The sequence below is a fragment of the Stenotrophomonas sp. AS1 genome (assembly GCF_048957655.1).
In the GTDB taxonomy this organism is placed as follows: Bacteria; Pseudomonadota; Gammaproteobacteria; order Xanthomonadales; family Xanthomonadaceae; genus Stenotrophomonas; species Stenotrophomonas bentonitica_A.
This window is the reverse complement of sequence record NZ_JARVXM010000003.1, coordinates 343,281-458,623: the sequence shown is the minus strand read 5'-3', so window position 1 is coordinate 458,623 and position 115,343 is coordinate 343,281. Positions and strand designations below refer to the sequence as shown.

Sequence of the window (115,343 nt, the reverse complement as noted above, 5' to 3'; positions counted from 1 at the left end):
CCCATCGGTGGAGAGCAGCGAGATGACCACGGTACGGCAGCTGTTGGAAGGCAAGTCCCCTGAGGTATTCGCCGTCACCCCGAGCTCGGCGGTGATCGACGCCATCCGGTTGATGGCCCAGAAGGGCATCGGCGCGGTGCTGGTGATGGAGGGCCGGCAACTGGTCGGCATCCTTTCCGAGCGTGACTACGCACGGAAGATCGTGCTGCACGAACGCTCGTCCCGGACGACCGAAGTCCGCGAGATCATGACCCCCAAGGTGGTGACCGTCGCCCCTGGCGAGCAGGTCGAGCACTGCCTGCAGCTGGTGACCGATTACCGCATCCGCCACCTTCCGGTGGTCGATGGCACGGGTGTGCTCGGGGTGATCTCGATCGGTGATCTGGTCAAGGCGGTCATCGACGAGCAGGCGCAGAAACTGGATCAACTGCAGCAGTACATCGTTGCCGGTTGAGCGTGGCCGCGCGCGGCGGGGCAGGCCGACGCAGCGTCGGTCCCTGCCCGGATGGCCCCGCGCTTACTTGGCGTAACGGCCGCCGCAGTTGCTGTCTTCGCCCGGGCCGGTCTCGATCGTGGCCAGCAGCGCGGCAGGCGGGGCGATGCTGCCCAGCGCCAGCGCGATCGCCCCGCGGATGCCCAGCGCCTTGAAGTCCGGGCGGAACGAGGGATCCTTGAAGGTGCCCCCGATGCGCAGCGGCGAGCGCAGCGCCAGAATGCTCATGTCCTTCGGGCGCGGGCGCAGCAGCAGGTCCAGCTGCTCCTGTTTCAGATCGACCTTGCCTTCGCCGACGATCAACGTATCGGTGGTATCGAAGGCCAGCGAGCGCGACTGCATCACGCCGTTGTCGACACCGAAGTCACCCCACGCGCAGCGCAGCGGAATCTGCTTGTCGCCGGTGAACAGGAACTTCAGTGATTCGGCGACATCCAGGCCGGCCAGTTCCATGATCAGATTGCCGACATGGCCGCGGCCGATCCCGACCGCCACGGTGCCATCGGAGCTGCCCAGCATCGCCGCGACGGAGTTGCCCTGGCCGGTCAGTTTGACGTCGCCACTGATGCCGCCGGAGGCTTGTTCGGCCAGCTTCGCATCAGGGAACAGCTTGCCCAGCTGCACCTTGCGGATGGTGGCCTGCAACTGCGTGGAGATCGCCTGCTTGCGCGCATCCATGCGGATCGTACTGCGGATGTCGCCGCCGGCCACGCCGAAGTTCAACGGCTCCAGGCGCAGCAGCCCGTCATTGAGCTTGAGGTGGGCATCCATGTCATCCAGCGGCAGCGTCGGCGAATTGATGCGCTGCGCCTTCCAGCGCACGTCGGCGTCCATCGCACGCAGCTTGGACAGGTTGTACGGCGTGTCCGGCAGCACCTTGGCACTGGCCGCCAGTGCGGCCGCCTTGGCCTTCTGCTCGGCATTGGCCGACTCGCCGGCACCCGTCTTTGGCGGTGCCCCGATGAAGCCGGCCAGATCGTCGAAGTCCAGCCGCTTGGACACCAGATCCGCGGTCAGGAATGGGCGCTCGCCACTGACATCGATCTGCGCGGTCCCGCCCAGGTCGCTGTCGCCGGCGGTGCCGGTGAACGACTCATAGCGCCAGACCGCGTTGTTGCGCTTCAAGCGGCCCTTGAGCTTGTACGGCGGCGTGGACGGCATTGCCACGCCGATCAGCGGGAACAGATCCTCCATGTCCTGCCCGCTCAGCATCAGCTCCAGATCGAATACCCGCAGCTGGAAGGGATTGGTGAGCGTGCCGCTGGCGATCGCATGCGTGTTCCCCGCGCGCCCATCCAGATGGATGCGGAACGGATGCCCGGTATTGGTCAGCTCCAGCGGCGACTCGGTATTGCCATTCAGCGAGAACGGATTGCCCTGCCAGCGTCCCTTGCCCTTGACCAGCAATGGCGGGCCACTGTCCTTGTCCCGCGGCTTGCCGCTGTTGAGCGAGACCAGCACATCCGTCCTGCCGGCCGTGTCCTGGAACTGCAGGCGCCCATCCTCGATCAGCAACCGTTGCAGCACCGGCGGGTCACCGTCGCTCGGGCCCAGGAAATCCCAGTTGCCCGGCTGATTCTTCTCCGGCGCGGTTTCCAGCAGCAGATCCGGTCGCGTCAAGCGGATCTCCGGAATCCGCACCTGCCCGCGCAGCAAGGGCAATACCCGCAGATCGATCTCCGCCCGATCCGCCGTCGCCATCTGCGGCTGCTTGGCCCAGGTCGCATTCGCGAACGTCAGCCCATCGCCTCGCACCGTCGTCACCCGGCCCAGATCGACATCCAGATTCCCATTGATATGGAACTCCCGGCCGGTCTTGGCCTGCACCGCCCGTTCCACCGGCCCCTTGAACCAGTTCCAGTCCCATAACGCGATCAGGATCAACAGTGCCGCGAACAGAAACACCAGAATCGCCAACCACCGCTGCCCACGCTTACCGGGACGGCTCCAGCGCCAGCGGGAACGGGAAGAGACATCGGACGGAGCAGGGGAGGGGACAGTATTCACATCCCCATGGTTGCCCTTGCATCGTGCAGGCAACGCGAAGCATTGGTAAGCGTAGTGTCAGGGTGGCTGGAGGATTGCCTTCAACCACCCGGCGCATGGCGCGGACACTACTGGATCAGGCAGCCATGCCGTTGACCTTTCCGTGCGCGCCAGCCCACCCGTGCCGCCCCAGCCTGGCGCATGCCTGAAGCCTTGGCTGCTTTCGCTTTCGCTTTCGCTGTTGCTGCTTCTGCCGCTGTTGCTGGTGTCGCTGCCGATGCTCTTACTGCAGGAAAACAACACTCAAAGAATCTGCGCCGTCACCGCAACGAAGTGGCACACACTCCCGCCGATCACGAACAGATGCCAGATCGCATGCGAATACGGCACCGACTCCCGGTGATAGAACACCGTCCCCAACGTATAGAACACGCCGCCGGCCAGCAGCCATCCCAGCGTCCACGCATCCAACGAGTTCCACATCGGCTTGATCGCCACCATCACCATCCAGCCCATCGCGATATAGATGATCGTCGACAGCAGTTTGAACCGGCCCGTATAGAACAACTTGAAGACCACCCCGAACAGCGCCAGTGCCCAGATCGCGGTGAACATCCCCCAGCCCCAGGGGCCGCGCAGGCCGATCAGCGTGAACGGCGTATACGTGCCGGCGATCAGCAGGTAGATCGCACAGTGATCGAACACCTTCAGCCGGCCCTTCGCGATCGGATGCTGGATCGCGTGGTAGAGCGTCGAGGCCGTGTACAACAGCAGCAATGCCACCCCGAACACGATCGCGCTGGCCAACTGCCAGCCGTCGCCATAGATGGCGGCCAGGGTGATCAGTACCGCACTACCGGCCAGTGCAGCGACGGCGCCAAGCCCGTGGGTCAGGGCGCTGGCGATTTCTTCTCGAACGGAAACGACAGAGGTCATGGCGATGATGGGAGATGCGGGGAGGGGGAGCCCGCTCCCCCCTATCATCGCCGCGATGGCGCGCGCATGCACGCGCGCCTGTTCAGCCGGCAGCGCGGTCGCGCGATCAGCCGACCGAGACGCTGTGCGCCGCTTCGCGCGTCGCCGCGAAGCGCACGTCCGGCGCACGTTCCTGGGCCAGCTGCAGATTGACCCGGGTCGGTGCCAGGTACACCAGCTGCCCGGCGGCGTCGATGCTGAGGTTGCCCGCGTTCTTCTCGCGGAACTCTTCCAGCTTCTTTTCGTTGCTGCAGGTGACCCAGCGCGCCGTGGTCACGCTGACCGGCTCGAAGGTCGCTTCCACGCCGTACTCATCCTTCAGGCGGTATGCCGCCACATCGAACTGCAGCACACCCACCGCGCCCAGGATCAGGTCGTTGCTCATCAGCGGGCGGAAGAACTGGGTAGCACCCTCTTCGGACAGCTGCGCCAGGCCCTTCTGCAGCTGCTTGAGCTTGAGCGGATCGCGCAGGCGTGCGCGGCGGAACAGTTCCGGCGCGAAGTTCGGGATGCCCGTGAAGCTGACCGCTTCGCCTTCGGTGAAGGTGTCACCGATGGAGATCGTGCCGTGGTTGTGGATGCCGATCACATCGCCCGGCCACGCCTCGGCGGCGATCTCGCGGTCGCTGGCCATGAAGGTCAGCGCATTGGCCAGCTTCATTTCCTTGCCGGTGCGCACATGGAAGGTCTTCATGCCGGCCACGAATCGGCCTGAGCACACCCGCATGAACGCGACGCGGTCGCGGTGCTGCGGGTCCATGTTCGCCTGGATCTTGAACACGAAACCGGTCAGCTTGTTTTCCTCCGGCGCGATCATCCGGCCGGTGGTGGCGCGCGGCTGCGGCGAGGGCGCGTGCTCGACGAAGAAGTCCAGCAGCGGCTGCACGCCGAAGTTGTTCACGCCCGAACCGAAGAACACCGGCGTCTGCTTGCCGGCCAGGTAGGCCTCCACGTCGAAGGGATGGCTGGCGCCCTGCACCAGCTCCAGCTCGTCGCGCAGATCGGCCAGCATGCGCTCGCCGATCTTCTCGGCCAACCCGGGCGAATCGATCGAGGGGAAGATGGTCGAATCCTGACGGGTGAAGTTGCGGCCCTGTTCGTACAGGTGCACTTCGCCGGTGATCAGGTGGACCACGCCCTTCAGGCGCTGGCCCATGCCGATCGGCCAGGTCACGGGTGCGCACTGGATGCCCAGCACGCTTTCCACTTCATCCAGCAGGTCGATCGGCTCCTTGCCCTCGCGATCGAGCTTGTTGATGAAGGTCATGATCGGGGTGTCGCGCAGGCGGCACACTTCCATCAGCTTGATGGTGCGCTCTTCCACGCCCTTGGCCACGTCGATCACCATCAGCGCCGAGTCCACCGCGGTGAGCACGCGGTAGGTGTCCTCGCCGAAGTCGGCGTGGCCGGGGGTGTCGAGCAGGTTGACGATCTTGCCCTCGTACGGGAACTGCATCACCGAGGAGGTGACCGAGATTCCGCGCTCCTTTTCCAGCGCCATCCAGTCGGAGGTCGCGTGGCGCGCGGCCTTGCGGCCCTTGACCGAACCGGCCATCTGGATCGCACCGCCGAACAGCAGCAGCTTTTCGGTCAGCGTGGTCTTGCCGGCGTCAGGGTGGGAAATGATGGCGAAGGTGCGGCGGCGCGCAGCTTCGGTAGCGACTTCGGACATGGCGTGACGCGCCCGCCCGGGGCGCTTTTCATGGAGATGAGCCGCCCAGTATAGCGGGGGCGGGCGTGGCCGGGGTCAGGGCAGGGCGGACGCCCCGGTCTCATCGGCGGTGCGGGCGAAGCGCAGCTCGCCCTGCGGGCTGACGATCCGGGCCGGAATCGAGCGCAGCCGCATCCCTGCATTGACCTGGACTGCGAAATGCAGATGCGGCGCGGCGCTGTAGCCGGTATTGCCCGACAGGCCGATGCGCTGCCCGGCCTGGACCTGCTCGCCCTGGCGGACCAGCGCGCCGTTGTGCTGCAGGTGGGCGTACACGGCCATGCTGCCGTCCTCGTGCAGCACCCGCACCAGGTTGGCCCGGCCCAGATCGTGGTCGCGGTCCTGCCCATTGCCCTGGAAACCGGCCTGGACCTGCATGACGGTTCCCGCCCGCGCCGCAAGCACGGCCGTGCCCTCGGGCAGCGCGAAGTCGATGGCGTCGCGGTTTTCCTCGTCGCTGTGGCTGAAACGGCCCTGCGGCGCCTGGCTGACCTGGATGCGGGCAGCGTCGAACGGCAGTTGGTAGGCCACGTCCTGCGGGCGGGCGGTGGGATCGCCGGGAACGGCGGTCAGCGCCAGCCGGATCGTCGTCGTGCCGGCCGGCGGCTGCACGTGGACCACCACGACGCTGGCCGAACCGGCCACCACGGTCTGCACGGGGAGCCCGGGCAGGGCGGGGGCACCGGGTGAGGACGCCAGTGCCACCTGGACCGGCCCCGCCAGGCGGTTGTCGACGCGTGCCTGCCAACGGTCGCCTTCCCCCTCCAGGGTCAGCACCGCCAAGGCCGACGCATCTGCCTGGCCGGCCGGTTGGGCGGAGGTGGCGGGCGTCGGCCGGTCGATCCGCCAGCCGTCCCGCCAGTTTGCGCCCGGCCCGGCCCAGGCGTTCAGCGCCGGCAGGATCAACACGGTCAGTACGGGCAGACGCAGGCAGCGCAAGGCATTCGCCGGTAAGCAGGGGAGTTGGAGTATGCGTGACTGATGATGATCTGGAATATATATCTCTTCATGCAGATGAAGGGATTGACATCAGCCAAAAGCGCTGGCATCGTGGCTGCACCATCGAGACCGGCAGAGGGACAGGCCCTTTGAAGCCGGGGCAGCCCGCAGACGCGAAAGCGACCCTGCGTAGGTGCCAAATCCTGCGGAGACCGTTGGTGTCTTCCGAAAGATGGTTCGAACCGTGCACCGTGCGTGCGCTTCGAACGCGAGCTCCGCGAAAGCTCGATGGCCGTTTTCCTCCTTTGGATACCGCCATGAGCTTCGCCACCGCCGCCCCTGCCGCCACCGAAACTTTCGCCCCGCTCAGCGTCCCCGTCGACGCCGGGCTGAACGCCGTGCGCGGCGATATCGCGGCGGTGCTGTCGATGCGTCACGGTGGACCGCGGCCGGTGCGACTGCGCTACGAAATCGTGGGCCGCGCCGAGGCGCCGGTGGTGGTGCTGGCCGGTGGCATCTCCGCCCACCGCCACGTGGCGGCCAATGCCGAATTCCCGGAAAAGGGCTGGGCCGAAGGCCTGGTGGCCCCAGGCCGCGCGCTGGATCCGGCCTCCCTGCGCATCCTGGCGTTCAACTTCATTGGCGCCGATGGGGCGCTGGACCTGCCGATCGATACTGCCGACCAGGCCGACGCGCTGGCCTTGCTGCTCGATCATCTCGGCATCGCCCGCCTGCAGTGCTTCGTCGGTTACTCCTACGGTGCGCTGGTTGGCCAGCAGTTCGCGCTCCGTCACCGCCAGCGCCTGCAGAAGCTGATCGCGGTGAGCGGCGCGCACCGCCCGCATCCGTATGCCGCCGCCTGGCGCGCGCTGCAGCGTCGCGCGGTCGCGCTGGGCCAGCTGCAGTGCGCCGAAAGCCACGGGCTGTCGCTGGCGCGCCAGTTCGCCATGCTCAGCTACCGCACGCCGGAAGAATTCGGCGAACGCTTCGACGCCGCGCCGGAAGTGGTCAATGGCCGCGTGCGCGTCGCCGCTGAAGACTATCTGGATGCCGCCGGTGCGCAGTACGTCGCCCGTACCCCGGTCAATGCCTACCTGCGCCTGTCCGAATCGATCGACCTGCATCGCATCGACCCGGCCGCCATCCAGGTCCCGACCGTCGTGGTCGCCGTGGAAGGCGACCGCCTGGTCCCGCTGGCCGACTGCGTCGGTCTGGTGGAAGGGCTGGGCCCGCGCGGCAGCCTGCGCGTGCTGCGCTCCCCGTATGGCCACGACGCCTTCCTGAAAGAAACCGATCGCATCGACGCGATCCTCGCCACCGCTTTTCGATCCCCCGGAGAAACCGCATGAGCCGTTCCGCTGGTACCGAGCCGTCCTGTAGCCGCGTCACCGCCGCCGTGCGTGCCGGCATCGACCGTGACACCGCCCATGGCGCGGTGACCCCGCCGATCGTGCTGTCCTCGAACTTCAGTTTCGATGGCTTCGGCAACAAGCGCCAGTACGACTACACGCGCAGCGGCAACCCCACCCGTGATCTGCTGGGTGAAGCGCTGGCCGAACTGGAGGGGGGCGCCGGTGGCGTGATCACGTCCACCGGCATGGGCGCGATCAACCTGGTGCTCAATGCGCTGCTGCAGCCCGGCGATACCCTGGTGGTGCCGCATGATGCGTACGGCGGCAGCTGGCGGCTGTTCAACGCGCTGGCGAAGAAGGGCCATTTCGGCCTGATCACCGCCGACCTGACCGATCCGCGTTCGCTGGCCGATGCGCTGGCGCAGTCGCCGACGCTGGTGCTGATCGAAACCCCGTCCAACCCGCTGCTGCGCATCACCGACCTGCGCTTCGTGATTGACGCCGCGCACAAGGCCGGTGCCAAGGTCGTCGTCGACAATACCTTCCTGTCGCCGGCGCTGCAGCAGCCGATCAGCTTCGGTGCCGACCTGGTGCTGCACTCCACCACCAAGTACATCAACGGGCACAGCGATGTGGTCGGCGGCGCGGTGGTCGCGCGCGATCCGGAGGTGCACGAGCAGCTGGTGTGGTGGGCCAACGCACTGGGCCTGACCGGCTCGCCGTTCGATGCGTTCCTGACCCTGCGTGGCCTGCGCACGCTCGGTGCACGGCTGCGCGCGCACCAGGAAAACACGGTGGCCGTGGTCGATCTGCTCACCGCCAGCGATGCGGTGGCCAGCGTGTACTACCCCGGCCTGGCCGATCATCCCGGCCATGCCATCGCGGCGCGCCAGCAGAGCGGCTTCGGTGCGATGCTGTCCTTCGAACTGGCCTCGTGCCCGGGCGATGATCCGCACGCCGCGGTGCGGGCCTTCGTCGATGGCCTGCGCTGTTTCACCCTGGCCGAATCGCTGGGCGGCGTCGAGAGCCTGGTCGCGCACCCGGCCACCATGACCCATGCAGCGATGACCCCGGAAGCGCGCGCGCATGCCGGCATCAGCGAAGGGCTGCTGCGCCTGTCGGTCGGCATTGAATCGCCGGAAGACCTGGTGGCCGATCTGCAGGCCGGGCTGGAACGCGCCCAGGTCGTGATCGATCAGCACCGCGACGTGCAGCGCCGTAAACAGGTGGATGCATGAGCGCGGTGCTGAATCTGCCGCTGGTTGCCAACCGGAAACTGGCGCTGCTCGGCACCGGCACGGTCGGCACCGCTTTCGTGGAACGGTATGCCTCGTTGCAGCACCGTGGCGTCACGCTGCCGTCGTTTTCCTGGTTGGCCAATTCACGCACGGCGCGCACCTGCGAACACGCCCCCGCGCACGAACTTGCCCAGGCCAACCTGGCCGCACGCGGTGCGGTGACACTGCAGCCCTGGGCGGAAGCCGAGGGCCTGCAGCGCGGTGACGTGGTGGTCGATGCGACGGCCAGTGACGAGGTCGCCAACTGGCACGAGCAGTGGCTGGCGCGTGGCGTGCACGTGGTGACCGCCAACAAGCTCGGCCAGGGTGCGCAGCTCGCACGTGCCCAGGCCATCGCCGACAGCGGCCAGCAGGGCGACGCGCGCTACGGCGACAGCGCGACGGTGGGGGCTGGCCTGCCGCTGCTGAGCAGCCTGCGCGCGCTGGTTGCCGGTGGCGACCGCATCCATCGCGTGGAGGGCGTACTGTCCGGTTCGCTGGCGTGGCTGTTCCATCACTACGATGGCCAGCGTCCGTTTTCTGCGTGGGTGCGTGAGGCAGCGGGCGCCGGGTACACCGAGCCGGACCCGCGTGTGGATCTGTCCGGTGAAGATGTCCGTCGCAAACTGCTGATCCTGGCGCGCGCCAGCGGCATCGCATTGCGGGCCGAGCAGGTGCGGGTCGCCTCACTGGTGCCCGACGCGCTGGCGGTGTTGCCGCCGGCCGATGCGTTGGCCCAGCTGTCACTGCTGGATGCCCCGCTGCAGCAGTATTGGCGGCAGGCCAGCGAGCAGGGCGGTTGCCTGCGTTTCGTCGGTGGCTTCGATCACGAGGGTGCGTCGGTGGGGCTGCGTGTGCTCCCGCGTGACCATCCGCTGGCCGGCGGTGCACAGACCGACAACCGGGTGGCGATTCATAGCGATCGGTATCACGCCCAGCCGCTGTTGATCCAGGGGCCGGGCGCCGGCGCGGAAGTCACCGCCGCCGCATTGCTGGACGACGTGCTGGCGATCGTGCGGGGCTGACCGCCGCGAGATCCCACCAAGGCACGCGGTAGCGCCAAGGTGGGCTGGCTGCGTCGGCGGATAATGGTGAGGACGGCTGCTGCCACGCATGGCGTGGCAGTACCGGGGTGGTGGGCAGGTCAGTCGTGTGGTGAGATTGCCTTCAGCAGTGCCGCATTGAATCGCGCAGGGTCCTGCACCTGCGGCGAGTGGCCCAGGTCCTCGAAGCTCACCAGGGTGGCGCCGGGAATCGCCGCGGCCGCCGCCTTGCCCAGCGCAGGGTAGTTGCCCAGCGTCGCTTTCAGGGCGGGCGGCGCCAGGTCACGGCCGATCGCGGTGCGGTCGGTCTGGCCGATGAACAAGGTGGTCGGGACCGTGAGTTTCGGCAGTTCATAGACGACGGGCTGGTTGAACACCATGTCCGAGGTCAGCGCCTGGCTCCACGCCACTGCCTGTTTGCCGGGGCCGTCGTACATGCGCGACTGCATGCGCACCCACTGCTCGTACTCGGGCTTCCACTGCCCGTTGTAATAAACGTCGAGCTGGTACTTCCTGATGCTGTCGAAGCTGGTCTTCAACTCGCCTGCGTACCAGGCATCGATACTGCGCCACGGCACGCCCTTGGCCTTCCAGTCTTCCAGTCCGATCGGGTTGATCAGTGACAGGCTGAGCAAGCGCTGGGGATACATCAACGCGAAGCGTGCCGCCAACATGCCGCCCATCGAATGGCCGACGATGTGCAGCTTGCCCTCGCCGTAGCCCAGATGCTCCAGCAGCGCTTCGGTATTGGCGGCCAGCTGGCCGAACGAGTACTGGTAGCGTTCGGGCTTGCTCGATTTGCAGAAGCCGATCTGGTCCGGGGCGATCACCCGGTAGCCGGCCGCGCTCAGTGCCGCGATGGTGTCCTTCCAGGTGGCCGCGCAGAAGTTCTTCCCATGCAGCAGCACGACCGTACCGGCGAACCCTTTGCCGCCGGCGGGCACGTCGATGTACGCCATCTCCAGCGGCTGGCGCTGGGACTCGAACCGGAAGATCTTGACCGGATAGGGGTAGTCGAAGCCTTCCAGTCGCGGGCCGTAGGTGTCGGCGGCGAGGGTGGTCAGCGGCAGGCAGGCGAGCAGGGCGGCGGCCAGGATGCGCATGGCGGTCTCCATCGGGGGAAGTCCTGACTGTACCGGAGTGGCCGTGCAGGGGTGCCGATGAGGCCACCGGGAGCAGCCGACCAACGGTCGGCTCTACCGCCGGGGGCGGTGGATCAGCACTCGATGACGTTGACCGCCAGCCCGCCGCGGCTGGTTTCCTTGTACTTGTCCTGCATGTCGCGGCCGGTGTCGCGCATGGTCTTGATGACCTTGTCCAGCGAGACCTTGTGCTTGCCATCGCCGCGCATCGCCATGCGCGAAGCGTTGATCGCCTTGACCGCGCCCATCGCGTTGCGTTCGATGCAGGGGATCTGCACCAGGCCACCGATTGGATCGCAGGTCAGGCCGAGGTTGTGTTCCATGCCGATCTCGGCGGCATTCTCGATCTGGCTCGGGTTGCCGCCGAGCGCGGCGACCAGGCCGCCGGCGGCCATCGAGCAGGCCACGCCCACTTCACCCTGGCAGCCCACTTCGGCACCGGAGATCGAGGCATTTTCCTTGTACAGGATGCCGATCGCCGCCGAGGTCAGCAGGAAATCGAACACGCGCTGTTCGTTGGCACCGGGGCAGAAGCGGTCGAAGTAATGCAGCACGGCCGGCAGCACGCCGGCGGCGCCGTTGGTCGGGGCGGTGACCACGCGGCCACCGGCGGCGTTTTCTTCGTTCACCGCCAGCGCGTACAGGTTGACCCAGTCCAGCGTGGTCAGCGGATCGCGCATCGCCGCTTCGGGCTTGGAGGACAGCTCGCGGTACAGCGCCGGTGCGCGGCGGGAGACATGCAGGCCGCCGGGCAGGGTGCCTTCCTGGCGGATGCCGCGTGCCACGCAGGCCTGCATGGCGCTCCAGATTTCACGCAGGCTCTCGCGGATCTCGTCCTCGGTACGCCAGCACTTCTCGTTCTCGAACATCATCTGGGCGATGCTCAAGCCACTGCGTGCGGTCTGGGCAAGCAGCTCGTCGCCGCTCTTGAACGGGTAGGGCAGCGGGGTTTCATCGGGCACGATCCGGTCATCGGCCGCATCGTCCTGGTTGACCACGAAACCGCCACCGACGGAGTAGTAGTCGCGCGTGGCGATCACCTGCTCATCGGCGCCGTAGGCAGTGAAGCGCATGCCGTTGGTGTGGTATGGCAGTTTCTGGCGCTTGTTCAGGCCCAGGTCGCGCTTCTCGTCGAAGGCGATCTCGTGCTGGCCCATCAGGCGGATCCGCTTGCTGCTGCGGATCCGCTCCAGGGTCTCGGGGATGATGTCCGGATCGATCAGGTTCGGGCGCTGGCCTTCCAGCCCGAGCAGCACGGCCTTGTCGGTGCCATGGCCACGGCCGGTCAGGGCCAGCGAACCGTAGACGTCGGCGCGGATGCGCACCACGTCCTGCAGATGGCCCGGATCGAGCAGCCAGCGGTGCACGAAACGTTCGGCAGCCTTCATCGGTCCCACGGTGTGGGAAGAACTCGGGCCAATGCCGATCTTGAAAACGTCGAACGTGCTGACAGCCATGATTGCCAAACTGCGGGTATCGGATGGAGCGCTATTCTATGCGCTTCATGCCGCCGGCTCTGGCTGCGGCGCAACATTTTCCAAGGCGGGTGGGCCGGTGTTTACCTTGTTCCAGCGTGATGACTGCCATTTGTGCGACCAGGCCCTGGCGGTACTGGCCCAGGCCCGGGTGGCCGATCTGAACAGTGTGTTCATCGATGACGATGCCGCGCTGGAGGCCCGCTACGGGCTCCGGGTACCGGTGCTGCGCGACGCACGGGGCCGGGAACTGGACTGGCCGTTCGACGTGCCCGCGGTAGAAGCCTGGATCCGGTAGAGCCGACCGTTGGTCGGCTGCCCGGGGATCATCGTTGCGGCAGCCGACCAACGGTCGGCTCTACCTGTAGCCGGCGCGGCTTATTTTGCTTTCAGTACGACCTTGGTGCTGATCGCGGTCTCGTTCGGGATGGTCTTGGTGTCGGCCCAGTCGCCGCCGCCCACACCGAAGTCCAGGCGCTTCACCGTCGCCTTGCCGGCCAGCACCGGCTGCGCGCCCGGGGTCCAGGTGAAGGTGAGCGTGACCGGCTTGCTCACGCCGCGCAGCTCCAGGGTGCCGTCTGCGGCGTACTGGTTGTTGCCCAGCGAACGGAACTTGGTGGCGCTGTACTTGGCCTGGGCGAACTTGCCCACGTTGAAGAAGTCCGCGCCCTGCAGGGTCGAGTCGCGGTCGCTGTTGCCACTCTTGGCGCTGGCCAGCGGAATGGTCACTTCCAGTTTGGCATCGTCCAGCTTGGCCGGATCGAAGCTGATCCTGGTGTCGAAGCCGGGGAAGGTGCCGGTAAACACTTCACCGTCGTACTTGGTGGCAAAGGCCAGCACCGAGCCGGGCGCCTGCACGTAATCGGCGGCCAGCACCGGGGCGGTGGCCAGCAGGCCAGCCAGGGCGGCGGCGACCGCGGCGGGAGAGGTGAGCTTGATGTTCATGGTCAATCCTTCTGGGGGGAGGCAAGCCAGCGCTGCGGGAGCATGCGCGCAAGCGTGGCATCGCGTTGGTAAAAATGGTGGTAAAGCGCAGCACTGGCATGGGCCACGACCACCGCGATCAGCAGCCAGAAGCCCCACTCGTGAATGGCGTGGGAGATCTGGGTGACACGTTCATCGGGCGGGCTGAGTTTGGGCACATCGACCAGACCGAACCAACGGAACGGGCGCAGGCCGCTGGCCGAGTCGTACAGCCAGCCTGACAGCGGAATGGCGAACATCAGCACGTACAGCAGCCAACGCGTGGCCGAGGCGATGCGTTCCTGCCAGGTTGGCGTGCCCGGCACCGGTTGCGGGGCGCCGGCGTACAGCCGCCACAGCAGCCGGGTCACCACCAGCGCCAGCACGGTGATGCCGATCGATTTGTGCATGGTGTAGACCCAGAAGTACTTCGGGGTTTTGGGCAGTTCGCCCATGGTCAGCCCGACGATGCCCAGGGCGAGGATCAGTACGGCGATGAGCCAGTGCAGGGTCTGGCTGACGCCGCCCCAGCGGGTCGGGGTGTTCTTGGCGGTCATGGCGTGGTCTCCTGGACCGGCTGTGGGGTATCTGAGTCGATCGGCGGGGCCGGAGTTCCCGGCACATCGGCAGGGGCAGGATCGCCCGGGTCGCTCGCGTTGCGATCGCGCACGGCCTCCGCTTCGATCCGCAGCTGCACCTCATCGCCGATCATCGAGGCCCAGCCATCCACGCCGAAGGCACTGCGGCTGAGTGTGGCGGTGGCCGAGAAGCCGGCGGTGCGGCGGAACGGCGGCAGCGGATGACGCTTGAGCGCGTTCAGGGTGACCGCCAGCGTGACCTCGCGGGTCACCCCGCGCACGGTGAGCTGGCCGATCACGTTGGCGTGGGTGGGATCGATTGGTTCGACCCGGGTCGAGACGAACCGCGCGTCCGGGAAACGCTCACCGTCGAGCAGATTGCGCGCCAGCGTGGCCTTGTTCCATTTGTCATCGCCCAGGTCCAGGCGCTGGATCGGCACGCTGACCTCCAGGCGTGCCGTGCGCCAGTCGTCCGGGTCGAACACCAGCACGCCTTCGCTGCCGGACACGGTGCCCAACGCGTGGGAGAAGCCGGCATGCTCCACCGCGAACAGCACGCGGGTATGCACCGGGTCGAGGCGGTAGCTGTCGGGGGCGGCGATGGCGAGCAGCGGCAGGGCCGACAACAGCAGCGAAAGGGTCAGGCGCTTGAGCAAGGCGCTGGCTCCATGAGGGTCTGGGGCGATCATACGCACAGCCGTGTCATGGGATGCAGCGTCATGGCTGCAACAGATCGTGGTGCACCTGACAACAGCACGGGGCGCCCGTGCCGTGTTCCCTGTGCAGGACGGAAACAGCCCGTTCCATCCACGGCCGTCGGCCCGGAATGCGGACACCGTCCTGATCGCTGTGTGACAATCCGCACCAACAGGGAGACCGGATCGATGAGCACGCGCCGCTGGGGTGCAGGCATCGTGCTGTTGGGGCTGTGGTTGTGCGCAGTGCCGTCAGTGTTGGAAGCCGCAGGGATATCGGCGGAAACGCCACGCTTGCGCCGCCTGGGCGCGGCCGAGGGCATGCCGTCGCGCATGGTGCTGGCCCTGGCCCAGGATCGCCAGGGCTACATCTGGGCCGGGACCGATGACGGCCTGGCTCGCGTGGACGGCGTCGGCCTGCGGGTGTGGCGCAATGATCCGGCCGACCCCGGCTCGCTTCCCGGCAACGAGGTGGAAACGCTGCTGATCGATCCGCTGGACCGCGTCTGGGTGGGCAGCAATGGCGCTGGCCTGGGCATGCTGGGTCCGGACCGGACGGCGTTCACCCGCTTTACCGCCCTGAGCGAGGCGTGCGAGGGCCAGTTCTGGTCGCTGGCCTATGCCGCGCAGTCGCTGTGGATCGGCACCAACCAGCACGGCATATGCCGGCGCAGCGAAGACGGGGCGCTGGTCAGGTACCAGGCCGACCCGAGCGATCCGCGCAGTCTGCCCGACAACACCATCTACACCCTGTTGGCCGATCCGCAGGGGCGGGTCTGGGTGGGGACCTCCAACGGTGTCACCCGCTGGGATGGCGACGGTTTCACCCGGATCGCGCCGGCCCTGCTGGGCGGCAAGAGCGTGTTCCGCCTGACCCGCGAGCCCGATGGCACGGTCTGGGCGGGCACCGAAGGCGGGCTGTTCGAGATCGGTGCCGATGACCAGGCCCGTCCGGCGCCCTGGAAGCTCAGCGCCGATGTACGTGCGGCCACGGTGATCCACGACCGCAACGGCGGCTATTGGCTGGGCACGGCCGATGGTCTGTACCGCGGCGATGCCAGCACCGCGCGGCTGCTCGCCGGTGATGCCGGCAGTGGCTTCCTGACCGCGCGCAGTGGCGTGCTGGACATGCTGCAGGATCATGAAGGCGGCCTGTGGGTGGCGATGCTGACCCAGGGACTGGCCTACCTGCCACCGGACTGGAAGCGTTTCTCCAGCTGGTACCAGCTTGACGGCAAGCCGTTGGACAGTGTGTACCTGCTGGGCGCGGCAGCGGCGGGGGACGACTTCTACATTTCCGGCGCGCACGGGCTCTACCGTCTCGATGTGCAGGGGCAGCTGCGCCAGATCGCCGACGACAAACAGATCGGAGTGGGCGCGGCGTGGTCGCTGTTGCCCCGCGAGGACGGCGCCGTGTGGATCGGTCGCGCGGGCCGTCTGAATCTGTACCAGCCGGCCACCGGCACACTGCGCGAATGGAAGATCGGCGGTGGCGCCGATGTACGCCAGCGCATCGATCTGATCCGGCAGGCACCGGATGGCGAGCTGTGGCTGTCGATCATGAACTTCGGCATCCAGCGCCGCGACGCCCGCGGCAACGTGCTCGATACGATCCGCAACGACCAGAACCGCGGGCTGACCGAAAATCCGGTCGAGCAGATGGTGTTCGATCCGCGCGGGCAGCTCTGGGTGATGGGCGACCAGATGGGGCTGATGCGGTGGCGCAACGACCGTTTCGAACAGGTGCCCGGGATTTCCCGCGGCAGCATCTATGATGCCGCCTGGACCGGCCCGGATGAACTCTGGCTGGCGCGCCAGGGCGCGCTGGAACGGTACCGCTGGGACGGGCTCAGCATGAGCCTGCGCGAACGCGTCGGCGCGGCCGAAGGGATGCCGGCGGTGTCGATGGGCGGGCTCGCGCTGGGCAGCCACGGGCAGGTATGGGCGACCACGCCACGCGGCCTGGTGTGCTGGCAGGGCAGCGAACGTCGATTGCGGCTGTATGGCGAACGCGACGGCTTGCCCGATGTGGAGTTCAGCAATCGCCCGCCCGTGCAGACACGCGACGGCCGGGTGCTGGCAGTGACCGCGACCGGGCTGGTTGGTTTCGATCCGGACGCGGCGGACATGGTGCTGCCGCCATCTCAGCTGGTGATCGACAGCGTGCAGGTGCGTCGTGACGATGCCGAGGGCCAGCAGATGCTGCCTCCGCAGGCACCGATCGTGCTGGGACCGCAGGACCGCGACCTGATCGTGTCCGCACGCCTGCTGTCGTTCGCCAACCCGCACGGCAACCGCTACCGCTACCGGGTGTCCGGCTATGACCAGAACTGGGTGATGCAGGCGGCCGATGGCGAACGCCTGCTGTCGCGCCTGCCCGCCGGGCACTATCGCATCGAGGTGCAGGCCGCGACGCCGCAGGGCGCGTGGACGCCGCCCAGCACGCTGGACCTGGAGGTGCGCCCGCCATGGTGGCGCAGTGGCTGGGCGATCGTGGGCTATGTGCTGCTGGGCCTGATCGGGATCGCCGCGCTGGCGTACGTCGCACGTGCGCGCCTGCGCCGTCGCCAGCAATGGCAATTGACGGTGCACAAACAACAGTTGGCCGAGCAGGCGTCACAGGCCAAGAGCCGCTTCCTGGCCACGCTGGGGCACGAAGTGCGCACACCGATGACCGGCGTGCTGGGCATGAGCGAACTGCTGTTGTCGACCCCACTGGATGAGGTGCAGCGGGGGTATGCCGGCTCGATCCAGCATGCCGGCAAACATCTGCTGCGGCTGGTCAACGACGCGCTGGATCTGGCCCGTATCGAGGCAGGGCGGCTGGAGCTGGATCTGCGTCCGTTTGATCTGATGTCGTTGCTGGAGCAGGTGGAAGCCCTGATGGAACCGATGGCCCACCACCGTGGGCTGGCGTTCGAACGCAGCTTCAACCTGCCCGGTCCGGTGCAGGTCAGCGGCGATGAGATGCGTGTGCGGCAGATCCTGATGAACCTGCTCGGCAATGCGATCAAGTTCACCGAGCATGGCCATGTCGGCCTGGGGGTCGAACTGGGCGAGGAGGGTCGCGCGATCATTTTCGAGGTCTCCGATACGGGGCCGGGCATCAACCAGGACCAGCAGGAACGGTTGTTCCATCGCTTTGAACAGGCCGATGGCCCACGGACCGCATCGCGCTACGGTGGCAGTGGCCTGGGCCTGGCGATCTGCCAAGAACTGGCGGTGGCGATGGGCGGCCGGATCGAGATCGACAGCCGGCTGGGCGATGGCGCCCGATTCACCGTATCGCTGCCGTTGCCCTGGACCGTACAGCCGCTCGGCACGCCGCGTGAGGCGGGCCACGACACGCGCACGCAACTGCCGCCGCTGCGCATCCTGCTGGTTGAGGACGATGCCACCGTGGCCGATGTCATCGCCGGGCTGCTGCGCTCGCGCGGGCACGAGGTGGTGCACGTGCTGCACGGCCTGGCGGCGTTGTCCGAGGTGGCGGCAGCCCACTTCGATGTGGGTCTGCTGGACCTGGACCTGCCGGCGCTGGACGGCATCGCGATCGCGGGACAACTGCGTGCGATGGGCTATGAGCTGCCCCTGATCGCGGTGACCGCACGCTCGGATGCCTACGCCGAGCAGCAGGTGCTGGCGGCCGGATTCAACGGTTTCCTGCGCAAGCCGGTGACCGGTGACATGCTGATCGATGCGATCGTGCAGGCGCGCGCCGGGAAGTCGCCCCGACACTGATCAGCCGAAGCACTGCGCGCACCGGTGCGATCAATGCCATGCCTCGTAGTTTCTTTTTTGATCTGAAATTTGATTGATCGGACTGTGACCGGGTCCAGACCCTGCCAGCCCGCTTCGCGTGGCTTCGGCATACCTTGCTGTTCATGCAGGAGAGGACGGTCGGGGTACGCGTGGGGGGAGGCCGATCCGCATCAATGGGCCATCGCTGGGCTGCGGTGATGCTGGGTCTCGCGCTCTGGCTGCCGGTCCCTGTTCTGGCCGGCGATCCCGTCACGGCACCCTGGCCCCGGCCGCTGGGCCCCGCCGAGGCGCTGCCGACCGCGGCGCTGCGTGCGGTCGTGGAAGACCGCGACGGTTATCTGTGGTTCGCCAGCGACGATGGACTCCTGCGCTTTGATGGTCACCGTTTCCGCGCGTGGCGAAGGGAACAGGGGCTGCTGGATGTGGACGTACGCGCGCTGCATCTGGATGCGCAGAACCAGCTCTGGCTGGCGACCGCCTCGCAGGGCCTGCTGACGCTGTCTGCTGATCGCCGCGAGATCCAGAGCATGCCGGGCAATGGCGCGGTGGTCCTGCCCCGCATCGGCGTCATGCAGATCACCAGCACCCCCGACGGTGTGGTGTGGGTGGGTACCCTCGACGACGGCCTGTTCGCACGGCATCCGGACGGCCGCTGGCAACGCGTGCCGTTGCAGTTGCACGGTGGCCCCGTGCGCCGGGTGACTGCCCTGGTCACCGACCGCCAGGGCCGGCTGTGGATCGGGACGCCGGCAGGGGCACTGCGGCGTGAGGAACATCGTTTCACCCTGGTGCCGCTGCAGGACGACCAGGGCGTTGACGTGCGCGTGCTCTGGCCCGATCCGGACGGCGGGGTGTGGGTGCACACACCGCAGGGCGTGCACCGGTGGCGCGATGGCGAGCTGCATCGGATGCCGGAGGGCACGGCGATGCCGGTGCTGCGCAGTACCGCGGGCGACCTCTGGAGCGCCGGCGCAACCGGACTGCGACTTCACGCGCGCGGGCAGGCGCCGCAGCCGGTGCCGCTGCGTGGATACGCCGGCGCCGTGATGAGCACGGCTGCGGTCAGCCATGCGCTGGAGGACCGGGTCGGCGGCCTGTGGTGGGTCGGCCGCGGCGAGGGCCTGTGGCACCTGCCCGCGCGGTGGCGCCAGTTCACGCTGCTGGCGGCCGCCCGTGATGGTTGGCCCGGACTCGATGGCGACCACGTGCTGGCCCTGGCGCCCTCCCATGGCAGGCGGGTGTGGATCGCCGGCGATCGCGGGCGCCTGCAGCGCGTGGACACGGTGAGCGGGCGCAGCGACCTGGGCGTCGACTACCGCCCCGATCACCTGCGTGCCGGCACCGTGGCCATCGCCGAAGACCGTCGCGGCCAGGTATGGGTGGCCAGTGGCAATACGTTGTCGCGCTACCTGCCGGGCAGCGGTGGACGCCGTCACTGGTTGCTGGGGGTGGGCGGCGACGCGGGGAGGGTTGATCTGCAGGCCTGCGGCGATGGATCGTTGTGGCTCGGGCGTGCCGACCGCATCCAGCGACGCGATGCCGACGGTGTGCTGGAGTTGTCCGCCGCGCCGCACACCCTCGGGCTGGTGCCGCCGAGCCATGGCCCCCAGTTGCTGTGCGATGACGATGGCCGGCTGTGGGCAACCGACCGCAGCGGCGTCAAACGCTGGCTGCCGGCGCAGGAACGCTTCGCGGTCGTGGAGGGAGCGCCGCGCGGCGAAGTGGGGGCGGTCGCCCGCGGCGAGGATGGCCACTACTGGATCAGCAGCCTCGGGGTACTGCGGCGCTACCGCTGGGATGGCCAGCAGCTGCGCAAGACGCACAGCTTCGGCCCTGCGCACGGGTATCCGCGTCTGCTGGCACGCGCACTGGTGGTCGACGCAGCGGGCGTTGCATGGGCAGGCGATGCACGTGGCCTGGTCCGGGTCGACCCGCACGGCGGCGGCGTGCGCCACTTCGGCGGCGATGAGGGGCTGCCGGCGCAGGGCGTGGTGCCGCACGGGCTGGTGCGCACCGCCGACGGTCGGCTCGCCGCTGCGGTCAGCGAAGGCGGGTTGTTGCTGATTGATCCGGCCGGTGTCACGGGCCCTGAGCGCGCGCCGGGCCTGGTCATCCATGCGATCACTGCTCGCCGTGGCAAGGCGCAGATCACGCTGCCGGTCGGCGCCGACCCGGTGCCGCTCTCGGGTGCTGATCGGCATGTGCGCGTTGCCGCGCGGCTGCTCAGCAGCGGTGCGCCGTCGCACGTGCAGTATCGGTTCCGGCTGCAGGATCACGAGGCCCAGTGGCAGGAAAGTGATGCCACCGGGCTGCGCGTGTTCGAACGTCTGCCGGTGGGGCTGCAGACGCTGGAGGTGCAGGCCCGGCAGGGAAACGGCCGGTGGTCGCCGGTGCGCCGGGTAACATTGCAGGTGGCCCCGGCATGGTGGCAGGCGCCGCCGGCCCGGTGGGCCGCCGCGGCCGCGGGGATGGGCGCGGTGTGGCTCTGGGGATGGCGCTTTCACGTACGCCGCGGTCGCCAGCGGCGCTGGCGCTGGCTGCGTGCCCGGCAGGGGCATGCCGAGCGCGCATCCGTGCAGCGCACCCGTTTCCTGACCACGCTGGGGACCCGCATCCGGGTGCCGATGACCGCGGTGCTGGGATGGAGCGAACTGCTGCTGCGCTCACCGCTTCCGCCAGACCAGCGCAGCCGGGTCAACAGCCTGCACCATGCCGGTGAGCACCTGCTGCGGCTGATGGATGACGCACTGGATCTGGCCAGCATCGAATCAGGGGAACTGCAGTTGCAGCCGGCACCGTTCGTGCTGCAGCGGATGATCGAAGCACTGCACGCGCTGCTGCTGCCGGTGGCGCAGGGCAAGGCGCTTGCGTTGGAGTGGCACAGCACGCTGCCGGCCTCGGCGTGCGTCATCGGCGATGCGCGTCGCCTGCGCCAGATCCTGCTCAACCTGCTCGGCAACGCGCTGAAGTTCACCGCGCAGGGAACGGTGCGGCTGGAGGCGCACGGCGGACACGATGGCCAAGGGATCGTGCTGCGGGTGTGCGATACCGGACCGGGTATGACGCCGGCGCAGTGCCAGCGCCTGTTCCAGCGCTTTGAACAGGCCGATGGCGCGCAGACCGCGGCACGTTACGGCGGCAGTGGGCTGGGATTGTCGATCTCCCGCGATCTGGCAGTGGCCATGGGCGGCGATATCACCGTGACCAGCGTTCCCGGCCAGGGCACCTGTTTCCAGGTGGCGCTGCCCTTGCCGCGCGGTGAGCTCCCCACCGGCATCGTTGCAGCGTGTGCGCTGCCGGGGCTGGCTGCGGCCGGCGCACTGCGGGTGCTGGTGGTGTATCCCTCAGCGGTCGTTGCCGAGGTGCTGCTGGCCATGCTGGCCTCCCTGGGCCATCTGCCCACCCACTTTCCCGGCGCGGATGCACTGCCGCCCACCGCCGCGGACGGTGCGGGTTGGGACGTCATCGTGGTCGATCCCGCCCTTAGGGTGGATGGCGAACGCGTGGGGGCACGGCTGTCGCGGCGGTGGCCGGGGGTGCCACGGGTAGCACTGACTGCGCGTGCGGATGCCGCTGCGCAGCGCGAGGCGATCGCGGCCGGCTTCGAGCTGTTCCTGCGCCTGCCCGTGAGCCGGGCGGCGTTGGGCGATGGACTGGCCAGATGCCGGCGCAGCGCATGAGCGGCACGCCGCACCGAGGGTGCCGATGGGGGCGGTGGGGGCTGCTGGTCTGGCTGCTGCAGGCGTTTCCGGTGCTGGCGCTGCCCAGCCATGGCATACGGATGACGACCGTCGACGGATTGCCGTCCAACGTGGTGCATCAGATCGTGGAGGACCGTAAGGGCTATCTCTGGTTCGCGACGGGCGACGGCCTGGCGCGCTATGACGGCAGCGGTTTCCGGATCTGGCGCATGGAACACGGCCTGGCCGACAACGTGGTGCGCAGCCTGGCCCTCGATGCTCGTGACCAGCTATGGATCGGCACCGGCAACGGTTATCTGCAGCGTCTTTCCGCTGACCGCCAGCAGTTCGCCCGGTGGGCGGGGCCGGCGGTACCCACGGTGGCGGCCAGCCCGATCCTGGCGATCCAGCCCATGGACGATGGCAGCGTCTGGTTTGGTACCCGCGATGCCGGTCTGTTCCGGCTCGACCGCGATCACTTCCTGCGTCAGCACCTGCCGGCCGCTGGCGGTGGTGGTTTGCCGTCGGCACGGGTGGAGCGGCTCGTGTCCGATCCGCACGGCGGCCTGTGGATCGGCAGTGCCGCCGGGCTGGCGAGGTGGCAGCACGACCGGTTCCAGGCGCCTGCGATGCTCGGCGCTTCCCCTCGGCCGGTGACCGCGCTCGGCCTGGATTCGCAGGGGCGGCTGCATTCCAGCACGGGCGAGGGTTCGCGGGTGCGGCAGCTGCCGTCCTTGCAACCCGTTTCCGGGCACCGCACACCGGCCCGTTGGCTCGGCGCAGCGCGGCGTGGCGGGGACTGGTTCGGCGATGGCGACCAGGTGTGGTGGCAGGATCAGCACGGCCGGAACCACCACGCGCTCCAACTGCCCCGGCCGCACGGGCGCGAGGTGTCGCGCATCGGGCAGGCGTTCGAGGACCGGCAGGGGCGGGTCTGGTTGTCGGGAAGCCGCCAGGGCGTATGGCGACTCGGCGCCCAGTGGCGGCACTTCGAGCGTTTCGCCGCACCGGCCGGACCCATCGCCGGTGCGGCAGGCAGCCTGGCCCCGGCGGCAGACGCACACGCATGGTGGGCACGCGGCGGCACGCTCGCCCGTCTCTCGCCGGAGCAGGGCTTCTCCCCCGCGCGGTGGTCCTATGCACAGGATCCAGCACGTGCCGATCGCCACGTGGTGGTTGAAGATCCGCAGGGCGTGGTGTGGGTCTTCGCGGCGCCGTGGCTGACCCGGATCGATCCGCTGCGCCGGCGTCGGCAGCGCTGGCAGGTGGGGGCGGCCAGTGTGTCGCCGGGCACGTCGCCGCAGGCCGCGTTGCTGGCCTGTGGCGATCACGTGTGGCTGGCCGGCAATGGCCGCGTGGAGCAGCGTGCGGGCGATGGCCGCGTCCTGGCCAGTGCTGCCTACGCGGCGGCGGGCCTGCGCCCGGGCGTGGCGGAGTTCGCGCTCCAGTGCAGCCCTGGCGGAGAGGTATGGTTGGGGGACGGCGAGGGTCTCAAACAGTGGCACGTGGCGGCCAGCCGTTTTCTCCCGGTGCCGGGCAGCGGCCGGCGGGAGATCGGCGCGCTGCATCTAGCCTCCGATGGGTGGCTGTGGGCAGCCGATGCGGAGGGCTGGTCGGCCTACCAGCATGCGCCCGGCCGCCCGCCTCACAGCCAACGGGTTGACGCGGCGCAGGGAGTACCGGCCGCGTTGCCACGCGGATTGAGCGGCGCCCCGGATGGTGCCTTATGGGCCACCACGGCGCGCGGGGTGGTGCGCCTGGCCCCGGAGCGAGGCAGTGCGCGGCTGTACACCGCCGATGATGGCCTGCCGCTGATGGTGTTCGATACTGGCCTGGTTGCTGCCGGAGCGCATCTGCTCGCCCTGGAAGCCAACGGCGATGTGCTCGCATTGCATCCGGCGGGCATGGTCGACGCCACGACGCCGGCATCGCTGGTGATCGACCGGGTGAAGGTGCGCCGACAACGGCGCTGGGTCGAGCTGCCTTCCACCGATCCACTGCAGCTCAACGCCGATGATCGCGACATCCAGTTGTCGGCGCGCCTGCTGAGCGGCCGGCCCGACGGTGTGAGCGGGTATCGATTCCGGCTGCGGGGCGAAGACCCCGAATGGGTCCGCGCCGGGCGACGCGGCGCGCGCGGCTTCCCCCGCCTGCCGGCCGGCGAGCATGTACTGGAATTCCAGGCACGTGACGTGGATGGGCAATGGTCGGCCCTGCAGCAGGTGCACCTGCACGTGGCCTACAACGGTTGGGCGCATCCCGGGGCGTGGGCGTTGCTGTGGCTGCTCGCCGCCAGTGCCGGCACGTTGCTGGTGTGGACGCTGAGGCAGCGGCGGCAGCGCGCGCTCGCCTGGCGGGCGGCCACGCGCCGCCAGGCACGTGCCGAGCAGGCCGCGCAGGCCAAGGCGCGCTACATGGCCACGCTGGGCCATGAAGTCCGGACACCGCTCACCGGCGTGCTTGGCATGAGCGAACTGCTGTTGGCTACGCCGTTACCCGCAGGCGCGCGCGAACAGGTGCTGCATATCCAGCAGGGCGGGCGTGCATTGCTGCAGGTGGTCGACGAGGCGTTGGAGATGGCCAGGCTGCAGGCCGGCAAGGTGATGCTGCATCCACGGGGCTTTGCCATCGGTCCGTGGTGGGACGAGGTACATGCCGCCGTGGCCGGGGGTCTGGAGGCGGGTGGCTGCCGCCTCGTGTTGGCCCCGCCATTGCAACCCGGTGCCAGCGCCGTGGGCGACCCGGACCGGTTGCGACAAGCCGTGGAACTGCTCGCGTGCGGGTTGGCAGAGCAGACCGGGGCTGTCCGGTTGACCCTGCGCATCGCCTGGCGGCCGGGCTGCAGTGGCCTGCTGCTGGATGTGCTCGCCGAACCGGGGGCCTGTCCGTCCCCAGCGCCGTTGCAGGTACGCGAGGCCTTGGCCGATGTCGACGTGCTGATCGGCGCGATGCACGGGCACCTGCGCGTGTCGCGGTTGCCTGATCACCGCTGGCAGGGGACGCTGAGTGCCCCGCTGGAAGGCTGCCAGGCGATCGGGCCCCACGCGACCGCACCGCAGGGCGATGCGCTCGATGCCCTTCAGGTCATGCTGGTGGAAGATGATCCGCTGGTGGCCGAGGTGGTCGGCGCACTGCTGCGGCTGCGCGGTCACACCGTCGTGCATGCCGCGCACGCGCTGGCGGCACTGACCGCGCTGGCCCGCCCCGGCACCCAGCTGATGCTGTTGGACCTGGACCTGCCGGGCATGGACGGGCTGTCACTGCTGCGCCTGCTGCGTCAGCAGGGCAAACGCCTGCCGATACTGGTGCTGACGGCGCGACGGGAGCTGGACCTGGAGCTGCAGGTCATCGCCGCCGGCGCGGACGGTCTGGTGCACAAGCCACTGCAGGGCGATGCGCTGCACACAGCGATGCAACGGCTCGCCTTGCCGCGCGTGGATCGTGCCGGCGCGGGGAACGGTTTACTATGCGGGGCGTTGCCCGACGACCGGGGTGGTCAGGGGTGACAGGCCCGTTCCGGGCGACGGCAGTGAATCGAGGGACAGACCCGGGAGAGCCAGTGGTGTTGCGTGTGCTGTGGCCGCTGCTGATCGGCCTGTGTGTGCTCTGGCCGGCGCTTGCGTCGGCCCAGCCGGTACCGCCGACGCCGCGGCAGCTCACCGTGTTCGATGGCCTGCCATCCAACACCGTCAATCGCATGGCCGAGGATCGCTACGGCTATCTGTGGATTGCCACCAATGATGGGCTGGCCCGTTACGACGGTCGCAATTACCGCATCTGGCGCGCCGAGGACGGCCTGCGCGACAACCACGTCTGGAGCGTCCACGTGGATGCGCGCAATCAGCTGTGGATCGGTACGGAGAACGCCGGCCTGGCGATGATGTCGGCCGATCGCCGCGAGATCCGCTTCTACGATCGCGACAGCCATCCGGAGATGGGCAGCAACACGATCTGGAGCGTGGCTTCCACGCCGGACGGTGCGATCTGGTTCGGCACTTACCAGGGCGGCCTGCACCGGCTGGAGCGTGATGGCACGCTGACCCGCTTCATGCCCGAGCCCGGCAACCCGCGCAGCCTGCCGGCGGCATCGATCGGCAATCTGGCCACCACCCTGGATGGCACCTTGTGGATCGGATCCAAAGCCGGCCTGGCGCGCTGGACCGGACACGATTTCGAACCGGTGCCCAGTGCCCAGTTGTCGGCGCGCGTCATCAACGGCCTCACCGCCGAGGCCGATGGCAGCCTGTGGATCAGCAGCAATGTCGGGGTGGCGGTGCGCCGCCCGGATGGCCGCTTCGAACCGGCGCCCTGGGCCGTTGCCGATGGCGATCAGATCCTGGGCATGATGCTGCGCGACGAGCAGGGCGGGTATTGGTTGGATACCCGCTCGGGCCTGGGCCGTGCGATGGACGGCCAGTTCCAGCAGGTGCCGCTGTACAGCGCGATCGCGCGCGGGCAGGTGCGGCCGAACTGGACCGGCGCCTACGAAGACCGCGAGGGTGGCATCTGGCTGGCCAGCACCAACGGCGGCCTGTGGCATCTGCTGCCGCGATGGTGGCAGTTCTCGGTGCTGTCGCGGTTGGAAGATGACCCGGCCTCGCTGCGCAATGCGTATGTGCTGGGCATGGGCGCGGCCGCCGACGGCGGTGTGTGGACGGTGGGCACGCACGGCGCCCTGGACAAGTTCGACCCGGTCAGCGGGAAAATCGAACAGCACCGGACCTGGGTGGACGGCACGCAATGGCTGCAGTCGGTGCTGGAGGATCCGCGAGGGCAGGTCTGGATCGGCTCCTGGGACGCGCTGCTGCGCTATGACCCCCGGCAGAAGCGGATGCGGCGCTGGGGCAGCGACGCGGCGGTGGACGCCACGATGGAGGGCGCGATCGAATCATTGGCGCTGTGCGACGGGCAGCGCCTGTGGACAGCGTCGGCCACCGGGCTGCAGCAGCGCGATCTCGATGGACGCGTCCTGCATCGCATCGCGCTGGGCCACGCTGGATTGAGCGCGGGCCAGAACGCGCTCGATATCCGGTGCGGTCCCCAGGACCGCCTGTGGGTGGCCACCGGGCAGGGACTGCTGCAGTGGGTCGCGGCGCGCTCGCGTTTCGAGCCGCTGCCCGGTGGCCCCGCGGCGAGCGTGCATGCGATGGCGCTGGCCGGCGATGACAGTGTCTGGCTTTCCGAGGAAGGCAAGCTCTCGCACTACGGCTGGCAGGGCGATCGGCTGACCCTGCAGGAAGTGATCGGCAGCAGTGCCGGCTACCCGGCGATCACCGCCACCGGTCTGGTGGTGGACCGGCAGGGGGTAGTCTGGGCAGCGAATGCACGCGGCCTGGTGCGTGTCGATCCGGAAGCCGGCAGCGTGCGCCAGTACGGCGTCCATGATGGCCTGCCCAGCCAGGAATTCCGCCGCCGCACGCTGACGCTGACCCCGAGTGGTCGCATCGTGGGTGGCACGCCGGCCGGCGTGGTGGTGTTCGATCCGGCACAGGTCAAGCCGGCGACGCGACGCGCGCCCCTGGTGATCGAGCGGGTCGAGGTGCGCCGTGGCGAGCGTGTCCTGGACCTGACCCATGCGGTGCCGCTGGACATCGCCGACGGCGACCGCGACCTGCGGATCGTCGCGCGGCTGCTGTCCTTCGCCGATTCCACCTCGAACAACTACCGTTACCGGCTGGCCGGCTACGACCCGGATTGGGTGGAAGTGGGACCCGGCGGCGAACGTCTGTTCTCGCGCCTGCCGCCGGGCCGCTACCGGCTGGAAGTGCAGGCTCGCTCGGCCGACCACATCTGGTCGCGGGTGCAGGTGCTGGAGTTCCGGGTGCTGCCGCCGTGGTGGCGGAGCCTGTCGGGCCTGCTGCTGACCTCGGCCGTGTTGCTGCTGCTCAGTCTGTTCGCCTGGTTGTACCGGCGCCGGCTGCAGCGCCGGCATGCGTACCAGCTGGCCCTGCAGAAGCAGGAACTGGCCGAGCAGGCTTCGGCGGCCAAGACCCGTTTCCTGGCGAACCTGGGCCATGAGGTGCGCACGCCGATGACCGGGGTGCTGGGCATGAGCGAGCTGCTCTTGTCCTCGCCATTGAACCCCCAGCAGCGTGGCTATACCGAGTCGATCCGCCACGCCGGCGAGCACCTGCTGCATCTGGTCAACGACGCGCTGGACCTGGCCCGGATCGAGTCGGGGCGCCTGGAACTGCAGGCGCAGCCGTTCCAGCTGCAGCGACCGATCGACGATGTCTGTGCGTTGATGGCCGCGCTGGCCGGGCAGAAGGGGCTGCGGTTCGTGGTCGACAACACCTTGCCGGCCGGCACCCGCACGGTCGGTGACGAGCTGCGCGTGCGCCAGATCCTGCTGAACCTGCTGGGCAACGCCGTCAAGTTCACCAGCCACGGCGAAGTACGGTTGACGTTGCGCGCGATCACGGCCGGCCGCGGGTTGCACATCGAGGTATCCGATACCGGGCCGGGCATCAGCACCGATCAGCAGGAGCGATTGTTCCGCCGCTTCGAGCAGGCCGATGGCGCCCGCACCGCCGCGCAGTACGGGGGCAGCGGGCTGGGCCTGGCGATCTGCCGCGAACTGGCACTGGCGATGCAGGGGCAGATCGGCGTGCAGAGCCAGCTCGGCGTGGGAACGCGTTTCACGGTGACCCTGCCGTTGCCCCTGGAGCAGGGAACCACCGGCGTGCCGGGTGCGGCCGAGGGCGAGCAGTGGGTGTTGCCGCCACTGCGCATCCTGCTGGTGGAGGACGATCTGACCGTGGCCGAGGTGGTCAGCGGCCTGCTGTCGGCGCGTGGCCACCAGGTGGTGCATGCCGAGCACGCGTTGTCGGCGCTGCGCGAGGTCAGCGAGGCGCCGTTCGAGGTGGTGCTGATGGATCTGGATCTGCCCGGGCTGGGCGGCATCGCATTGGCTGAGCATCTGCGCAGCCAAGGGTTCGAGATGCCGCTGATCGCGGTCACGGCGCGCACCGATCCATCGATCGAGCAGCAGGCCCGCGACGCAGGCTTCGATGCCTTCCTGCGCAAGCCGGTCACCGGCGATCTGCTGGTGGAGGCGATCGCGCGGGTGCTGCACGCTCCCGGTAGCAGCGGACCGTTGGTCCGCTGACGGTCCCTATAGCTGACCGCAGACCGCAGACCGCAGACCGCAGGACGTCTGCCCGCGGTTACTCGGCGACTTCCTCGACATCGCGCGGCGAGGGCCGCGTGTCCGGCAGCTGCCAGAAGATCAGCGTGGAGGTCAGGGTAATGGCGCCGACGCAGACGAAGGTGGCGTGCAGCGCGGCCGTCGCGCCGTGCGACGCATCGAGATGATTGAACGCGGCCAGCAGGCTGCCGGCCGCGGCCGCACCGAAACCGGTCGCGAGCATCATCACCATCGAAAGAAGACTGTTGCCGGCACTGGCGAAGTCGCGGTCCAGATCGCGCAGGGTCACGGTGTTCATCACGGTGAACTGCAGTGAATTGACCGCACCGAACAGGGCCAGCTGGATGATGCGGATCCACAGCGGCTGGCCGGGCGTCATGAAGATGAAACTGGCCATCGCCAGGCCGACCAGCACGGTGTTGACCATCAGCACGCGGCGGTAGCCGAAGCGCTCGACGAGCTTGACCGCGTAGCGCTTGGAGACCATGCCCGCCGCAGCGACCGGGATCATCAACAGGCCGGCCTTCATCGGGCTCATGCCCATGCCGACCTGCAGCAGCAGTGGAATCAGCAGCGGCATGGCGCTGCTGCCGATGCGTGAGAACAGATTGCCGAGGATGCCGATGCGGTAGCTGGGCACGTGGAACAGTGCCAGCGAGAACAGCGGTGCCGTGGAGTTGGCGGCGTGCAGCCAGTAACCGACGAGGGCGGCCAGGCCGGCGACGGTCATGAGCATGACCAGTGCATGCGGGGTGGCCATGCCGGAGATGCCGTCCAGCGCGAGGGACAGTACGACCATGCCGAAGGCAAGCATGAGGTAGCCGGCGATGTCGAAGCGGGTGCGGTGTTCGGCGTAGTGGTCCGGCATGATCTTCATCGCCGCGATGTAGCCGATGATGCCGATCGGGAGGTTGATCAGGAACACCCAGTGCCAGGAGGCGACTTCGACCAGCCAGCCACCGAGGGTCGGGCCGATCAGGGGGCCGATCAGGGCGGGGATGGCGATGAAACTCATCGCGCGAAGGAATTCTTCGCGCGAGACGGAGCGCATGACGGCCAGGCGCCCGACCGGCAGCAGCATGGCGCCGCCGATGCCCTGCAGGACGCGCGCACCGACGAGCTGGTGCAGGGTCTGGGCGAGAGCGCAGGCGAGCGAGCCGAGGGTAAACAGGATGATCGCGACGAGGAAAGTGCGTCGTGTGCCGAAGCGGTCGGCGATCCAGCCGGAGGCGGGGATGAAGGTGGCGACGGCCAGGGCGTAGCTGAAGACGACGGACTGCATCTGCAGCGGGCTTTCGCCGAGGCTGCGGGCCATGGCAGGCAATGCGGTGTTGACGATGGTGGAGTCCAGCATCTGCATGAAGATGGCCAGCGATACGAGCCACAACAGGGGCCGGATCGAGGCGTAGCTGCTGGTCGTCATGGTGCGGAGCCTTCGTCAACGAGGGCGATATGATCGCCGATGTGGGATCAGGGTGTGGTCAAGAGCCGAAGCCGAAGCATTGGGGCGTGCAACAACGAAAGCACGCGTCCTGGGTGCAGAACGCGTGCTTCGTCGGCCGTGCCCGTGTAGTGCCGGCCGCTGGCCGGCTACCTGCCGATGGCGATCAGCGTCGGCTCAAACGATGTACGGCTTCCACCAGCACCTGCACGTGCTCGGGATTCATGTCCGGGGACATGCCGTGGCCGAGGTTGAAGACATGGCCTTCGCGGGAGCCGCCGTTGCCTTGGGCGTAGCTGTCGAGCACTTGCCCGGCGGCGCGTTCGATGGCGGCCGGATTGCCGTAGAGCGTGGTCGGGTCGAGGTTGCCCTGGAGGGCGACGCGGCCGCCGGTGCGGGCGACGGCGTCGGCGAGGTCCAGGGTCCAGTCCACGCCGAGCGCGTCGGCGCCGGTGTCGGCCAGGGCGCCGAGGTGCAGGCCGGTGCCTTTGCCGAACAGGATCAGCGGGGTGCGGTCGCTGCCTTCACCGCGTTCGAGTTCCTGGGCGATGCGGGTCAGGTAACGCAGGGAGAATTCGCGGTACATGGTCGGGCTGAGTACCCCGCCCCAGGTGTCGAAGACCTGCAGGACCTGGGCGCCAGCCGCGCGCTGGGCGGCGAGGTAGGCGATCACCGCATCGGTGACGACCGAGAGCAGCTGGTGCAGGGCGGCCGGTTCGTTCAGGGCCATCGCCTTGATGCGGGCGAAGTCCTTGCTGCCGCCGCCTTCAACCATGTAGCAGGCCAGCGTCCACGGGCTGCCGGAGAAGCCGATCAGGGGCACGCTGCCGTCCAGTTCGCGGCGGATCACGCGTACAGCGTCCATCACGTAGCGCAGTTCGGTTTCCATGTCCGGCACGGCCAGTCTGGCGATGGCGGCCGCGTCGCGGACGGGGTGGCGGAACTTCGGGCCTTCGCCTTCGACGAAGTACAACTCCAGGCCCATCGCATCGGGGATGGTCAGGATGTCCGAGAACAGGATTGCCGCGTCGAGGTCGAAGCGGCGCAGCGGCTGCAGGGTGACTTCGCAGGCGATGTCCGGGTTCTTGGCCATCGCCAGGAAGCTGCCGGCCTTGGCGCGGGTGGCGCGGTACTCGGGCAGGTAACGACCGGCCTGGCGCATCAGCCAGACGGGGGTGCAGTCCACCGGTTCGCGGCGCAGGGCGCGCAGCAGGCGATCATGGCGGGAGGGGCTGGTCACGGAACGCTTCCTTGGGATCTGGTGGCGCGGGGCCGAATGGGGTCAGTGCGGCGGTGGCCGCTCAGTGCGGCGCGTCGCCGCTGGTGTAGGTCACTTCGTAGCCGCGGTGCAGGTGCGCATCGCGTGCCTTTTCGAACGCGGCCAGCGCCAGGTCTTCCTGCAGGTACAGCTCGCGGCGCAGTTGCCCGCGCCCGCCGATCGGGCCGGACTCCAGCAGCAGCTCCCAGCCGCCGAACAGGTCCGGTTGCAGGGTGAGCTGGAGATAGCGGGCCGGATCGGCACCGCGGGGATGTTGGTGCAGGAAGACGCGCATGCCCCGATTGTAGCCGTGAACGCCGGAGGCGGCCGTCAGCAACGGGGCAGGTGCGGCGGAACGTCGCAGGCTCAGCCGGCGGCCAGCACGCGCAGCACGTCGGCCTCGTCGACGTCGGCGACGACTTCGGCGCGGCCGATGCCACGCCACAGCACCAGCCGCAACCGGCCGGCGACATTCTTCTTGTCCAGCCGCATCCGGGCCAGCAGCGCCTCGGGCGCCAGGCCGGCCGGAATGGCCACCGGCAGTTCGTAGCGCAGCAGCAGCTCGCGCAGCTGCTCGGTGTCTGCCTCCTCGCTCATGCCCAGCTGGGCCGACAGGCGCGCGGCCAGCACCATGCCGACCGCGACTGCTTCGCCGTGGTTGAGGTTGTCGTTGCCCGGCGCGCCGTAGCCCTGTTCGGTCTCGATCGCGTGGCCGAAGGTATGGCCAAGGTTGAGCAGGGCGCGTTCGCCCTTTTCCAGCGGATCGCGCGCGACGATCTCGGCCTTGTGCTCGCAGCTGCGCGCGATGGCCTGGGCCAGCGCGGTGTCATCGCCGGCCAGCAGCGCGGCATGTTCGGCCTGCAGCCACTGGAAGAACAGCGGATCGCGGATCGCGCCGTACTTGATCACTTCGGCCAGGCCGGCGCGCAGCTCGCGGGGCGGCAGGCTGCGCAGGGCGGCGGTGTCGGCGATGACGGCGCGCGGCGGGTGGAACGCCCCGACCAGGTTCTTGCCTTCGGGGATGTCCACCGCGGTTTTGCCGCCGACCGAGGAATCGACCATCGCCAGCAGCGAGGTCGGCAGCTGCACGCAGTCCACGCCGCGCATCCAGCAGGCCGCGGCGAAGCCGGCCAGATCACCGGCCACGCCACCGCCGAGGGCCATTACGCAGGCATCGCGGGTGGCGCCGAGGGCGGCCAGGGCGGTGATCGCATCGCCGAAGTGGGCCAGGGTCTTGGAGGCTTCGCCGGCCGGCAGCACCAGCTCGCCGATCAGCAGGTCCGGGCGCGTGGCCAGCAGCGCCGCCTTCACCCCTGCCAGGTAAAGCGGGGCGACCGAGGAGTCGCTGAGCAGCAGCACGTGGCGGCCACGCACATGGCGGGCCAGCAGGTCTCCCTGGCCAAGCAGGCCGGGGCCGATGTGGATGGTGTAGGGGGTGTCGCCGCTGACGGCAACGGTACGCGGGGCGGGGGTCATTCAGGTGTTTCCTGTCGCTGCCACTGCGCGGCCAGGCGCAGCACCAGCTGCGCAGTGGCCTCGGCGGGCGTGTAGAGATCGGTATCCAGCGTGAGGTCGGCCAGGCCCTGGTAGAGCGGATCGCGGGCGGCGGCCATGTCGTGCAGCACCTGCTCGCGGTCCGGGCGCTGCAGCAGCGGGCGGCCGCGGTCGCGGGCCAGCCGCTCCAGCTGGGCCGGCACGCTGACCCGCAGGTAGACCACGAAGCCGCGCCGGGCGATGGCCGCGCGGTTGTCCGGGTCCAGCACGGCGCCCCCCCCGGTGGAGATCAACTGGCCGTGGCCGTCCAGCAGAGCGTGCAGGACCTGGCGTTCGTGCTGGCGGAACCCGGCTTCCCCGGCGAGTTCGAAGATCGCCGGAATGCTGGCGCCGGTGCTGTCCACGATGGCCTGGTCGGCATCCACGAAGTCCAGCGTGAAGCGCTCGGCCAGCCGGCGCCCGATGCAGGTTTTGCCGGCGCCCATCGGGCCAATCAGGATCAGGTTCGGAGCGGGATTCATTACCCTCGATCCTAACATCTCCGTGCCATCGCCTTTACGCGGCGGCCCCCATGGTGGGCGGGTGCGGACTGTCCCGCGCGCCACCGGAGCGAACCATGTCTGTCGCCAAGATCATCGAGATCAACGCCTCGTCCAAGACCAGCGTCGAAGACGCCGTGCGCAGCGGCCTGAAGAAGGTCTCCGAGACGGTCAAAGGCATCCAGGGCGCCTGGATCAATGAAACCAAGGTGGTGACCGATGGCGAAGGCAACATCACCGAGTGGCGGGTGAACCTGCGCGTGACCTTCCTGGTCAGCTGATCGCCGCGGGCTCGGCTCCGGCGCCGGTCAGCGCGTGGCGACGATCCGGCGCTGCTCGTTCAGCGCGATCACCTTGTCCGCCCGTTCCGGCAGGGTGCGCAGGGCCTGGCGGCTGACCCGTTCGTAGTACTGCACGAACCGCTCCAACTGGGCGCGGCTCATGCTGCTGCGGTCGGGCTGGGCGGCCTGCAGGTTCTGCTCCTGCTGCCAGCGCCAGCGCGGGATCACTGAGAAATCCGGCGGCTGCAGGAACCACAGCCGGTCGCATCGCTGCCACAGCGCGGGGTACTGCTCGGCCAGTGCCTGATTGCACCAGCGCCGCCAGCGGCCATCCACATCGGCCTCGCGCTCGAGTGCATTGAGCGGTGGCTCCAATTCGGCCTCACCCTGCGCGGGCGTGCCAAGGAACCAGCCTTCGAACACCAGCAGGTCGAGGGGACCGTCGATGCGTGTCCAGTCTTTCTCCGGCAGGCGCTCGTCAGCGAGCTTGTCGAACCGGGGCAAGGCGACCGGCCCACCAGCGGCGACCGCGTTCAGCGTGGCATGGGCCAAGGCCAGATCGTGGGTGCCCGGCGGGCCGCGGGTCAGCAGCAGCGGGTGGACCTGCCGCGCCAGGCGTTGGCGCTGGGCACGGGTCAGGTAGACATCATCGATGGAAAGCATGGCCGCGCGCAGGCCGCGCGTTTCCGCCAGCGCCACGACCTGGGCGGCCAGCGTCGATTTGCCGCTCCCCTGCAGGCCGCTGATCGCCAATACTGGGATGGCCGCACCGCAGCTCAATGCGTCATCCAGCGCCTGCGCGACCAGCGCATCCGGAAAACCTTTTGTCGGGGGCATGTACGCAGGTGCAGCCATGCAGCGACAATAAACCCAAACCGCGTGACAAGAAAACCGCCATGACCGATCTGTATGCCGAAGCGTTGTCCACCTTTGCCGGGCTGTTTGAAGAAGCCAAGGCGAGCCGGGAAGTCGAACCCAATGCGATGACCGTGGCCACCGCCGACCAGAACCGCCAGCCTTCGGCGCGCACGGTGCTGCTCAAGGCCTTCGACGAACGCGGTTTCGTGTTCTACACCCATCTGGACAGTCACAAGGGCCGTGAGCTGCAGGCCAATCCGCAGGCCGCGCTGCTGTTCCTGTGGCGCAGCCTGCGCGAGGCCGGCATCCAGGTGCGCATCGAAGGGCGGGTGGAGCAGGTCAGCGATGCCGAGGCTGATGCGTACTTCGCCTCGCGCCCGCGCATGAGCCAGATTGGCGCGTGGGCGTCGCTGCAATCGAAGACGCTGGCCTCACGCGAGGAGTTCGATGCACGCGTGGCGACCACCGAGGCCAGCTTCGACGGCCGCGATGTGCCGCGCCCGGACGGCTGGAGCGGCCTGCGCGTGGTGCCGCAGCGGATCGAGTTCTGGTACGGCGCGCAGTTCCGCCTGCACGAGCGCTGGTGCTATGAGGTCGGCGCCGATGGCCAGTGGAGCAAGCGGATGCTGTTCCCGTAAGGGCGCGTCCATCGGAAACCGCACGGGGCGCGCCGGGTGGGAAGGCGCCGGTTAGGATCGGGCGGACGACGATGTCTGCCTTGGAACCGCTCTGTCATGTTTCCTTTTGTCCTGCCTGCTGAACCCCGTGTCGCCCCTTCGCTGCTGTTACTGCTGTCGCGCATCGCCGCGGGCACCATGTTCGCCGTATCGGGATGGAACAAGCTGTTCACCGACGACGGCAGGGATCGCATGCTGGCCACACTGGTGGAGGCGGGTATCCCGTGGCCGGCGGCCAGCGCCCCTGCAGTGGCGATGGTGGAGTGGGTGCTGGGCACCACCCTGGTGCTTGGCGTGCTGCCGCGCCTGTCGGCCGCAGCGCTGATGATGATCTGCGCGGTAGCGGCCTTCACCGACGGTATCGGGCGCATCCCGGCCGGCTTGGGACCGTTGGATTGGCTGAGCTGGTTCCTGTATCTGCCGGAGGTGCCACTGGGCGTGGCCCTGGCGTGGGTGTGCGTGCTGGGCGCGGGGCATTATGCGCTGTGGACCGGCCGCGGCGCTTCGCCGACGGCGCGAACAGTGGCGCGCAGCGCCCGCGATGCGGGCTCCTGCATACTTCCGGAGGAATCCACCTGTGCACGGACCTGTTACATGACGACCGCATCCGCTTCTTCGCCCGCCATCGATCTGTGCGCGGCCGCCCTGGCAGCCGACGTGGCGACCGTGCAGGCCGGCCTTGCGGCGGGCGCCGATGTCAGCGCAGAAAACGCCTACGGCTTCACTGCGCTGGAATGTGCGGCGCGCGCCACGAATGACACCCCGGCGGCCCAGCATCTGCAGGTACTGCGTTTGCTCATCGATGCAGGAAGCCCGCTGGAACACCTCGGTCGCGGCGGGCGGACCGCGTTGTACCTGGCCGCGGAATTCGCGCTGGAGTGCGCGCCGGTGCAGATGCTGCTCGACGCCGGTGCGAACCCGGCGGTGCACGATGGCTTTGGCAACCATATCGTCGTCAACGCGATGGTGCCGGAGGTGCAGGCGCTGCTGTCTGCGGTGACCGGCCACCCCATCCCGGTGAAGGCCGAGCCGCGGCCGCCGCAGAAGATGCGGGCCGCCGACTGGCGCGCCGCGCACGCCAGGATCACCGCGGTGTTCGCCCGTCTGGAAGACCAGGGCATCGTCACCGCGCAGGACGTTGGCCTGACCCAGGAGGATGGCTTCACCGACACCGCCCAGCAGTTCATCGCGCGCGGCGGCATGGACGCCGGCCTGCTCGGCCTGTGCTTCTACACCCGGCAGGACCTCAACCGCGCCAAGCGCAGCAGCGATCTGAGCCTGGGCTTCTGGGCCGGGCCGGAGGGCGCCGGCGCTGCCATGGAGCAGGTCGGGCGCAGGATCGTGGACGCGTTCACTGCAGCAGGGCTGGTGGTGGACTGGGATGGCTCGGCATCGCATCGGCCCACGGTGGACCTGCGCGGGGTGGCCTAAGCCGCGTCCTTACCCGGCGGTGCTGCGCAGCCAGCGCCACAGCGTGGTACGCGACACGCCCAGCGCCTGGGCGACCTGCTCACGGTTGCCGCCGTGGGCATCGAGCAGCTGCTGCAGTGTGTCGTTGCCGGGGCGCGTGGCCGCGCGCTGGGGCGGGCCGTCCGGCGCTGCGTCTGCCACGGCGCGCGCGGCGACGGGCGAGGACGCCAGCTCCGGCACCCAAGCCTGCATCTGGGCCAGCGCCAGCTCGCCCCGCCCGTGCGACCAATGGATGCGCAGCCGATCGACCATGTTGCGCAGTTCGCGTACGTTGCCCGGCCACGCGTAATCGCACAGCCGCTGCAGCGCCGGGGCGGCGAGCGGCGACGGCGTGCCGCCCAGCAGGCTGAAGAAGTGTTCCAGCAGCAGCGGCACATCCTCGCGCCGTTCGTGCAGCGTCGGCAGCGCGATGCGCAGTGCGGCCAGGCGGTAGTAGAGATCGCGGCGGAAACGTTGTGTGTCCACCAGTGATTCCAGCGTCTGCAGCGTGGCGGCGACCACGCGTACGTCCACCGGCGTCGGCTCGGTGGCGCCCACGCGCAGCACTTCGCGCTCTTCCAGAACACGCAGCAACCGGGTCTGCAGCGGCAACGGCAGTTCGCCGATTTCATCCAGGAACAGGGTGCCGCCGTCGGCCGCTTCCACCAGGCCCACGCGACCGCCGCGGCGGGCGCCGGTGAAGGCCCCTTCGTTGTAACCGAACAGCTCGGCTTCGAGCAGGGATTCGCTGATCGCCCCGCAGTTCAGCGCGACGAAGCGGCCACGCCGGCCGCTGGCGCTGTGCAGTTGCCGGGCCACCAGTTCCTTGCCGGTGCCGGTGGCGCCGGTGATCAGCACCGTGCTGTCGTAGGGCGCATACAGTGCGATGTGCTCGCGCACCTGCTGCATCGCGGCGCTGTCGCCGAGCAGGGCATGGTCGGCATCGCGTCGCTTGGGCGGTGCCCGCCGCCGCAACGAGGACGCACCGGAGCGGGCCAGGGTCTGGGTCAGCTCCAGTGCATGTTCGAAGGCCTGTCGTACCGAGTCGGCCGAGTACAGCAGCACGCCGGGCAGCCCGACCTGCTCGGCATGGTCGATCGCCATGCCGGTGCCGACGATGACCTCGATGCCATTGGCGCGCATGTCCGCGATGCAGTCGCGCGCGTCCTCGCGGGTGACGAAGCGGCGATGCTCGATGTCCAGCCCGAAGCTGTGCTGGAAACTGCCGAAGGTCGGCACATCGGTGGCATGGGTGACCAGGCCGATCCTGGGGGCGATTCGGCGTGCGCGCGCCAGCGCTTCCATCAGGTCGAAGCCGTTGGCCTGGATCGGGACCAGCGGCACCTCCAGCCGGCTGCGCAGGTAGGCCGCATTCGAGCCGCCGGCGATCACCACGTCGCAGTGTTCGCGGCGCAGGCGCTGGCCGATCACATCCACCGCCTCCTCGAAGCCGAGGTTGATGGGCACGATGCGGGCGCGGCGGTCGAACTCCGGGATCACATCGCCGAGCAGGCCGGTCAAGCGCGACACGCTGACCGTCCAGATCACCGGCAGCTGGCCGGCCTCCGGATCGGACAGGCGGGAGCTGTGGCGGGGCAGGCTGATCGACATGGGCGTGTTTCAGTGTTTCAGTTCCAGCCATGTTACAGGTGTTTCAATGTTTCAAGGTGAAACATCCTCGTCCCGGTGTTGAATCAATGAAATCAGTTACTTGCGAGCTGGCACGGCCCTTGCGCTTATTCACCGGTCAACCACGATGGAATGCCGCATGAGCACCCCTGTTTCCTCCGCTGGCGCCCGTTTCCGCGCCGCACTGGCCGCCGAATCCCCGTTGCAGGTGATCGGTGCAATCAACGCCAACCACGCGCTGCTGGCCAAGCGTGCCGGTTACCGGGCCATCTACCTGTCCGGCGGCGGCGTCGCGGCCGGCTCGCTGGGCCTGCCGGACCTGGGCATCAACACGCTGGAAGACGTGCTGATCGACGTGCGCCGCATCACCGATGTGTGCGACCTGCCGCTGATGGTGGACATCGACACCGGGTTCGGCCCGAGCGCGTTCAACATCGCGCGCACCGTCAAGTCGCTGATCAAGGCCGGCGCGGCTGCCTGCCATATCGAAGACCAGGTCGGCGCCAAGCGCTGCGGTCACCGGCCGGGCAAGGAGATCGTGTCGCAGGGGGAGATGGTGGACCGGGTCAAGGCCGCCGCCGATGCCAAGACCGATCCGGACTTCTTCCTGATCGCGCGCACCGATGCCATCCAGGTGGACGGTGTGGATGCCGCGATCGAGCGCGCCATCGCCTGCGTCGAAGCCGGTGCCGACGGCATCTTCGCCGAGGCCGCCTACGATCTGGACACCTATCGCCGTTTCGTCGATGCGGTGAAGGTGCCGGTGCTGGCCAACATCACCGAGTTCGGTGCCACGCCGCTGTTCAGCCGCGATGAACTGGCTTCGGCCGGCGTCGCCATCCAGCTTTTCCCGCTGTCCGCGTTCCGTGCTGCCAACAAGGCGGCCGAGAACGTGTATGAGACCATTCGCCGCGAGGGCCACCAGCGTAATGTGGTGGAGGCGATGCAGACCCGCGAGGAACTTTACGACCGTATCGGTTACCACGCCTTCGAGCAGCAGCTCGATGCGTTGTTCGCCGCCAAGAAGTAAGACCGCACACTAGTTTTCTGGAGGGATCATGAGCGACACCACTACCGCCCCCGGCTTCAAGCCGAAGAAATCCGTCGCCCTGTCGGGCACCGCCGCCGGCAACACCGCGCTGTGCACCGTCGGCCGCAGCGGCAATGACCTGCACTACCGCGGGTATGACATCGCCGATCTGGCCAACACCAGCGAGTTCGAGGAAATCGCGCATCTGCTGGTTCACGGCAAACTGCCGACCCGCGCCGAGCTGGTGGCCTACAAGACCAAGCTGAAGTCGCTGCGGGGCATCCCGGCCGCGGTCAAGGCCGCGCTGGAAGAACTGCCGCCGTCGGCGCACCCGATGGACGTGATGCGCACCGGCGTCTCCGTGCTGGGCTGCGTGTCGCCGGAGAAGGATGACCACAACCATCCGGGCGCGCGCGACATCGCCGACAAGCTGATGGCCTGCCTGGGCTCGATGCTGCTGTACTGGTACCACTGGAGCCACAACGGCCGTGCGATCGACGTGGAGACCGACGATGACTCCATCGGTGGTCACTTCCTGCACCTGCTGCACGGTGAGAAGCCGCAGGACTCGTGGGTCAAGGCGATGCACACCTCGCTGATCCTGTATGCCGAGCACGAGTTCAACGCCTCGACGTTCGCCTGCCGTGTCATCGCCGGCACCGGCAGCGACATGTACAGTGCGATCACCGGCGGCATTGGTGCCCTGCGCGGTCCCAAGCACGGCGGCGCCAATGAAGTGGCCTTCGAAGTGCAGAAGCGCTACGACAGCCCGGATGATGCCGAGGCCGACATCAAGGCCCGCGTAGAGCGCAAGGAAGTCGTGATCGGTTTCGGCCACCCGGTCTATACCGTCAGCGACCCGCGCAACAACATCATCAAGGAGGTCGCGCGCGACCTGTCCGCCGAGCAGCAGAACGTCAAGATGTACGACATCGCCGAGCGTCTGGAATCGGTGATGTGGGACATCAAGAAGATGTTCCCGAACCTGGATTGGTTCAGCGCGGTCAGCTATCACATGATGGGCGTGCCGACGGCGATGTTCACCCCGCTGTTCGTAATCGCGCGTACCTCCGGTTGGAGCGCGCACATCATCGAACAGCGCATCGACGGCAAGATCATCCGCCCGAGTGCGAACTACACCGGCCCGGAAGACCAGGCCTTCGTGCCGATCGACCAGCGCAAGTAAGACCGACGTACCGCACCCGTTCGCGGGTGCTTTGCGGAACAGGCCGGCGCGATGCCGGTCTGCTCCGTTGCGGCGTCGCTACTCCTTCTTCGCCGGTGTCACGACGCCCCGGCCCGCCAACAAGCAGCTATCGCCAGCCATGAATACTCAGTACCGCAAGAACCTCCCCGGCACCGCGCTGGACTATTTCGATACCCGTGCCGCGGTCGATGCGATCCAGCCCGGTGCCTATGCCACGCTGCCGTATACCTCGCGCGTGCTGGCCGAAAACCTGGTGCGCCGCTGCGACCCGGCCACGCTGGAGGCCTCGCTGCGCCAGCTGATCGAGCGCCGCCAGGACCTGGATTTCCCGTGGTTCCCTGCGCGCGTGGTGTGCCATGACATTCTCGGCCAGACCGCCCTGGTCGATCTGGCCGGCCTGCGCGATGCCATCGCCGATGCCGGCGGTGATCCGGCGCAGATCAACCCGGTCGTGCCGACCCAGCTGATCGTGGATCACTCGCTGGCGGTGGAATTCCCCGGCTTCGACAAGGCTGCGTTCGAGAAGAACCGCGCCGTCGAAGACCGCCGCAATGAAGACCGGTTCCACTTCATCAACTGGACCAAGAAGGCGTTCAAGAACGTCGACGTGATTCCGCCGGGCAACGGGATCATGCATCAGATCAATCTGGAGAAAATGTCGCCGGTCGTGCAGGTGCGCGACGGGGTGGCCTTCCCGGATACCTGCGTGGGCACCGACAGCCACACCCCGCACGTGGACGCGCTGGGCGTGATCGCGATCGGCGTGGGCGGCCTGGAAGCGGAGAGCGTGATGCTCGGCCGTGCCTCGTGGATGCGCCTGCCCGACATCATCGGCGTGGAACTCACCGGTCGCCCGCAGCCGGGCATCACCTGCACCGACGTGGTGCTGGCGCTGACCGAGTTCCTGCGCAAGGAGCGCGTGGTCGGTGCGTGGATCGAGTTCTACGGCGAGGGCGCCAACGCGCTGACCATCGGCGACCGCGCCACCATTTCCAACATGACGCCGGAGTTCGGCGCCACCGCGGCGATGTTCTACATCGACCAGCAGACCCTGGATTACCTGCGCCTGACCGGCCGCGAGGACGACCAGGTCGCACTCGTGGAAACCTACGCCAAGGCCACCGGCCTGTGGGCCGATGATCTGGTCACCGCGCAGTATGAGCGCGTGCTGCAGTTCGACCTGTCCACCGTGGTGCGCAACATGGCCGGCCCGTCGAACCCGCACAAGCGTGTGGCGACCACCGACCTGGCCGCCCGCGGCATCGCCGACGAAGGCAAGCTCGCCTCGGGCAAGCAGGAACAGGCCGATGGCCTGATGCCCGATGGCGCCGTGATCATCGCCGCGATCACCAGTTGCACCAACACCAGCAACCCGCGCAACGTCATCTCCGCCGCCTTGCTGGCCCGCAATGCCAACCGAGCCGGGCTGACCCGCAAGCCGTGGGTGAAAAGCTCGCTGGCGCCCGGCTCCAAGGCCGTGCAGCTGTATCTGGAAGAAGCCGGCCTGCTGACCGAACTGGAGCAGATGGGCTTTGGCATCGTGGCCTTCGCCTGCACCACCTGCAACGGCATGAGCGGCGCGCTGGACCCGAAGATCCAGCAGGAAGTGATCGACCGCGACCTGTATGCCACCGCCGTGCTTTCGGGCAACCGCAACTTCGACGGCCGCATCCATCCGTACGCCAAGCAGGCGTTCCTGGCCTCGCCGCCGCTGGTGGTGGCGTATGCGATCGCCGGTACGGTGCGCTTCGATATCGAAAAGGATGCGCTCGGCCACGATGCCGATGGCAACCCGATCACGCTGAAGGACCTGTGGCCGAGCGATGCCGAGATCGACGCGGTGGTCAAGGCCTGCGTCAAGCCGGAGCAGTTCCGCAAGGTCTACGACCCGATGTTCACCTTCAAGGTGGAACACGGTGCACCGATCAGCCCGCTGTACGACTGGCGCCCCCAGAGCACCTACATCCGCCGCCCGCCGTACTGGGAAGGCGCGCTGGCCGGGGCCCGCAGCCTCACCGGCATGCGCCCGCTGGCGGTGCTGGGCGACAACATCACCACCGATCACCTGTCGCCGTCCAACGCGATCATGGCCAGCAGCGCGGCCGGTGAGTACCTGGCCAAGATGGGCCTGCCCGAGGAAGACTTCAATTCCTATGCGACCCACCGTGGCGACCATCTCACCGCGCAGCGTGCGACGTTCGCCAACCCGAAGCTGATCAACGAAATGGCCGTGGTCGATGGCCAGGTCAAGCAGGGGTCGCTGGCGCGCGTGGAGCCGGAAGGCGAGGTCACCCGCATGTGGGAAGCGATCGAAACCTACATGGACCGCAAACAGCCGCTGATCATCATCGCCGGCGCCGACTACGGCCAGGGCAGCTCGCGTGACTGGGCCGCCAAGGGCGTGCGCCTGGCTGGTGTGGAAGCGATCGCGGCCGAAGGCTTCGAGCGCATCCACCGCACCAACCTGATCGGCATGGGCGTGCTGCCGCTGGAGTTCAAGGAAGGCGTGAACCGCAAGACGCTGGGCATCGACGGCACCGAGACCTTCGACGTGCTCGGCGAGCGTGTGCCGCGTGCTGAGCTGACCCTGGTCATCCACCGCCGCAACGGTGAACAGCTGCGGGTGCCGGTCACCTGCCGCCTGGATACCGCTGAAGAGGTCTCGATCTACGAGGCGGGCGGCGTGCTGCAGCGGTTCGCCCAGGACTTCCTGGAATCGGCGCAGGTGATGTGACGGTATGCCAGGCCCGCCCGCGAGGTGCGGGCCTGGCGCGTCGCTGGCATGGGGCCATCGGCGCGTAGGTTCCACAATAACCGGAACAGGCGGCGACATGTTTTACACCGTGGCGGGCGCGATCAATACCGCCTTCATCCTGCTGAGCCTGGTGGGTGTGTGGGCCCAGCTGCGCAAGGTGTGGCAGCGCCGCGCGAGCGCGACGGCGGGCGCAATCGCCACCGATATCCTGTCGCTTAACCAGTTCACGGTCGGTTTCCTCGCCTACCTGTCGTTCTTCGTCTACGGCTACAGCATCCAGCCGTTCAACCACTTCATCGTGTGGCCGCGCCTGCTTGCCTCGGTGCTTATGCTGCTGATCCTGAGAGAGATCTGGACGGACCGGCGCAGCCGCGCTGCGACCGCCAGCCTTGTCGTGGCGTGCGTGGCGCTGTTGTGCGCACTGCTGGGCCTGGTGTGGGGGCAGCGTCACGTGGATGAGGGGCGCGTGCTCGCCTCGGCGATGATCGTGGCCGTTACCGCGCTGCTGGCCCAGGGCTATGCGCACCAGATCCTGCTGATCTGGCGCTCCGGCCGCACGGGCGCGGTGTCGCTGCGGATGAGCCAGCTGATCCTGCTGATGGACATCTCCACCATCGTGTTCGCCTTCGCCATGGGCCTGCGTCTGGGCTGGCCGTTGCTGCTGCTGGCCGTGGTCAGCGGGAGCACCAAGCTGATCATCCTGTGGCTGTTCCGCTGGGAGCGTCGTAGCGCGGTGGCCGAAACAGCGAAGCGGCGGGATGAACGAGGCGGAGTTGCGATCAATGAGATGTAGGTGCACACTTTTATGGCAAAAATTGCCAAAGAGGTCTGATCATGGCCACGATGAACATCTCGCTCACCGATCCGCTCAAGCAGTTTGTCGATGAGGAAGTCAGCCAGGGGGGGTACTCCAGTACGTCCGACTACGTGCGCGACCTGATCCGCCAGCGCCAGCGGCAAAAGGCCGAAGAGCTGCTGCGCAGGTTGATTGCGGAGGGCTTGGCGTCTGGCCCAAGTGCCCCGGTCACCTCGGCAACTTTCGAGCGGATGCGCCGTGACCTGGCAGAGCGGTTGGACCGTGAAGCGGATTGAGTGGCGGCCACGCGCGGAACAGGACGTGGCCGACGCTGCGCTCTGGTTCGCGCGTCAGGGAGGGTTGGCGCTGGGCGAACGGTTCATCGCGACGGTGGATGCCACACTGCTGCGGAACGCGGCATTTCCTGGGGCAGGGTCCGCTCGGCACGCTTGGGTCAGCGATGACCTGCCGGTCCCACTGCGATTCGTGATCTTGCCCATCTTTGATCGCTATCTGGTCTATTACCTTGACCTTCCGGACCGCGTTGACATCCTTCGCGTCTGGGATACCTCGCGCGGGCTCGATGCATTGATGGATCAGACGCCATGACCGTCCTCCGGTGCACGCAGCGCCATTCAAGCGGATGACGCATTCGCTCGTCCCCATCCATCCTGCACGGACATGATTTCATGACCCATCTCCCCCAGCTCCGCATCCCTGCCACCTACCTGCGCGGCGGCACCAGCAAGGGCGTGTTCTTCAAGCTGACCGATCTGCCTGCCGCGGCGCAGGTGCCGGGACCCGCCCGCGATGCGCTGCTGATGCGCGTGATCGGCTCGCCCGATCCGTATGCCAAACACACCGATGGCATGGGCGGCGCGACCTCCAGCACCAGCAAGTGCGTGATCATTTCCGCGCCGTCGGTGCCGGATCACGACGTGGACTACCTGTACGGCCAGGTCTCGATCGAGACCGCCTTCGTGGACTGGAGCGGCAACTGCGGCAACCTCAGCACCGCGGTCGGCCCGTTCGCGATCAGCAACGGACTGATTGACCCGGCCCGGATCCCGCACAACGGTTTGTGCACCGTGCGGATCTGGCAGGCCAATATCGGCAAGACCATCCTGGCGCATGTGCCGATCGTGGACGGCCAGGTGCAGGAGGATGGCGATTTCGAGTTGGACGGGGTGACCTTCCCGGCGGCGGAGATCCAGCTGGAGTTCCTCGACCCGTCCGATGATGGCGACGGCGAGGGCGGGTCGATGTTCCCGACCGGCAATCTGGTCGACACGCTCGACGTGCCCGGCGTGGGCAGCTTCCAGGTGACGATGATCACCGCCGGCATTCCCACCATCTTCCTCAACGCAGCCGACCTGGGCTACACCGGCACCGAACTGCAGCCGGCGATCAACGAGGACAAGGCCGCACTGGCCCGCTTCGAGGCGATCCGCGCGCACGGCGCGGTGCGCATGGGGCTGATCGAGACCATCGAGCAGGCCGCGACCCGCCAGCACACGCCGAAGGTCGCGTTCGTCGCCCCGGCGCAGGACTACGTGTCTTCCAGCGGCAAGCAGATCGCGGCCGGTGATATCGATCTGCACGCACGCGCGCTGTCCATGGGCAAGTTGCACCACGCGATGATGGGCACTGCCGCAGTCGCCATCGGCACTGCCGCCGCGATCCCGGGCACCCTGGTGAACCTGGCCGCCGGGGGCGGCGAGCGCGAATCGGTGAGCTTCGGTCATCCCTCCGGCACCTTGCGCGTGGGCGCGCAGGCGGCCCTCGTTGACGGTCAGTGGACAGTCACCAAGGCCATGATGAGCCGCAGTGCCCGCGTGTTGATGGACGGTGCCGTACGGGTGCCCGCGACGACCTTGTAACACCCAACAGGAGAATCACGATGTCCGGTCATGACAGCCACAGCAACCAGCGTCCCGCATGGGACACGGTCCTGACCGACATCGTCGATTACGTTCGCGACTATCAGGTCAGCTCGCCGCTGGCGTATACCACCGCGCGGCACTGCCTGATCGATACGCTGGGCTGCGGGCTGGCCGCGCTCTCTTTCCCGGCCTGCAGCAAGCTGCTCGGGCCGGTGGTGCCGGGCATGCGCGTGATCAACGGGGCACGCGTGCCCGGCACCCGGTTCGAGCTCGACCCGGTGCAGGCGGCCTTCAACATCGGCGCGATGATCCGCTGGCTGGATTTCAACGACACCTGGCTGGCGGCGGAGTGGGGGCACCCCTCCGACAATCTCGGCGGCATCCTCGCCACGGCCGATTGGCTCAGCCGCAATGCCGAGGCGCTGCGGCGCGCCCCGCTGACCATGCGTGATGTGCTCGCCGCGATGGTCAAGGCGCATGAGATCCAGGGCTGCCTGGCGCTGGAGAACGCCTTCAACCGGGTCGGGCTGGATCATGTGGTGCTGGTCAAGGTGGCCTCCACTGCGGTCGTGTCGCACATGCTCGGCCTGGATCGCGAGCGCATGCTCAATGCCGTGTCGCTGGCGTGGGTGGATGGGCAGTCGCTGCGCACGTACCGGCACGCGCCCAACACCGGCTCGCGCAAGAGCTGGGCGGCGGGCGACGCCACCAGCCGTGCGGTGCGCCTGTCGCTGATGGCCGCGGCCGGGGAGATGGGCTACCCCAGCGCGCTGACCGCGCCGACCTGGGGCTTCTACGACGTCTCCTTCGGCGGGCAGCCGTTCCGCTTCCAGCGGCCGTACGGCAGCTACGTGATGGAGAACGTGCTGTTCAAGATCAGCTACCCGGCCGAGTTCCATGGCCAGACCGCGGTCGAAGCGGCAATGGACGTGCATGCGCAGATGCGCGCCACCGGAAAACGCAGCGAGGACATCGCGCAGATCACCCTGCGCACCCAGCAGGCCTGCCTGCGCATCATCGACAAGCCGGGCCCGCTGCATAACCCGGCCGACCGCGACCACTGCGTGCAGTACATGGTGGCGATCGGGCTGATCTTCGGCCGGCTGGTCGCCGAGGACTATGAGGATGACGTCGCTGCCGATCCGCGCATCGATCCGCTGCGGGCGAAGATCACCTGCGTGGAAGACCCGCGGTTCACCGCCGATTACCTGGACCCGGACAAGCGCAGCATCGCCAACGCGCTGCACGTCACCTTCTCTGACGGCAGCACGATGGACGCTGTGGTCGAGTACCCGCTGGGCCACGCCCGGCGCCGGGCCGAGGGCATCCCGCTGCTGGAGGACAAGTTCCGCCGGCACCTGGCTGGGGTGTTTCCGACCGTGCAGCAGCGCCGGATCCTCGAGGCCTCGCTGGACCCGGTCGCGCTGGAGGCAATGCCCGTCCACGAATACGTGGACCTCTACCTCGCCACGTAGAGCCGACCGTTGGTCGGCTGCCTTTCGCCGCGCACCTGCCCCCCGACCATGACGCCCGCACTGCCAGGGCTCTCCGCCTCCGGACGGACCGGGACGGCCCGTATACTGGCCGCCTTGTTCAAGGAGTGACGTCATGGCTAGCCGCAGTCGGTTCGGGCAGTGGAGCTGGAAGGGAATCGCAGGCCTGGCGCTGGTCGTCGGCCTGGCCATCGGCGTCGGGGGCTGCAAACGCAACGAAAGTGGCCAGCTGCCAGCCCCGTCCGGCGCACCGATCGCGGCCAAGGCCGAGGCCATCACCGAGTTCACCCTGGTCCGGGCCTACCCCGATCAGAAAAGTGACGGCCTGTCGCTGGCGCTGGAGTTCTCGCGCCCGCTGGTCGGCACCCAGGATTTCGACGCGCTGGTCCGCTTCGCCGAGAAGGTCGGCACCGAGGACAGCAGCTGGTCGCTGTCCGATGACGGCAAGACCCTGCGCTATCCGTTCGTGGAAGCGGCCAAGGAATACTCGCTGATCGTCTCCCCCGATCTGCTCGCCGCCGATGGCAGCCGGATCGGCAAGGAGCTGCGCCAGAAGGTCTTCACCGGCGAGCTCAAGCCGGTGGCCGGGTTTGCTTCACAGGGCAGCGTGCTGCCTGCCAAGGACAGCCGCGGCCTGCCGGTGGTCTCGGTCAACGTGCCGGAAGTGGACGTGGAGTTCCTGCGCGTGCGCGAGAAGGAACTGCCGAACTTCTTCAGCCAGTACCAGCGCGGCGGCCGCCGCGGCAGCTGGGAGCTGGACAGCGACTACGGCGACAAGACCCCGATGTCGCAGCTGGCCGAGCCGGTCTACGTCAACCGCTTCGTGATCGGCGGCAAGCAGAACGAGCGCGTGCTCACCTACCTGCCGACCCAGGACATCAAGGAGCTGCAGCAGCCGGGCCTGTACTTCGCGGTGATGAAGCGCAGCGGTTCGTTCGAAGGTGAGTACGACACCGCCTTCTTCACCGTCAGCGACATCGGCCTGCATACGCGCGCCTACAAGGACAAACTGTTCGTGCACACCGCCTCGCTGCAGAGCGGGGCATCGATGAAGAAGATCGAGCTGCGCATCCTGGATGGAAAAGGCGAGGTGGTGCTCAAAGGCGCAACCGACGGCAATGGCAATGCGCTGCTCAATTACACGTTGGATGCCAGCCACGTGCTGATCGCCAGCAGTGGCGGTGACACCTCGATGCTGCCGTTCAACCAGCCCGCGCTGGACCTGAGCGAGTTCGCCGTGGCCGGGCGCGACAACGCCTGGTTCGACGTGTTCACCTGGTCGGGCCGCGATCTGTACCGCCCGGGCGAGACCGTGCGCATCTCCGCCCTCCTGCGCGACAACGACGGCAAGCCGGTGAAGCCACAGCCGGTGTTCCTGCGCCTGAAGCAGCCCGACGGCAAGACCTTCCGCGAGACCCGCCTGACCCCGGGCGAGCAGGGCTATTTCAGCTTCGAACAGCTGATCCCGGCCGAAGCGCCAACTGGGCGTTGGCAGGTGGAGTTCCGCACCAACCCGGCCAGCAAGGAAGCGATCCAGGGCATGACCCTGCGCATCGAGGAATTCCTGCCCGAGCGCATGAAGCTGGACCTGGACAGCGCCCAGAAGACGCTCAAGCCGGGCGAGCCGCTCAAACTGCAGGCCGATGCCGCGTATCTGTACGGTGCACCGGCTGACGGCAACCGCTTCACCGCACGGTTGGCCGTGGCGGCCGAACAGTCGCCGGTCGAGTCGCTGCCGGGCTATTTCTTCGGCGACCCGACCACCGCGCTGCCGCGCGAGGCGCGTGACGTCATCGATACCGAGTTCCCGGCCGACGGCAAGCTGCGCCAGGACGTGGAGCTGCCGGCCGAGGTGAAGCCGACCGCGCCGATCGCCGTCGTACTGTCCGGCAGCGTGTATGAAACCGGTGGCCGCACGGTGACCCGCACCCTGAAGCGGGTGATGTGGCCAGCAGCCGCCCTGGTCGGTGTGCGCCCGCTGTTCGATCCCAAGGACGGCGCCGACGCCAACAGCACGGCGCGCTTCGAGCTGATGCGCGTGGACGCGGCGGGCAAGCCGCAGCCGGCCAAGGGCCTGAAGGTCACGCTGGTGCGCGAGCTGCGCGACTATCACTGGACCTTCAACGACAACCGCTGGGATTACGACTTCACCCGTCGCTTCGAGAACAAGGACACCCGTACCGTCGACGCCGGCAGTGCCGCGGTCGGTGTTGATTTCCCGGTGGAGTGGGGCGAGTACCGGCTGGACGTGTTCGACCCGGCCACCGGGCTGACCAGCCGCTATCCGTTCAACGCCGGCTGGAGCTGGAACGACGACAACCGCGGCCTGGATGCGCGCCCGGACAAGGTCAAGCTGGCCCTGGACAAGACCGGCTACAAGGCCGGCGATACCGTGCGCGTCACCGTGACCCCGCCGCATGCCGGCAAGGGCGTGCTGATGGTCGAGAGCGACAAGATGCTCTACGTCCAGGATATCGACGCCAAGCCGGGCAGCACCTACGACATTCCGGTCACGGCCGAGTGGGAACGCCACGACGTCTACATCACCGCACTGGTGTTCCGTGGCGGCAGTGCCCCGAGCAAGATCACCCCGGCCCGTGCGGTCGGCGTGGTGCATGTGCCGATGGACCGCAAGGCACGCCAGATCGCGGTCGGCCTGGTCGCACCCAAGCAGATGCGTCCGGAGCAGACGCTGCCGGTCACCGTGAGCGCCCCGCAGCTGGCCGGCAAGGTCGCGCATGTGACCGTCTCGGCGGTGGATGTGGGCATTATCAACATCACCCGCTTCCCGGTGCCCGATGCCGCCGCGCACTTCTTCGCGCAGCGCCGCCTGGGTGTGGATGCCTATGACATCTACAGCCGCGTGATCGAAAGCTTCGACGGCAGCAGCGGCAAGTTGAAGTTCGGCGGCGACATGGCGCTGGCGGCGATGCCGCAGGCCAAGCGCCCGACCGCGCGCGTGCAGACGGTGGACCTGTTCTCCGGCCCGGTGAAGCTCGATGCCAAGGGCATCGCCCGGGTCGCGCTGAAGGTGCCGGACTTCAACGGCACCCTGCGCGTGTCGGCGCTGGTGTATGCCGATGACCAGTATGGCAAGCGTGACGTGGAGACCGTGGTGCGCGCGCCGATCCTGGCCGAGGCGAGCATGCCGCGCGTGATGGCGCCCGGCGATACCAGCACCGTGACCCTGGACGTGCAGAACTTCACCGGCACGCCGGGCGAGTTCAAGGTGCAGGTGGATGGCATCGGGCCGCTCACCCTGGGCGAGTCCAGCCGCACGCTCAAGCTCAACGCCGACGCCAAGAGCACGCTGAGCTTCCCGCTGACCGCGCACGAGGGCTACACGGTAGCCAAGGTGCGCGTACGCGTGGACGGCAACGGCTTCAAGGTCGATCGCCGCTATGACCTGCCGGTGCGCGCGGCGTGGCCGCAGGTACTGCGCGCACAGACCCGCACGCTGGATCCGCTGGCCGCGGTCACGATGGAAGCCGGGCTGGCCGATGGCCTGATGAACGACTCAGTGACCGCGCGCATGCTGGTCAGCGCGCTGCCGCCGATTCCGTTCGCCAGTGCCTTGAACGGCGCGCTCAATTATCCGTATGGCTGCGCCGAGCAGACCACCAGCAAGGGCTACGCCGCGCTGATGCTGGATGAGGCGACCTCGGCCATGCTCGGAGCGGACGGGCTGGATGCCAAGACCCGCCGCGAGCGCATGGAAGGTGCGTTCGGCCGCCTGGCCTCGATGCAGGTCGCCAACGGCAACTTCTCGATGTGGGGCGACGACGGCTACATCAACCCCTGGCTGACCCCGTACATCGCCGAGTTCCTGCTCGATGCCAAGGAGGCCGGCTTCGCCGTGCCGGACAACGTGCTGCAGAAGGCACTGAACCGGCTGAGCGAAGACCTGCTCTCCGGTGGCAACCAGTTCTATGGCGAGGATCGCCGCGAGAACCTGAAGTTCGCCAACCAGGCCTATTCGGGCTACGTGCTGGCCCGGGTCAACCGTGCGCCGCTGGGGACCCTGCGCGCGCTGTATGACAACGAGCGCAGCAAATCACTGACCGGCCTGTCGCTGGTGCACCTGGGCATCGCGCTGTCGCTGCAGGGCGATCACAAGCGCGGCGATGCGGCCATTGCCGCCGGCTTTGCCAAGCGCGCGGACGACCGTCCGGCCTACTTCGGCGATTACGGCAGCGCGGTGCGCGATGACGCGCTGATGATCGCGCTGCTGCACGAGCGCAAGCTGTCCAAGCCGGCCTACGATGCACGTGCGGTCGATCTCGGCCGCGCGCTTGACGCCCGCCGCAACAGTGGCTGGATGTGGCTGAGCACCCAGGAGCAGGTGGCGCTGGCGCGCATGGGCAAGGCGCTGTCGGCCAACCAGAAGAAGCTGGTATCCGGTGAGCTGGTGGTCGGTGGCGAAAGCGAGAGCATCTCGGCGCGCCGCATGTTCGGCCGCAGCTTCGACTACGCCGCGCTGGCCAAGGGCGTGCGCTTCACCCCGCAGGGGGAGCCGCCGATGTTCGCCAGCCTGGAAGTGGCCGGCATTCCGCGCAACCCGCCGGAACCGGACAGCCGCACGCTGGGCGTGGAGCGCAGCTGGTACACCACCGACGGCAAGCCGTGGACGCTGCGTCCGCTGAAGGAAGGCGAGGCCCTGATCGTGCGGGTCAGTGTCACCCCGAACGTGGACATGCCCGATGCACTGCTGACCGATCTGCTGCCGGCCGGGTTGGAGATCGAGAACTTCAACCTGGGCGATGCCAAGCAGTGGGCCGATGTGGTGGTCGATGGGTTGAGCGTCAACGACCGCGGCGATGCGGCCAACATCAAGCACGAAGAGTTCCGCGACGATCGCTATGTGGCCGCGCTGAAACTCTCCCGTGGCAGCACCGCCAAGGTGTTCTACCTGGTACGTGCGGTCACGCCGGGCACCTACCGCGTGCCGCCACCGCTGGTGGAGGACATGTACCGTCCGGACCTGCGCGGCGTAGGGCGCAGCCTCCCGGCATCGCTGACCGTGGTGCAGCCCTGATCGCAGGGCGGGCCGTCCGCCTGACGGCCCGCCTGCCTCGTTGCTGACCTGACATGACGTCTCTTGTTTCCAAGCGGTGGTGGGCGTCGGCGCTACGCGGCGTGCTGCCGTACCTGCGTTGGGGTACGGCTGCGGTGCTCACGCTGCTGCTGGTGCTGGATCTCGCGTTTCCGCCACCGCTGCCCAGGCAGCGTGACACCAGCACCCTGGTGGTCGCGCGCGATGGCACCCCGTTGCGCGCGTTCGCCGATGCCGACGGCGTGTGGCGCTACCCGGCCTCGGCCGACAGTGTGTCGCCGCTGTATCTGCAGGCACTGCTGAACTACGAAGACCGCTGGTTCTGGCGGCATCCGGGTATCAATCCGTGGGGGCTGCTGCGGGCCGGCAAGCAATGGCTGTTCGAGCAGCGGATCGTCTCCGGTGGTTCAACCCTGACCATGCAGGTCGCGCGTATTCTCGATCCGCATACGCGCACGCCGTGGGGCAAGGCAAAGCAGCTGCTGCGCGCGGTGCAGCTGGAATTGCACCTGAGCAAGGCGCAGATCCTGGCGCTGTACCTGGAGCGCGCGCCCTACGGTGGCACCATCGAAGGCGTGGAAGCGGCGAGCTGGGCCTATCTGGGCAAACCGGCCTCGCAGCTGTCGCACGCCGAGGCGGCGTTGCTGGCGGTGCTGCCGCAGTCACCCAGCCGGTTGCGCCCGGACCGCCACCCGGAAGCGGCCCAACGCGCGCGCGACAAGGTGCTCGAACGCATGGTGTCCCTCGGTGTGTGGTCACGCGAGGAGGTCGACGACGCCCGCATCGAACCGGTGGTCACCCGCGCCCTGCAGCCGCCGCTGCATGCCGCACTGCTCGCCCAGCGCCTGCGTTCGGCACAGCCACGGGCCGCGCGGATCGAGAGCACGCTGGATATCGGCCTGCAGCGCACGCTGGAGGAACGGGTGTCCTCGTACTTTTCGCAACTGCCCGAGCGCACCTCGGCGGCGCTGCTGGTGGTGGACAACCGCACGCTGGAAGCCCGCGCGTACGTCGGCTCGGTGGCCTTCGGTGACAAGCAGCGGCTGGGCCATGTGGATATGGTCCAGGCGTGGCGCTCGCCGGGCTCCACGCTCAAGCCGTTCCTGTACGGCATGGCGCTGGACGATGGCCTGATCCATTCCGAAAGCCTGATGGTGGATGCGCCGCAGAGTTTTGGCGGCTATCGCCCCGGCAACTTCGATGCGGCCTTCAACGGGCCGGTCAGTGCCGCCACGGCCCTGCGCTTGTCGCTCAACGTGCCCGCGGTGGACCTGCTCGACCGGGTCGGCTCGGCCCGTTTCGCCGCACGGCTGTCGCATGCCGGCATCAACCTGCGGTTTCCCCACGGCAGTGCGCCGAACCTGTCGCTGATCCTCGGCGGCACCGGTGCGCGGCTGGAGGATCTGGTCGGTACCTTCGCCGCGTTCAACCGCAACGGCATCGCCGGCCGGGTGCGTTACACGGCCCAGGATGCGGTGATCGAGCGGCGCCTGATGTCGCCCGGCGCGGCGTGGATCACGCGGGAGGTGCTCGAGTCCAATCCACGCCCGGGCTACGGCACCGGTACCTTTGATGTCACCGGCCGCCCGCGCGTGGCCTGGAAGACCGGCACCAGCTACGGCTACCGCGATGCCTGGGCGATCGGCACCACGCGGCATTACACGGTGGGCGTCTGGGTCGGGCGACCGGATGGCACGCCGCTGCCCGGCCAGTACGGTGCGGTGACCGCCCTGCCGTTGATGTTTGAAGTGGTCGACAGTCTGCCGCGCCAGGCCGGCGATGCGAGCGCGGCACCGATGCCGGCGAGCGTGGCGCAGACCGACATCTGCTGGCCCACCGGTGGCCTCGCCGAACAGACTGCAGCGACACTATGCCAACGGCGGATGCCGGCCTTCGTGCTGGATGCCGTGGTGCCGCCGACCTTTGCCGAGCGCGAGGCGCGGCTGTGGCAACCGGGTCTGCAGCGGTTCCAGGTGGATGCGCGCACCGGGCTGCGGCTGTCGCCCGAGTGCAGTCGGCCGCACGAAGCAGAGCAGCGCGAGATCGCGCGCTGGCCGGCGCTGTTGTCACCGTGGCTGCCGCAGGCCCAGCGCCAGGCCTCGCAGTTGCCGGCCCTGTCGCCGGATTGCAGCGACGATGGGCGTGAAAGCGGTGGCACCCTGCACATCGAAGGGTTGAGCGACCGCGCCACCCTCGCACGCGCACCGAATGCCGAACACGGCGTGCGCCTGCAACTGCGGGCGCTGGGCAATGAGACCACGGTCGATTGGTTGCTGGACGACCGCTGGATCGCCCGCACCGAAGGCGCGCGACTGTTCCAGCGTGATTTCGACGAGGTGGGCGAGCACACGCTGACCGCATTGGCCGCCGACGGTGCCTGGACGCAGGTGCGGTTCCGTATCCTGCGCTGACGTCGCGCCGCGAAGACGCCGGTAGTGCCGGCCGCTGGCCGGCATCCCACCATGAACGGTAGTGCCGGCCGCTGGCCGGCATCCCACCATGAACGGTAGTGCCGGCCGCTGGCCGGCATTGCAGTGCGTTCGAATCCTGTGCGGAGCCGGCCAGCGGCCGGCACTACACGTCTGTTCGGGTCCTGCGCGGAGCCGGTACGTGGCCGGGGTTACTCCCCGATCCAGCCGTCGAGCAGATCGGCGAATTCGTCGGCGTGTTCCTCTTCCTGGGCGAGGATCTCTTCGAGGATGCGCTTGGTCGTGGTGTCCTTGTCGCCCACGAAGTTGATCATCTCGCGGTAGCTGTCGATCGCGATGCGTTCGGCGATCAGGTTCTCACGGACCATGTCGCGCAGGTCGCTGCCTTCCTTGTACTCCGCGTGCGAGCGCGCGGTAAGCGTATCCGGGTTGAGGTCCGGTTCGCCGCCGAGCTGCACGATGCGTTCGGCCAGCTTGCCGGCGTGCGCCTGTTCCTGCTGTGCATGCTCCAGGAACTCGGCCTTGATCGAGTCGGCGAGCATGCCCTTGGCCATGAAGTAATGGCGGTAGTAGCGCAGCACGCACACGTATTCGGTGGCGAGCGCATCGTTGAGCAGCTTGATCACCGCCTCGCGGTCGGCGCTGTAACTGTCGGTGATCGCGCCGTCTTCGATATCCTTGCGGGCCTTGGCGCGCAGGGTCGCGGTGTCGCTGATGCCCGGCGGACAGGCGTTGTCGGGAGCGGCGTTGTGTTGCTTGTTGGCTGGCTTGGACATGGCTGGCCGGTTTCCTTTGTTGCGTGGGTCTAGCGGGGGAGATGCTCCAGCACGTACTGCGCTGAAGACACCTCGAATTTTCCGGGTTCCTCGATGAAGGTTTCGCGCACGACACCGTCTTCCACATACAGCGCGAAGCGACGCGAGCGCGTGCCCATGCCCGAACTGCTGGCATCCATTTCCAGGCCCAGCGCCCGGGTGAATTCACCATTGCCGTCGGACAGCATCTGCAGCCCCTCGGGGACCTGTTGGCTCTCGCCCCAGGCCTTCATGACAAACGGGTCGTTGACCGCCATGCAGAACACCTCGATGCCGCGGTGGCGGAATTCGGGGAACTGCTCGATGAAGCCGGGCAGGTGCCGGGCCGAACAGGTCGGGGTGAATGCGCCGGGCACGCCGAACAGCACCGCCTTGCGCGAATCGAACAGGGCATGGGTATCGATGGTCTCCATGCCCTCGCGGATGCGCTTGAGGGTGACTTCGGGGATGCGGTCGCCAACGTGGATGGTCATGCGGACTCCTTGGACACAGGCAGGGTAGTGAGGGGCATGGGATGGCCATGTCAACATGTTGAAAACCGGCCGTGCAGACCCATCTTCAGCGGGAAAGGCGGGCCACGGGGGCAGCGTAGCCGCCCGGGATGTCCGCCGCATTGCGCAGGATCATTCGCCTCCGGCGTCACGGTGGGCCGACCCGCAGCAGCTAGAATTGCGCGGACGGCGCCCGCCCACGCGGGTGGCCGAACTTAGTCGAGGTGTTTGGATGGAATTCAAGGATTACTACGCCACGCTCGGGGTGGAACCCACCGCGGGCGATGCTGAGATCAAAACCGCTTACCGCCGCCTGGCGCGCAAGTACCACCCGGATGTGAGCAAGGAAGCCGGGGCCGAGGACAAGTTCAAGGCGGTCAACGAGGCGTATGAGGCGCTGCGCGATCCGCAGAAGCGCGCGGCCTATGACCAGCTCAAGGCGCAGGGCTACCGGCCCGGCGAGGAGTTCCATACCCCGCCGAACTACGGCGGTGGGCAGGGCTATGATTTCGAGGAGGTGTTCGGGGGCGGCGCCGGTGGCGGCGGCTTCAGCGATTTCTTTGAAAGTCTGTTCGCGCGCCAGCGCGGCGGTGGCGGCGGGCGTGCCAGCGGTTTCGGCGGTGCCAGCCAGGGCCCGCAGCCGACCCGCGACACCCGCGCCAAGCTGTCGGTCCCGCTGGAGGCCGCCTACCAGGGCGACAGCCTGCGCATCAACGTCAACGGCAAGCAGCTGGATGTGCGCGTGCCCAAGGGCATCCGCCCGGGCCAGGTGATCCGCCTGACCGGGCAGGGCACCGGTGGCGGCAACCTGCTGCTGGAAGTGGAGTACGCCGAGCACCCGCAGTTCGAGGTGGATGGCCGCAACATCCTGTACACCCTGCAGGTGACCCCGTGGCAGGCGGCGCTGGGCACCAGCATCAGCGTGCCGACTCTGGGCGGTGCGGTGGACCTGAAGGTGCCGGCCGAGTCCGATGCCGGGCGCAAGCTGCGCCTGCGTGGCCGTGGCCTGCCGGGCAACCCGGATGGCGATCAGATCGTGGAGCTGGAAATCATCGCACCGGCGCCCACCGATGAGGCGCAGAAGAAGGCCTACAAGGCGCTGGCCAAGGCCTTCGGCGAGAAGGTGTGAGGCATCGGCATCACGCCGTCGGCGGTTCCTGGTGGCTGAAAACGCGCTCCAGCACCTCCGACAGCTCGTCTTCGGAGAACGGCTTGGTGATGTAGGCCTTCGCCCCCTGCCGCATGCCCCACATGCGGTCGGTGTCCTGGTCCTTGGTGGTCACCAGGATCACCGGAATGTGCCTGGTCGAGGCGTCGCGGGCCAGCGTCCGGGTCGCCTGGAAACCGTTGAGGTTGGGCATCACCACGTCCATCAGCACCAGATCGGGCAGCTCGGCCTTGGCCGCTTCCACCCCGGCCGCGCCGTCGGTGGCGGTCAGGATCTGGTGCCCGAGTTTCTCGACGATCCGCTGTATCCCCAACAGCTGCGACGGTGAATCGTCGACGATCAGAATGCGTGCCATGGTGTTCCCCGTGTGATGCCCGCAGTGTAGTGCGGGCATCGCGCCGTCGTGAAGCGCCGGGCGTGCCGTCCGTCGCCCGGCTGCCACGCTCAGTCGATTCGTACCACCGTGCGGCCGTGGTTGCCGCCCGCAAGCAGGGTATCGAACGCCGCCGGCAGGCCATCCAGCCCGATTTCGCCCGTACAGATCGCGTCCAGATGCGCCGGCTTCCACGCACCACCCAGCTTCTCCCAGACCGCTTCGCGCAGCTCGCGCGGTGCACTGGAGGAGGACACCCCGATCAGCGACACGCCGCGGATGATGAAAGGCATCACCGTCATCTCCAGCTCCGCGCTGGCGGCCAGGCCGGCACCGACCACGGACCCGTAAGGCACGGTCTGGGCCAGCAGGCTGGTCAGCATCGCGCCACCCGCGTTGTCCAGCCCACCGCCGAAGCGCGCCGACTCCATCGGGCGGGTGGTTGCCAGCACCTCACGCGGCAGGACCTCGCGCGCACCCAGGCCACGCAGGTAGTCGGCCTGGTCGGGCTTGCCACTGATCGCATGCACCTCGAAGCCCGCGCGGGTAAAGATGTCCACGGCCAGCGAGCCGACCCCGCCGGTGGCCCCCGTGACGGCCAGCGGCCCGTGGGCAGGGGTCTGCCGGTTGTCCAGCATCCGCACCAGGGCCAGTGCGGCGGTGAAGCCGGCCGTGCCCAGGATCATCGCCTCGCGCGGGGTCAGTCCCGTCGGTTGCCGGATCACTGCGCTGGCGGCCAGGCGCACATAGGGGCTGTAGCCGCCATCGCGGGTCTCGCTCAGCCCGCAGCCGGTAGCGAGCACCGCATCACCCTCGCGGTAGGCCGGATCGGTCGAGGCGACCACCGTGCCTGCCACGTCGATGCCGCCGACCAGCGGGAAACGCCGCAGGATCCTGCCCTTGCCGGTGCCAGCCAATGCATCTTTATAGTTGACCGAGGACCAGTGCGCGCGGATCACCACCTCGCCCGGGTTGAGCTGCGCCAGCCCGATCGGTTCCAGCCCGGCGTGGTAGCCGGTATCGTCCTGGTGGATGCGGAAGGCGTTGAACCGGTCGGGAATTGCCATGAAGATGCCTGACGGGGGGAAACCACTACCTTACCCGCTGCGGTTATGAATCGTTCCCGGAGATGCGTGACCCCTTCCAATCCTGTCGATCTGCCCCATCTAGTAGAATCGACAACGTTTTAACGGTTGACGGTGCGGGAGTGGCCCGCAGGCAACCTTACCTTGATGGAGCGTGCATGGCCTGGAATACACCCGGCGGCAACAAGGGCGGACAAGGCCCCGACGAGAATCGACGTGGGCCGTTCGGTCCTCGCGGTGGCGGCAATGGCGGCGGTTGGGGCGGTTTGCCCGGTCCGTTGAAAGACCTGTTCGATGGCGGCATCCTGCGGTGGGTCGCGGTGGCTGCAGTGTTGCTGCTGCTGTTCTCCAGCTTCCAGCTGATCGGCGAGCAGCAACGCGGTGTGGTCCTGCGCTTCGGCCAGTTCCATCGCATCCTGCAGCCTGGCCCCAACTTCAAGCTGCCCTGGCCGCTGGAATCGGTCACCAAGGTCAATGCCACCGAGATCAAGACGTTCAGCAGCCAGGTGCCGGTCCTGACCCGCGACGAGAACATCGTCAACGTCTCGCTCAACGTCCAGTACCGCATCGATGATCCGCGCCTGTACCTGTTCGGCTCGGTCGATGCCGACCAGGTGCTGGAGCAGACCGCGCAGAGCGCGGTGCGTGAGCAGGTGGGTCGTGCCGACCTCAACAACGTGCTCAACAACCGTGGCCCGCTGGCCGTGGCCGCCGAAGAGCGCCTGCAGGCCTCGCTCGGCATCTACCGCACCGGTCTGTCGGTGACCGGCCTGACCCTGCCCGATGCCCGCCCGCCCGAGGAGGTCAAGCCGGCCTTTGACGAGGTCAACGGTGCCCAGCAGGTCAAGGAGCGTCTGATCAACGAAGCCCAGGCTTATGCGGCCAAGGTGGTCCCGGAAGCGCGCGGCCAGGCCTCGCGGGCCCGGACCACCGCTGAAGGCTACAAGCAGGCCGTGGTTGCCAAGGCCGAGGGTGATGCCGAGCGCTTCAGCCTGCTGCAGGCCCAGTACAAGGACGCCCCGGAAGTCACCCGCAAGCGCCTGTGGCTGGAAACGGTGCAGACGGTGCTCTCGGAGAACCGCAAGATCATCGGCGGCGATGGCCGCCAGCTGATCTACGTGCCGATGCCGGGCGACACCCGCACCAGCACCAACGCCGCTCCGGCGGTGACCCCGGAAGTCATGCTGCCGTCGCTGCCTGCCAGCACGGCCGTGGATGGCGTTCGCAATGCGGAGCGTCCGACGACGCGCCCGACCGGTCGTGAGGAGGGCAGCCGATGAGAAGTTCACTGTGGATTGGTCTGGCCGTAGCGGTCCTGCTCGGCCTGCTGGGTTCGGTCTACGTGGTCCGTGAGGACCAGACCGCGATGGTGCTGAACCTGGGCAAGGTGGTCCGTGCGGACATCAAGCCGGGCCTGCACTTCAAGGTGCCGCTGGTGGAAACGGTGCGCGTGTTCGATCGCCGCTTCCAGGTGCTCGATACTGCCCCGGCGCGTTACTTCACCGCCGAGCAGAAGGACGTCAGCGTCGACTTCTTCGCCATCGGTTACATCTCCGACGTGCGCGCGTACTTCCGTGCGACCGGCGGCGATGCCCGCGTGGCCAACGCCCGTCTGGCCCCGATCATCACCGACTCGCTGCGCAACCAGATCAACTCGCGTTCGTTGCAGCAGCTGGTCTCCGGGGATCGCAGCGAACTGATCGCCAACCAGCTGACCGGCATCAACGAGTCGGTCAAGGCGCTCGGCATGCAGATCATCGACCTGCGCATCAAGCAGATCGACCTGCCGACCGACAGCCAGGTGATCAACGATGTGTACGAGCGCATGCGCGCCCAGCGCAAGCAGGAAGCAGCCAAGCTGCGCGCCGAGGGTGAAGAGCAGTCGCTGACCATCCGTGCCCAGGCCGACCGCGAGAGCACCGTGATCGTGGCCGAAGCCGAGCGCGACGCCCAGCAGCTGCGCGGTGCCGGCGATGCCGATGCCGCCCGCATCTACGGCAAGGCCGGCTCGGCCGACCCGTCGTTCTACGCCTTCTACCGCAGCCTGGAGGCCTACCGTGGCTCCATGACCGACGGCAACGGCGTGATCGTGCTCGACAAGAACGACCCGTTCCTGCAGTACCTCAAGAGCGATCGCTGAGGCCGCAGGCGGTAGTCATCCACGGGGACCCGGTGCAGACCGGGTCCCCGTTTTGTTTGTGGAGATGTCATGAAAGATCTGTTCTCGGCGCTGTGCCTGGTCGCCGTGCTGGAAGGCCTGTTCCTGTTCGCCGCCCCGTTGGCCTGGAAGCGCATGGCCGAGCAGCTGTTGATGCTGCGCAGCAGCGCCCTGCGTGCGTGGGGCGGGGTGATCCTGCTGGCCGGCCTGACCACGCTCTGGTGGATCCGTCACGCATAGCGTCGGGCGTTGCCCGGCCCCTGACCCGGTAATGCCGGCCACTGGCCGGCTCCGCTCTGCCCCGCGTCTGACCGGGTAGTGCCGGCCGCTGGCCGGCTCCGCAGCCATGGTCGGGAGCCGGCCAGCGGCCGGCACTACCCTGTGGGCCCGTCCTGACCGGTTGCCAACACGGGCTGCCAGCGGGGTGGCACCTGCCCAGGGAAACCCGGATAATGCAAAAAAGCCGGACGGGCCTCCCCGTTCGGCTTTTTCCGTGTCTGGGCCTTCCATCGCCGGCCGCTCCCCGTTTGGAGCCGCCATCACCGCGCTGGCCAGCCCTGCCACGGTTTACCCGTCCGCGGCCCCGATGGCCGCAACATATGAGGAGCCCGTCATGGGTCAGTCTGTCGTAGTGCTTGGTGCCCAGTGGGGCGATGAAGGCAAGGGCAAGATCGTCGATCTGCTCACCGAGGAAATCGGTGCCGTAGTGCGTTTCCAGGGCGGCCACAACGCCGGCCACACCCTTGTCATCAATGGCAAGAAGACCGTGCTGCACCTGATCCCGTCGGGCATCCTGCGCGAAGACGCGCTGTGCCTGATCGGCAACGGCGTGGTGATCTCGCCGGCCGCGCTGCAGAAGGAAATCGCCGAGCTGGAAACCTCCGGCGTGGAAGTGCGTTCGCGCCTGAAGATCTCCCCGGCCGCGCCGCTGATCATGCCGTACCACATCGCCCTGGACCAGGCGCGCGAACGCGCTGCCGGCGGCAAGGCGATCGGCACCACCGGCCGTGGCATCGGCCCGGCGTATGAAGACAAGGTGGCGCGTCGCGGTATCCGCATCGCCGACCTGCATTACCCGGCCCAGCTGGAAGAACTCCTGCGCACCGCGCTGGATTACCACAACTTCGTGCTGACCAAGTACCTCAATACCGACGCGGTCGACTTCCAGAAGACCTACGACGAAGCACTGGCCTTCGGCGAATACGTCGAGCCGATGAAGTCCGACGTCGCCGGCATCCTGCACGACCTGCGCAAGCAGGGTAAGCGCGTGCTGTTCGAAGGCGCCCAGGGCGCACTGCTGGACATCGACCACGGCACCTACCCGTACGTCACCAGCTCCAACACCACCGTGGGTGGTGCACTGGCCGGTGCCGGCGTCGGTGCCGATGCGATCGACTACGTGCTGGGCATCGCCAAGGCCTACGCGACCCGCGTCGGCGGTGGCCCGTTCCCGACCGAGCTGGACGATGAAGTCGGCCAGGGCATCCGCGACCGCGGTGCCGAGTACGGCGCCTCGACCGGCCGCCCGCGTCGCTGCGGCTGGATGGACATCGTCGCGCTCAAGCGCGCCGTGGCCATCAACGGTATCAGCGGCCTGTGCATCACCAAGCTGGACGTGCTCGACGGCATGGAGAAGCTGAAGGTCTGCATCGCCTACGAATACCGTGGCAAGCGTACCGAGTATGCGCCGCTGGACGCGCAGGGCTGGGAAGAATGCACCCCGGTGTACCTGGAGTTCCCGGGCTGGACCGAGAACACCCACGGCATCACCAACTGGGATGACCTGCCGCCGGCCGCCCGCGCTTACCTGCGCGCGCTGGAAGAGCTGGCCGGCTGCCCGGTCAGCATCGTGTCGACCGGCCCGGACCGCGACCACACCATGGTCCTGCAGGACCCGTTCGCCTGATCAGGCGCGTAGTGCCGGGCATGCCCGGTAGTGCCTGAAGGTGCAGGAAAAGCCCCGCGAAAGCGGGGCTTTTTCGTGGCGGGGGCGCCTCAGCGCTGGCCGATGCCCATCCGTACTTCGGACAACTCCAGGTTGCCGTCCTGGTTCGCATCCAGCCGTTGGAAACGCATCTCCGAGGAGCGGCGCATCTCTTCGGCACTCAGTTCGCCGTCACCATTCTGGTCGGCGATGCGTACCCACTCGGTAGCGGAGAACTCACCGTCGCGTTGCGGTCCCAGTACCGCCTGTACTTCATCGACGCTCACGCGGTAGTTGTGATCCGCATCGACCAGACGGAAGAACGCGTCACCGTCATACTCATCACGGCTGACCTTGCCATCGCCATTGCGATCCAGCATCGCGAAGCGGTCCGATGCGGTGGCAGGCAGGTCCTGCGCCGCGGCAGCACCTGCTGCGAGTACGCCAGACAACGCGAGCAGGGCGATACGGGGCGCGGACATCGTCACGGTCTTCTCCAGAACGGGCAGGGCGTGCCGTCAGGGCCCAGTGTCCGCCGCGTGGATGACCACGACAACGGCAATTTCCCGCATTCGCGCCAGTAGTTTTACTGAGTGCGCCCGGGCAGCTGACCGCAACGTTCGCGCCCGCGCCATCGACACCATGGCATGCTGTGCAGCCACTCAACGAGACACCGGGGCGGCATGGAAACGGGAGATCAGGCGGGCATCGGCATGAGCAGCGCGAACCGCGCCCTGCATGCGGTGGTATCCGAGCTTGAAGCGCTGTTGCGCGGCGACGGCGAACGCCACTGGGCGGACTGGATGCGGCGCGTCATCACCCAGCTCGAGCAGGGCAATCCCGGCGCGCCGGAAAGCCTGCTGCGCGCCTACGGTGGCATGGGGTCTTTCAACGACCTCGCGCTTGGCCAGGATTACAGCAACGGCCACTTCCAGTGGAAGGCAGACGCTGGCGAGCTCAATGACCGCCTGGATGCGCTGCGCGGCCGTGCCTGGGAACTGGCGCGGGCGATCCGGGACGCTACCCCCGGCCCCCGTTGATCAGAGCGCCTGCTGACCTTTCAGCACCGGATAGGGGTTGATGGATTCGCCTTTCCACCACTGCTTTTCCGGGCCCAGTACGTGGATCTCGAAATGCAGGTGCGGCGCGTCGGGGCTGGCATTGCCGGTGCTGCCGACATAGCCGATCACCTCGCCACGCTTGATGGTCTTCTTCTCGGCCAGACCGTCGGCATAGCGGTCCAGGTGCGCGTAGTAGTAGCAGTAGCGGCCGCTAGGCTCGAACTGGTACACGGTCAGCCCGCCCCGCACGCTGTCAAACAACTTTTCGACCGTCCCATCGGCAACCGCCAGCACAGGCGTGCCCTTTGGCGCAAGGATGTCGATCGCATCGTGCACGCGACCTTCGCTGCGTGCATCGGTGAAGGTGTCCTGCAGTTGCTCGGCACCGATGCCCTGCACCGGGAGCAGCAAGGCGCCGGCCGCGTTTGCCGGTGCCGGTGCGGCACCGCCCGCGTCAGGCGCGTGCGGTGTGGGCGTGGTCTGGATCGGTACCGGCGCCGGGGCCGGGGCCGGGGTGGCAGCGGGTGGCGGTGGCGCATCGAGTGCGGCGCGGGTGGAACTCGTGGCCGAGCCTATCTTGGCCGGCTCGGCGGCTCCCAGGCGGGCAGAGGGGCCAGGCCCCAGCAGCCAATACCCGACCACGCCGATGACCAGGCCCACCGCCAGCAGTCGCAGGATCTTCATCTGCTTACTCCTGCATCACGACCGGCACGGAGGCATCCACTGCGTCGGCCACCTGCAGCGCATCCCAGTTGGTCATGCGCACGCAGCCGTGCGATTCGGTCTTGCCAACGTGGCCGGGCTCCGGGGTGCCGTGCAGGCCGTAGTGCGGCTTGGAGATATCGATCCAGACCACGCCGACCGGATTGTTCGGGCCGGGCGGCAGCACCGCCTTGCTGTCACCGGCCTTGGCGTCCCAGAACAGCTTGGGGTTGTAGTGGAAGGTCGGATCGCGCGAAATGCCCAGGATCTTCCACTTCCCGATCGGCAGCGGGTCATGCTTGCTGCCCGAGGAAACCGGGAACTGCGCATAGACCTTGCCGTCGGCATCGAACAGGCGCAGCGTCGAGTCGGATTTGTCGATCACCAGCTTGCTGGCCTTGGCCAACGGCGTGACGGCGATGTTCGGTACCTGGATCACACTGCCGGCCTTGCCCAGGTCCACGCCCGGGTTAAGGGTTTTGAGCAGTTCCGGCGAGGCATGGAAGCGTTCGCCCAGCGCCTCTTCCACCGAGCCGAAGCCGAGCGCTTTCAACTTGGCCTGTTCGGCCGGGCCCTTCGGCACGGGGTGGAACGGGCCGGCAACGTCCTCGGCGGTCAGCGTATAGCGCACCAAGGGCGGAGCGCTGTCCGGCTGCAGGGCCTTCCACGTCGCATCGTCCAGTTCGCCGGTGACCTTCAATCCTCGTGCAGCCTGGAAGCCGGAGACCGCGCGTTTCTGGTTCGAGCCGACTTCGCCATCGATCTGCCCCGGCGAGAAATGGGCACGATCCAGCAGCACCTGCGCGTGCAGATCAGAGCGGACGCCGGTCGCCACGGGTGTCTTGGCGGTGGCCGTGTCAGTGGGAGTGGGCGCGGGTGCCGTCTGTGCGACCGCCCAGCCGGAGGACGCTCCCAAGGCGAGGGCGAGCGCGGTGAGGCGGGCGATTCGGTGCAGGCGAAGGGACATCGGCAACTCCAGCGGGAACGTGTTTCCACCATGCCTGCCCGGTGTGCGCACTCGCCGTGAAAACCCTGACGCGCGGCTGAGTGGCGTACGGGAACCCGCCTACGGCGCGCCTAAGGTGAATCCATTCACAGCGTGATCACGGCAGTCGGTCAAGCCGCTGGCCCTGGCGCCGATACCAGCCCACCCCCCACGTTTTTGGATGTCTCATGAATTATCTGCGCAACGTCAGTGTTGTCTGGCGTCTAGGTATGGGTTTTGGCCTGTTGTTGCTGCTGGTGGCGGCCGTGGTGGCCACCGGCGCGACTGGCAGCGCCGTGCAGAAGCGCGCGATGCAGCAGGTGGTCGAGGTCAACGTGACCAAGGTGAGGCTGCTCTCGGACATGCTCGATGCCAACAACCAGATGATGGTCGTGCGCCGGGAGATGCTGATCCGCCAGGGCGACGGTCTGGCCGATGACGAAGCGCGCATCGCCGCGCTGGTCGCGCGCTATGAAGCCAGCTGGGCCGCCTACCTGGCGCTGCCCACGCAGCCCCAGGACAAGGCCATCGGCGAGGCCATCGCGGCGGCCCGCGCGGTGGCGCGTCCGCTCAACAAGCAGATGAGCGAACAGCTGCAGCAGGGCGATGTTGCCGGTGCGACGGCGCTCACCCTGGGCGCCGTGCAGCAGGCGGCCAATGGCTGGAACCAGGCGCTCAGCAATGGCGTGGTCTACGAGGAAAAGCAAAGCCGCCAGGCCGCTGCCGAGGCGATCCGGCTGGGTGAGCGGACCCTGCTGCAGCTGCTGGTGCTGGGGGCGATCGCGTTGGTGGTCGGCATCGCCGCCTCCGTGCTGATCGGCCGCAGCCTGACCGGTCCGCTCGCCCGCGCCGTCGGCCTGGCGAACCGCATGGCCAAGGGTGATCTGGCCGACGACGTCGATCTGGGCGGCCGCGATGAGATCACCCAGCTCGGCAACGCGATGGCCACGGTTCGGCAGAGCGTCCAGGGCGCCATCGCCGCGCAGCTGGACATGGCGCGTCAGCATGAAGCCGGGGCCATCAGCCATCGCATGGATGAGACGGCCTTCCCCGGTGATTTCGGGCGGATGATCCACGCCACGAACGCGTTGGTCGGTTCCCAGGTCGCCGTCGAGTTCCACATGGTCGAGGTGATGCAGCGCTACGCGATCGGCGACCTCAGTCGCGACCTGGACAGCTACCCCGGCGAGAAGGCCGTGTTGACCACCACCATGGCCAACGTCAAGGACAGCCTGATGGCGATCAACCAGCAGATCGAGACGTTGGCCGCGGCCGCGCGTGCCGGTGACTTCTCGGTGCGCGGCAGCGAGCAGGCCTTCCAGTTCCAGTTCCGGGCCATGGTGGCCCAGCTCAACGGCATGATGGCCAGCTCACAGAGCAGCATCGCCGACCTGTCGCAGGTGCTGCGCGCGATCTCCACCGGCGACCTGACCGCGCGGATGGAGGGCCATTACGAGGGTGTCTTCGCGCAGATGCGCGACGATGCCACCGTGACCGCCGGGCAGTTGACCGGCATCGTGCGGCAGATCCAGGGCGCGGCCGGCAGCATCAACGATGCCGCGCAGGAACTGGCGGCTGGCCACAATGACCTGTCGCGCCGCACCGAGCAGCAGGCCGCCAATCTGGAGGAGGCGGCCGCGTCGATGGAAGAGCTGACCTCCACGGTCCGGCAGAACGCCGAACTGGCCAACCAGGCCGACCTTGAAGCCCATGCAGCCGGTGCCGCGGTCAAGGCGACCGAGCAGGCGATCGCGCAGGTGGCGGCGGTGATGAGCCAGATCGACCAGTCCTCGGCGCGCATCGCCGAGATCTCCTCGGTCATCGACGGCATCGCGTTCCAGACCAATATCCTGGCGCTGAACGCTGCGGTGGAAGCGGCCCGCGCCGGCGAGAACGGGCGCGGCTTCGCGGTCGTCGCCACCGAGGTCCGGACCCTGGCCCAGCGTGCCGGCACCGCGGCCAAGGAGATCAAGGAGCTGATCGACGACGCCAGCGCCAACGTCAGGACCGGGCTGAATGTCACGGTGCAGTCCGAAGCGGCGATCGCCCGCCTGACCCAGGCCAGTTCGCGCACCAACCAGCTGATGAGCGACATCGCCGCGGCGACCAAGGAACAGGCCGCGGGCATCGAGCAGGTCAACCAGGTGGTGGTGCAGATGGACCAGGTCACTCAGCAGAATGCGGCGCTGGTGGAAGAAGCCACGGCCGCCAGCCGCGCGCTGGAGCAGCAGGCGCACGCACTGACCGGGTCGGTGGCGGTGTTCACCCTGGAACCCGATGCCACGGCGCGGGTCCGGCCGGCGCCGTTGCAGGCGGCATGATCGCGCGGCCCGCCGGGTAAACCGGAACGCCCCGCGTCGGCGGGGCGTTGTGCCGGTCGAACCGGTCCGCCGGCGCACGCTGCCGGCGGACGGGCTCAGTCGTCGTTCTCTTCCGCCGCCTCGCGACCCTGCTGGCGGATCAGCGCTTCTTCGCGCGCATCGTTGATGGCATGGCGTACGCCATCCAGGTCGATGCTGCTTTCATCCTGTTCGAATTCGCCGGTCAGCACGCTGTCCGGCAGCAGGTCGCCGGCCTCGAACAGCGCCCACATCTCTTCTCCGTACCAGGTCTCCAGCAGTTCCGGCGCCCAGCGGCCCAGATAGGCGGTGAGGTTGTTGACGTCGCGCAGCAGCATCGTGCGCGCGGCGTTGTTGCCCGCCGCACTGACCACCTGCGGGAAATCGATCACCACCGGGCCTTCCGGGCCGACCAGCACGTTGTACGGCGACAGATCGCCGTGGATCAGGCCGCAGCACAGCATCCGCACCACCTGGCGGACCAGGATCTGGTGGAACTCGCGGGCCTGTTCAGGACTGAGCTCGACCTCGCCCAGGCGCGCGGCGGAATAGCCCTCGGCATCGGTGACCAGCTCCATCACCAGCACGCCGTGGAAGTAGCCGTACGGCTCGGGCACGCGCACGCCGGCATCGCGCAGCTGGTACAGCGCTTCGACCTCGGTGTTCTTCCAGGCCGCTTCCTGCTGCTTGCGGCCGTAATTGCTCGCCTTGCCCACGGCGCGCGCTTCGCGGCTGCCACGGACCTTGCGGCCTTCCTGGTACTGCACGCGCTGCTGGAAACTGCGCTGGGCCATGTCCTTGTAGACCTTGGCACAGCGCACGTCGTCGCCGCTGCGGACCACGTATACCGCTGCTTCCTTGCCGCTCTTGAGCGGGCGGAGCACTTCATCGATCACGCCGTCGTCGATCAGCGCCTGCAAGCCTTGGGGGGTCTTCACGGTATCTCGGGAATCGGCTGGCGCGGGGCCTGCCCTGGAGGGGGAGGGATTTTCGCATCTTCGGGCCGGGGGAGCCATCGACCCGGCCCGGCGCAGTGAGGTCGTTCAGCTGCGTGTACGTGCGCGACAGCTTGAAATCTGATTCACATCGGCGCGGCAGGCTGGGGCCACCTTCCAAGGAGTGTCGCCCATGATGCTGTCCCTGCTGCGCCGCACCGGTGCCGCCCTGGCCATGTTGCTGGCCGTTTCCACCGTGTATGCCCGCCCCGCGGCCACCGATACTGTGCTGATCGTGGTCAGCGGCGAAGGCCGCGACCAGGGCAAGACCCGTCCCGGCTTCGAGATGGACGAGTTCGCGCAGGCCTACCTGATCTTCCGCGACAACGGCCTGGCGGTGCAGGTCGCCAGCCCGCAAGGCGGACCGGTCGAGGCCGACAAGTTCAACGCCGAGGAGCCCTTCAACGCACGCGTCCTGGCCGATCCGGCCGCGGCCGCACTGCTGGCCGATACCCGCGCCACCGCGACCCTCAGCGCCGCCGACTATGCGGCGGTCTACGTGGTCGGTGGCAAGGGCGCGATGTTCGACCTGCCGGCCGACCCCGCGCTGCGGGAGCTGCTCGGCACGATGCACGACCGTGGCGCGGTGGTCGCGGCGGTCTGCCACGGCCCGGCCGCACTGGTGGACGTGCGGCTGGCGGACGGATCGCTGCTGGTCGCCGGGCGCCGCATGACCGGCTTCACCAATGCAGAGGAAGGGGTGTTCGGCAAGCGCTGGGCGAAGGAGTTTCCGTTCCTGCTGGAAACCGCGCTGCGCGAGCGTGGCGCGCGCTGGGAGCAGGCGCCGCTGATGATGCCCAAGCTGGTGGTGGACGGGCGCCTGATCACCGGGCAGAACCCCTATTCGACACCGGCCGTGGCCGAGGCGATCGTGCGGGCCACCGGCCGCACGCCGATCGCGCGCACGCCGTGGCGCGATGAGGCCAGCATGGCGCTGGTGCAGCGCCTGCTGGCCGGTGAAGGCGAGGCGGTCAAGCGCGAGCTGGCCAGCAACCGTACCGGCTATCACGATCAGCTGATCGGCGTGCTCGGCTACTACCAGCTGCAGGCCGCGCAGGACGATGCGGCTGTACGTGATGCGCTGTCGATCATGCAGCTGGCCGCCCCGTACATGAGCGAACCGCAGCTGCCGCTGGGCATCGCACAGGCGCATTGGCGGCTGGGCGAGGTGGCACAGGCGCGCGCGGTACTCGGCAAACTGCTGGAAACCCACCCGGACATGGCCGAAGCTAGGCAGCTCAAGGACACGATCGAAGGCTGACCCATGGACGATGGCCTGCACATCCTGGTGATCGAGGACAACCCGGCGCTGCGCACCGGCATGGCCACGCTGCTGGAGGCCCGCGGCCATCGCGTGGCCTTTGCCGCCGATGGCCGCAGTGGCCTGCAGATGGCATTGGAAGAGCCGCCGGATGTGCTGGTGCTGGACCTCACCCTTCCGGGCATGGATGGCCTGCGCGTATGCAGCCATCTGCGTGAGCAGGCCGACCGCCACATCCCGATCCTGATGCTGACCGCGCGCGACACGCTGGCCGACAAGCTGGTCGGCTTCCAGGCCGGTACCGATGATTACCTGGTCAAACCGTTCGCAGGCGAGGAACTGCTGGCGCGGTGCCTGGCCCTGGCCCATCGGCACGGCCGACGCGACGGGCATGTGCTGCGTATCGGATCTCTCGGCATCGACCGCCGCAGCGGGACCGTACACCGCGGTGAGCAGCCGATCGAGTTGCCGCAGACGGCCTACCGCCTGCTGGTGCTGCTCGCCGAAGCCTGGCCGCGTACGGTGACCCGCAGCGAGTTGATCCGGCGCCTCTGGGGCGATGAAGCACCGCCCTCGGATCCGCTGCGCTCGCATCTGTATCTGCTGCGACAGGGGCTGGACAAGCCCTTCGACCGACCGATGCTCAAGACCGTGCACGAGGTCGGCTTCAGGCTGGAGGCCGACACATGACGGCACGGGTGCATCGCCTGCGCAACCGGTTGATGCTGGCCTTCGCGGTGTTCGCGCTGGCGGTGGCCGGCCTGTTCGGCCTGTACGTGGCGGTGTTCGTGTACAGCGTCGAAGACCGGTTCTTCGACGCAATGCTTGAGCAGGAAGCGCAGCAGCAACTGGAGCAGCGGGCCGCAAGTGGGACCTGGTCGCCACCGCGCAATGCGTTCATGGCGGTCCATGACAGCCCTGCCAGCTTCCCCACGGATCTCAAGGGCGCCTTCGATGCTGAGCCGTGGCGCCGCGAGATCGCCGGCACCGAAGGGCGGCACTATCACCTGCGCGCGCTGCCGCCGGGCGGAGCCGGTACACCGGGATGGCTGGTCGCCGAGGTCAGCCAGCAGCTGGTGGTGCGGCCGATGCGCAGCCAGATTCTGGCGCTGCTGGCCTGGTCCGGGCTGGCCGTGGTGGTGGTCGCCATCCTGGCCGGCGCATGGCTGGCGCGACGGACCACGCGTCCCTTGTCGAAGCTGGCGGCGCTGGTCGACGGCATGGCGCCGGACAGGTTGCCGGTGGGGTTCGCCGGGGACTTCCCCGATGACGAGGTCGGCGTGCTCGCCCGCGGCCTGGACAATCTGAGCGGGCGCGTGCGTGCCTTCATTGCGCGCGAGCATGCCTTTACCCGTGATGCCAGCCATGAGCTGCGCACGCCCCTGGCTGTGATCCGCAGTGCCACCGAACAGCTGGCCAGCGAACCTGGCCTGTCCGGGGCCGGGCGGCGGCAGCTCGCGCATGTCCAGCATTCGGCGCGTCAACTCGAACAGACCGTCATCACCCTGCTGACACTGGCCCGCGAAGAGAACGTGGAACAGGACGCGACGCCGCTGGCGGTGCTGCCGGTGCTGGAACAGGTGGTGGTCGAGCAGGCCGTGCTGCTGGAGGGCAAGCCGGTGGCGGTGCGGGTGGACGTGCCAGCCGACGTGAGTCTGCCGGTACCGGGGCCGGTGCTGCACATGCTGCTGGCCAATCTGGTCGGCAATGCGTTCGCGCATACCCGGGCGGGTGAGGTGTACATCGATGTGGCGGCTGGACGACTGCGCATCCGCAACACGGCGCCGGCAGGTGACCCTGACACGATCATGCAGCCATTCGCGAAAGGCGAGGGCAGCGCCGGCTTCGGGCTCGGCCTGGCGATCGTGCACCGGCTGTGCGACCGCTTCGCCATCGATCTGCGCATCGAGGGAACCGAGCACGCCACGGTCGCCAGTTTCAGCGTGCAGTAAGGCCGGCCCGCTTCCGTCCATCGCCAAAGTGCGCGATGCTCTGCCGAACGGGGGAGGGGCGCATGGGCAACAGGGACGAGGGCAGCATTCACGGCGATGTCCCGGCGGAGCAGACGCCGACCGATTGGTCGTTGCTGCCGGTCACGCACGGCAATGAAGACTCGATGGTGGCTGTGATCTGGCGCCTGCTGCGGCAGGAGCCGGCGTTGATGGTGAGTGGGGGCTACGTATTCCTGTCCGTGCTGGGGTTGTGGTCGAGCTACTTCTTCTATTTCAAGTTCCGGCTGTCGATCCTGGATTACCTGCAGGTCAGCGACTTCCTGGTGGCCGGGCTGCGTGATCCGGCCTACGTGCTGATCCTGCTGTTGGGCGCGTTGCTGGCAGTGCTGCTGGGCTGGCCGGAAACACTGCGGCGGCGCAATCCAGCCAAGGTGGCACGCCTGCGTGCGCGGCATTGGGGATGGCGGATGCTGTTCTCGGAGTCGCCGTGGATGAACTGGGAATTCTCCGGGCTGCGTCCGCTGACCGGCATGTGTATTGCGGTGGTCTGCTTCATGGCATTCGGCGCGGCGCTGTATGCGCTGAGCTCGGCCGAGAAGATCCGCGATGGCAGGGGCGGTACACCAGTGCAGGTCGTGCTCGGAGGTGACGCTGCAGCGCTGCCGGGCACCGCGAAACTGCTGGGATCCAGCAGTGCGTTCGTGTTCCTGTGGTGGCCGGAGCAACGGCGCGCCGAAGCCGTGCCGATCAGCGCGATCCGTCGGCTGCAGTCGTTGCCCTTGCCGGTGAAACCGGTAGCGCCACGAACGGTCACCCCATCCAGGCCGTCCACCGCGCCAGCGCAGCGGTAAGCGCAACGGTAAGTGATCTGCCGCGTGCTGCTTCAGGCAGCACGCGGTAGATGCACGGTCGGCCCTGCGCGTATGTCAGGACTTGCCGGCCGCTCGCTTGCGGGCCCCGGTCGCTGCCGTCTTTTTCGCAGGCGCCCCGGAGGCGGTTTTCGAGGCCGGTTTGCCGGTGGCCTGCTTGGCGACGGTCTTCTTCGCCGCCTTCTTTACCGTTTTCTTGATCGCGGTTTTTGTCGTCGCTTTTTCAGCGGCCTGCGTCGCCGTCTTCTTTGCAGTCTTCTTGGTGGCCTTCCCGGGCGCTGCTTTCGCAGCGGCCTTCTTCGCAGCGGTTTTCTTTACCGCTGCTTTCTTCGTCGCCGCGGTCTTCGAGGTCTTCGAGGTCTTCGTAGTTTTGGCGGCGGTCTTGTTCGCACTACCGCTCTTCTTCCCGCCACCATCCTGCTTGTTGACCGTGGCCCAGGCGATGCGCTCCGCAGCCGCTTCGCTGCGGCCCTGGTCTTTCTCGCTTTCCTCGATGTGCTCGGCGTTGCGCTTCTGCTTGTCGGTATAGCTGGATTTATCACCGCGCGGCATGGTCATGCTCCTGTCTGGTGACGAAGGTGGCGCCGCTCAGGAGAGCGTGCGCACCTTCGGTTCGCGGGCCCATTGCCGCGTAGCGGCGGCGGCAAGGAAGGCCTTGGCATCCTCGGCTTCCACCACCCCGGCATCGTTGCCGACACGCGCGATCTTCAACAGCGCCTGCGCGCCATCATCGGCGGCGATCGCCTTCAGGTGGACCCAGGCATCGCTGACGAAATCGATTGCGGCCGATTCCTTGCCCAGCTTCTTTGCCGCCTCGGGGCTGAGTACGACGGCCACCGCATCGAAGACCACCGACGGCGTACCGGCCAGCTGGCCATCCGCCGCCAGCGTCTTGCCGTCACTGAGCCTGGCGCCACCGATCTTGGGCGCAACCAGCTTGACGCTGGCGCCGGCCTTGTCGGCCGCCTTGCGCAGGTTGGCGATCAGCGCCGCATCGGAGCCCTCGTCGAACAGGATGCCGATGCAGCGACCGGTCAGCAGGTCCTTGGTGCGGCCGATGATGCGCACTTCCGGCGCCTTCGGGAAATCCTGCGCCGGGGTCTGGGTGGCGGCCGGCTCGGGCAGGGCCGGCATCGCCAGACCATCGGCAACCCGCTTGGCCAGGGCCTCATCGATGTTGCGCAGATGGCTCACGGTGCGCTCGCGCACCTTGACCGTCTCCACCTTGGACAGCTCGAACACCAGCGCCGAGGCCAGATGGGCCTGTTCCGGTGCCTCCAGGCTGCGGAAGAACATCCGGGCCTGGCTGTAGTGATCGGCGAAGCTGTCGGCCCGCACGCGCCCCTTGCGGCCGTCATCCGGCGCGGTAGCGTGGCTCGGGAAGCCATCGGCGGTCTCGCGCGGGCTGTCGCCCTGCAGCGAACTGGGATCGTAGGCGACCCGTCCCTTGGGGATGTTCATCTGCATGTGCCCGTCGCGCTGATGATTGGCGAACGGGCACTTGGGGGCATTGACCGGAATCTGATGGAAGTTCGGGCCGCCCAGGCGGCTGAGCTGGGTATCCAGGTAGGAGAACAGGCGGCCCTGCAGCAGCGGGTCGTTGCTGAAGTCGATGCCCGGCGGCACGTTGGCCGGGCAGTAGGCGACCTGCTCGGTTTCGGCGAAGAAGTTGTCCGGCCAGCGGTCCAGCACCATGCGCCCGATCACGGTCAGCGGCACCAGCGACTCGGGAATGATCTTGGTCGAATCCAGATGGTCGAACGGGAAGGCCTCGGCCTGTTCCTCGGTGAACAGCTGTACCGCCAGTTCCCACTCGGGGAAGTTGCCGGTGGTGATCGCCTCGAACAGATCACGGCGGTGGAAGTCGTTGTCCGCGCTCTGCAGCTTCACCGCCTCGTCCCAGACGGTGGACTGGATGCCCAGCTTCGGCCGCCAGTGGAATTTGACGAAGGTCGACTCGCCGGCATCGTTGATCAGGCGGAAGCTGTGGATGCCGAAGCCCTCGATGGTGCGCAGCGAGCGCGGGATCGTGCGGTCGCTCATCGCCCACATGATCATGTGCATCGACTCGGGCATCAGCGAGACGAAGTCCCAGAAGGTGTCGTGCGCGCTGGCTGCCTGCGGAAATGCCCGGTCCGGCTCCATCTTCACCGCGTGGATCAGGTCGGGGAACTTGATCGCGTCCTGGATGAAGAACACCGGGATGTTGTTGCCGACCAGGTCCCAGTTGCCCTCCTTGGTATAGAACTTGACCGCGAAACCGCGCACGTCACGCGGGGTGTCGACCGACCCGGCGCCACCGGCCACGGTGGAGAAACGGGTGAACACCGGGGTGCGTACGCCCACTTCATTGAGGATCCGCGCCCGGGTGTACTCGCCAAGGGAGCGGGTCAGCTCGAAATAGCCGTGCGCCGCGCTGCCGCGGGCATGCACGATGCGCTCGGGGATGCGCTCGTGATCGAAGTGGGTGATCTTCTCGCGAAGGATGAAGTCTTCCAGCAGGGTCGGCCCGCGCGGGGTGGCGCGCAGCGAGTTCTGGTTGTCACCGACCGGAATGCCCTGGTTGGTGGTCAGCCCGGGGTGGCCGTTGCCCGCGCGCTGGTGCAGTTCATCCCCTTCGCCGCGGACATCGGTGGCGGGTGCGGGGGCGTTCTTCGTGCTTTTCTTGCTGGCGGCCATGAGGCGACTCCGGGAGCTGGCGGGAAGGGGGATCACCTCACACTGGCGGGCCGGGCGTTAATCGAAGGTGCGAAAACACGACGCTGCTTGCACCCGCGCTTCACATGCGGCGCCCGGGCGCTGGGTGAGGCGCGCGCGGGCAGGTATCCTTGGGCGCGTCTTCTCCTGTCTTTCCCAGCCGCATGCGCGTTGAACCCGCCGACATCGAAGCCCTGTTTGATGCGATCCCCGACGTCCTGTTCTTCATGAAGGACTGCGACGGGCGGTATACGCATATCAACCAGACCATGCTGCGCCGGCTGGGCCTGAAGTCGCGCAAGGAGGTGATCGGGCGGACCGCGGCGGAGATCTATCCCACCGGCCTGGGGGCCGATTACGCCACCCAGGACGAGCAGGTGCTGGCCGGCAAGGTCATCGAGAACCTGATGGAACTGCATCTGTTCGCCAACCGAGAGCCGGGCTGGTGCCTGACCTGCAAGCGGCCGCTGCTGGTGGACGGGCAGATCCGCGGGTTGATCGGCATCTCGCGCGACCTCGGCCAGAAGGACAGCCTGGGCACCCAGTACGAACAGCTGCGCCTGGCCCTGGCCCATCTGAATGCGCATTACGCCGAGAACGTGCGCATGCAGACCCTGCTCGACATCACCGGCTTCTCGCTGTCCAAGCTGGAGCGCACCTTCCGCAAGGTGTTCCAGATGACCCCGCAGCAGGTGCTGACCCGGCTGCGCATCCAGATGGCGGTGCACCTGCTGCACGGCCCGGACAGCATTGCCAGCATCGGGCAGGCGTGTGGCTTCACCGACCAGAGTGCGTTCACCCGGAAGTTCAAGGCCGAGGTCGGGCTGTCGCCCCGGGCCTATCGCGCCCAGATCGGGGAGCGCGCCGCCGCCTGAGGCGGGGTGGGGCTTCCGGCCTATGCCGCCGCGCGGCCGACAGGGTATGGTGTCGCACTTGTTGCCCGCCAATCGATTCCGATGCCCGCATCCCAGACTCCGGCTCCTGCCACTCCGCCCGCCGATACCCGCCTCGGGCACGCGCTCAAGCCCCGCCAGCTGATCATGATGGGCCTGGGCAGCGCGATCGGCGCCGGCCTGTTCCTCGGCTCCGGCGTGGGCGTCCAGGCCGCCGGCCCGGCGGTCCTGCTGTCGTATCTGGTGGCCGGCGCACTGGTGATCATCGTGATGAACGCGCTGGGCGAAATGGCCGCAGCCAAGCCGACCAGCGGCGCGTTCTCGGTGTACGCCGCTGATGCCATGGGGGCCACTGCCGGTGCCACGGTGGGCTGGCTGTGGTGGGTGCAGCTGGTGATCGTGATCGCCGCTGAAGCGGTTGGTGCGGCTGGCCTGCTCGCCACGGTGTGGCCGGCGATCCCGGTGCCGATGGCTGCGCTGGCCTTCATGCTGTTCTTCACCGCGATCAACCTGCTCGGGGTGAAGAACTTCGGCGAGTTTGAATTCTGGTTCGCGATCCTGAAAGTGGCCGCGATCGTCGGCTTCATCCTGATCGGCGTGGCGCTGCTGATGGGCTGGCTGCCGGACGTGGCCTCGCCTGGCCTGCGCAACTTCACCGAGCACGGCGGTTTCATGCCCAAGGGCCTGGCCGGCATCGGCGCGGCGCTGCTGGTGGTGGTATTCGCCTTCGGCGGCACCGAGATCGTGGCGGTGGCGGCGGCGGAAACCGAAGATCCCGAGCGCAGCATCGCCCGCGCGATCCGCACCGTGGCCTGGCGCATCCTGGTGTTCTACATCGGCTCGCTGAGCGTGATCATCGCGGTGGTGCCGTGGACCAGCGAGGCCCTCCGTTCGCCGTTCGCCGCGGTGCTCGAAGCGGCCAAGATTCCTGGCGCGGCCACGGCGATCACGTTGATCGCGGTGATCGCGCTGCTGTCGGCGCTCAATGCCAATCTGTACGGCGCGTCGCGGATGATGTACTCGCTGGCCCAGCGTCGCGAGGCGCCGGCCGTGCTGGGCTGGACCGATCCGCGCCAGGTGCCGATCATCGCGGTGCTGGCCAGTGTGCTGTTCGGTTTTGCGGCGACGGTGATGGAGCTGCTGTTCCCGGACAAGGTACTGCCGGTACTGCTCAATATCGTCGGCTCGACCTGCCTGCTGGTGTGGACCATCTCGCTGCTGTCGCAGCTGATCCTGCGCCACCGTGCCAACCGCGACGGCACCCGCCTGCCGTTCCGCATGGCCGGCTATCCGTACCTCACGGTGATCGGCCTGGGGGTGCTGGCGCTGATCTTCGGCCTGCTGCTGTCCGAGTCGCACACGCGCCTGCAGTTCCTGTCGATGGCCGCGCTGACGGCGGTGATCGCCATCAGCAGCGAAGTCGCCCGCCGCGTGCGCGCCAGCCGCCGGGCCGACTGACCCCGGGCGGGTGGTGGGTGCCGACCGTTGGTCGGCACACCCCGCAAGGGCACGCAACAAAAAACGGCCCGCGCGATGCGGGCCGTTTTCATTCCAGATGCATGCCGATCAAGGTAGGTACCGACCGTTGGTCGGTACGCCTGTCAGGCATCGTGCCGACCAACGGTCGACACCTACACCTCCACGCCCTCGTCTTCCTTGTACGCATCGACCGGGATGCAGGCGCACATCACGTTCTTGTCGCCGTAGACGTTGTCCACGCGCGCCACCGGAGGCCAGTACTTCTGCTGGCGCAGGCTGGCCAGCGGGAAGGCCGCCAGCTCGCGCGGGTAGGCGTGGGCCCACTCGCTGGCCGACACCACCGCAGCGGTGTGCGGGGCGTGCTTGAGCGGGTTGTCCTCGCGGTCCAGGCGGCCGTCTTCGATCGCGGCGATCTCTTCGCGGATCTGGATCATCGCGTTGATGAAGCGATCCAGTTCGTGCAGCGATTCGCTTTCGGTCGGCTCCACCATCAGCGTGCCGGCGACCGGGAAGCTCAGGGTCGGGGCGTGGAAGCCGAAGTCGATCAGGCGCTTGGCCACGTCCTCGGCGCCGATGCCGGAGGTCTTCTCCAGCGGACGCACGTCCAGGATGCACTCGTGCGCCACCAGGCCGTTGCGGCCGGTGTACAGGGTCTTGAAGTGCGGGGCCAGGCGCTTGGCGATGTAGTTGGCGTTGAGCAGCGCGACCTGGGTCGCCTTGCGCAGGCCGGCGGTGCCCATCAGCGTGATGTACATCCAGCTGATCGGCAGGATCGAGGCGCTGCCGAAGCTGGCCGCGCTGACCATGCCCACATCGCCTTCGCCGCCAAGCACCTTCGGCAGGAACGGGGCGAGGTGCGACTTGACCGCACACGGGCCCACGCCCGGGCCGCCGCCGCCGTGCGGGATGCAGAAGGTCTTGTGCAGGTTCAGGTGCGACACGTCCGAGCCCCACTTGCCGGGCTTGGCCACGCCGACCAGGGCGTTCATGTTGGCGCCGTCGGTGTACACCTGGCCGCCGTGCTTGTGGACGATCTCGCAGATTTCCACCACTTCTTCCTCGAACACGCCATGCGTGGAGGGATAGGTGATCATCAACGCGGCCAGGCGGTCGCTGTACTTCTCCGCATTGACGCGGATGTCGTCCAGGTCGACGTTGCCGTTGGCATCGGTCTTGGTCACCACGACCTTCATGCCGCACATCTGTGCCGAGGCCGGGTTGGTGCCGTGCGCCGAATCCGGGATCAGGCAGACGTCGCGATGGCCTTCGCCGCGCGAGCGGTGGTAGGCGCGGATCGCCAGCAGGCCGGCGTACTCGCCCTGCGCGCCGGAGTTGGGCTGCAGGCTGACCGCGTCATAGCCGGTACATTCCACCAGCATCGCTTCCAGGCCGTCGATCAGTTCCTTGTAGCCGGTGGCCTGGTCGGCCGGGGCCAGCGGATGGATGTTGGCGAACTCCGGCCAGGTCACCGGAATCATCTCGGCGGTGGCGTTGAGCTTCATGGTGCAGCTGCCCAGCGGGATCATGGTGCGATCCATCGCCAGGTCCTTGTCCGCCAGCGAACGCAGGTAACGCAGCAGTTCGTGCTCGCTGTGGTGGGTGTTGAACACCGGGTGGGTCAGGAATTCGCTGGTACGCACCAGGCCGGCCGGCAGCGCATCGGCGGTGGCGGCGTCGAGGGCATCGACATCCACCGTGGCACCGAACAGCTGGCCGAGCGCGACGATGTCGGCGCGGGTGGTGGTTTCATCCAGGCTGATGCCGACCGCGTCGCTGTCGATCGCGCGCAGGTTGATGCGCGCCGCGGCGGCCTTGGCGTGGATCGCCTTGGCATCGACATCCTTGACGTGCAGGGTGTCGAAGAAGTGCTCGCCCACGTTGACGCCGGCAGCGCGCAGCGCACTGGCCAGGATCGCGGCCAGGCGATGGGTGCGGCGGGCGATGCGGGTCAGCCCTTCCGGACCGTGGTACACCGCATACATCGATGCCATGACCGCCAGCAGCACTTGGGCGGTGCAGATGTTGGAGGTCGCCTTCTCGCGGCGGATGTGCTGCTCGCGGGTCTGCAGGGTCAGGCGGTAGGCGGCATTGCCCTGCGCATCGACCGAGACACCGATCAGGCGGCCCGGCATCGAGCGCTTGTACGCATCGCGGCAGGCCATGAAGGCGGCATGTGGGCCGCCGAAGCCGAACGGCACGCCGAAGCGCTGCGAGTTGCCGACCACGATGTCCGCGCCCCATTCGCCGGGGGCGGCGATCAGGGTCAGTGCGAGCAGGTCGGTGGCCACCGCGACCAGGCCGCCGCGCGCATGCACGGCATCGGCCAGCGCCTTGTAGTCGCCAATATGGCCGAAGGTGTCCGGGTACTGCAGCAGCACGCCGTAGGCTTCGGCTTCCATCGCCTCGGCCGGGGTGCCCACGCGCAGCACGATGCCCATCGGCTCGGCGCGGGTGCGCAGCAGTTCCAGCGTCTGCGGGTGCACCGCGTCGTGCACGAAGAAGGTATCGGACTTGCTCTTGGCCGAGCGCTTGGCCAGCGTCATCGCTTCGGCGGCGGCGGTGGCTTCATCGAGCAGCGAGGCGTTGGCGATCTCCATGCCGGTCAGGTCGGCGCACAGGGTCTGGAAGTTGATCAGCGCTTCCATGCGGCCCTGCGAGATCTCGGCCTGGTACGGGGTGTAGGCGGTGTACCACGCCGGGTTTTCCAGCACGTTGCGCAGGATGACGTTCGGGGTGAGCGTGCCGTAGTAGCCTTGGCCAATGAAGGTGCGGAACACCTGGTTCTTGTCGGCGATGGCGCGGATCTTGGCCAGTGCCTGCACTTCGGTCAGCGACTCGGGCAGGTCCAGCGGGGCCGGCGACTTGATCCCGGCCGGGACGATCGCATCGGTCAGCGCGTCCAGCGAGGCGTGGCCGACCACGTCGAGCATCTGCGCGATTTCGGCGTCGTTGGGGCCGATGTGGCGTTCGACGAACGCGTGGCTGTGTTCAAGCTCGCGCAGGGAGGGAGTGTTCTGGGACATGGCTGGCATCTCGGAGAGTGGGCACGCACGTTCGGAAGGCGGCCGGGCCAGGGCGCGTCGCGGGCGACAGCGATCCACCGGACCTTGCGGTCTTCCTGGGTGCCCCTCTGTCCTTTTGCCTGAGAGTTTAAAAGCGCGCATCGGCGTGCTTCGTGCCCCTTCGGCGCCGGCACTCGCCGGTCTCTCCAGAGTTTTGGTACGGGTGGTATCGGGCCTGAGCGATTACGGGCGTTGCGCCTTCGGCAGCGGGTGTCCGCTTCTCCCACCATGTAGCCCGGCGATTATAGCCCAGCGCTTTGGGCCGCTGGGCCTTTCCCGCACATGAATACGAGGCCGCGCAGGCACGCAAAGCCCGGCCCGGGCATGGTGCCGGCCGCGACAAAGGCCTATGATCACCGGATCCTCGTATTCATCTGGCGCCGCCCGTCCGGGCTGGCGCCCGCCGTGCATTGCGCATGGCCGCTGACGGAAGCCCGCATGACGCCCGCCTCGCCCTCGACCCGCCGCCTGGCCCTGCTGCTCGCAGGCCTGGCGATGTTCGGTCCGTTCTCGATCGACACCATTTTCCCGGCGTTCCTGCTGCTGGGCGACCGCATGCAGGTGGACCAGGTCGCGGTGCAGCAGACCATCAGCGTGTACCTGCTGTTCTACGGGCTGATGAGCCTGGCGCACGGCCCGCTGTCGGATGCGTTCGGCCGGCGCCGGGTGATCATCGGCGGGCTGGTGTTGTTCATCGGCGCCTCGATCGGGTGTGCGCTCTCACGGGACATGACCACGCTGCTGGTCTTCCGTGCCCTGCAGGGCGTGACCGCCGGCGTGGGCGTGATCGTCGGCCGTGCGGTGATCCGCGATCTGTACCACGGTGCCGACGCGCAGCGACTGATGAGCCAGGTCTCGATGATCTTCGGCGTCGCGCCGGCGATCGCGCCGATCATCGGCGGTTGGATCCTGCTCGGTGGCGGCGACTGGCCGCTGATTTTCTGGTTCCTGGTGCTGTTCGGCGTGGTGCTGCTGCTGGCCACCGGCAAGTGGCTGCCCGAAACCCATCCGGTCGAGGCCCGCACACCGCTGTCGATGCGCGCGCTGCTGCGCAGCTATGCCCGCATGGGCTCCAACCCGCGCCTGCTCCGTCTGGCCGCGGCCGGCGCCTTCAACTTCTCCGGCATCTTCCTGTACATCGCGTCCGCGCCGGTGTTCGTGATGCAGCATCTGCAACTGGGCGAGGGCGGCTTTGCGTGGCTGTTCATCCCCACCATCGGCGGCATGACCATGGGCTCGTTCCTGTCCGGTCGGATGGCGGGCCGGCTCACCGCGCAGCGGCAGATCGCGATCGGGTTCGGGCTGTGTGCGGTCTCGGCGCTGTTGAACGTCGGTTACGTGGTGTCGGTGCCGCAGATCGCGCTGCCGTGGGCAGTGATGCCGATCTTCCTTGGCGGTGTCGGCATGGCGCTGATCTTCCCGATCCTGGCGCTGGCCGTGCTGGACATGTATCCGCATCAGCGCGGCCTGGCCTCGTCCATGCAGATGTTCATCCAGCTGATGATCAACACCGTGGTGGCCGGCGTGGTCTCGCCGGTGCTCAGCAGCAACCCGCTGCATCTGGCCCTGGGCTACGCAGGCTTCTTCGCCATCGGCGGCAGCTTCTGGTACTGGGAGCGGCACTGCGAACGCCGCCGCGACCTGCTCACGCCGATCGAGTGAGCCACACGCACGCCCCGCCTGCACAGAATGCAGGCGTGGCGCCGTTGTCTACGCCTCGCCGCGGCGTATCCTGTTCGCTCGCCAGCCAGTTCGTGCATCACGACAGCCACTACGCTCCCTGCGGACCCCATGTCCGCCGCAACCCAGGGTGATTGGATGGCTGCACAGCAGACCTACCGCCTGTTCGACGTCGCGCTGAAGCAGCGCACGGTTCTCTCCCCCTCGCTGATCCGCATGGTCTTCGCCGCGCCCGACGTGGCCAACATGAAGACCGAGGGACCGGACCAGCGCATCAAAGTGTTCTTCCCATTGCCCGGCCAGGCAGCACCGGAGGTGCCGCAAGGCGAGGACTGGTACGCACGTTATCGCGCGCTGCCCGATACCGAGCGTGCGCCGATGCGCACCTACACCCTCCGCGCGCTGCGCCCGGACGCCGGCGAGGTCGATGTCGATTTCGTGCTGCATGGCCCGACCGGGCCCGCCTCGCGCTGGGCCATGCAGGCGCGCGTCGGTGATCGGGTCGGCCTGCTGGCGCCGGACGCGCAGGTCGAGGCCAGCAGCGAGGGCTACGAGTGGAAGCCGCCGGCGCAGGTGAAGCGGGTGCTGCTGGTCGCCGACGACACCGCGCTGCCAGCCGTGGCCGGCATTCTGGAGGCGCTGGCCCAGTGGCCGCAGCCGCCGGAAGTGCAGGCCTTCCTGGAGGTCGAGCACGAGGCGGATGTGCTGCCGCTGCAGGCACCGCATGGTGCGCAGTTGTTCTGGCTCGCGCGCGAGGGCGCCGCGCATGGCCAGCGGCTGCAGGACGCGGTGCGGGCGCGGATCGGCCCGTCGGGCATCGGTGGCGGTGAGCAGCCCCTGGCCGAGATCGACATCGACCAGGACATCCTGTGGGAGCAGGCCAGCGCCGAGCAGGACGGGCTGTATGCCTGGGTCGCTGGCGAAGCCGGGGCAGTCATGGCGATCCGCCGGCATCTGGTGAAGACATGCGGGATCGACCGTCGGGCCATCACGTTCATGGGCTATTGGCGGCACGGAAAAGTCCTCGATTGAGCTGGCCACGCAGGCTCCAGGACGGGCCCGCCAAGGCCCGTGCGGTATCCTTGGCGCTTTGCCGCAGTCCGGATTTCCCCATGTCGACCACCTCCAAACTGCGCCGCGACATCCGCCGGCGCCGCGAAACCCAGGCCGCCAACCGCGAGCAGGCCAACGCCACGCCGGTTGAGCCGCATGCCGAGCTGCGTGACCAGCAGCGCACGCTGCTGGCCGGTATCGTCCGCCGCGATGGCGAGTGGGTGCTGGGCATGGATGGCCGCATTGCCGGCCAGACCCCCAGCGCGGCGCGGGTGCTGGCCCTGATCATGCAGGCTGCCGAACTGCACGAACGCCAGGGCACCCCGGTGCGCCTGGTGTACTCGGATGCGCTCAAGGACGCGGCGCATGCCGAGGCCAAGGCCGACGGCATGGACTTCGACCAGTTCAAGGTGGAACTGGCCGCGAGCCTGAAGCCGCGTGCCCGCCAGGGGGATGCGCCGGCCGAGTGATGGCGCTACCGCACAGGGCCTGCTGCTGGTCGGCGGCGCTTTGCCCGGCAAAGCGCACCGATCGGTTCCCATGAAAAAGCCGGCCCGAGGGCCGGCTTTTTCGTTTGCCATGGTGCGCGGACCAGCGGCCAGCGCGACCGGTCAGTGGGCCGCAGGTGCGGTTGCGGTCGGTGCCGCCGCAGCGGTAGCCGCCGGCACCTGCCAGCCACACATCTGGCCCTGGTTCTGCTGCTTGAGCCATTCGTTGACCGGGGTGAAGTACTCGATCATCGGGCCGGCATCGAGCTTGTCGCCACCGGTGATCTCCTTCAGCGTGGCCTGCCACGGCTGGCTGGCACCCTTGCTCAGCATGGCCCAGAACTTCTGGCCGGCTTCCTTGTTGCCGTAGAAGCTGCACTGGTGCAGCGGACCCTTGTAACCGGAGGCATCGCACAGGCCCTTGTAGAACTGGAACTGCAGGATGCGCGCCAGGAAGTAGCGGGTATACGGGGTGTTGCCCGGCACGTGGTACTTGGCGCCCGCGTCGAAGAATTCCTCACCGCGCGCGGTGGCCGGCGCCACGCCCTGGTACTTTGCCTTCAGGTCCCACCATGCCTGGTTATAGTGGTCCGGCGTGATCGAGCCGTCGAACACGCCCCAGCGCCAGCGGTCGATCATCAGGCCGAACGGCAGGAACGACACGCCGCTCAGGGCCATGCGCATCTGCGCGTTGATGGTCGCCTCACGGCGTTCCTGCGGGGTGTCGACCAGGCCGATCGAGTTGAGGTACTGCGGGGTCATCGCCAGCACGATGGTGTCGCCGATCGCTTCGTGGAAGCCATCGTTGGCACCGCCTTGGAACAACGGCGGCAGCGGGTTGTAGGCCAGGTCGTAATAGATGTGGCCCAGCTCGTGGTAGATCGTGGTGAAGTTCTCTTCGTTGGGCTTGATGCACATCTTGGTGCGCACGTCGCCGTCCATGTTCATGTCCCACGCGCTGGCGTGGCAGACCACGTCACGGTCCAGCGGCTTGATGAACTGGGTCTTGTCCCAATACGACTTGGGCAGGGCCGGCATGCCGAGCGAGACGTAGAAGTCCTGCGCGCGCTCGGTCATCTGCTTGGCGGTACGCAGTTCGGCCTCACGCTGCGCCTTGTACAGCGCTTCCACGTTCGCGCCGCTGCCGGCCTTGGCCAGGGCACCACTCAGGTTGCTCTGGTACTGCTTTTCCAGCGCGGCGGTGATGTCCAGGTTGCCGGCACCGGGATACGGTTCCAGCTGGTCCCACAGATTGGACCAGTCCTGCTGCCACATGTTGCCGGTCAGGTGTGCGGCGATCAGGCCACCGTTGACCTCGGCCTTGTCCTTGCCGTACGTGCCGTCGAGCTTGGTGCGCGCGTAGCAGTGAAGCTGCTCGTACATCGGCTTGACCTGGTCCCACAGCCGGTCGGTTTCCGGGCCGATCTGGTCGGCGGGCATGTCATAGCCGCTGCGCCACATCTGGCCGGCATCGGCGAAGCCCATTTCCTTGGCGCCTTCGTTGACCAGGCTGACGAAGCGCTCGTAGTCGGCGCGCATCGGCTTGGTGGTGCCATGCCAGCCCTGCCAGGCGTCGAGCTGCTTGTCGTAGTCGCGGCTGCGCGCGAGCACCTGTTCCAGATCGCCCAGCTGGCGGCAGCTCTGCGGGTTGGCCTCGTCGGTGCAGTACTTGCCGGAGCCGTAGGCGCCCTCCATGCGGCTGGCGATGCGGGTCAGCTCGGAGAGCTTGGCCGGGTCGCGCGGGGCGGGCATGGAGGTCATCAGCTTGAGCAGATGGATCTGGCGCTTGGTGTCTTCGCTCATGGGCTGGCCGTCGTACTGGCCGGCCTGGGCGATCCAGCCGTTGAGGACGGTGAGCCAGCGTTCATTGGCCTTGGCCGCGACGCGCTCGGAATCGTCGTTGATGTAGGTCGACGACAGCCACTGCGCCGAGGTCATTTCCGGGTACATCGCCTTGTACTCGGCGTTGACGCGGGCGATGAACTGGTCCGCGGTTTCCTTGGACTGGGTGGTGCCCGTGGCCGGTGCATCGGCGGGGGACGGTTCCTTCTGGCAGGCCGCCAGCGTCAGTGCGGCAGCACTGACTGCCAGGGCCAGCAGGAGCGGGCGGTGGTTCACGGGCACATCCTTGGGTGGTGTCAGACCGGCGAAGGCTAGTGAAGCGCCGGGCGCACCGCAAGGGGCAGGGCAGCAGAGGGGGTTCGATTGGCACCGCCAACGTCAACGTCAAGGTCAACGGCGATGCGTCCGTGCTCCGTGAGGCGGGGCGGTGCGCATGGGACAAGCCTGCTTATGCCTCGCACCCAGCAAACAGATCCCGGCCACGCTCATACACCGAGGTCTTGACCTGCATCAGCCCCAGTACCGAGGGGAACAGATTGTCGTGGTCGGTGTACTTGCCCGCGCGCTCCCGCACGCAGGTCAGGTTGAGCCCGCGGTTGGTCGCGAAGGAAGGGGAGAACCACATCGTCATCGGCACGCGGGTCTGTTCCTGCGGGGCGATCGCGTACGGCACCCCGTGCAGGTACAGGCCCTTCTCGCCCAGCGACTCGCCGTGATCGGAAAGGTAGATCATCGCGGTGTCGTAGTCGTCCATGCCCTTCAGCGTGCCGATCGTGCGCGACAGCAGGTGATCGGTGTAGAGCAGCGCGTTGTCGTAACTGTTGGTGATCTGCGCGCGGCTGCACTTGCCCAGGTCCGGGGTGTCGCAGGTGGGGGTGAAGCGGCGGAAGCGCGCCGGGTAGCGTTCGAAGTAGCTCGGGCCATGGTTGCCCAGTTGATGCAGCACCACCACGCGGTCGCCGGGCCTGGCGCGGACCTGGGCGGCCAGGTCGTCGATCAGGATCTCGTCCATGCAGCGCCCGTTGGCGCACAGGGTCGGGTGCTTGGCATCATCCAGCGGCTGCATTTGCAGGCCCTCGCACACGCCCTTGCAACCGGACTGGTTGTCGCGCCACAGCGTGGCGATGCCGGCGTGATCCAGCACGTGCAGCAGCGACTGGTGCGCACGGATCTTCTTTTCGTCGTAGTCGTGGCGCCCGTAGGGCGAGAACAGGCAGGGCAGGGAGACTTCGGTGCTGGTGCCGCACGAATGCATGTCCGGGAAGTTGATCACCCCGGCCTGGGCCAGTTCCGGCGTGGTCTGTCTGGCATAGCCGTTGAGGCCCCAGTTCTGTGCGCGTGCGGTTTCGCCCATCACGATCACCAACAGGCGCGGGCGGCTGCCGACCGCGCGCGGGGTGGCCTTGGCATCGGACCCGATTGGCAGTTTCGGGGCGCGCTGGATCGGGTTGTCGCCGCGCAGCGCCTTGGGCAGGCCGAGCAGGACGTTGCCGGGGGTCGCCAGGTAGCGCACTTCGCGCTGGTTGCGCATCAGCGAGGACATCTCCTGGAAAGACAGCATCGCCCCGCCGAAGGCGATCAGGGCCGACAGCAGCAGGAAGCCAATGCGCCACAGCAGCGCCCTGCCCAGCGTGCGGCGGCGCAGCTGCACGCGCCACAGCAGCAGCATCGGCGCCAGGGCCAACAGCAGCAGTGGGGCGATCAAGGTGGGCGTGATCAGTTCGCGGCTTTCCTTGTGGTCGGTGGCCAGCACGTTGCGCAGCATGTCCGCATCCAGATAGATGTGGTAACTGCTCATGTAGTGCGCGGCCAGCGCCGTAGCGATCAGCAGCACGCTGAGCACCACCTTGGCGTTCCAGCGCCACACCAGCAGCCCCATCAGCAGACAGTGCGCGCCGACCAGGAACAGCAACAGCGAGACGGCGAAGCCGATGCTGCCCGGGTGCGTGGCCATCGCGCTGTGCCAGAACAGGCCATTGCAGGCCACCGCGAAGAAGATGCTGGTGAGCAGGATCAGGGTTTCGGTGGTGCACTGCGGGCGCCAGGCACGCAGGGTGGCCAGCGCCGACAAGCGCGTGGCGCGCGGAAGGGTGGTGCTCATGCCACTTCTCCCTGCGCGATGCCTGGTGACGTGCCGCGTTCGCGCAGCCGCACCGGTTCGATCAGCAGATACAGGCCAAGCGAAACCGTCCAGCAGATGGCCAGCGTCCACAGGTCATGCGACAGGAAATGCGCACCGCGCAGCTGCTGCGAGACGCCGAACACGCCGCCAGCCAGCAGGCCGACGGCCAGGCCGCGCCAGCGCCAGGCCGGGTGCACCATCAGCGCGAAGAAGTACAGGCTGACCCACGCAAACCCCGCGCTGGAATGCCCGCCTGGAAAGCACACCCCACGCGGCATCCCGGGTGGGCGTGTTGCGAACAAGCCGATGAACTGCCGGGTGCCGCCATAGCGGGCCAGATCCCACGGGCAATCCATGTTGGTCAGCGACTTGAGCAGCGAGACCACGCCGGTGCCCAGCGCGACGGCCAGCACCAGATACAGCAGCGGCCAGCGCCATGCGGGTGCGCGCTCGGTGCGCCAGGCGTGGAAGCACAGCACGATCGCGACCAGCGCCGCGACACTGCTGGTCCACTTGCCGGCCTGGTGGATCAGGTGGGTGGTGACCCAGGCGTTCTGCAGCGCCCACTGCTGCCCTTCGAGTCGATAGAGGCGATCGGCCAGCCACTGGTCGCCACCGGCGCCCATCAGCATCGCGCTGGCGAGCAGCGCCAGCGCCAGCGGTACCCAGAGGTGGCCGCGGAGGAAGCGTGGGGTGACCGCGGTGGCCGACGTGGATGAAAGGGCAACGCTGGACGCTGGGAACATGGACAAAGGGGCCGGCGGGAGATTCCGGCGCCATGGTCGTCAGCGCAGTGTCGGAGACCGGTCGGAGCGATGTTGGCCGCTGGTTAAGCGCGGCCTGCCGTTCAGTCTTCCTCGTCCTGCGCGGTGTCGGTGGCCGTGACGGCGGCATGGCAGTCGGCCTGCCAGGCAGTACCCGGGAACAACAGCCACCGGTTGCGGTTGGCGCTGCCGATCTCGATCACCGCCGCCGGGTCCACGCAGGGACTGATCGCTTCATCGAGCACCAGCAGCCAGCGCTGGCGCGGCGCCTGTGACAGCCACGGCCCTGCGGCCTGCCATTGCTGGTCCCACGGGGTCTTGAAGCCGAAATCGGTCACCGGGCGGTCGGCCTGCAGCAGGTTCTGTTCGCGCCAGGCGACCACGCCGAGCTCGGCCTCCGGCCCGATCCGCAGGCCGACGCGCTGCATCACCGCCGAGGCGGAGCTGTACGGGTCCAGGGTCGGCATCAGCACCCAGCCGTACAGATTCCAGAGCAGGAAGGCCGCCGCGACCACCAGCACGCCTGCCCGGCGCTGGCGCCACCACAGGGCCAGCGCCAGCAACACCACGCCGAAGGCGATCAGCCAGCCGCCAAGCACGGGCAGCAGCGTATCGGGCATCGCGCGCCGCGCCAGCTGCACGTGCGCCCATTCGCTGGCCGACCACAGCTGGGTGCCGACATACAGCGCCGCCACGCCGAGGACGGCGACATAGGCCCACAGCAGCCAGCGCAGCCCGGCCCGGCGCAGCAGCCCGGGCAGCAGCGGGGCGGCGGCCAGGCACAACGCGGGCAGCATCGGGAAGATGTAGACCTCCCGCTTGCCCGGGCTGGCACTGAAGAACACCAGCACCAGCAGGGCCCAGCCCAGCAGCAGCCACCAGCGTCCATCCAGCCGCTTGAGGCGGCGCCACCATGCCGGAACCAGGGCGGGCAGCAGCAGGCTGCCCGGCAGCCACAAGGTCGCCATGACCTGCAGGTAGTACCAGGCCGGCTTCACGTGGTGCCAGGCGTTCGCGTAGCGGGTGCCGGTCTGCTTGAACAGCAGCTCGCGCGCATAGGCGTGCAGGGCCGGGTCGGCCGAGTGCAGCAGCGCCACGCCCAGCGGCGCCAGCCACACCGCCGTGCCGAGCAGGAAGGCCGGCAGCAGCCACCACAGGTCGCGGGCAGTGCCGGCCGGCAGCCTGGCGCCGCGCACGCGCCAGCGCCAGGCGGCGAACGGCAGCAGCACCAGCAGCGGCAGGAAGCCCACGCCCTTGGTCACCGTGCCCAGCCCGGCGGCGAAGCCGGCCAGCCACAGCGCGGGCCGGTTGCGGCCTTCCAGCAGGTGGCGCAGCAATCCCCATAGCGACAGGGTGGTCATCGCCACGAGCACCATGTCGATCTGCGCCCGCTTGGCCATCAGGCCGAACTGCAGGCAGCTGAACAAGGCGAGCATCGCCCACCAGCCAACACGCCGGTTCCACAACCGCCGGCCCAGGTCCCAGGTCAGCCAGAGTGTCAGCAGAGCGGCAAGCAGCGAAGGCACCAGGAAGGCGATTGTCCAGCCGCCGAACAGCTGGTGGCTGGCGGCCTGCAGCCACATGAACACCGGCGGTTTTTCCGCGTACAGTTCGCTGCCACGGTGAGGCAGCAGCCATTGCCCGGAGGCGACCATGGCCCGTGCAGCCAGCACGAAACGGGGTTCATCGGGCGGGGAGGGCTGGCGCAGGCCGATGCCCGCCGCCAGGGCCAGCAACAGGGCAAGGCAGACCAGCACACGCGGCCAGCGCCGCAGGAAGAAGGATTCGGTCACGCCAGGCTCTTTGGCAAAACGGCCACTGTCTCCCCGACAGCGTAGGAAAAGCGTCGTAACCACCCCCATTGCGACCGGATTCCGACATGGTTCCCGCTACCATGCGCCCAACCGGTCAAGAGAGTCTCCCATGCGGCTGCTGGTCATTGAAGACAACCGTCAGCTGGTTGCCAATCTATTCGATTATTTCGAATCGCGGGGCCATGTACTGGACGTCGCACCCGATGGCGTGACCGGCCTGCACCTGGCCGTGTCGCAGCCCTATGACGCCCTGATCCTGGACTGGATGCTGCCGCGCATGGAAGGGCCCGAAGTGCTGCGCCGGCTGCGTGCCGACCACGGCTCGGAAGTGCCGGTGATCATGCTCACCGCGCGCGACGAACTCCCCGACAAGATCGCCGGCTTCCGCGCCGGCGCCGACGACTACCTGACCAAACCCTTCGCACTGCCCGAGCTGGAAGTCCGGCTGGAAGCGCTGATGGTGCGCGCCAAGGGGCGCAACCCGCGCAAGGTGCTGGAAGTGGCCGACCTCAAGCTGGATCTGGCCACCCTGGAGGCGCAACGCGACGGCAAGCCGCTGCACCTGTATCCGGCCTGCCGCAAGCTGCTGGAGGTGCTGATGCGCGCCAGCCCCGGCGCGGTGACCCGCCAGCAGCTGGAATTCGCACTGTGGGGTGACGAGCTGCCCGACGGGGATCTGCTGCGCTCGCACGTGTACGAACTGCGCCGCAGCGTGGATGGCCCGTTCCAGCAGAAGCTGATCCACACCTTGCCGCGGGTCGGTTACCGCCTCGGCGTTTCCGCGGCGGGCGGTGCAGATGAAGTGGCGTAAGCGCCCGCCCACGCCATCGCCGATGCACCGGCGCATGGTGTGGTGGCTGCTGGGCTACCTGGCGCTGATTTCGCTGGCGGTGTTCAGCGTGGGCAACTACGTGCACGAACACGCCGAACACTCGGCATGGCGGGCGCTGCTCAACTCCGAGCTGGACAGCATCGTCAACCACATCGAACATGAGCCGCACTACCGCTGGCAGGATTCGGACACGCTGCGGCTGTTCTACATCAACGGCAGCCCGACGGTGCCGGACAGCCTGCGCACGCTGCACCCGGGGCTGCACGACGGCGTGGAGGTCAACGGCCGCGCCAGCGCGGTGATGGTGCGTGAAACCACCCAGCTTGGGCGCTTGGCGCTGGTGCTGGACATCAACGATTTCCACGAGCTGGAGCAGTTCGCCACGCGCTGGGTGCTGCTGGCCGGCGTGCTGATGATCATCGTGACCGTGCTGATGGCCTCCTTCGGCGTCGGGCGGCTGGTGCGGCCGCTGAGCTCGCTGGCACGGCGCATTGACGATCTGCACCCGGGGGTGCCCGGGCAACGGGTGGAGGTGGACCCGCGCGCCAGCTCCGAGCTGTACGTGATCGCCAACGCGCTCAACGACTACCTGGCGCGCAACGAACAGTTCGTCGAGCGCGAGCGGGTCTTCATCAGCACCGCCAGCCACGAACTGCGTACGCCGATCGCGGTGATCACCGGGGCCTCGGAACTGGCGCTGGGCCAGCCGGACATTCCAGAGCGTGTGCGCCAGCAGATGCAGCGTGTGCACCGCACGGCCCAGGGGGTAGAGCAGCTGATCCAGCTGCTGCTGGTGCTCGCACGCGACCCGGCCCGGCTGGCCGCGCTCGGTGAACGCATTCCGCTCGACCTGCTGGTGCCGGACATCATCGAAGACCATCGCCATCTGATGGGCGACAAGGACCTGCACATCGAGATCGACGGTCTTGCGCGCGTGGATATCATCGCCCCGCTCGGCGTGGTCCAGGCCGCGATCGGCAATCTGCTGCGCAACGCGATCGAGAACAGCGGTCGCGGCACCATCCACATCCAGGTCTCCGGGCAGGCCGTGGTGACGCTGCAGGACCCCGGGCTGGGCATGAGCCCGGAAGAGATCGCCGCCGTACATGCGCGCATGGCGCGCGGCGACCGCAACGAGCAGAGCGGCATCGGCCTGGAGCTGATCGCCCGGCTGTGCGAGCACCTGGGCTGGGCGCTGCAGATCCAGCCGCGTGTACCGCGCGGTACCTGTGTGATCCTCGATCTGGGCGCTTCGCTGCCGGGTCGCTCTGAACGCGCATCGCTGCCCGCGTCGTGATCGGCCCGCGCGCTGCGCTGCAAAGTGTGGCGTCGTGAAGACAATGTTAAGCTCCGGAGGCGCCGCTCTATGCGGCGCTTTTTTTTATCCCTTCGATCGACAGAGGATGGCTTGATGCCGACCGAACCCAGTACTGCCCTGATCACCAATGACATCGTCGGCCTCGGCCTGATCGCCGCCACCCTGGCCGTGATCTTCTGGGCCGCCAGTGGCCCGACCCCGATCCTCAAGAAGATTTTCGCGTGGGTGCCGGCGCTGTTGCTGTGCTACTTCATCCCGGCCATCTACAACACCGCCGGCCTGATCGACGGCCACAACACCTCGCTGTACAACCCGATCGCCCGTGACGTGCTGCTGCCCGCAGCGCTGGTGCTGCTGACGCTCTCGATCGACCTGAAGGGCATCATGAAGCTGGGCCCGAAGCTGCTGGTGGTGTTCTGCGCCGGCACGCTGGGCATCATCCTCGGCGCGATCGTGTCGTTCCAGACGATGTCCTGGATCCACCCGGCCACCGTGGCCGGTGATACCTGGAAGGGCATGGCCGCCCTGGCCGGCAGCTGGATCGGCGGCGGCGCCAACATGGTGGCGATGCGCGAAGTGTTCGGCACCGATGCCACCACCTTCGGCCAGTTCGCGGTGGTCGATGTGGCCTGCGCGAGCCTGTGGATGGCGGTGCTGCTGTTCCTGGCCAACCGCGCCCAGCAGATCGATACGCGCAATGGCGCCGATACCCGTGCCATCGATGAGATGAAGGCCCGGATCTCCGCCTACGAGGCGCAGAACGCCCGTATTCCCAGCCTTACCGACCTGATGGTGATCGTCGGCGTGGCGCTGGGCGGCGTCGGGCTGGCGCATGCCATCGCCGCACCGCTGAGCGGCTGGTTCAAGGCGAATGTGAGCTGGGCCAGCCAGTTCAGCCTGGACAGCGCGTTCGTCTGGGTGGTGCTGTTGTCCACCGCGCTCGGCCTGGGCCTGAGCTTCACCCGTGCACGCAGGCTCGAATCGGCCGGTGCGTCGCGCCTGGGCACCCTGTTCCTGTACTTCCTGATCGCCTGCATCGGCATGCAGATGGACCTGCTCTCGCTGCTCGACCGCCCGTGGCTGTTCGCGCTGGGCGCGATCTGGATGCTGACCCACATCCTGGTGCTGTGGATCGCGGCCAAGCTGATGCGCGCGCCGCTGTTCTTCTTCGCCATCGGTTCGCAGGGCAACATCGGTGCAGCCGCTTCGGCGCCGGTGGTGGCCGCGGCGTTCCACCCGAGCCTGGCGCCGGTCGGCGTGCTGCTGGGCACCGTGGGCTACGCCACCGGTACCGGGCTGGCCTATGTGACTGGCCTGATCCTGAAGTGGATGGCGGGCGCGTAAGCGCGGCCTCCACGTCGTGCCCCCGGGGCGGCCTTGATGGCCGCCTCTTTTTTGGACGGGTGGTCAGGGGTCAAACCTGACCCAAAAAAACGGCGGCGCCTGCGCGCCGCCGTTTCCGTGTTCACTGGCCGCCATCGTTCAGCAGCAGCGCCCCCCGTTCTTGCCGCTGTACCGCGCCTCCTGGCGCTCGCGGAAGAACGTCTTGTAGTCCATCGGCACGCGGTCCGGATGCTTTTCCAGCACATGCCGGACGTAGTTGTCGTAGTCGGGAATGCCGCAGCACAGCCGCGCGGTCTGCACCAGGCGCCGCCAGATGCGGCGGTGGGCCTGGTACTGACCGGCGGGGACGAGTTCGGTGCTCATCACAGGTCCGCCATCTGGTGCGGCTGCAGTGCCACGTACGGGGTTTCCTTGTCGGTCCGCTGCGGCGTGCGGCGGGCCATGAAGATGGTCTTGATCGCGTAGAACAGGATCGAGAACACCACGAACAGGAACAGCACGGTCAGGCCGGTGTTGACGTAGGCGTTGACCACGATCTGGTGCATCTGGCCGACGGTCTTGGCCGGGGCGGTCAGGGTGCCGGTGGCGATCGCGTCCTGGTACTTGTGCGCCTGGGCCAGGAAGCCCTGCGCCGGGTTCTTGTCGAAGATCTTGATCAGCCCTGCATAGGTGGTGCAGATCAGCAGCCACACCGCCGGCACACCGGTGACCCAGGCGAAGCGGTCACGCTTCATCTTGAACAGGACCACGGTACCCAGCATCAGCGCGATACCGGCCAGCATCTGGTTGGAGATGCCGAACAGCGGCCACAGGGTCTGGATGCCGCCGAAGGGATCCACCACGCCCGTATAGAGCAGGTAGCCCCACAGCGCCACGCAACCGGCGGTGGCGATGATGTTGGCCGTCCACGATTCGGTCTTCTTCAGGGCCGGGATGAAGTTGCCCAGCAGGTCCTGCAGCATGAAGCGACCGGCACGGGTACCGGCGTCGACCGCGGTGAGGATGAACAAGGCTTCGAACAGGATCGCGAAGTGGTACCAGAACGCCATCATCGCGTTGCTGCCGCTCGGGATCGCCTCGTGCAGGATCTGCGCGATGCCCACCGCCAAGGTCGGTGCGCCACCGGCGCGGTGCAGGATGGTCGGCTCGCCGATCGCCGCGGCCGTGGCCTCCAGCTGCTCGGGGGTGATGATGAAGCCCCACGTGTTGCTGATATAGGCCGCAGCGGAGACCGCATCCGGGCCGATCACGGCGGCCGGCGCGTTCATGGCGAAGTAGATGCCCGGGTCGATGATCGAGGCGGCTACCAGCGCCATCACCGCGACGAACGATTCCATCAGCATGCCGCCGTAGCCGATGTAGCGCATGTGGCGCTCATTGGCGAGCAGCTTGGGCGTGGTGCCCGAAGCGATCAGAGCGTGGAAACCGGAGACCGCGCCACAGGCGATGGTGATGAACAGGAACGGGAACATCCCGCCCTTCCAGACCGGGCCGTCGCCGCTGGCGGCGAACTGGGTCAGCGCCGGCATCTTCAGCTCGGGCATGACGATCAGGATGCCGATCGCCAGCGCCACGATGGTGCCGATCTTGAGGAAGGTGGAGAGGTAATCGCGCGGGGCCAACAGCAGCCACACCGGCAGCACCGAGGCGACGAAGCCGTAGCCGATCAGCATCCAGGTGATCTGGATACCGGTGAAGGTGAAGGCCGGGCCCCAGACCGGGTCGGCGGCGACCTTGCCACCGAACCAGATCGCGGCGAGCAGCAGGATCAGACCGACCACGGAGATCTCACCGATCTTGCCCGGGCGGATGTAGCGCATGTACACGCCCATCAGGATCGCGATCGGCATCGTCGCGATGACCGTGAACATGCCCCAGGGGCTTTCGGCCAGCGCCTTGACCACCACCATCGCCAGCACCGCCAGGATGATGATCATGATCAGGAAGGCACCGAACAGGGCGATGGTGCCGGGCACCGGCCCCATTTCCTCACGCACCAGGTCACCGAGCGAGCGGCCGTTGCGGCGGCTGGAGAGGAACAGGATCATGAAATCCTGCACCGCGCCGGCCACGACCACGCCCACCACCAGCCAGAGCAGGCCGGGCAGGTAGCCCATCTGGGCGGCCAGCACCGGGCCGACCAGCGGACCTGCACCGGCGATGGCGGCGAAGTGGTGGCCGAACAGTACGTGCTTGTTGGTCGGAACGTAATCCAGACCATCGTTGTTGATCACCGCGGGCGTGGCCCGGGTCGGATCGAGCTGCATCACCTTGTCGGCGATGAACAGGCTGTAGAAGCGGTACGCGATGAGATAGATGGAGACCGCAGCGACGACGATCCACAGCGCATTGATGGGCTCACCGCGGCGCAGTGCGACGGTGCCTAGACAGAAGGCGCCGAGCAGTGCGATGACTGCCCAACCCAGTTTCGAAAAACCTTTCATGAGATTGCGTCTCCCTGGAGATCGTCGTAAGAGTCCGCCTTGGCACTGACGGGGTCAATGCAATGGCGGGGGCTTGCCGCTAGTACTTTGGTCGTAGGGTGGGCGCGGTGCGTGCCCGTGCACGTCATCGGAACATCACGCTTGGAACAATCGGTTGCGGGCGTGGCGGTTGGCCGGCGGGGCCGGCGCGCCCATCTTGTAGGCAGTTCACCGATCCTGGAGTCATCATGAGCAGCCCAACCCCGGTGCGCGTGCTGCGCACCATCCGTGGCATGGCCACCTCCGATGGCGCCGGCGTGCGCCTGACGCGCGTGATCGGCGGCCCCTCGCTGCCCGACCTGGACCCGTTCCTGCTGCTGGATGAATTCGGCACGGACCGCGCCGAGGACTACATCGCCGGCTTCCCGAGCCACCCGCACCGTGGTTTCGAGACCGTGACCTACATGCTCGATGGCCGCATGCGGCACAAGGACAACCATGGCAACGAGGGCCTGCTCACGCCGGGCAGCGTGCAGTGGATGACCGCCGGCCGCGGCCTGATCCACTCGGAGATGCCCGAGCAGGAATCGGGGCAGATGCGCGGCTTCCAGCTGTGGGTGAACCTGCCCGCGCGCGAGAAGATGACCGAGCCGAAGTACCAGGAGTTCGCGCCGGACCATATTCCGGTGACGGCACCGGCCGGGGGCGTGCAGGTGAAGGTCATCGCCGGCCAGGTGGGCGACACGGTCGGGCCGATCGTGCAGCCGGCCACCGATCCGGTGTACCTGGACATCACGCTGGATGCCGGCGCGGGCTGGAGCTACGTGCTGCCCGATGGCCATAACGCGTTCGCCTATGTGTTCGAAGGCGGGCTGGAGATCGGCGAAGGCGACGATGCGCGCCCGGTGGCCCGCCAGGAAATGGCGGTGCTGGGCGGCGGCGAGCAGCTGGTCCTGCGTGCCGGTGAAACCGGGGCGCGCCTGATCCTGGTGGCGGGCCGGCCGCTGCGCGAGCCGGTCATGCGGCATGGGCCGTTCGTGATGAACACCAAGCAGGAGCTGATGCAGGCCTTCGTGGATTTCCAGGAAGGCCGCTTCTGAGGGGCGCTGGCACCGCTCGCTGGCCGACAAACGCATGACACCTGACGGTGTGGGAGGCGCCGGCCAGCGGCCGGCGCTACCGTGGATGGCGGGATGAGTGCGGTGCACTGTCCCGGCCTCGTGCTCAGCGCCCGGCGGCGACGGCCGAGGGCGTCAGGCTCATGCCCTGCGCCAACGATTGCAGCGAGCCGAGTTCGCTGGCGTCACCGGCATACAGCGCGATCTGGGCAAAGCGGTTCCTGTCGAACTTGACCACGGTGATACGGCGGGTTTCATACCCCGGCGGCTTCTGGCCGCCCAGGTCGGGCTGGTACCAGTACAGGGTTTCACCGGCGAAGCTGCCTTTTTCCTGGCGCAGCGAACGGTTCAACGGCAGCTCCGGATTGCGTGCGCTCAAGGTCAGGCTGAGCACTTCACGCCCATCGGCGGTGCTGGCCCTGCACAGGATCAGGTCGCGCTGGGCCAGTTGCTGCCAGTGCAGGCCGCTGCTGGCGGGCAGGGACGGACATTCGCTGGTCGCTTGCGCCGCGACGGCGCCGGCAGACACCAGCAGACACACACACACGACAGCGCGCAGGACGTTCATGCATTCCCCCAAGGTCGATGATCGCGTCCGTCGCTGACAGGCGTTCCGGTGGCCGTCCACACCCCTGGCCGTGGTGGCGCATTCCCCGCGCGCCTACCGGATCACTCGCTGCCGTCAGTGTCGGACGAGTGCTCGGGACCTTAACGGAATGTGACTCAGTGTACAAATAACGGTTTCAGTTGATTCTTTTGTCAGCGGCCGGGCGGGGGTTGCCCGCCCGGCCCTGAGCATCAGCGCGGCGCGGTGCCCATCCACTTGTAGAGGGTGCCGCCGATCAGCCCGCCCAGCAGCGGCGCCAGCCAGAACAGCCAGAGCTGGCCGAGCGCGCCGCTGCCGGCGAACAGGGCTACGGCGGTGGAGCGCGCCGGGTTGACCGAGGTATTGGTCACCGGAATGCTGATCAGGTGGATCAGGGTCAGGGCCAGGCCGATCGCGATCGGGGCGAAGCCGGCCGGTGCGTTGCCATGGGTGGAGCCCATGATCACGATCAGGAAGAACGCGGTGAGCACCACTTCGCAGAGGGCGGCGGCGGCGACGCTGTAGCCCCCTGGCGAAAGTGCGCCATAGCCGTTGCTGGCGAATGCGCCGGCCTGGCTGCCATCGATCTGGAAACCGGGCGCGCCGGAGGCGATCTGCAGCAGGATGAAGCCGGCCAATGCGCCGCCCAGCACCTGCGCCACGATGTAGGGAAGCAGCTCGCGCGCGGGGAATCGGCCGCCGGCCCACAGGCCAACACTGACCGCCGGATTGAAGTGCGCGCCGGACACGTGCCCGAACGCGTAGGCGCCGGTCAGCACGGTCAGGCCGAAGGCCAGCGCGACGCCCAGAAAGCCGATCCCCAGCGGATTGCCATCGCCGCCGAACGTGGCGGCCAGCACGGCGCTGCCACACCCACCCAACACCAACCAGAACGTGCCCAGGAACTCGGCGGCCAGACGTTTGCCCATGCTCATCGACGTGCTCCACGTGTATGCCCGGGGTGGGCAGGCGCAACGTAGCTGAATCGGGGTTCATCGGGGTGACGGTGGCGTCAACACCCGACGAACGGTCGATGGCGGTGCGCGGGTCAGTACGTGGGCAGCGGAATGAACTCTTTGTCGTCGCCGGGAATGGTGCCGAAACGCCCGGATTCCCAATCGTGCTTGGCCTGCTCGATACGCTCGGTGGAGCTGGACACGAAGTTCCACCACAGGTGGCGCGGGCCATCCAGCGGTTCGCCGCCCATCAGCATCGCCTTGATCGGGGTCTTGGCACGCAGGCGGCCGCGGGCACCGGGCTCGGGAATGATCAGGTGCTGGGCAGGAACATCCACGCCATCGAGCTGGGCCTGGCCTTCCAGGATGTAGAGCGAGCGCTCGGCGTGGCCGGTATCGAGATCGATTTCCGCATCGGCATCCAGATCGATGGCAACGTTGAGGGTATCGGCGAAGACCTTCACCGGCGATTCTTCGCCGTACGCGCGGCCGGCGATGACACGCAGCCAGGCTCCCTTGCGGCGCTGCTGGGGCAGGGTGGCGGCGGCATGGTGGTAGAACGCGGGGTCGGTCTCTTCAAACTGCTTCGGCAGCGCGAGCCAGGTCTGCATGCCGTGCAGCGGATGGTCGTGCTCGCGTTCGACGGCGGGCGTGCGTTCGGAATGGGCGATGCCGCGGCCGGCGGTCATCCAGTTGACGTCGCCGGGGCGGATCACCTGGTCCGAGCCGAGCGTGTCGCGGTGGCCGATGGCGCCGGACCACAGGAAGGTGACGGTGGCCAGGCCGATATGCGGATGCGGGCGCACGTCGATGCCGGTGCCGGGGGAGAGCACGGCCGGGCCCATCTGGTCGACGAAGACGAACGGACCGACGCTGCGCGCCTGCAGGGTCGGCACGGCGCGGCGTACCTGCAGGCCACCGATGTCATGGATGCGGGGGGCGATGATGGTCGTCATGCGGGCGGTCTCGCTGGCGGGGACAGAGCGGGAGGATCGCATGCGGGGTGTGGGGGCGGGAGGCCTGTATCGGTAACAGGTTGTTCTGGTCGCACAGGGACGGCAGCACAAACGACAACGCCACCTCACGGTGGCGTCGTCACATCACATCATCGCGCCTCAGATCACGGGCTCACGCAGTACCGGCGAGTCCCAGCCCGGGCGCGGGGCGAAGCGATCGCCGTAGCGCTGCTGCAGCACCTTGAGGCGCTCGACCAGGGCATCGGCACCGGTGGCACGGATGTACTGGATCGGGCCACCGCGGAACGGGGCGAAGCCGGTGCCGAAAATCACGCCGGCATCGAGCAGGTCCGCATCGGCGACCACGCCGTCGTGCAGGCAGGCCACCGCTTCGTTGAGCAGCGGCAGGATCAGGCGGTCTTCCAGATCGGCCGGGATCTCGTAGTTGGCGGGGACGTCCGGCTTCTGCGCCCGGCCGTTCTCCCACTTGTACAGGCCCTGCCCGTCCTTCTTGCCGCGCTTGCCCTGTTCCACCGTCGCCAGGGCAGCCGGCACCTGCAGCCCCAGGAAGGGCGCCAGTTCCTTGCCCACGCCTGCGGCCACGTCCAGACCGACGGTATCGAGCAGTTCGATCGGGCCCATCGGCATGCCGAACTTGACCGCGGCCTTGTCCAGCACCGGCCCGGGCACGCCTTCGGCGTAGGCGGTGGCGGCTTCGAGCATGTACGGGAACAGCACGCGGTTGACCAGGAAGCCAGGGGTACCGGCGACCGGCACCGGGAATTTGCCCAGTGCCTTGCAGAACGAGGCCAGGCGACGCTCGGTTTCCGGGGCCATGCCGTCGTGATGGATGATTTCCACCAGCGGCATCTGCGCGACCGGGTTGAAGTAATGCAGGCCGGCAAACTGCGCCGGGCGCTGGATGTGGTCGCGCAGTTCGTCCAGCGGTATCGAGGAGGTGTTGGTGGTCAGCAGCGCATCGGCCTTCATCTTCGGCTCCAGCGACTGGTACAGATCACGCTTCGCTTCCGGATTCTCGATGATCGCTTCGATCACCAGATCGGCCAGCGCCACGCCCTCGCCCGCGAGATCGGCCTTCAACCGCGCGGCCACGGCCGGGCGCTTGCTCTCGTCCTTCACCCGCTTGGCGAACAGCGCCTGTGCGCGTTCCATGGCCGGATCGATGAAGCGCTGCTCGCGATCCTGCAGAGTCACGTTGAAGCCCTTGTAGGCCGACCACGCGGCGATGTCACCGCCCATCACGCCGGCACCGACCACGTGCACGTGCTGGATGCCATGGTCCTTGCCACCCAAGGCCTTCAGGCGTTCGGTCAGGAAGAAGATGCGGATCAGGTTGCGTGCGGTCGGCGTGCCGGCCAGCTTGACCACCGCGCGGCGCTCGGCATCCAGGCGGGTCTGGATCGGGCTGCCACCGGTGCGCGCCCAGGTGTTGATCAGCGCGTACGGCGCCGGGTAGTGCTCCTTGCGCGCCTTGCGGGCGACCTGCTTGGCCATCTGCGGGGCGAGCAGCCTGCGCGCCAGCCAGGTGTTGGTGATCCACGCCGTCGCGCGCTGCTTGAACGGGCGGGTGGTGCCCTTCAATGCAAGCGAGACCGCGGTATCGAGAAGCACGGCGGGCGCGACGACCTTGTCGACCAGGCCGATGTTGCGCGCGGCCGAGGCCGACAGATTGCGGCCGGTCAGCATCATGTCCATCGCCGCCGGCGCGCCGACCAGCTGCGGCAGGCGCGAGCTGCCGCCCCAGCCCGGGAAGATGCCCAGCTGGGTTTCCGGCAGGCCGATCCGGGTGGACGGATCGTTGGAGGCCACGCGGTAACGGCAGGCCAGCGCCAGCTCGGTGCCGCCGCCCAGGCAATGCCCATGGATCGCCGCCACGGTCGGGCAGGGCAGTTCGGCCAGCTTCTGGTAGGTGCTCTGGCCACGGCGGATCGCGTCATTGACGGTGCCGCGGCGGTCGAACGCCTGGAATTCCTTCAGGTCCGCCCCGGCGATGAAGCCGGCCGCCTTGATCGACTGGATCACCACCGCCTTGGGCGGGTCCATCGCGATCCGCTCGATCAGGTCCCCCAGTTCGAGCAGCACGTCCTGCGACATGGCATTGACGCTGCTGTCCTGGCGGTCGAGGCTGAGCACCACGACGCCATCGTCACGGATCTGCGGGTGCCAATGCGAGAAGCGGAGCCCATCGAAGCCTGAGAGCATGGGAACGTTCCATCCGGTTGTGTATGGAGAAGGGGGCTATGATCCAGAGGTTGTTTCCTCCCCGTCAAATCCCTATAGCTGGGGAGAGATACCGTCGATTCATTGCCTGGATCGGAAACCTTAACGGAACGGTGGTTAAAAGCTGGTGCGGCGCTGTGTGATCGAGCGCTGAACTTTTCCCGGGATTGGCAGTCTCATTGCCCGACGTCGGTTGGGCTGACAGGAGTGCGGCCCCCCATGGCCGAGGTTGAAACACCACAGGAGCTGGACCTGGAGCTGGTCCGACGTGTGCAGCGTGGCGAGAGCGCGGCGTTCGATGTCCTGGTGCGCAAGTACCAGCATCGGGTCATCGCGCTGATCGGGCGCTACATCGCGGACTGGAGTGAATGTCAGGACGTCGCCCAGGACACGTTCGTCCGCGCGTATCGCGCGATCGGCAGTTTCCGCGGCGACGCCCAGTTGTATACCTGGCTGCACAGGATTGCCGTGAACACTGCCAAGAACCATCTTGCCGCGCACAACCGCCGCCCGCCCACCGATGACATCGAAATCGGGGACGCCGAGCAGTACGACAGCGGCACCCGCCTGCGCGACACCGACACGCCCGAACGCGAGTTGATGCGACAGGAACTGGAACAGACGGTGATGAAGGCAGTGTCCGCGCTGCCTGAAGAACTGCGGTCAGCCATCACCATGCGCGAGGTGGAGGGCCTGAGCTACGACGAAATCGCGCAGAAGATGGGGTGCCCGATCGGCACCGTGCGGTCGCGGATTTTCCGTGCCCGCGAGGCGATCGACACTGAACTTCGGCCGCTGCTCGATGTGGGCAGCGCCACCCGCGAGAAGAGCCGCGCATGAGCCACGATATGTCCAATGATGCTTCCCGGGGCGCGTCCCCCGATAAATTCGACGCCCATTACCGTCAGCAGCTGTCCTCGCTGATCGATGGTGAACTGTCGGCCGATGAAGCGCGCTTCATGCTGCGTCGGCTGGAACACGATGAGGCCTTGTCCAGCTGCAACGAACGCTGGCAGATGCTGGGCGATGTGCTGCGCGGGCAGGCCTGCGCACCGGCCCCGGTCGATTTCGCCGAGCGTGTGCGCGCGTCCGTGGCCGTAGAGCCCGCCCCGGCGATGCAGGCCAGGGTGGAGCGTGGCCCGGAGCAGGCGCAACGGCGCGGCAGCTGGCGACGCTGGGGCGGTGGCGCGGCGTTGGCCGCCTCCGTGGCCGCGGTGGCGATGTTCATGACGCGCGAACAGCTGCCCGCCCAGGCCCCGCTGGAGGCGCCGACCACCATCATCGCCAGCCAGGCCGAACTGCCGGCCGCACCGGTTACCGGAGCCTCTGCCGCCGAACAGGCACTCGCCGTGGCTGCGGTGCCAGCGGCTGCGGTGGCGGCGGCCAGCCGCCGCCAGGACGTGGCCACCGCACGCCGCGCCAGCGCCAGCGCCACGCGCACCCAGCAGGCCGCGCGTGGCAGCGCCGCCGAACGCAGTGCCGAACCGCAGCGGGCGGTTGCCAGTCAGGCGCCGTTGACCCCGGCCATCCCGGCGGCGACCGTGCGGCAGTTCCCGTTCGGTGAGGTCGGCAACCTGCAGGCCAAGCCCTGGCCGCGGTCCAGCCTGGCCCCGGCTGCGGGCGGGGCGCTCAATGCGAGCTTCTCCACGCAGGCGCCGCAGGCTGCGTTCTATCCCTTCGAGCCGCGTCTGCAGGAGTCAGACGAAACGGCCGAACCCGCACGCCGGCACCGCGACTGAGCATCGTCGCGGCGACGCTCCGCTCCGGCCCGTGCGCCGGAGCGTTCCCCCCCCTTTTTTTCCTGACCCGGAGGTTCGTGTCTGATGACCGCCCGTATCCGTACCCACGCCCTGGCGCTGATCGCCATGACGCTCCCGCTCGTGGCCTGCGCCCAGTCGCCGTCGCCGGCCACCGCTGCCGCCCCGGCGGCGGCCGCCGCTCCGCGGGCGCCGGCGCCGCAGCTGGTCAGCGGTCTGCCTGACTTCACCAACCTGGTCGAACAGGTCGGTCCGGGCGTGGTCAATGTCGAGACCACCATCGTGCGCAGCAACCGCCAGGCGCGCATGGCCGGTCCGGCGGACCAGGACATGCCCGAATTCTTCCGCCGCTTCTTCGGTCCGGACTTCCAGATGCCGGGGCAGGGCGCCGACGGCCCCGATGACGGCACGCCGAGCATCCGCGGCCGCGGCATGGGCTCGGGCTTCATCATCTCCGCCGATGGCTACGTGCTGACCAATCACCACGTCGTTGCCGATGCCAGTGAAGTGAAGGTCAAGCTCGGCGATCGCCGCGAGTTCACCGCCAAGGTGGTGGGCAGCGACCAGCAGTACGACGTCGCCCTGCTCAAGATCGACGCCAAGAACCTGCCGACGGTGCGCGTGGGCGATTCCAATACGCTCAAGCCGGGCCAGTGGGTGGTCGCGATCGGTTCGCCGTTCGGGCTGGACAACTCGGTGACCGCCGGCGTGGTCAGCGCGGTCGGGCGCAGCACCGGCGGTCCGGACCAGCGCTATGTGCCCTTCATCCAGACCGACGTGGCCATCAACCAGGGCAACTCCGGTGGCCCATTGCTCAATACCCGCGGCGAAGTGGTCGGTATCAACTCGCAGATCTTCTCCGCGTCCGGTGGCTACATGGGCATCAGCTTCGCGATCCCGATCGACCTGGCGATGGGCGCGGTCGAACAGATCAAGAAGACCGGCCGGGTCAGCCGGGGCCAGCTGGGCGCGGCTGTCGGGCCGATCGACAGCCTCAAGGCGCAAGGGCTGGGCCTGCCGGACAGCCGCGGCGCGCTGGTCAACGAAGTGGTCGCGGGCAGCGCGGCGCTCAAGGCCGGTATCGAACCGGGTGACGTGATCCGCTCGGTCAATGGCAGCCCGATCAATACCTTCAGTGATCTGCCGCCGGCCATCGGCGCGCTGCCGCCGGGCAGCAAGGTCCGCCTGAGCGTGCTGCGCGACGGCAAGGAGCGGGAAATCACCGCCACCCTGACCGAACTGGCCGAAGACGCCGAGCGCGGCGCCACCCGTCCGGCCGCGGAAGCGGCCAAGCCGGAGACCGGCGCCAATGCCCTGCTGGGGCTGGACGTGGCCGATCTGACCGCCGCGCAGCGCCAGCAGCTGGGCCTGTCGGCCGTCGAGGGCGTGCGGATCACCCGGGTCAACGGCCAGTCGGCGCGTGATGCCGGCCTGTCGCCGGGGCTGGTGGTGCTGCAGGTCGGTCGCACCCCGGTCGGCAGCGTGGCCGCGCTGAACAAGGCGCTGGGCGGTTACAGCAAGGGTGACGTGGTCATGTTGCTGGTCCGTGCCAACGGCAACAGTGCCTTCGTGGCGGTCAAGGCCGGGCAGTAAGCCCGCCCCGCCTGTGTTTCCGGGCCCGCTTCGGCGGGCCCGGTCGTTTCCAGGGGGCCGTTGGCGACAATCGCCGCCGGGCCCACGCGGGACCGGGCCGGCCATGCGATAATCCGCAGTCATCCTGACGACGCGACGCGCCGCCGCCACCTATGTCTTCTGATTCGATGCGGTTCATCCGCAACTTCTCCATCATCGCCCACGTCGACCACGGCAAGTCCACGCTGGCCGATCGCATCATCCAGCTTTGCGGTGGCCTCCAGGCCCGTGAGATGGAGGCGCAGGTGCTCGACTCGAACCCGATCGAGCGCGAGCGTGGCATCACCATCAAGGCCCAGTCGGTCTCGTTGCCGTATGTCGCCAAAGACGGCCAGACCTACCACCTGAACTTCATCGACACCCCCGGGCATGTCGACTTCTCCTATGAAGTCAGCCGCTCGCTGGCCGCCTGCGAAGGCGCGCTGCTGGTGGTCGATGCGGCCCAGGGCGTGGAAGCGCAGTCCGTCGCCAACTGCTACACGGCCGTTGAGCAGGGGCTGGAAGTGGTGCCGGTGATCAACAAGATCGACCTGCCCACCGCCGATATCGAGCGCGCCAAGGCCGAGATCGAGGCCGTGATCGGCATCGACGCGACCGATGCCGTGCCGGTCAGCGCCAAGACCGGCCTGAACGTGCAGGACGTGCTGGAGGCGATCGTGCATCGCATTCCGCCGCCGGTGCCGCGTGATACCGACAAGCTGCAGGCGCTGATCATCGACTCGTGGTTCGACAACTACCTGGGCGTGGTCTCGCTGGTGCGCGTGATGCAGGGCCAGATCAAGGCGGGCGACAAGCTGCAGGTGATGTCCACCGGCCGCAACCACCAGGTCGACAACGTCGGCGTGTTCACTCCCAAGCGCAAGGTGCTGCCGGCCCTGCGCGCCGGTGAAGTGGGCTGGGTCACGGCCAGCATCAAGGACGTGCACGGCGCGCCGGTCGGCGACACCCTGACCATGGCCGCCGACCCGGCCGCCAAGCCGCTGCCGGGCTTCCAGGAAATGCAGCCGCGCGTGTTCGCCGGCCTGTTCCCGGTCGATGCCGAGGATTATCCGGACCTGCGCGAAGCGCTGGACAAGCTGCGCCTGAACGATGCCGCGCTGCGCTTCGAGCCGGAAAGCTCCGAGGCGATGGGCTTCGGCTTCCGCTGCGGCTTCCTGGGCATGCTGCACATGGAAATCGTGCAGGAGCGCCTGGAACGCGAATACAACCTGGACCTGATCAGCACCGCACCGACCGTGGTCTATGAAGTGCTCAAGACCGACGGCACCATCATCAACATGGACAACCCGGCCAAGCTGCCGCCGGTGAACCAGGTCGATGAGATCCGCGAGCCGATCATCCGCGCCAACGTGCTCACCCCCGAGGAGTACATCGGCAACATCATCAAGCTGTGCGAAGAAAAGCGCGGCAGCCAGCTTGGCATCAACTACCTGGGCAGCCAGGTGCAGATCAGCTACGAACTGCCGATGGCCGAGGTGGTGCTGGACTTCTTCGACAAGCTCAAGTCGGTCAGCCGTGGCTATGCCTCGCTGGACTACCACTTCGTGCGCTTCGATGCCGGTCCGTTCGTCCGCGTGGACGTGCTGATCAACGGCGACAAGGTCGATGCGCTGTCGCTGATCGTGCACCGCAGCCATGCCGATCGCCGCGGCCGCGAGCTGTGCGAGAAGATGAAGGAACTGATCCCGCGGCAGATGTTCGACGTGGCCATCCAGGCCGCCGTCGGCTCGCAGATCATCTCGCGCACCACGGTCAAGGCGATGCGCAAGAACGTGCTGGCCAAGTGCTATGGTGGCGACGTTTCGCGCAAGAAGAAGCTGCTCGAGAAACAGAAGGAAGGCAAGAAGCGCATGAAGCAGGTCGGCCGCGTGGAAATCCCGCAGGAAGCCTTCCTGGCCGTGCTGCAGATGGACAAGTAAGGCCGGATGGCTTTCCCGGCAGCGGCGGGCGGCACCGGATCGGTGTCGCCGGACGCGCAGGGGCACACCACACCGCTGCAATCGTTCCCAAGGACACTGCATGAAATTGTTTGAGTTCCTCCTGGTCGTACTGACGTTGGCCTCGGGCCTGATCCTGCTGGCTGAAAAGCTGTACTTCGCCAAGCGCCGCGCCCAGCGCGCCGGCCTGCTGGACACCGAGCCGGTGGTGGTCGATTACGCCCGGGCGTTCTTCCCGGTGCTGGCGATCGTACTGGTGGTGCGCAGCTTCATCGCCGAGCCGTACAAGATCCCGTCCAGCTCGATGATGCCCAACCTGCTGATCGGCGATTTCATCCTGGTCAACAAGTTCTCCTACGGCCTGCGCCTGCCGTTGAACAACGCCAAGGTGATCCCGTTCGGCGAGCCCAAGCGGGGCGACGTGGTGGTGTTCCACTTCCCGGGCCACTCGGACAACGATCCGGCCAAGGGTGAGAACTTCATCAAGCGCGTGATCGGCGTGCCGGGCGACCAGATCGAGTTCCAGGGCAATGGCCTGATCCTCAACGGTGAGCCGGTCAAATACGACAACAAGGGCCTGTACGCCGGCCATAACGGCCAGGGCGAGGGCAGCTCGCTGCTGGTCGAGCACCTGCCGGGCCGCACCCATACCGTGCTGGAGACCGACTACGCCCGCGGCGAAGGCCAGTGGACCGTTCCGGCCGGCAAGTACCTGGTGATGGGCGACAATCGCGACAACAGCGACGACGGCCGCTTCTGGGGCCTGCTGCCGGAGGAAAACCTCCGCGGCAAGGCCTTCCTGATCTGGCTGAACTGCTCGGGCTGGTTCTGCAAGGACGGTTTCGAGCCGTCGCGGATCGGCACGGGTATCCATTGATTGATGGCACACGCGTATCTGGGGAGAACGCAATGAAGAACATGACATCGCAGCGCGGCATCACCTTGACCTCGTTCCTGGTGGTGCTGATCGTGGTCGCCTTCTTCTTGTACATCGGGATGAAGCTGTTCCCGATGTACCAGGAGTATTACGCCGTGCGCACGGCGCTGAAGAGCCTGGCCAAGGAGCCGGGGGTGGCCAACATGGAGCCGGCCAGGGTCCAGGAGCTGTTCTTCAAGCGCATCCACATGAGCTATTCCGAGAATCTCAAGCCCTCCGATATCAAGTTCGACCGCATCGACGGCGGCTGGAACTTGAAGGTCAACTACGAAGTGCGCCGTGAGCTGATCGGCAATCTCGACGTGGTGGGCAAATTTGACACCAACCAGGATCTGACTCTCCGCGGTGCCGACTAAGACCTTCCAACGCGGTGACCTGATCGGTCACGCCTTCAACGATCCGGGCCTGCTCCAGCAGGCGCTGACGCATCGCAGTGCCGGCACGCCCAACAATGAGCGGCTGGAATTCCTCGGCGACAGCATCGTCAACATGATGGTGGCCCAGGCGCTCTACGAACGCTGGCCCAAGGCCGACGAGGGCGCGCTGACCCGCGCCCGTGCCGAACTGGTGCGCGAGGGCGCGCTGGCGGTGATCGCGCGCGAGCTGCACCTGGGCGAGCGCCTGATCCTGGGCCCGGGCGAGATGAAGACCGGCGGCCATCGCCGCGATTCCATCCTGGCCGATGCGCTGGAAGCGGTCGTCGCTGCGATCTACCTCGATGCCGGCTTCGCCGCCTGCCGGACCGTGGTGCTGCCCTGGTTCACCGCCTCGATGCAGGCCCTGCCGGCCACCGGCAAGCCGGAGAAAGACCCCAAGACCCGACTGCAGGAATGGCTGCAGGCGCGGCAGAAGGCATTGCCCCTGTACGAGCTGGTGTCAGAATCGGGTGACGATCACGCCAAGACCTTCCGGGTACGCTGCGGCGTAACCGACCCCGCTGTCAGCACCGAAGGCGAAGGTGCCTCGCGACGGCTGGCCGAACAACAGGCGGCTGCCGCCGCCCTCGAGCAACTGGATTCCAAGTGAACGAAGCAACCCCCCATCGTTCCGGCAGCGTGGCCGTCATCGGTCGCCCGAACGTCGGCAAATCCACCCTGACCAACGCCCTGGTGGGCGCCAAGGTCAGTATCGTCTCCAACCGGCCGCAGACCACGCGGCACCGGCTGCTCGGCATTGCCAGCTACCCGGAAGGGCAGATCGTGCTGGTCGACACCCCCGGCCTGCACCGTGCGCAGAAGCGCGCCATGAACCGGGTGATGAACCGCGCCGCGCGCGGCTCGCTCGAGGGCGTGGACGCGGGCATGCTGGTGATCGAAGCCGGCCGCTGGGACGAGGAAGACACGCTGGCCTTCAACGTGCTCAGCGACTCGGGGATCCCGGTGGTGCTGGTGGTCAACAAGATCGACCGGCTCAAGGACAAGGGCGCCCTGCTGCCGTTCCTGCAGCAGGTCACCGAGGGCCGCACGTTCGCCGCGGTGCACCCGATCTCGGCGCAGAAGCGCAATGGCCTGGAATCGCTGGTCCGCGACCTGATGAAGCTGTTGCCGGAAGCCCCGCCGATGTTCGGCGAGGACGAGATCACCGACCGCAGCCAGCGCTTCCTCGCCGGTGAGCTGGTGCGCGAGCAGCTGATGCGCCAGCTCGGCGAAGAACTGCCGTATGCGACCACGGTCGAGATCGAGCGCTTCGTCGAAGATGGCAACCTGCTGCGCATCGGTGCGGTGATCTGGGTCGAGCGCGAAGGCCAGAAGGCGATCGTGATCGGCAAGGCCGGCACCCGCCTGAAGGAGATCGGCGCCAAATCCCGCCTGCAGATGGAACGTCTGTTCGGCGCCAAGGTCTTCCTGGAAACCTGGGTCCGGGTGCGCGAAGGCTGGTCCGACGATGAAGCCGCGCTCAAGGCGTTCGGCTACGAATAAGCCGGCCCCTCCAACCCCGGGCGGTTGAACCATGCGCATCGAGGATGAGCCGGCGTTCGTGCTCCACGCCCGCCCGTGGCGGGAAACCAGTCTGCTCGTGGAGGTGCTGACCGAGCAGTACGGCCGGATCGGGGTGCTTGCCCGAGGCGTATCCAGCCCGCGCAGCCAGGCGCTGCGCGCGGCCCTGCAGCCATTGCAGTGGATTCGCCTGACCGCCGTGCAGCGGGGCGAGCTGGCCCAGCTGCGCGGGGCCGAGGCCCTGGACGCTGCGCCACGCCTGACCGGCCAGGCGATGCTGGCCGGGTTCTACATCAACGAACTGCTGATGCGGCTGGCGCCCCGCCAGGACCCGCTGCCCGAGCTTTACGACCATTACGCGCAGGTCCGCGCACGGCTGCGCGATGGCGAGCCGCTGGCCTGGACCCTGCGCCGTTTCGAGCGCGACCTGCTGGAGGCCCTGGGCTTCGGCTTCGATCTGCTGCACGGCAGCGATGAGGAGCCGGTCGACCCGGCCGCACGGTATGAGCTGGACCCGCAGGAGGGGCCGCGCCGGCTGCTCAGCGACCGCGGTGTGGATCAGCGCCGTGGCGCCGCGACCGGCAGTGCGTTGCTGGCGCTGGCCGCCGATGAACTGCCCGGGCCCGAGGATCTGGGCAGCCTGCGCCGGCCGATGCGCGCAGTGCTGATGCACCATCTCGGCGGGCGAGGGCTGAAATCCTGGGAAATGCTGGAGGACCTGGCGCGACGGGGCACCTGAGCGCAGGCGGCCCGCGGCGCCGTTGCGGGGGGGACTCACGCGGCAACGCTGCACGCGCTGCCGCCCGTGCTCACTGCAGCAGGGCGTCGACCGCCACGCGAAAGCGGCTCTGCGCCCCGGTGGAGTCCGGGGCCTGGTGCAGCTGGCGGACCGCCCGGGCCAGGCGCGCGGCGCCGACAAATCCGCAGCTGGCCTGCAGCCGATGCAGCTGGCCGCGCAGGGCCCGCACATCCTCCTCACGCAGGGCCTGGGCCACCGCGTCGCGAACCCCGGGCAACTCGGCCAGGAACAGCTCGCGCAACGCGATGAGGTGGTGGCGCTGCCCATTCAGCGCGGCCAAAGCCGTGGTTTCGTCCCAGTCCTGGCGCTCGCCCTCCACGTCCTCGGCGTCGGCAAGCACCGGGGCGGACAGGCTGCCAGCGGTATGCACCAACGCGCGGCGGACGGCCTTGAGCAGGTGCTCACGGCTCAGCGGCTTGACCAGGGTTTCACTGAAGCCGGCATCGCGCAGCCGCGAATGGATCGAGGTGTCGCCATCGGCGGTATGTGCCAGTGCTGGCGTATCTGGCCGCGAGCGGCGCAGCTCCTGCAGCAGTTGCGTGCCGTTACCGTCGGGCAGGTTGACGTCGATCAGCCACAGATCATGTTGGTTGCCACGGGCGCGGTCCATGGCCGTGGCCAGGGAATCGGCGGTATCCACCTGCGCCGGCAGGGTTTCCAGCGCGGCCTTGAAGAAGCCGCGGCTGATGGTGTCGTCCTCGACGAGCAGGAATCGGGGCATGGGATCCCTCGGGGTCATCTGCATTGGGGCTGCCTCCATGTCAGCTGCGCCCATATTAAACGCGAAGTCCCCGCCTGCAAGCGGTTTCAGCGGGCGGCAAGTCAGTTGGCAGTTGGTATCTGCGACAATACGCACCCTTTTTGCCCGCAGCCTGTTGCCACGTGGCCCGAACCCGCTCCCGCCTCGACCGTACTCCCTTCCAGACCGACATCCTCGACCTCAGCCATGACGGCCGTGGCGTTGCCCGCCGCGACGGCGAGGGTGGCAAGGTCACCTTCATCACCGGCGCGCTCCCCGGTGAGGTGGTGACCGCCGAGCCGACCGCGCGCAATCGTCATTTCGATGAAGCCCGGACCATCGAGGTCGTAAAGGCCTCGCCGCAGCGGGTGACCCCGCGCTGCCCGCATTTCGGCGTCTGTGCCGGCTGCGTGCTGCAGCACCTGGAAGAGTCGCAGCAGATCGTGGCCAAGCAGCGGGTGCTGATCGACAACCTGACCCGGATCGGCCACGTCACCCCGGGCACGGTGCTGCCGCCGCTGGTGGGCGACAGCTGGGGCTACCGCCGCAAAGGCCGCTTCTCGGTGCGCCGCGTCGAGAAGAAGGACAAGACCCTGGTCGGCTTCCGCGAGCTGGACCCGCGTTTCGTCGCGGACCTGAGCCAGTGCCTGACCGTCATTCCGGAAATCGGGATGAAGGTCGGCGTGCTCTCCGAGTTCATCGAGACCCTGGACGGCAAACGCGACATTCCCCAGATCGAATTCATCGCCGGCGATGACGCGATCATGCTGACCATCCGCCACATGCAGCCGCTCAGCGATGCCGACCGTGCCGCGTGGATCGCCTTCGGCCAGGCACACGGTTTTGCGATCTCGCTGCAGCCCGGTGGCGTGGAGTCGGTGCAGCCGCTGTGGCCAGCCGAGGTGCCGTTGTCGTTCAAGCTGGCGCCGTGGGATGTCGAGCTGGCGTTCCGCCCGCTGGATTTCATCCAGGTCAATGCCAAGCTCAACGTGCAGATGATCGCGCACGCGCTCGCCCTGCTCGATGCCGGGCCGGATGAGCGCGTGCTCGATCTGTTCTGCGGGCTGGGCAATTTCACCCTGCCGCTGGCGCGCACCGTGCGCAACGTGGTCGGTGTGGAGGGTGATGCAGGCCTGGTGGCGCGTGCGCGTGAGAACGCGGTGCGCAACGGGCTGGAGAATGCCGAATTCCATGCCGCCGATCTGACCCAGGACCAGCGCCAGGCCTCGTGGATGCGCCAGGGCTTTGACAAGCTGCTGCTGGATCCGCCGCGCTCGGGCGCCATCGAAGTGCTGCAGCAGCTGCCGCTGAAGCAGTTCAAGCGCATCGTCTACGTGAGCTGCCATCCGGGCTCGCTGGCGCGCGATGCCGGCTACCTGGTCAACGAGCAGGGCTTCACCCTGGTCTCGGCCGGCGCGATGGACATGTTCCCGCACACCGCGCACGTGGAAAGCACCGCGGTGTTCGAAAAGCGCTGATCAGCGCCCGTCCCCGGGCGCAGCGTTCTGCCACTGGCCGTGTGCGTCGAACACATAGGTCTGCGGTTCGGTGCCGCGCTCGGTCGCATCCCCGGCGGTGACATTGCAGCGGATCTCCGGCGCCTGGGTGCTGCGCAGTTCGCAGTCGTCGATCGCGAAGATCTGCAGGCGCTGCTGGAACGCGCGCAGTTCCTCGCGGGTGGCGGCATCGTCGATGGACGCAGCACGGCGATCAAGCTGCGCATTGAGCAGCTCGCGGACACGTTCGCGCGGGGGCACCGGCGCGTCGACATCGGCGCGCTGCATCGCCCAGCCCATGCCCTGCGGAACGAAGCGAAGCATGCGGTAGCGGTTCTTGAGGCCGATCTCCATGCCGACCAGGCAGTCGTATGCACCGGCGAGCGTGGTGCTTGCCCAGCACGGGCCATGTTCGAACCGGCGAGGGGTGAACATCGACTGCAGCAGCAGATCCTGGGTAGAGGCGGCCGGCGTCTTTTCCGCCTCGACCATGGCCATCACCGCCGCCTCGATCTGTGCAGGCGTGGGCGGCGAGGTGGCGAGCGCGCCCAACGGCAGCAGGGTCAGCAGCAGGGCGGGGAAGAGCGGTTTCATCGGGGGCGTCCTTGCAAGGCAGCCGGGCAGTATAGAAGCACGCCGTGGCCGCGGTGCCGCGATCGCCGCATACTGTGCGCATGGGCATTGAAATCGAACGCAAATACCTCGTCACCGGTGAGGGCTGGCGCACCGCTGCGCACGCGGTGATCCCGATGGCACAGGGCTATCTCAACGATGCC

At 67.8% G+C, this 115,343-nt stretch carries 93 protein-coding genes and 2 riboswitches (2 of these 95 cut by a window edge); of the genes, 54 read left to right on the top strand and 39 right to left on the bottom strand.

Going from position 1 to position 115,343, the window contains the following annotated elements; all coding sequences use genetic code 11:
- A protein-coding gene (locus PV764_RS06290) for a glycosyltransferase (RefSeq protein WP_046272689.1) crosses the window boundary here: on the top strand, positions 1-63 show its end. The gene continues 957 nt to the left of window position 1, outside the view; only the last 63 of its 1,020 coding nucleotides appear in the window; the start codon falls outside the window, past its left edge; the stop codon is at positions 61-63.
- Positions 23-454, top strand: coding sequence for a CBS domain-containing protein (locus tag PV764_RS06285; RefSeq protein WP_019185106.1), 432 nt, complete (start codon positions 23-25; stop codon positions 452-454). Before PV764_RS06290 ends, PV764_RS06285 begins: the two co-directional genes overlap by 41 nt.
- A gap of 63 nt (positions 455-517) precedes the next feature.
- Here the strand turns inward: PV764_RS06285 and PV764_RS06280 are convergent, their stop codons facing one another.
- From PV764_RS06280 to PV764_RS06265, 4 genes are all read right to left on the bottom strand, one after another.
- The gene (locus tag PV764_RS06280; protein ID WP_421116326.1) at positions 518-2,500 is read right to left on the bottom strand and encodes an AsmA family protein; all 1,983 of its coding nucleotides are present in this window, start codon (positions 2,498-2,500) and stop codon (positions 518-520) included.
- Positions 2,501-2,782: 282 nt separating this feature from the next.
- Positions 2,783-3,415 carry a PAQR family membrane homeostasis protein TrhA gene (gene trhA / locus PV764_RS06275; RefSeq protein WP_051010536.1) on the bottom strand — a complete coding sequence of 211 codons (633 nt, stop codon included), beginning with the start codon at positions 3,413-3,415 and terminating at the stop codon, positions 2,783-2,785.
- A gap of 106 nt (positions 3,416-3,521) precedes the next feature.
- Positions 3,522-5,126 (bottom strand): peptide chain release factor 3, encoded by a 1,605-nt coding sequence (locus tag PV764_RS06270; protein WP_019185103.1) that lies wholly within the window; start codon positions 5,124-5,126, stop codon positions 3,522-3,524.
- A gap of 75 nt (positions 5,127-5,201) precedes the next feature.
- Positions 5,202-6,104, bottom strand: coding sequence for a M23 family metallopeptidase (locus PV764_RS06265; RefSeq protein ID WP_421116325.1), 903 nt, complete (start codon positions 6,102-6,104; stop codon positions 5,202-5,204).
- Positions 6,105-6,221: 117 nt separating this feature from the next.
- A riboswitch (SAM riboswitch) is annotated at positions 6,222-6,343 on the top strand.
- A gap of 78 nt (positions 6,344-6,421) precedes the next feature.
- Here PV764_RS06265 and metX point away from each other — a divergent pair.
- From metX to PV764_RS06250, 3 genes are read left to right on the top strand one after another with little or no spacing between them, the layout of a single operon-like run.
- Positions 6,422-7,453, top strand: coding sequence for a homoserine O-succinyltransferase MetX (metX, locus tag PV764_RS06260; RefSeq protein ID WP_421116324.1), 1,032 nt, complete (start codon positions 6,422-6,424; stop codon positions 7,451-7,453).
- A complete protein-coding gene (locus PV764_RS06255; RefSeq protein ID WP_019185100.1) occupies positions 7,450-8,694 on the top strand; it encodes an O-succinylhomoserine (thiol)-lyase in 1,245 nt (414 codons plus the stop codon). Before metX ends, PV764_RS06255 begins: the two co-directional genes overlap by 4 nt.
- A complete protein-coding gene (locus PV764_RS06250) occupies positions 8,691-9,758 on the top strand; it encodes a homoserine dehydrogenase (RefSeq protein WP_019185099.1) in 1,068 nt (355 codons plus the stop codon). The genes PV764_RS06255 and PV764_RS06250 overlap by 4 nt, the downstream gene beginning before the upstream one ends.
- Before the next feature lie 119 nt (positions 9,759-9,877).
- Here the strand turns inward: PV764_RS06250 and PV764_RS06245 are convergent, their stop codons facing one another.
- Positions 9,878-10,879, bottom strand: a complete 1,002-nt coding sequence (locus tag PV764_RS06245; RefSeq protein WP_046272720.1) for an alpha/beta fold hydrolase — start codon at positions 10,877-10,879, stop codon at positions 9,878-9,880.
- A 113-nt stretch (positions 10,880-10,992) separates the two neighbouring features.
- Positions 10,993-12,375: an L-serine ammonia-lyase gene (locus PV764_RS06240; RefSeq protein WP_019185097.1), complete on the bottom strand. Its 1,383-nt coding sequence runs from the start codon at positions 12,373-12,375 to the stop codon at positions 10,993-10,995.
- Between the two features lie 97 nt (positions 12,376-12,472).
- Here PV764_RS06240 and PV764_RS06235 point away from each other — a divergent pair, with 97 nt between their 5' ends.
- Positions 12,473-12,691, top strand: a complete 219-nt coding sequence (locus PV764_RS06235) for a glutaredoxin family protein (protein ID WP_019185096.1) — start codon at positions 12,473-12,475, stop codon at positions 12,689-12,691.
- A gap of 80 nt (positions 12,692-12,771) precedes the next feature.
- Here PV764_RS06235 and PV764_RS06230 read toward each other — a convergent pair whose 3' ends face one another.
- Genes PV764_RS06230 through PV764_RS06220 form a run of 3 tightly spaced genes read right to left on the bottom strand, consistent with a single transcriptional unit; the run spans position 12,772 to position 14,623 of the window.
- Positions 12,772-13,338 (bottom strand): YceI family protein, encoded by a 567-nt coding sequence (locus PV764_RS06230; protein ID WP_019186059.1) that lies wholly within the window; start codon positions 13,336-13,338, stop codon positions 12,772-12,774.
- A 2-nt stretch (positions 13,339-13,340) separates the two neighbouring features.
- On the bottom strand, positions 13,341-13,913 hold the full coding sequence (locus PV764_RS06225) for a cytochrome b (protein ID WP_421116323.1): 573 nt from the start codon (positions 13,911-13,913) through the stop codon (positions 13,341-13,343).
- Complete coding sequence (locus PV764_RS06220) at positions 13,910-14,623, bottom strand: YceI family protein (RefSeq protein ID WP_046272692.1); 714 nt, start codon at positions 14,621-14,623, stop codon at positions 13,910-13,912. The genes PV764_RS06225 and PV764_RS06220 overlap by 4 nt, the downstream gene beginning before the upstream one ends.
- A 195-nt stretch (positions 14,624-14,818) precedes the next feature.
- On the opposite strand from PV764_RS06220, the gene PV764_RS06215 reads away from it, so the two are divergent.
- From PV764_RS06215 to PV764_RS06200, 4 genes are all read left to right on the top strand, one after another.
- Positions 14,819-18,367 (top strand): ATP-binding protein, encoded by a 3,549-nt coding sequence (locus PV764_RS06215; protein ID WP_019186062.1) that lies wholly within the window; start codon positions 14,819-14,821, stop codon positions 18,365-18,367.
- Between the two features lie 194 nt (positions 18,368-18,561).
- Positions 18,562-22,068, top strand: coding sequence for an ATP-binding protein (locus tag PV764_RS06210; RefSeq protein ID WP_421116322.1), 3,507 nt, complete (start codon positions 18,562-18,564; stop codon positions 22,066-22,068).
- A gap of 101 nt (positions 22,069-22,169) precedes the next feature.
- A complete protein-coding gene (locus PV764_RS06205; protein ID WP_160298441.1) occupies positions 22,170-25,574 on the top strand; it encodes a response regulator in 3,405 nt (1,134 codons plus the stop codon).
- A 53-nt stretch (positions 25,575-25,627) separates the two neighbouring features.
- A complete protein-coding gene (locus PV764_RS06200; RefSeq protein ID WP_421116321.1) occupies positions 25,628-29,176 on the top strand; it encodes an ATP-binding protein in 3,549 nt (1,182 codons plus the stop codon).
- A gap of 58 nt (positions 29,177-29,234) precedes the next feature.
- Here the strand turns inward: PV764_RS06200 and mdtD are convergent, their stop codons facing one another.
- The 5 genes from mdtD to PV764_RS06175 all read right to left on the bottom strand — a co-directional run bounded on the left by mdtD (position 29,235) and on the right by PV764_RS06175 (position 33,929).
- Positions 29,235-30,638 carry a multidrug transporter subunit MdtD gene (gene mdtD, locus PV764_RS06195; protein WP_019186066.1) on the bottom strand — a complete coding sequence of 468 codons (1,404 nt, stop codon included), beginning with the start codon at positions 30,636-30,638 and terminating at the stop codon, positions 29,235-29,237.
- A gap of 184 nt (positions 30,639-30,822) precedes the next feature.
- Complete coding sequence (gene hemE / locus PV764_RS06190) at positions 30,823-31,896, bottom strand: uroporphyrinogen decarboxylase (protein ID WP_019186067.1); 1,074 nt, start codon at positions 31,894-31,896, stop codon at positions 30,823-30,825.
- A 61-nt stretch (positions 31,897-31,957) separates the two neighbouring features.
- On the bottom strand, positions 31,958-32,209 hold the full coding sequence (locus PV764_RS06185; RefSeq protein WP_019186068.1) for a WGR domain-containing protein: 252 nt from the start codon (positions 32,207-32,209) through the stop codon (positions 31,958-31,960).
- Between the two features lie 71 nt (positions 32,210-32,280).
- Complete coding sequence (gene aroB / locus PV764_RS06180) at positions 32,281-33,390, bottom strand: 3-dehydroquinate synthase (protein ID WP_399619304.1); 1,110 nt, start codon at positions 33,388-33,390, stop codon at positions 32,281-32,283.
- Positions 33,387-33,929 carry a shikimate kinase gene (locus PV764_RS06175; RefSeq protein WP_019186070.1) on the bottom strand — a complete coding sequence of 181 codons (543 nt, stop codon included), beginning with the start codon at positions 33,927-33,929 and terminating at the stop codon, positions 33,387-33,389. The genes aroB and PV764_RS06175 overlap by 4 nt, the downstream gene beginning before the upstream one ends.
- Positions 33,930-34,024: 95 nt before the next feature.
- Here PV764_RS06175 and PV764_RS06170 point away from each other — a divergent pair, with 95 nt between their 5' ends.
- Complete coding sequence (locus PV764_RS06170) at positions 34,025-34,228, top strand: dodecin family protein (RefSeq protein ID WP_019186071.1); 204 nt, start codon at positions 34,025-34,027, stop codon at positions 34,226-34,228.
- 27 nt (positions 34,229-34,255) lie between these two features.
- On the opposite strand, the gene PV764_RS06165 is transcribed toward PV764_RS06170, so the two are convergent.
- Positions 34,256-35,083, bottom strand: coding sequence for a kinase (locus PV764_RS06165; protein WP_421116320.1), 828 nt, complete (start codon positions 35,081-35,083; stop codon positions 34,256-34,258).
- A gap of 41 nt (positions 35,084-35,124) precedes the next feature.
- Here PV764_RS06165 and pdxH point away from each other — a divergent pair, with 41 nt between their 5' ends.
- Together pdxH and PV764_RS06155 are read left to right on the top strand one after the other, a co-directional pair.
- On the top strand, positions 35,125-35,724 hold the full coding sequence (gene pdxH, locus PV764_RS06160) for a pyridoxamine 5'-phosphate oxidase (protein ID WP_046272701.1): 600 nt from the start codon (positions 35,125-35,127) through the stop codon (positions 35,722-35,724).
- Positions 35,725-35,820: 96 nt separating this feature from the next.
- Positions 35,821-37,194 carry a DUF6891 domain-containing protein gene (locus PV764_RS06155; protein WP_421116319.1) on the top strand — a complete coding sequence of 458 codons (1,374 nt, stop codon included), beginning with the start codon at positions 35,821-35,823 and terminating at the stop codon, positions 37,192-37,194.
- 9 nt (positions 37,195-37,203) lie between these two features.
- Here the strand turns inward: PV764_RS06155 and prpR are convergent, their stop codons facing one another.
- The gene (prpR, locus tag PV764_RS06150) at positions 37,204-38,817 is read right to left on the bottom strand and encodes a propionate catabolism operon regulatory protein PrpR (RefSeq protein WP_421116376.1); all 1,614 of its coding nucleotides are present in this window, start codon (positions 38,815-38,817) and stop codon (positions 37,204-37,206) included.
- A gap of 163 nt (positions 38,818-38,980) precedes the next feature.
- On the opposite strand from prpR, the gene prpB reads away from it, so the two are divergent.
- The 10 genes from prpB to pbpC all read left to right on the top strand — a co-directional run bounded on the left by prpB (position 38,981) and on the right by pbpC (position 55,469).
- Positions 38,981-39,871: a methylisocitrate lyase gene (gene prpB, locus PV764_RS06145; RefSeq protein ID WP_070425708.1), complete on the top strand. Its 891-nt coding sequence runs from the start codon at positions 38,981-38,983 to the stop codon at positions 39,869-39,871.
- 28 nt (positions 39,872-39,899) lie between these two features.
- Positions 39,900-41,057 (top strand): bifunctional 2-methylcitrate synthase/citrate synthase, encoded by a 1,158-nt coding sequence (gene prpC, locus PV764_RS06140; RefSeq protein WP_123730477.1) that lies wholly within the window; start codon positions 39,900-39,902, stop codon positions 41,055-41,057.
- Between the two features lie 139 nt (positions 41,058-41,196).
- Positions 41,197-43,812, top strand: coding sequence for a Fe/S-dependent 2-methylisocitrate dehydratase AcnD (acnD, locus tag PV764_RS06135; protein WP_421116318.1), 2,616 nt, complete (start codon positions 41,197-41,199; stop codon positions 43,810-43,812).
- 109 nt (positions 43,813-43,921) lie between these two features.
- Positions 43,922-44,626, top strand: a complete 705-nt coding sequence (locus tag PV764_RS06130; RefSeq protein WP_421116317.1) for a hypothetical protein — start codon at positions 43,922-43,924, stop codon at positions 44,624-44,626.
- 41 nt (positions 44,627-44,667) lie between these two features.
- The gene (locus PV764_RS06125; RefSeq protein ID WP_019186079.1) at positions 44,668-44,925 is read left to right on the top strand and encodes a type II toxin-antitoxin system ParD family antitoxin; all 258 of its coding nucleotides are present in this window, start codon (positions 44,668-44,670) and stop codon (positions 44,923-44,925) included.
- Positions 44,888-45,238, top strand: a complete 351-nt coding sequence (locus tag PV764_RS06120) for a type II toxin-antitoxin system RelE/ParE family toxin (RefSeq protein ID WP_421116316.1) — start codon at positions 44,888-44,890, stop codon at positions 45,236-45,238. The genes PV764_RS06125 and PV764_RS06120 overlap by 38 nt, the downstream gene beginning before the upstream one ends.
- Before the next feature lie 80 nt (positions 45,239-45,318).
- Complete coding sequence (gene prpF, locus PV764_RS06115) at positions 45,319-46,509, top strand: 2-methylaconitate cis-trans isomerase PrpF (RefSeq protein WP_019186081.1); 1,191 nt, start codon at positions 45,319-45,321, stop codon at positions 46,507-46,509.
- A 20-nt stretch (positions 46,510-46,529) separates the two neighbouring features.
- A complete protein-coding gene (locus tag PV764_RS06110; protein WP_421116315.1) occupies positions 46,530-47,987 on the top strand; it encodes a bifunctional 2-methylcitrate dehydratase/aconitate hydratase in 1,458 nt (485 codons plus the stop codon).
- Between the two features lie 133 nt (positions 47,988-48,120).
- Complete coding sequence (locus tag PV764_RS06105) at positions 48,121-53,040, top strand: alpha-2-macroglobulin family protein (RefSeq protein ID WP_421116314.1); 4,920 nt, start codon at positions 48,121-48,123, stop codon at positions 53,038-53,040.
- A gap of 53 nt (positions 53,041-53,093) precedes the next feature.
- Complete coding sequence (gene pbpC, locus PV764_RS06100; RefSeq protein WP_421116313.1) at positions 53,094-55,469, top strand: penicillin-binding protein 1C; 2,376 nt, start codon at positions 53,094-53,096, stop codon at positions 55,467-55,469.
- A gap of 209 nt (positions 55,470-55,678) precedes the next feature.
- Here the strand turns inward: pbpC and PV764_RS06095 are convergent, their stop codons facing one another.
- Together PV764_RS06095 and PV764_RS06090 are read right to left on the bottom strand one after the other, a co-directional pair.
- Positions 55,679-56,263: a ferritin-like domain-containing protein gene (locus PV764_RS06095; RefSeq protein ID WP_421116312.1), complete on the bottom strand. Its 585-nt coding sequence runs from the start codon at positions 56,261-56,263 to the stop codon at positions 55,679-55,681.
- Between the two features lie 29 nt (positions 56,264-56,292).
- The gene (locus PV764_RS06090) at positions 56,293-56,775 is read right to left on the bottom strand and encodes a peroxiredoxin (protein WP_019186086.1); all 483 of its coding nucleotides are present in this window, start codon (positions 56,773-56,775) and stop codon (positions 56,293-56,295) included.
- Between the two features lie 250 nt (positions 56,776-57,025).
- On the opposite strand from PV764_RS06090, the gene PV764_RS06085 reads away from it, so the two are divergent.
- Positions 57,026-57,922 carry a DnaJ C-terminal domain-containing protein gene (locus PV764_RS06085; protein ID WP_019186087.1) on the top strand — a complete coding sequence of 299 codons (897 nt, stop codon included), beginning with the start codon at positions 57,026-57,028 and terminating at the stop codon, positions 57,920-57,922.
- Between the two features lie 10 nt (positions 57,923-57,932).
- Here PV764_RS06085 and pilH read toward each other — a convergent pair whose 3' ends face one another.
- The gene (gene pilH, locus PV764_RS06080) at positions 57,933-58,316 is read right to left on the bottom strand and encodes a twitching motility response regulator PilH (protein WP_019186088.1); all 384 of its coding nucleotides are present in this window, start codon (positions 58,314-58,316) and stop codon (positions 57,933-57,935) included.
- A gap of 89 nt (positions 58,317-58,405) precedes the next feature.
- Positions 58,406-59,401 carry a YhdH/YhfP family quinone oxidoreductase gene (locus PV764_RS06075; protein ID WP_019186089.1) on the bottom strand — a complete coding sequence of 332 codons (996 nt, stop codon included), beginning with the start codon at positions 59,399-59,401 and terminating at the stop codon, positions 58,406-58,408.
- 176 nt (positions 59,402-59,577) lie between these two features.
- On the opposite strand from PV764_RS06075, the gene hflK reads away from it, so the two are divergent.
- The 4 genes from hflK (at position 59,578) to PV764_RS06055 (ending at position 63,483) form a co-directional block, all read left to right on the top strand.
- Positions 59,578-60,699 (top strand): FtsH protease activity modulator HflK, encoded by a 1,122-nt coding sequence (hflK, locus tag PV764_RS06070; RefSeq protein ID WP_070471393.1) that lies wholly within the window; start codon positions 59,578-59,580, stop codon positions 60,697-60,699.
- Positions 60,696-61,559, top strand: a complete 864-nt coding sequence (gene hflC, locus PV764_RS06065) for a protease modulator HflC (RefSeq protein ID WP_019186091.1) — start codon at positions 60,696-60,698, stop codon at positions 61,557-61,559. The genes hflK and hflC overlap by 4 nt, the downstream gene beginning before the upstream one ends.
- A 69-nt stretch (positions 61,560-61,628) precedes the next feature.
- Positions 61,629-61,817, top strand: coding sequence for a DUF2065 domain-containing protein (locus tag PV764_RS06060; RefSeq protein WP_019186092.1), 189 nt, complete (start codon positions 61,629-61,631; stop codon positions 61,815-61,817).
- Between the two features lie 373 nt (positions 61,818-62,190).
- On the top strand, positions 62,191-63,483 hold the full coding sequence (locus PV764_RS06055) for an adenylosuccinate synthase (protein ID WP_019183490.1): 1,293 nt from the start codon (positions 62,191-62,193) through the stop codon (positions 63,481-63,483).
- An 89-nt stretch (positions 63,484-63,572) separates the two neighbouring features.
- Here PV764_RS06055 and PV764_RS06050 read toward each other — a convergent pair whose 3' ends face one another.
- Positions 63,573-63,983: an EF-hand domain-containing protein gene (locus tag PV764_RS06050; RefSeq protein ID WP_421116311.1), complete on the bottom strand. Its 411-nt coding sequence runs from the start codon at positions 63,981-63,983 to the stop codon at positions 63,573-63,575.
- A 231-nt stretch (positions 63,984-64,214) separates the two neighbouring features.
- On the opposite strand from PV764_RS06050, the gene PV764_RS06045 reads away from it, so the two are divergent.
- On the top strand, positions 64,215-64,541 hold the full coding sequence (locus PV764_RS06045; RefSeq protein ID WP_019183488.1) for a DUF6966 domain-containing protein: 327 nt from the start codon (positions 64,215-64,217) through the stop codon (positions 64,539-64,541).
- Here the strand turns inward: PV764_RS06045 and PV764_RS06040 are convergent, their stop codons facing one another.
- Positions 64,542-65,246, bottom strand: a complete 705-nt coding sequence (locus PV764_RS06040; RefSeq protein WP_421116310.1) for a M23 family metallopeptidase — start codon at positions 65,244-65,246, stop codon at positions 64,542-64,544.
- Positions 65,247-65,250: 4 nt separating this feature from the next.
- Positions 65,251-66,231, bottom strand: a complete 981-nt coding sequence (locus PV764_RS06035) for a L,D-transpeptidase family protein (protein WP_421116309.1) — start codon at positions 66,229-66,231, stop codon at positions 65,251-65,253.
- A gap of 206 nt (positions 66,232-66,437) precedes the next feature.
- On the opposite strand from PV764_RS06035, the gene PV764_RS06030 reads away from it, so the two are divergent.
- Entirely contained in the window at positions 66,438-68,570 is a 2,133-nt protein-coding gene (locus PV764_RS06030) for a methyl-accepting chemotaxis protein (protein WP_421116308.1), read from the top strand.
- A gap of 95 nt (positions 68,571-68,665) precedes the next feature.
- Here PV764_RS06030 and PV764_RS06025 read toward each other — a convergent pair whose 3' ends face one another.
- Positions 68,666-69,526: a PA4780 family RIO1-like protein kinase gene (locus PV764_RS06025; protein ID WP_046273976.1), complete on the bottom strand. Its 861-nt coding sequence runs from the start codon at positions 69,524-69,526 to the stop codon at positions 68,666-68,668.
- A 190-nt stretch (positions 69,527-69,716) separates the two neighbouring features.
- Between PV764_RS06025 and PV764_RS06020 the strand changes: the two genes are divergently transcribed.
- The 4 genes from PV764_RS06020 to PV764_RS06005 all read left to right on the top strand — a co-directional run bounded on the left by PV764_RS06020 (position 69,717) and on the right by PV764_RS06005 (position 73,647).
- Positions 69,717-70,844, top strand: a complete 1,128-nt coding sequence (locus PV764_RS06020; RefSeq protein ID WP_421116307.1) for a DJ-1/PfpI family protein — start codon at positions 69,717-69,719, stop codon at positions 70,842-70,844.
- A gap of 3 nt (positions 70,845-70,847) precedes the next feature.
- The gene (locus PV764_RS06015; RefSeq protein ID WP_421116306.1) at positions 70,848-71,534 is read left to right on the top strand and encodes a response regulator transcription factor; all 687 of its coding nucleotides are present in this window, start codon (positions 70,848-70,850) and stop codon (positions 71,532-71,534) included.
- Positions 71,531-72,796 carry a sensor histidine kinase gene (locus tag PV764_RS06010; protein WP_421116305.1) on the top strand — a complete coding sequence of 422 codons (1,266 nt, stop codon included), beginning with the start codon at positions 71,531-71,533 and terminating at the stop codon, positions 72,794-72,796. Before PV764_RS06015 ends, PV764_RS06010 begins: the two co-directional genes overlap by 4 nt.
- Positions 72,797-72,858: 62 nt before the next feature.
- Positions 72,859-73,647 carry a hypothetical protein gene (locus PV764_RS06005; RefSeq protein WP_399619245.1) on the top strand — a complete coding sequence of 263 codons (789 nt, stop codon included), beginning with the start codon at positions 72,859-72,861 and terminating at the stop codon, positions 73,645-73,647.
- A 75-nt stretch (positions 73,648-73,722) separates the two neighbouring features.
- Here the strand turns inward: PV764_RS06005 and PV764_RS06000 are convergent, their stop codons facing one another.
- Entirely contained in the window at positions 73,723-74,217 is a 495-nt protein-coding gene (locus PV764_RS06000) for a hypothetical protein (protein WP_019183479.1), read from the bottom strand.
- 36 nt (positions 74,218-74,253) lie between these two features.
- Positions 74,254-76,344 (bottom strand): catalase, encoded by a 2,091-nt coding sequence (locus tag PV764_RS05995; RefSeq protein WP_019183478.1) that lies wholly within the window; start codon positions 76,342-76,344, stop codon positions 74,254-74,256.
- A 182-nt stretch (positions 76,345-76,526) separates the two neighbouring features.
- Between PV764_RS05995 and PV764_RS05990 the strand changes: the two genes are divergently transcribed.
- Positions 76,527-77,237 carry an AraC family transcriptional regulator gene (locus PV764_RS05990; RefSeq protein ID WP_019183477.1) on the top strand — a complete coding sequence of 237 codons (711 nt, stop codon included), beginning with the start codon at positions 76,527-76,529 and terminating at the stop codon, positions 77,235-77,237.
- Positions 77,238-77,318: 81 nt separating this feature from the next.
- Entirely contained in the window at positions 77,319-78,713 is a 1,395-nt protein-coding gene (locus PV764_RS05985) for an amino acid permease (RefSeq protein ID WP_046273974.1), read from the top strand.
- Positions 78,714-78,886: 173 nt separating this feature from the next.
- Here PV764_RS05985 and gcvP read toward each other — a convergent pair whose 3' ends face one another.
- Positions 78,887-81,757 carry an aminomethyl-transferring glycine dehydrogenase gene (gcvP, locus tag PV764_RS05980; RefSeq protein WP_421116304.1) on the bottom strand — a complete coding sequence of 957 codons (2,871 nt, stop codon included), beginning with the start codon at positions 81,755-81,757 and terminating at the stop codon, positions 78,887-78,889.
- 97 nt (positions 81,758-81,854) lie between these two features.
- Positions 81,855-81,956, bottom strand: a riboswitch (glycine riboswitch).
- 278 nt (positions 81,957-82,234) lie between these two features.
- On the opposite strand from gcvP, the gene PV764_RS05975 reads away from it, so the two are divergent.
- The 3 genes from PV764_RS05975 to PV764_RS05965 all read left to right on the top strand — a co-directional run bounded on the left by PV764_RS05975 (position 82,235) and on the right by PV764_RS05965 (position 84,999).
- Complete coding sequence (locus tag PV764_RS05975; protein WP_421116303.1) at positions 82,235-83,458, top strand: multidrug effflux MFS transporter; 1,224 nt, start codon at positions 82,235-82,237, stop codon at positions 83,456-83,458.
- A gap of 156 nt (positions 83,459-83,614) precedes the next feature.
- Positions 83,615-84,508 carry a siderophore-interacting protein gene (locus PV764_RS05970; protein ID WP_037553227.1) on the top strand — a complete coding sequence of 298 codons (894 nt, stop codon included), beginning with the start codon at positions 83,615-83,617 and terminating at the stop codon, positions 84,506-84,508.
- Positions 84,509-84,588: 80 nt separating this feature from the next.
- Entirely contained in the window at positions 84,589-84,999 is a 411-nt protein-coding gene (locus PV764_RS05965) for a hypothetical protein (RefSeq protein WP_070425682.1), read from the top strand.
- 141 nt (positions 85,000-85,140) lie between these two features.
- On the opposite strand, the gene PV764_RS05960 is transcribed toward PV764_RS05965, so the two are convergent.
- From PV764_RS05960 to PV764_RS05945, 4 genes are all read right to left on the bottom strand, one after another.
- Positions 85,141-87,135: a M2 family metallopeptidase gene (locus PV764_RS05960; protein WP_421116302.1), complete on the bottom strand. Its 1,995-nt coding sequence runs from the start codon at positions 87,133-87,135 to the stop codon at positions 85,141-85,143.
- 172 nt (positions 87,136-87,307) lie between these two features.
- Positions 87,308-88,960, bottom strand: coding sequence for a phosphoethanolamine transferase (locus tag PV764_RS05955; protein ID WP_421116301.1), 1,653 nt, complete (start codon positions 88,958-88,960; stop codon positions 87,308-87,310).
- Positions 88,957-89,733: a phosphatase PAP2 family protein gene (locus tag PV764_RS05950; protein ID WP_421116300.1), complete on the bottom strand. Its 777-nt coding sequence runs from the start codon at positions 89,731-89,733 to the stop codon at positions 88,957-88,959. The genes PV764_RS05955 and PV764_RS05950 overlap by 4 nt, the downstream gene beginning before the upstream one ends.
- Positions 89,734-89,828: 95 nt before the next feature.
- Positions 89,829-91,538 carry a glycosyltransferase family 39 protein gene (locus tag PV764_RS05945; RefSeq protein ID WP_399619232.1) on the bottom strand — a complete coding sequence of 570 codons (1,710 nt, stop codon included), beginning with the start codon at positions 91,536-91,538 and terminating at the stop codon, positions 89,829-89,831.
- Positions 91,539-91,668: 130 nt separating this feature from the next.
- Between PV764_RS05945 and PV764_RS05940 the strand changes: the two genes are divergently transcribed.
- The 3 genes from PV764_RS05940 to PV764_RS05930 all read left to right on the top strand — a co-directional run bounded on the left by PV764_RS05940 (position 91,669) and on the right by PV764_RS05930 (position 95,053).
- Positions 91,669-92,370, top strand: coding sequence for a response regulator transcription factor (locus PV764_RS05940; RefSeq protein ID WP_019183467.1), 702 nt, complete (start codon positions 91,669-91,671; stop codon positions 92,368-92,370).
- Positions 92,357-93,688: a sensor histidine kinase gene (locus tag PV764_RS05935; protein ID WP_019183466.1), complete on the top strand. Its 1,332-nt coding sequence runs from the start codon at positions 92,357-92,359 to the stop codon at positions 93,686-93,688. Before PV764_RS05940 ends, PV764_RS05935 begins: the two co-directional genes overlap by 14 nt.
- 114 nt (positions 93,689-93,802) lie before the next feature.
- Positions 93,803-95,053, top strand: a complete 1,251-nt coding sequence (locus tag PV764_RS05930) for a DUF819 domain-containing protein (protein ID WP_019183465.1) — start codon at positions 93,803-93,805, stop codon at positions 95,051-95,053.
- Between the two features lie 138 nt (positions 95,054-95,191).
- Here PV764_RS05930 and PV764_RS05925 read toward each other — a convergent pair whose 3' ends face one another.
- Both PV764_RS05925 and PV764_RS05920 read right to left on the bottom strand, forming a co-directional pair.
- On the bottom strand, positions 95,192-95,416 hold the full coding sequence (locus tag PV764_RS05925; protein WP_019183464.1) for a YbdD/YjiX family protein: 225 nt from the start codon (positions 95,414-95,416) through the stop codon (positions 95,192-95,194).
- Entirely contained in the window at positions 95,416-97,497 is a 2,082-nt protein-coding gene (locus PV764_RS05920; protein ID WP_070425673.1) for a carbon starvation CstA family protein, read from the bottom strand. Before PV764_RS05920 ends, PV764_RS05925 begins: the two co-directional genes overlap by 1 nt.
- 227 nt (positions 97,498-97,724) lie before the next feature.
- On the opposite strand from PV764_RS05920, the gene PV764_RS05915 reads away from it, so the two are divergent.
- Positions 97,725-98,576 carry a pirin family protein gene (locus tag PV764_RS05915; protein ID WP_284128895.1) on the top strand — a complete coding sequence of 284 codons (852 nt, stop codon included), beginning with the start codon at positions 97,725-97,727 and terminating at the stop codon, positions 98,574-98,576.
- Positions 98,577-98,700: 124 nt separating this feature from the next.
- Here PV764_RS05915 and PV764_RS05910 read toward each other — a convergent pair whose 3' ends face one another.
- The 4 genes from PV764_RS05910 to PV764_RS05895 all read right to left on the bottom strand — a co-directional run bounded on the left by PV764_RS05910 (position 98,701) and on the right by PV764_RS05895 (position 103,315).
- A complete protein-coding gene (locus PV764_RS05910; protein WP_019183460.1) occupies positions 98,701-99,162 on the bottom strand; it encodes a hypothetical protein in 462 nt (153 codons plus the stop codon).
- 230 nt (positions 99,163-99,392) lie between these two features.
- Entirely contained in the window at positions 99,393-100,115 is a 723-nt protein-coding gene (gene aqpZ / locus PV764_RS05905) for an aquaporin Z (protein WP_019183459.1), read from the bottom strand.
- A gap of 113 nt (positions 100,116-100,228) precedes the next feature.
- Positions 100,229-101,092 (bottom strand): pirin family protein, encoded by an 864-nt coding sequence (locus PV764_RS05900; protein ID WP_019183458.1) that lies wholly within the window; start codon positions 101,090-101,092, stop codon positions 100,229-100,231.
- 159 nt (positions 101,093-101,251) lie between these two features.
- Positions 101,252-103,315, bottom strand: a complete 2,064-nt coding sequence (locus PV764_RS05895) for a 3-hydroxyacyl-CoA dehydrogenase NAD-binding domain-containing protein (protein ID WP_284128897.1) — start codon at positions 103,313-103,315, stop codon at positions 101,252-101,254.
- A gap of 237 nt (positions 103,316-103,552) precedes the next feature.
- On the opposite strand from PV764_RS05895, the gene rpoE reads away from it, so the two are divergent.
- From rpoE to recO, 9 genes are all read left to right on the top strand, one after another.
- The gene (rpoE, locus tag PV764_RS05890) at positions 103,553-104,173 is read left to right on the top strand and encodes an RNA polymerase sigma factor RpoE (protein WP_421116299.1); all 621 of its coding nucleotides are present in this window, start codon (positions 103,553-103,555) and stop codon (positions 104,171-104,173) included.
- On the top strand, positions 104,170-105,072 hold the full coding sequence (locus PV764_RS05885) for a sigma-E factor negative regulatory protein (protein ID WP_421116298.1): 903 nt from the start codon (positions 104,170-104,172) through the stop codon (positions 105,070-105,072). Before rpoE ends, PV764_RS05885 begins: the two co-directional genes overlap by 4 nt.
- An 84-nt stretch (positions 105,073-105,156) precedes the next feature.
- A complete protein-coding gene (locus PV764_RS05880) occupies positions 105,157-106,683 on the top strand; it encodes a DegQ family serine endoprotease (RefSeq protein WP_421116297.1) in 1,527 nt (508 codons plus the stop codon).
- Positions 106,684-106,850: 167 nt separating this feature from the next.
- Entirely contained in the window at positions 106,851-108,641 is a 1,791-nt protein-coding gene (lepA, locus tag PV764_RS05875) for a translation elongation factor 4 (RefSeq protein WP_019183453.1), read from the top strand.
- Between the two features lie 100 nt (positions 108,642-108,741).
- Complete coding sequence (lepB, locus tag PV764_RS05870) at positions 108,742-109,536, top strand: signal peptidase I (RefSeq protein ID WP_019183452.1); 795 nt, start codon at positions 108,742-108,744, stop codon at positions 109,534-109,536.
- Positions 109,537-109,568: 32 nt separating this feature from the next.
- Entirely contained in the window at positions 109,569-109,952 is a 384-nt protein-coding gene (locus PV764_RS05865; RefSeq protein ID WP_046273302.1) for a DUF4845 domain-containing protein, read from the top strand.
- Positions 109,942-110,622 carry a ribonuclease III gene (gene rnc / locus PV764_RS05860; protein WP_341986468.1) on the top strand — a complete coding sequence of 227 codons (681 nt, stop codon included), beginning with the start codon at positions 109,942-109,944 and terminating at the stop codon, positions 110,620-110,622. Before PV764_RS05865 ends, rnc begins: the two co-directional genes overlap by 11 nt.
- Entirely contained in the window at positions 110,619-111,515 is an 897-nt protein-coding gene (gene era / locus PV764_RS05855) for a GTPase Era (protein ID WP_019183449.1), read from the top strand. The genes rnc and era overlap by 4 nt, the downstream gene beginning before the upstream one ends.
- 31 nt (positions 111,516-111,546) lie before the next feature.
- Positions 111,547-112,272, top strand: coding sequence for a DNA repair protein RecO (gene recO / locus PV764_RS05850; RefSeq protein WP_421116296.1), 726 nt, complete (start codon positions 111,547-111,549; stop codon positions 112,270-112,272).
- Positions 112,273-112,342: 70 nt separating this feature from the next.
- Here recO and PV764_RS05845 read toward each other — a convergent pair whose 3' ends face one another.
- Positions 112,343-113,077: an Hpt domain-containing response regulator gene (locus PV764_RS05845; RefSeq protein ID WP_284128899.1), complete on the bottom strand. Its 735-nt coding sequence runs from the start codon at positions 113,075-113,077 to the stop codon at positions 112,343-112,345.
- Positions 113,078-113,214: 137 nt separating this feature from the next.
- Between PV764_RS05845 and rlmD the strand changes: the two genes are divergently transcribed.
- The gene (gene rlmD, locus PV764_RS05840; RefSeq protein WP_421116295.1) at positions 113,215-114,549 is read left to right on the top strand and encodes a 23S rRNA (uracil(1939)-C(5))-methyltransferase RlmD; all 1,335 of its coding nucleotides are present in this window, start codon (positions 113,215-113,217) and stop codon (positions 114,547-114,549) included.
- On the opposite strand, the gene PV764_RS05835 is transcribed toward rlmD, so the two are convergent.
- Positions 114,550-115,161, bottom strand: coding sequence for a hypothetical protein (locus PV764_RS05835; protein ID WP_341986465.1), 612 nt, complete (start codon positions 115,159-115,161; stop codon positions 114,550-114,552).
- 80 nt (positions 115,162-115,241) lie between these two features.
- On the opposite strand from PV764_RS05835, the gene PV764_RS05830 reads away from it, so the two are divergent.
- Positions 115,242-115,343, top strand: the start of a protein-coding gene (locus tag PV764_RS05830; protein ID WP_026069817.1) for a CYTH domain-containing protein. 402 nt of this gene lie beyond the right edge of the window; only the first 102 of its 504 coding nucleotides appear in the window; the start codon lies at positions 115,242-115,244; its stop codon lies beyond the right edge, outside the window.

Bases quoted from the DNA above. Each gene is read 5' to 3' on its own strand.
- PV764_RS06095 (WP_421116312.1), bottom strand. From the start codon at position 56,263: ATGTCCAAGCCAGCCAACAAGCAACACAACGCCGCTCCCGACAACGCC.
- PV764_RS06020 (WP_421116307.1), top strand. From the start codon at position 69,717: ATGATGCTGTCCCTGCTGCGCCGCACCGGTGCCGCCCTGGCCATGTTG.
- PV764_RS06185 (WP_019186068.1), bottom strand. From the start codon at position 32,209: ATGCGCGTCTTCCTGCACCAACATCCCCGCGGTGCCGATCCGGCCCGC.
- PV764_RS06040 (WP_421116310.1), bottom strand. From the start codon at position 65,246: ATGAAGATCCTGCGACTGCTGGCGGTGGGCCTGGTCATCGGCGTGGTC.
- PV764_RS06110 (WP_421116315.1), top strand. From the start codon at position 46,530: ATGTCCGGTCATGACAGCCACAGCAACCAGCGTCCCGCATGGGACACG.
- PV764_RS05925 (WP_019183464.1), bottom strand. From the start codon at position 95,416: ATGAGCACCGAACTCGTCCCCGCCGGTCAGTACCAGGCCCACCGCCGC.
- aroB (WP_399619304.1), bottom strand. From the start codon at position 33,390: ATGACCCCCGCCCCGCGTACCGTTGCCGTCAGCGGCGACACCCCCTAC.
- PV764_RS05935 (WP_019183466.1), top strand. From the start codon at position 92,357: ATGAAGTGGCGTAAGCGCCCGCCCACGCCATCGCCGATGCACCGGCGC.
- PV764_RS06170 (WP_019186071.1), top strand. From the start codon at position 34,025: ATGTCTGTCGCCAAGATCATCGAGATCAACGCCTCGTCCAAGACCAGC.
- lepA (WP_019183453.1), top strand. From the start codon at position 106,851: ATGCGGTTCATCCGCAACTTCTCCATCATCGCCCACGTCGACCACGGC.
- PV764_RS06220 (WP_046272692.1), bottom strand. From the start codon at position 14,623: ATGATCGCCCCAGACCCTCATGGAGCCAGCGCCTTGCTCAAGCGCCTG.
- prpB (WP_070425708.1), top strand. From the start codon at position 38,981: ATGAGCACCCCTGTTTCCTCCGCTGGCGCCCGTTTCCGCGCCGCACTG.
- prpC (WP_123730477.1), top strand. From the start codon at position 39,900: ATGAGCGACACCACTACCGCCCCCGGCTTCAAGCCGAAGAAATCCGTC.
- PV764_RS06240 (WP_019185097.1), bottom strand. From the start codon at position 12,375: ATGGCTGTCAGCACGTTCGACGTTTTCAAGATCGGCATTGGCCCGAGT.
- PV764_RS06085 (WP_019186087.1), top strand. From the start codon at position 57,026: ATGGAATTCAAGGATTACTACGCCACGCTCGGGGTGGAACCCACCGCG.
- PV764_RS05990 (WP_019183477.1), top strand. From the start codon at position 76,527: ATGCGCGTTGAACCCGCCGACATCGAAGCCCTGTTTGATGCGATCCCC.
- PV764_RS05915 (WP_284128895.1), top strand. From the start codon at position 97,725: ATGAGCAGCCCAACCCCGGTGCGCGTGCTGCGCACCATCCGTGGCATG.
- trhA (WP_051010536.1), bottom strand. From the start codon at position 3,415: ATGACCTCTGTCGTTTCCGTTCGAGAAGAAATCGCCAGCGCCCTGACC.
- PV764_RS05955 (WP_421116301.1), bottom strand. From the start codon at position 88,960: ATGAGCACCACCCTTCCGCGCGCCACGCGCTTGTCGGCGCTGGCCACC.
- acnD (WP_421116318.1), top strand. From the start codon at position 41,197: ATGAATACTCAGTACCGCAAGAACCTCCCCGGCACCGCGCTGGACTAT.
- PV764_RS06015 (WP_421116306.1), top strand. From the start codon at position 70,848: ATGGACGATGGCCTGCACATCCTGGTGATCGAGGACAACCCGGCGCTG.
- PV764_RS06000 (WP_019183479.1), bottom strand. From the start codon at position 74,217: ATGCCGCGCGGTGATAAATCCAGCTATACCGACAAGCAGAAGCGCAAC.
- PV764_RS06090 (WP_019186086.1), bottom strand. From the start codon at position 56,775: ATGACCATCCACGTTGGCGACCGCATCCCCGAAGTCACCCTCAAGCGC.
- PV764_RS05970 (WP_037553227.1), top strand. From the start codon at position 83,615: ATGGCTGCACAGCAGACCTACCGCCTGTTCGACGTCGCGCTGAAGCAG.
- PV764_RS06245 (WP_046272720.1), bottom strand. From the start codon at position 10,879: ATGCGCATCCTGGCCGCCGCCCTGCTCGCCTGCCTGCCGCTGACCACC.
- hflC (WP_019186091.1), top strand. From the start codon at position 60,696: ATGAGAAGTTCACTGTGGATTGGTCTGGCCGTAGCGGTCCTGCTCGGC.
- PV764_RS06255 (WP_019185100.1), top strand. From the start codon at position 7,450: ATGAGCCGTTCCGCTGGTACCGAGCCGTCCTGTAGCCGCGTCACCGCC.
- PV764_RS05865 (WP_046273302.1), top strand. From the start codon at position 109,569: ATGAAGAACATGACATCGCAGCGCGGCATCACCTTGACCTCGTTCCTG.
- PV764_RS05910 (WP_019183460.1), bottom strand. From the start codon at position 99,162: ATGAACGTCCTGCGCGCTGTCGTGTGTGTGTGTCTGCTGGTGTCTGCC.
- PV764_RS06055 (WP_019183490.1), top strand. From the start codon at position 62,191: ATGGGTCAGTCTGTCGTAGTGCTTGGTGCCCAGTGGGGCGATGAAGGC.
- PV764_RS06250 (WP_019185099.1), top strand. From the start codon at position 8,691: ATGAGCGCGGTGCTGAATCTGCCGCTGGTTGCCAACCGGAAACTGGCG.
- pdxH (WP_046272701.1), top strand. From the start codon at position 35,125: ATGACCGATCTGTATGCCGAAGCGTTGTCCACCTTTGCCGGGCTGTTT.
- rpoE (WP_421116299.1), top strand. From the start codon at position 103,553: ATGGCCGAGGTTGAAACACCACAGGAGCTGGACCTGGAGCTGGTCCGA.
- PV764_RS05930 (WP_019183465.1), top strand. From the start codon at position 93,803: ATGCCGACCGAACCCAGTACTGCCCTGATCACCAATGACATCGTCGGC.
- PV764_RS05995 (WP_019183478.1), bottom strand. From the start codon at position 76,344: ATGGCCGCCAGCAAGAAAAGCACGAAGAACGCCCCCGCACCCGCCACC.
- PV764_RS06230 (WP_019186059.1), bottom strand. From the start codon at position 13,338: ATGAACATCAAGCTCACCTCTCCCGCCGCGGTCGCCGCCGCCCTGGCT.
- PV764_RS05940 (WP_019183467.1), top strand. From the start codon at position 91,669: ATGCGGCTGCTGGTCATTGAAGACAACCGTCAGCTGGTTGCCAATCTA.
- PV764_RS06125 (WP_019186079.1), top strand. From the start codon at position 44,668: ATGGCCACGATGAACATCTCGCTCACCGATCCGCTCAAGCAGTTTGTC.
- PV764_RS06010 (WP_421116305.1), top strand. From the start codon at position 71,531: ATGACGGCACGGGTGCATCGCCTGCGCAACCGGTTGATGCTGGCCTTC.
- PV764_RS05895 (WP_284128897.1), bottom strand. From the start codon at position 103,315: ATGCTCTCAGGCTTCGATGGGCTCCGCTTCTCGCATTGGCACCCGCAG.
- PV764_RS06105 (WP_421116314.1), top strand. From the start codon at position 48,121: ATGGCTAGCCGCAGTCGGTTCGGGCAGTGGAGCTGGAAGGGAATCGCA.
- PV764_RS06175 (WP_019186070.1), bottom strand. From the start codon at position 33,929: ATGAATCCCGCTCCGAACCTGATCCTGATTGGCCCGATGGGCGCCGGC.
- PV764_RS05975 (WP_421116303.1), top strand. From the start codon at position 82,235: ATGACGCCCGCCTCGCCCTCGACCCGCCGCCTGGCCCTGCTGCTCGCA.
- PV764_RS06045 (WP_019183488.1), top strand. From the start codon at position 64,215: ATGAGCAGCGCGAACCGCGCCCTGCATGCGGTGGTATCCGAGCTTGAA.
- PV764_RS06005 (WP_399619245.1), top strand. From the start codon at position 72,859: ATGGGCAACAGGGACGAGGGCAGCATTCACGGCGATGTCCCGGCGGAG.
- PV764_RS06225 (WP_421116323.1), bottom strand. From the start codon at position 13,913: ATGACCGCCAAGAACACCCCGACCCGCTGGGGCGGCGTCAGCCAGACC.
- PV764_RS06270 (WP_019185103.1), bottom strand. From the start codon at position 5,126: ATGTCCGAAGTCGCTACCGAAGCTGCGCGCCGCCGCACCTTCGCCATC.
- PV764_RS06215 (WP_019186062.1), top strand. From the start codon at position 14,819: ATGAGCACGCGCCGCTGGGGTGCAGGCATCGTGCTGTTGGGGCTGTGG.
- pbpC (WP_421116313.1), top strand. From the start codon at position 53,094: ATGACGTCTCTTGTTTCCAAGCGGTGGTGGGCGTCGGCGCTACGCGGC.
- PV764_RS05900 (WP_019183458.1), bottom strand. From the start codon at position 101,092: ATGACGACCATCATCGCCCCCCGCATCCATGACATCGGTGGCCTGCAG.
- recO (WP_421116296.1), top strand. From the start codon at position 111,547: ATGCGCATCGAGGATGAGCCGGCGTTCGTGCTCCACGCCCGCCCGTGG.
- PV764_RS05985 (WP_046273974.1), top strand. From the start codon at position 77,319: ATGCCCGCATCCCAGACTCCGGCTCCTGCCACTCCGCCCGCCGATACC.
- PV764_RS05920 (WP_070425673.1), bottom strand. From the start codon at position 97,497: ATGAAAGGTTTTTCGAAACTGGGTTGGGCAGTCATCGCACTGCTCGGC.
- PV764_RS06030 (WP_421116308.1), top strand. From the start codon at position 66,438: ATGAATTATCTGCGCAACGTCAGTGTTGTCTGGCGTCTAGGTATGGGT.
- lepB (WP_019183452.1), top strand. From the start codon at position 108,742: ATGAAATTGTTTGAGTTCCTCCTGGTCGTACTGACGTTGGCCTCGGGC.
- PV764_RS06155 (WP_421116319.1), top strand. From the start codon at position 35,821: ATGTTTCCTTTTGTCCTGCCTGCTGAACCCCGTGTCGCCCCTTCGCTG.
- PV764_RS05885 (WP_421116298.1), top strand. From the start codon at position 104,170: ATGAGCCACGATATGTCCAATGATGCTTCCCGGGGCGCGTCCCCCGAT.
- PV764_RS06035 (WP_421116309.1), bottom strand. From the start codon at position 66,231: ATGTCCCTTCGCCTGCACCGAATCGCCCGCCTCACCGCGCTCGCCCTC.
- aqpZ (WP_019183459.1), bottom strand. From the start codon at position 100,115: ATGAGCATGGGCAAACGTCTGGCCGCCGAGTTCCTGGGCACGTTCTGG.
- PV764_RS06165 (WP_421116320.1), bottom strand. From the start codon at position 35,083: ATGGCTGCACCTGCGTACATGCCCCCGACAAAAGGTTTTCCGGATGCG.
- pilH (WP_019186088.1), bottom strand. From the start codon at position 58,316: ATGGCACGCATTCTGATCGTCGACGATTCACCGTCGCAGCTGTTGGGG.
- PV764_RS05835 (WP_341986465.1), bottom strand. From the start codon at position 115,161: ATGAAACCGCTCTTCCCCGCCCTGCTGCTGACCCTGCTGCCGTTGGGC.
- prpF (WP_019186081.1), top strand. From the start codon at position 45,319: ATGACCCATCTCCCCCAGCTCCGCATCCCTGCCACCTACCTGCGCGGC.
- metX (WP_421116324.1), top strand. From the start codon at position 6,422: ATGAGCTTCGCCACCGCCGCCCCTGCCGCCACCGAAACTTTCGCCCCG.
- PV764_RS06285 (WP_019185106.1), top strand. From the start codon at position 23: ATGACCACGGTACGGCAGCTGTTGGAAGGCAAGTCCCCTGAGGTATTC.
- PV764_RS05845 (WP_284128899.1), bottom strand. From the start codon at position 113,077: ATGCAGATGACCCCGAGGGATCCCATGCCCCGATTCCTGCTCGTCGAG.
- PV764_RS06060 (WP_019186092.1), top strand. From the start codon at position 61,629: ATGAAAGATCTGTTCTCGGCGCTGTGCCTGGTCGCCGTGCTGGAAGGC.
- PV764_RS06205 (WP_160298441.1), top strand. From the start codon at position 22,170: ATGACGACCGTCGACGGATTGCCGTCCAACGTGGTGCATCAGATCGTG.
- PV764_RS05965 (WP_070425682.1), top strand. From the start codon at position 84,589: ATGTCGACCACCTCCAAACTGCGCCGCGACATCCGCCGGCGCCGCGAA.
- gcvP (WP_421116304.1), bottom strand. From the start codon at position 81,757: ATGTCCCAGAACACTCCCTCCCTGCGCGAGCTTGAACACAGCCACGCG.
- PV764_RS06075 (WP_019186089.1), bottom strand. From the start codon at position 59,401: ATGGCAATTCCCGACCGGTTCAACGCCTTCCGCATCCACCAGGACGAT.
- hflK (WP_070471393.1), top strand. From the start codon at position 59,578: ATGGCCTGGAATACACCCGGCGGCAACAAGGGCGGACAAGGCCCCGAC.
- PV764_RS06050 (WP_421116311.1), bottom strand. From the start codon at position 63,983: ATGTCCGCGCCCCGTATCGCCCTGCTCGCGTTGTCTGGCGTACTCGCA.
- mdtD (WP_019186066.1), bottom strand. From the start codon at position 30,638: ATGACGACCAGCAGCTACGCCTCGATCCGGCCCCTGTTGTGGCTCGTA.
- PV764_RS06210 (WP_421116322.1), top strand. From the start codon at position 18,562: ATGGGCCATCGCTGGGCTGCGGTGATGCTGGGTCTCGCGCTCTGGCTG.
- PV764_RS05880 (WP_421116297.1), top strand. From the start codon at position 105,157: ATGACCGCCCGTATCCGTACCCACGCCCTGGCGCTGATCGCCATGACG.